The following is a 115343-nucleotide window of genomic DNA, read 5'->3' on the forward strand; positions in this document are numbered from 1 at the left end:
AGCAGCACCCTCTATAAGCCCAGGAATGTCAGCCATAACAAAGCTTTTATGTGAAGAAACTCCTACGACTCCCAGAGAAGGATGCAAGGTAGTAAAAGGATAATCGGCTACTTTAGGTTTGGCACTGGACACAGCTCTAATTAATGTAGACTTTCCAGCATTTGGCAAACCAAGTAAACCTACATCAGCCAATACACGCAATTCCAACCGTAAATGCCGTGACTCTCCTGGTGTTCCAGGCGTAGTTTGTCTGGGAGCACGATTGGTACTGCTCTTGAAACGAGTATTTCCTAGACCATGAAAACCACCGTGGGCAACCAGCAAACGCTCTCCAGGTTGATTGATATCTCCTAGCAGCTCCCCTGTATCGACATCAAACACCATCGTGCCAACTGGCACCGCGATAATTAGATCTTCGCCCTTTTTACCTGTACAATTTCCACCCATACCAGGCTGACCATTTGAGGCTTTATAGTGGCGCTGATAGCGAAAATCAACGAGGGTGTTTAATTCGGAACTGGCTTCAAGAAAAATGCTTCCCCCATCACCCCCATCACCACCATCTGGGCCTCCACGAGGAACATATTTTTCACGCCTGAAGCTTAAACAACCATGGCCGCCGTTGCCAGCTTCTACTTTAATCACTGCTTCATCGACGAATTTCATGATTCAATCACCTAAAAAAAAACCCCAAAAGCGGGGCTATTACTATTCAGGCTCTGCTCCAAGCGAAAAATCAAAAATGAAAACTGTTTCCATTACTGGCGATAACTTCACGTGACGGCGAAGGTATTTGGATTGGATAAGAACAGACAGTTTATAAAAATAAATGATTCTTATCCACCGCTTGAGACATCTTTTTTAAAATGTCTTGAATTTTTAAGCTTGAGCGTAGCAAATTAAATAGTATTGTATTTATTCTTGAACAGCTTCGATACTAACATACTTGCGATTTTTCGCACCCTTAACAGAAAATTGGACAATCCCTGCAGCTAAAGCATAGAGCGTATGATCACGTCCACAACCAACACCTTCACCAGCATGAAAACGCGTTCCACGTTGACGTACAAGAATTTCACCCGCATTTACCATCTGACCACCATAACGCTTAACACCAAGATACTTGGGATTCGAGTCGCGGCCGTTACGAGTACTACCACCTGCTTTCTTATGAGCCATTTCTTCTCCCCTTATTACTTACTAATTGCAGTAATTTTTACCTGCGTATAATATTGTCTATGCCCCATCTGTTTCATATGATGCTTACGACGACGGAATTTAATAATTTTAATTTTTTTGTGCCGAGCATGACCGAGAACTTCAGCCTTTACAACAGCATTTTTAACCAGTGGTGAACCACAAGTAAATTTATCACCGTCAGCAATCATAAGAACTTCAGAGAAATTTACTTCGTTACCGACATCAGCAGGCAGCAATTCCAGTTTAAGAATGTCACCTTCTTTGACGCGATATTGCTTACCGCCCGTCTTAATTACAGCATACATAGCTATTCTCCAACGCCTAAACGGCTTTCACAAATTCAATAAAGTCGCATATTCTAGGGGATAACCGCAAGGACTTCAAGTTGATTTTTAATTATACTTAGTATAATGCAATTAATCGCCCAATAATAGTAAATAGAGCCCTGTTTTCTTGCTAGCGCCAAAACCGCTGATCGAGTTTGCTTGCAACAATTCCTTATGAGCAGAATTATGATTTTGCCCTACCCTGGCTGAAAACTGATTTGTCCCCGAGCAAACTATATTATATACTATGCCACCCTTCCCTGCATTATAGGTGTTTATCCTGGTCGCGGGCTAAACAAGGGTCTTATTAATTACGGAGACTTAAGATGTCAACAATTGTTTTAGAAGCAGAATCAAGAGAAGATATAGGGAAAGGTGCGAGCCGCCGCCTACGTCGTCTCGAAAATAAAGTACCTGCCGTTATTTATGGTGGCGAAAAAGCGCCCAAGGCAATCCATTTATTGCATAATAAAGTTATTAAAGCCTTGGAAAATGAAAGTATTTATTCCAGCATTTTTGATTTAAAGGTTGATGGTAAAGTTGAACATGTCATTCTGAAAGATTTACAACGTCACCCTTACAAGCCTGTTATTTTGCATATGGATTTGCAGCGAGTTTCTGCCAAAGATGTTCTGGTAAAAAATGTTCCTATTCATTTTACTAATGAGCAAGATTCTAAAGGTGTGAGAGCTGGTGGAATCATCACCCATACAATGACTCAGGTTGAAGTGCGTTGTAAAGCGAAAGACTTACCGGAATTTATTGAAATTGATATGACCAATGTGGGTTTGAACGATGTCATTCACTTGTCTGATTTGAAGCTTCCCACAGGTGTTCAATTGGCTACCGCTCTTGATGAAAGCCATAATTTACCAGTGGTTAGTATTCATGCACCTAAAGTCAGCGCAGTTGAAGAAGAAGCACCTTCCGTAGCAACTCCTGCTGCCGAAGAAGGTCCGGAACAAGCTGAGTAATCGTTAGGGCGGGGAAATCCCGCCTTATTTAAGTGCCGTTATTACTTATTACTTTCTGTTATACTACCATCATGGCAATTAAACTTATCATTGGGCTACGCAATCCAGGTTCTGCCTATGAGCATACAAGACACAATGCCGGTGGATGGTTTGTTGAAGCATTAACCCGTCATTACAGCGCTTCATTTAAACTAGAAAAAAAATTACATTGTGAATTAGCTAATTTTGAAATTAAGGGTTCTCCCTGTAAAACAATATTGCCACTGACTTTTATGAATCATAGTGGCTTGCCCGTCAGAGAAGTGTGCCAATTTTATCGTATCGAAAGCCATGAAATTCTGGTAGCTCATGATGAACTCGATTTACCCGCAGGCCGCATCAAAATAAAAACAGGAGGGGGTCACGGTGGCCATAATGGATTACGCGATATTATTACTCATTTAGGAGACACTAATTTTCACCGTTTAAGAATAGGTATCGGTCATCCTGGACATAAAGATAGGGTATTGAATTATGTTTTGGGTAAACCTTCTCAAGAAGATAGACAACTAATATTTGATGCAATAGAAAGAGGCATTGCTGTGATGCCAACCGTTTTAACAGCTCCTATTGCTGCGGCGATGAATATAATCAACGGCTAATTTAGCGGATAGTAACTCTACTGCCCTTTTGGAATTACAAACGAGGTAAAAAACATGGGATTTAAGTGTGGCATTGTTGGCTTGCCTAATGTGGGTAAATCGACATTATTCAATGCATTAACCAAAGCAGGTATTGAAGCGTCCAATTACCCCTTCTGCACCATTGAACCCAATGTGGGTATTGTCACTGTTCCAGATCCAAGACTTGATGCCTTGGCTGAAATTGTAAAGCCGCAACAAATGATTCCTGCAACGATGCAATTTGTTGATATTGCTGGTTTGGTTAAAGGCGCTTCGAGCGGAGAGGGTCTAGGAAATCAGTTTTTAGCAAATATTCGTGAAACCGATGCGATTGCTCATGTTGTTCGTTGCTTTGAAAGCACAGATATTGTTCATGTTGAAGGCAAGGTGGATCCAATTAACGACATCGAGGTGATTAATACAGAATTAGCTTTGGCTGACATGGAAACAGTTGATAAAGCATTGTTGAAAACCATAAAGAATAGTAAAAGTGGCAATAAAGAAGCACTTTTTGAAAAACAAACTCTTGAAAAAATTAAGCAGCATCTCGATGCAGGAAAACCTGTTCGCACCCTCAATTTAAGTCAGGAAGAAGAAATCATCGCTCGTCGTTTGTTCTTACTAACCGCTAAACCCGTACTTTATATTGCCAATGTCGATGATAATGGTTATGAAAACAATCCTCTTCTAGAGAAAGTAACCAAGCTTGCTATCGAAGAAAAGGCAAAAGTTGTTGCTTTGTGTGCCGCTACAGAAGCTGAGCTAATGGAGTTGGATGACATTGATCGTAAAGAATTCATGACAGACTTAGGCTTAGAGGAACCAGGATTAAATCGCGTTATTCGCGCAGGCTATGATTTATTAGGTTTACAAACTTATTTTACAGCGGGTGTTAAGGAAGTTCGTGCCTGGACTATTCCCAAAGGAGCAACTGCTCCCCAAGCAGCCGGTGTGATTCATACCGACTTTGAAAAAGGCTTTATCCGTGCAGAAGTAATAGCTTACGACGCATTTATTACCCACCGTGGTGAACAAGGTGCAAAAGAAGCAGGAAAACTGCGGCTTGAAGGAAAAGACTATATCGTGTGTGATGGGGATGTCATGCATTTTCGCTTTAATGTTTAGTAAAGACAGGAGCGAAGGAAACTCAAGTAGGTGAGTGTTTTTCTCTAGCGGCGATTTAAACGCGGTTTCTTGGCTCACAGCTTGAACGGATTGAAGATCTTCAAGAGCCTGCATCCCAATCAAGCCCAGGGTGTGTCGAGAATTAGTGAGAATACAACTTTGAAATTGCGTTTAATCCCTCCCCGTTCTCCATAGCTTGACATTATTCTGTGCCCCCCTTAGCATGCATGAATTCTATCTTAGAGGATAAGTAATGACGGTTGCCCGTTTACGTGAATTAGTTAATGCAGATTTTGAAGCAGTCAATGCTTTGATAATTGATAAAATTCAATCTCAAATTGGGTTAATTGATGATTTAGCACATCATATTGTGCAAAGCGGTGGCAAGCGCTTACGTCCTTTGTTAGTGATTTTAGCAAGCCACGCATGCGGATATCAGGGCAATGACCATATTGCACTTGCTGCGATGGTGGAATTTTTCCATACAGCCACTTTATTACATGATGATGTGGTCGATGAATCAACTTTACGTCGTGGTCGGGAAACCGCCAATGAAATCTGGGGCAGCAAGGCGAGTATATTAGTCGGTGACTATTTATTCACCCAATCCGTACAACTGATGGTGAATGTTAATAATTTTGCAATACTACGTTTGCTGGCCAATACTTCCCATGAAATAAGTTGTGGTGAAGTAAAGCAACTGGTAAATCGACATAACGTTGAGCTCACTGTTGAAGAATATCTTGATGTCATTCGCGCCAAAACGGCCTTATTATTTGCCGCCTCTGCAGCAATTGGTGCTCACCTGAGTCAAGTAGGTGAAGTAAAAGCACAAGCCTTGTACGACTATGGGCTGCACTTGGGAAACGCTTTTCAGCTCATTGACGATGCTTTGGACTATTGCTCTGATGCTGCAACCATTGGAAAAAACATTGGCGATGATTTGGCCGATGGTAAAGCCACCTTACCGTTACTTCATGCTCTGAAACATGGGACAGCTTCTCAAAAAAAATTGATTAAAAGAAGTATTCAAGAAGGTAGTTTGCAAAACTTAACCGAAATAGTAGCAGCGATTAAAGAAACCAAAGCAATAGAATTTACACGTAGTTATGCTGAGCTCGAAGTGGATAAAGCGCTGTCTGCCTTGCAGTGCCTGCCTGCATCCATCTATAAAGAAGCCCTTGAAGAACTTGCACAGTTTGCAGTTAAGCGTGATCATTAACTTAAGGTATGTAGCCGTTAATATACTCATGTAAAGAAGATATTGTTGTATTACCTAAGTCATCCATCGGAGTGTAGCTCAGCCTGGTAGAGCACTGCCTTCGGGAGGCAGGGGTCGCAGGTTCAATTCCTGTCACTCCGACCAATAAAGTCAAGGGATTTTGAATTTACCGTTGGGTGCATTCGAATGGATTGATTTTAACGCATTATTTTGAAACTCCCGATGAGGACGCTTTTTTAATAAGGGTTAATAATGAAATTGGGGGCTTTGTCCTTTTAGATAAAGCCCTGTGTTTGAACCCGTCGACTGGAACATGGGATAGTTTTTCGTGCTTGCTAGATTTCAAGGCTATCCGGTCACTGTGATGGAAATATTATTATGACTCCCCATATTATTGGCATTAGTGGCAAAACAGGCGCTGGAAAATCAACTTTGGCAAAGGCATTATCCCAGGATTTAAAAGCAACACTTATTTCATGGGATGACTTTGATGAGATTTCTTTAGAACCTGAAGATTATATCGAGTGGCACCATAAGGGTTGTAATTACAGTGAATTTCACAGAGAAAGTCTTCAAATGGTTTTGGAAAGCCTGAAATCAAAAAGAGAGATTATTCATCCTGTACTAAACACTTCCCTCCAACCCACAAAATACATAATTTTTGATGCACCTTTAGGTAGACTTCATAAACAGACAGGCGCATATATTGATACATGGGTGCATATTGAAGTACCGCTTGATATTTTATTAATGCCGCCGCGTTTTAAGGGATTTTGCAGATAAATTAAAAACCAAAGAAAATCTTCTTGAAGAGATTAATTTTTATTTAAACCATTCAAGGCCTTTGTTTTTTGATGAGGCGCTTAAACAACATGCCACTTTAGTAATTGACGGTCTGTTGAGTACAGAATTGCAACTTCAGATAATCAAAAATTTTTTAAATAGCAATCCATAATAACTTAAAAACCTGATGCTTATCTTAGCTTATGCACTGAAGTGCACACTCAACGCCTAGTTACTCCCATGAAATTTAAACCTAGGTTATCAGCTTACTTTATTAAGACTCATCCCCATGGTCTTTACTGAATCCTTGTTAAACCCAGTTAAAACACGTAGTGATTGAATATCCTCAGCAATTTCTGGTATTTCGTTTAAAGAAGCGACTGTGGTAAAAAAATGACGGACATTATAATCTGTTTGAAATTGTTTTAATGCTTTTGCAAATTCAATATACGCTTTAGGTACTGAAAAAAGATTAGAATTTAACTGCGCTGGCTGTACATCGTATTTCTTAATCTTCGTGAGGAGGGTTTTTTTAAAGTTCTCTTCAAATGAACGCAATACATCAACTAAAGGTTGAGAAATTTCTTGATATTGAGTATCAGGTGCCATTGAACTTAAATCAATTTCTGAATAGTCCAATACTTGTATACCTATTCTCATGCATTGATAAGTATGATCCATATTCGCATTATCTTTAAAAAATTGTAGCTGATTTGCAATAATATAGTCGGTGCGAAAAATAGCTTCTTTATGCTGTAAGATACGCTCTCTACTGCTATACGCATCCAAACGATTTGGATTAAATTCAGTTGCCCATTTAATAGAATGCGCAAGCAATAAAAAATTCATTAATAAGTAATTGGTACGACAATTGACATCATGAAAGAGGTGTAATATTTCTAACTCGTGGACCAAAGTATCAGTAATCTCAATGATTTCGTTTGCTCCATTTGCCTTTTGTATAGTGATATTAAAATGAGCGATCGCTTCATCTGCCCATTTTTCAGCCAGTTCTCGTTTAGGGGTAAATAAATAAATCTCTTTACCTTCTTGGATGAGTTGAAAAATTTTTTTTGCCAAAGCTTCTAATTCCAGATCTTTATAGTCATGAATATTGACCGTTGTTGACTCTACTTCACCTGCACTTGCCAAAGCATGGGCTCTGGAATGAAAAAGATCATAGTAAAATTCTTCTTTAGGAGAAACTCTTGTAAAGGCACGCACCAAATCGCCATAGTAATAGGACATATTGACCCAGAAATTAGTTTTCCTCACTTTCTCATGTGGAACAAAATCTTCTAAAAAGGTATTGATAATTCCCTCTATATCTTTTGCAGGAATAGAATTTTTATTTTGGATGATTTGGTCGATTACTTTCCTTTCCAGGCGCTTTAGTTGTGGCAACAGATCAGGAGTAAATTGCTCATTAATCAAAGATTTCTTCTCAAGCATTTCCTCTCTTATTAACCAGGACAGGTGCATACAGAAATCTGCAATAATATTACTACGGTTAAAATACCCTATTCTAAAGCCCTTGGCTTCATTATCAGCTTGGATTCGCTGAAGTAATTCCTTTATCCCGGCTACAGTCACCGCATCCGCATTTAACGGGAAGGCATTATAATTTTCTCTAAACACTCCTCTTCTGTCGTCTTGCGAATTAAAATAAACACTGTCACTAAGCACACGATGTAAGGATTTGATGTCCTGTAAAGTGATGGCTTTTGTTTCTGCATAGGTTGTTAAAAAATCTCCCAGTAGCGCCACTCCCTGAAACAAATCATGCACGCATCCTTTGCCTTTTGGTTCTCTGGCATTGTATTGACGCCAATTTTCAAAATTAAGAAAAAACTGGTGATCAATAACCAGCAAAAAAAGAAGATCCCTGGGTATATTATTTAAATAGAGCAAAGGAGGTTGATTTAGCAGTAATTTGTCCTCGTCATTTGGACCAAAATTAAAAGAAGCCACTTGTGAAGCTTCTCTATGTTGCATATTTAATTGATTAAATGGTAGAAAAAACCCTTTAACATAGATTGTCTTGACCAGGGTTGCAAGTCTTTGTTCTCTTTCTTCCTCCGAAGGCAATACCAGAACACTTTCACAAAATTTTTGCAATTCTGGCCCTTTCAACTGAGATTCATCCTCTACCTCTATTTCAACAATTCCTGAGAAAGGAAAACGATGTTTAGAGGCATGTTTTTTAGGATGTTTGGCATCTTCCCAAGAGTCGTAAAGGGTTAGATCTTCAAAAATAACTGCCTTTTGCAGCTCCTCTGCAATATAGCGGACACCACCTTTTTGTAAGTACAAAGCAAGATTAGGAATAATGACATACCGTTTTGGCATCACAATGACCTTTTTGAATCTTTTAAAAAAGTATAGTCACAATTAGCACAATTACTCCCTCCTCCGCAGATTCAAGAGTTGGTACTGCGACGAGGTCGCAGCTTGATGATAGTATGATAATAACAAGCTCAGATTCTTATTTCTTAATACTATCCAAACCTCTCATGTAAGGCTTCAAGGCATCAGGAATATGAATATTGCCATGTTTATCTTGATAATTTTCCAGAATAGCCACCAAAGTTCGCCCTACTGCTAATGCGGAACCGTTTAAAGTATGTACTAATTCCATCTCACGTGTTTCGGGATGTCGGTAGCGAGCTTTCATGCGCCTAGCTTGAAAAGCTTCCATATTTGAACAAGAGGAAATCTCTCGATAGGTATTCTGGCTGGGAAGCCATACCTCCAGATCATAGGTTTTTGCAGAGCCTGCGCCCATATCACCCGTACACAAACTAACAACACGATAAGGTAAATTCAGGCGCTGCAGAATAATTTCGGCATGCTTGGTCAACTGCTCAAGAGCTTCGTAAGAAGATTCAGGTGTAGTAATCCACACCAGCTCAACTTTTTCAAACTGATGCTGTCTAATCATACCTTTAGTATCTTTACCATATGATCCAGCTTCACTGCGAAAACAAGGGGAATGACAGACATATCGTATGGGCAAGTCATTAACGTTTACTATGGTATCACGTACTGTATTTGTTACAGGAATTTCTGCTGTAGAAGTGAGATAATAGTTCTCATCACCCTTTAATTTGAATAAATCAGCCTCAAATTTAGGTAATTGTCCCGTCCCTAATAAACTATCTGCATTCACTATATAAGGTACATATATTTCCTGATAACCATGCTCTTCTGTGTGAATGTCCAACATAAATTGAATAAGGGCCCGGTGTAATCTCGCTATTTGTGCCTTCATTACTACAAAACGGCTACCAGTAATTTTTGCAGCCAGAGCGAAATCCATTTGCCCGAGTGCTTCCCCCAATTCATCATGGGATTGTATGGCAAAATCTAAAGAAGGTGAGGTGCCCCAACGACGAATTTCTTGATTATCCTGCTCGTCTTTACCTTGAGGCACAGAAGGATGCGGTATATTGGGAAGACTAATTGCTATTTCTTCTATTTTTTGTAAAACCTGATCAAGTTCGTTTTTTGTATTATCAAGCTCAGCTCCGAGTCGATTGACCTCTTGCCTCATCGATTCAATGTCTTCACCACGTGCCTTTGCCTGGCCTATGGTTTTGGATCGTTGATTGCGTTCATTTTGCAGAGCTTGAGTAGCTACTTGTAATGTTTTTCTACGCTCCTCAAGCACGCTAAAAGCTGCTACATCAAACTGGAATCCACGCTTTAATAATTGCTCTGCAACCCATTGTGGTTTATCACGTAACAATTGAGAATCTAACATAGTCTACCCTATCTTTTTCAGACCAATACATTCTTAAACAGGAAATTTATCAAGCATCATTCTACCCGCATAAATGCCTATAAAAACCATTACCAGAGCGCCAGCATTATTAAACAAAATGTTAGCTAAGGCAGTCAAGGAATCACCTTTTTGATACAGTGTCCAGGTTTCCCATGAAAAACTGGAAAATGTCGTATAAGCTCCCAAGAAGCCGACGATCAAAAGTAAACGCCAAAATTCAGATCCGGCCACGCGCTCCAAAAGAAGTAGCATGATAAAGCCTGCTAAAAAAGAACCGATACAATTAACAGCTAAAGTTCCATAAGGGTAGTTATAGCCTAGAATTTTCTGCAGCAACACTACTGTACCAAAACGTGCCAAAGCACCCATTGCTCCACCGATAGCGATAGCAAACAGGGACTGCAACATGATTAACGCACTACTCCTCGTGCTGATTGATTTAAAGCATCAATCATAGGAAGTACTTCAGGACAATCATTTTGCATCATTTCCAGCTCAGCAACTGCCTGCTGCACGGTGAGCCCCTTACGAAAAATAATTTTATAGGCACGACGTAAATGATCAATAGTCGCAGAAGAAAAACCACGACGCCGAAGTCCAACAGTATTGATACCGCATGCAGAAGTTGCATGACCAGCAATCATTACATAAGGTAATACATCTTTACTAACATAGGTAGCTCTTGCAATAAACGCATAAGCACCAACATGACAGAATTGATGAACAGCCGCGTAAGCACCGATGGTTGCATAATCACTGATAGTGACATGACCAGATAAGGCAGCATGATTAACCATGATGATATTATTTCCAACGATGCAATCATGTCCTATGTGTGTATAGGCCATTAAATAGTTTTCATTACCTACTTTTGTCACTCCTCCGCCTTTTATCGTGCCCCGACTAATCATGCAGTATTCGCGGATAATATTATTATCACCTATTTCCAAGCGTGTAGGTTCGCCCTTATAAGTAATATCCTGAGGTTCATCACCGAGAGAAGCAAACTGAAAAATTTTATTGTTTTTACCGATAACAGTGGGCCCCTGAATAACTACGTAAGGTCCAATCCAGGTATCTTCGCCAATTTCTACGTCAGCACCAATGATACTGCCTGGGCCTACAGAAACCCCTTTTGCCAATTTTGCTGAAGGGTGAATTATTGCTCGTTCATCTATCACTTTTTAACTTCCTTCGCTGCACTCATTAAATCTGCAGAGCAGGCAAGTTTATCACCAACAAAAGCCTCTCCACTCATGCGCCAAAAATCTCTTTTTTGCCCTATTAGTTTCACTTCCAACCGTAATTGATCCCCAGGTGTAACTACTTGTTTAAATTTGACTTTGTCAATGCCGGCAAAAAAATATAAAAACTCATGTCCCTCTTTTGGAGTTCTTGATAAACTCGACAATATGGCTCCCGCTTGGGCTAGAGCCTCAAGCATTAATACACCCGGCATAATAGGGTTTCCAGGGAAATGTCCAGTAAAAAAAGGTTCATTCATTGTCACATTCTTAATGCCAATTAAATATTCAAATGTTTTATATTCCATTACCCGATCAATCAGGATAAATGGATAACGATGTGGCAATAGATCGAGAATTTTAGCTATGTTAATGACTTCATTCATGCGTTATCTCACTAATTCTTTTTTTTAAATAGGATCATCAGGAATTATCTATCTGTGATTTTCCCTTCTCAAGCCTAATAAGTCGAGCTATGTAGTTATCAAGCCGTCGAAAGCGGGCGGCATTACGTCGCCACTGGCGATGCTCACAAACCATCGTACCTGATGAGTAAACGCCCGCTTTTATCAGGGATTTGTTCACCGTTGACATTCCAGTTATAACAATATCATCAGCCAACTGTACGTAAGGAGCAATACAACTGCCACCTCCAACAATACAATGAGCCCCCAGCTGAGCATATGCGCCAATCACAGCACATCCCGCAATAGCTGAATTTGCGCCAATAATAACATCATGTGCAATCATGACCAAACTATCAATATAAACACCGTTATCAATAAAGGTCTCCCCGAGACCACCCCTTGTAATAACTGTATTTGCACCAATATGTACATCATCTGCCAAAAGAACATTACCTACTGCAGGGCCCACATGCCACTGCCCATGCTCTTTTATACTATTGAAAGGTGTAGCACCAACAATTGTACCACTTTCAATCACAACTCGTTTTCCAGTTTTAATGCCATTTAGCAATGAAACACCATGATAAATAGTTGTTTGCGCACCTACGGTTACCTTTTCCTCCAGCACACAATTAGCCCCGATGGAAACATTGTCTTCAAGAGTTACTTCCGACCCAATTACTGTATTTTCTCCTATTGATACATTTTTGCCTATCTTGGCGTGTGGAGAAATTATGGCAGAAGAATGTACACCTGCACAGGATTTCAAGTTAGGGGAAAATAATTTAGTTGCCATCGCCATACTGGATAAAGGATCAGAAACAACAATGGCATTTCCAGGACAATGAGGAAGAAAAGCCTCAGTGATAAGCACTCCTCCAGCCTTTGTTTTGTCTAATAATTCCAAAAGAGTGGGATGATTAAAATAAGATAAATCCGTTTGATTAGCTAAACTTAAAGAGGCAACCCCCTGGATGGGTTGAGTGGCATCGCCATGTATCACGCCACCCAGGTGCTGTGCCAATGCGGCAAGAGTATACAGACTCACGAAAATTAATTAATTTCTTTCATAACACTTTCAGTAATATCCAATTTAGAAACACTGAAAGGAGTGGCATCTTTTTGTAGAATTAAATCATATTTTTCTGTTTCAGCCACTTTATTAATCGCTTTGCGAATTTTGCTGTAGAGCTCTTCCATTGCCTCATTGTGAGCTGTGCTCAATTCTTGTTGATATTGTTGCCCTTCTCTTTCAAACGTTTGCTGTGTAGCAATGATCTTTTTTTCCATTTCTTTTTTCTGATTTTGGCTCATTACTGTACTTTCACGCTTAAATTTTTCCATGTCTTTTTTTAACCCTTCTTCCATCGCTACAAGCTTGTCACGACGCGGCTTAAAATCTTTTTCCAATTTTTGTTGAATTGCCTTCATTTGACTCGATGTTTGCATGATTTTTTGCAAATCAACTACGCCAATTTTAGCTGAATCTGCAAATGCATTGGCAGCAGAAAATACCAACGCAAAAGCAACTAAAAACCCACTCACACGCTTCATTGTTAATCTCCTAATTAAAAGTCTCAGATGCTAACACAAATCAACGAAGGTTGCGATAACCACACGCAAGTAATCTTTAGGTCGGTGTTCACTAACCGAAGACATTGCATAACTATTGCTCATTATTGGCTTGTTATGGTTTACGACAACAATTCTGACGTCCGTGGTTAATTCATTTAGTCATTACTGCTTTCTTGATACTTTCTGCAATGATCCTGATTGTCATCAAGAAATGCCAAAAGAACAGACACAGGGTGATAAAATATCACCTGTGTCTGTGAGTTAAAAACCAGAGGATAGGGTAAACTGGAAGACTTGCTGGCTATCCCATGGTTGTTTGTTTAAGGGTTTGGCAAGGCTGAAAGCCAATGGACCAAAGGGTGAGCGCCATTCAACGCCAATACCGGCTGAATACCGTAAAGGGCCTTCACCAAAACCACTTAAATAAGAAGGAGTGCCTCTTATAAAGACATTACCGGCATCAGCAAAAATGGTTGTTCTTACAGTATCTCGACTGAGTGGATAGGGTAAAACAATCCCCGCACTGCCGTTGACTAAAAAGTTTGCTCCTAATGCATTACCGCGGCTGTCACGTGGGCCCAAAGAGTAGCTTTCATAACCTCTGACCTGTCCTGGAGATGCAATACCCCCTGCGTAATAATTCTCAAAGAAGGGTAATCCATTCCCATTAAAGGTATTACCATAACCTACATTACCTAATAAGGTAAAAATAAATCCTTTAAACAGTGGTTGATATAAGTGAGCCTGATAATTAGTTTTATAATATGACAAGGAATTAGACGACGCCGGCAGAGCAACCAGCACACTCGCCTGTTGATTTAAGCCCCGGGTGGGAAAGGGAATTTGATCGTAACTATTGCGATTCCAGCCAGCAATTAGGCGAATTTCATGAAAATCGCGACCATATTGATTCACAAAATTTTGAATCTGTGTGACCGACCCCACTGATTTTATGCGTAAATCCTGATAGCCATAACCAAATTGGAAACTACTTTTTTCCGAAAGTAGCATGTTGTAATTGACGTCAAAACCAAACTGATCGGATGAATAAGCTGAAATATCCAGCTTCTTCGGATCAACGGTGCGGTAATACAGGTTCAGACCTCGTCCAATGCCTGTGTTGGTATAAAATGGATTGTAATAATTTAAAGAATAGTCTTGTCCCCAATAACTGGCATTAAATCCTACGCCAATAGAACGGCCCGTTCCCATAAAATTGTGTTGGTTAAACGCTGCATTGAATTGCGGCCCATTAGTACCGTAACCAAGCGATGCAGTAGCTTCTGCTGAAGGCGCTTCCTCTATCTCAACGTCTAAATCAACCTGGTTGTTAGTGCCCGGCACAGGGGTGGTTTTTATATTGACATTTTTTAAATAACCCAGCATTCGCAATTGTCGCTCGGATTCTTTGATATTGTGGAGTGACAATACACTTCCTTCATCCTGGCGAATCACATTACGTAAGACATAATCAGCCGTTTTGACATTTCCACGGAAATTAATCCGGCGCACATAAACATGACGTCCAGGCTCAATAATAAAGGTAATGAAAACGGTTTTGTTATTTTCATCAATACGCGGCTCAGCATTAATGGCAGGGAAACCGTAGCCAACATCACCTAAAGCCAAGCCGATGGCAGAAATGCTTTCAGTAACTTTTTTACGCGAGAATACATCACCCTGTTTCACCTGAACCAGTGAGTCTATTTTTTCCCTGGATAAAATAGTTTTACCCATCACTGTATAGCCGGCAAAGCGATATTGTGGTCCCTCGTCAATATGAATATTAATGAAGACGTCTTTTTTATCAGGAGACAATAATACCTGGGAAGAAACAATATTAAATTTCAGATAACCACGGTCGAGGTAAAAAGAGCGCAATGCTTCTAAGGAGGCATCCATTGCTGATTTTGAGTACTGATCTTTCTTGGTGAAATAAGTAAATACCCCACTTTCGGACAAAGACATTTCCGGCATCAATTCACTTTTAGAAAAATCACGATTGCCGATAAACTTAATTTCTTTGATACGAGAGACACGCCCCTCAGAAATAGTAATAGTAATAGCGACACGGTTTTCGGTTAAAGAAGTGACATTGGTTTCAATTCGTGCATTGTATTTACCGCGAGCATTATAAGCTTGCTTCAGCTCTTTCTCTAAACGCTCCAGTGAAGCGCGTTGAAAAACTCGCCCCTTTACCAGCCCCATTTGCTTAAGCAATTCCTTAAGCTTATCACTGGGTATTTCTTTATTACCCACTGTCGTAATCGAACCAATAGTTGCCCGCTCGACGACATTGACAATTAACGTATTCCCTTGACGCTCAAGTGACACAGACTGAAAAAAACCCGTATCATACAAAGCCCGAATAATTTGGGCAGTAGATGCAGAATTAACTTCTTCACCGACTTGAACTGGCAAGTAATTTAATACTGTACCTGTGCTAACGCGTTGTAAACCAGTAACTTTGATGTCACGTACAATAAACCCTTCTGCGGCCTGCACATGCATTGACCAGGTTAATATTGACGCACAACAAATACCCAAAACAATTTTTTTACTGACTTTCTTCATTATTATTTTACGTCCAGGACTACAGAATAAATTCTGGAATAATTTCCAGCGACAAATATAATTTGCCACCCCTTTTATAGGAACTGACCGAGCGTGTCAAGAAAACCCTAACTCGAAATTTGATTTAGATTAAGTATTATCACGCAGATTTAAACATAATTTTTAAAACTATTTAAATAAAATCAAAACGCTATTATTAACTTATCAATCTTGATACATCATTACTTAAAGCCAAAATTGTTAAGGCAACTAAGAATACCAGGCCCAAGTAAATACCAAAGGATCTTATTTCTTCAGAGAGAGGTCGCCCACGCACAATTTCAACTAAATAATACAATAAATGACCCCCATCCAGCATTGGAATAGGGAGCAAATTTAAAACACCTAGGCTTATACTCACTATGGCTAAAAATGATAGGTAATAGACTAAACCACTTCGAGCAGACTCCCCTGCACCTTGAGCTATCCCTACAGGACCACTAATCGTTTTAAGCCCTAATTTGCCAGTGGCAAAGCGTCCAATGAGGACAAAAGTCGCTCCTGTAAGCTCAACTGTCTGGACAAAGGCAGTGCTTAAGGCTTTAAATGGACCTTCACGCTCTACCCGAAGCCATTGTGAAGGCCAATCCACTTTTTGGGATCGAACACCTAGAAAACCTTCTTTGCTGCTATTGATGTCTTTTACCCCTATCCGGATGGGGAAACTATGAATTTTTCCCTCCCTAAGAACCGATAGGGTCAGCATGGTGTCTGGATGTTCTCTTACATAGCCCACTAAATCCAGCCAATCATTTAAAGGCTTATCATTCATTTTTTTTATAATATCACCCACTTGCAAACCCGCTTTACCAGCCGGTGAATCAGCCACTACCTCACCAATAATTGGAGGAATAGTAGGAATAAAGGGTACGATTCCCAAACCTCCCAAAGGATCGGGATTTTTTGCATCAATCTTCCAATTTTTCAATGGTAAAATTAGGGAGGAATGTCTTCCGTCCTCTAGTGATTTAACAGTAATATTTATAGTTTCATGACTGCCAATAAGAGGCATGAGAGCAAACTGAAAATCTCGCCAACTGTCTATTTTCTTATCGTTTAAACTCAAAATTTCCTGCTTGGCCTTAAGCCCTGCCATCGCAGCGATGCTGTGAGGCTCTACCTTTTCAACCATGGGTGCTAATGATTGAATACCAATTACTAAAACTAACCAGAGAGCCAAAAAAGCAAGTAAAAAATTAAAGAAAGGGCCAGCCACGACAATAGCAATACGTGTCCAGACTGGTTTATTATTAAAAGCCCGATGTCGCTCACTTTCAGATACATCTCCCTCTGTCTCATCAAGCATTTTTACATAACCACCCAAGGGAAAAAGGGAAAAGGCGTACTCTGTACCCTGTTTGTCATACCAGCGAGCCAGCACTTTGCCAAAGCCAAATGAAAAGCGCAGTACTTTTACCCCACAAAGACGCGCTACTAAAAAATGACCATATTCGTGGACAGTGATTAGTACTAACAAGGCAAGAAAAAAGTAAAATAATGTGGCAACCATAATATTATCCAGGTGCTAATAAATGTAATCCCCAATAAAATAAGGGGGAAGCAGCAATTAGGCTATCAAGACGGTCCAACACTCCCCCATGACCAGGTAGTAAATGACCAGTATCTTTTAGTTTAGCTCTTCTTTTCAGAAGACTAATAAATAAATCACCTAATATTGACACTAAAGCAGTTGCAGCAGCAATGCCAAACCAAATTAATAGCCTTTGCGGTTGAAAATAAAAATAGGCAATCACGGCCATCAGTAGAGATAATAGAAATCCTGCCAAGGACCCCTCAATGGTCTTGCCAGGACTTACAGCAGGTATTAATTTATGACGCCCCCACTGCTTGCCCGCCAAATATGCCCCAATGTCTGCAGCCCAAATTAATACTAAAAGATACAGTATCAATGCTTTTCCTTGTGGCTGTGCGTGAATTTTAACCATACTTTGGGCAAACAAGGGCAACACCAGCAATCCTGCAAGTGTGACAACCCAGGGGTAGCCCCAAATTGCTTGAGATGCAGGAAAATAAATTACAGCAATTAAAATGAACAACCAAAGGACAAGTCCTGCGAAAAGCCAGCGATTAAATTCAAATTGAGACGCCCAGGCCAAAATTAATACAATTGCTATAAAAGCAAGCTTAAGCACCACATGCTTAAGAGGAATCAATTGCAACCATTCAAAAGCGCAGCCTAAAAGCAACAAGGCCATCATACTGGCGAAAATCCAATTGGTCGCATAATAAAGCGCGAGTAGAACCAATGGTACTAAAATAAGGGTAGTGATAAGACGCTGTCTAAACATGTTTTACCTTATTGATTTGCTGAGAAGTTTTACCATAACGTCGCTCACGCTGACTGAAATCTGCTAATGCTTTTTTAAACTCCTCTGCTGTAAAATCGGGCCAATGAATCTCTGTAAAATACAGTTCTGTATAAGCCAGCTGCCAAAGGAAAAAATTACTTATTCGTTGTTCTCCACTTGTTCGTATAAACAAATCAGGCTCAGGTAAACCCTGTGTGCTAAGTGCCTCATTCAGCAATGCTTCATTGATGGCTTCAATTTTTAATTCACCAGCAGCCACTCGTGTGGCAATGGCTTTTGTGGCTTGGACAATATCCCATTTGCCACCATAGTTAACGACTACATTAAGCGTCAATCGCCTGTTATTCATCGTCAAATTTTCTGCCGCCTGCATTTGCTTTTGTAATTCTACCGATAATCCCGCTCTATTCCCCGTAAAACGTAAACATATCCCATGCTGATGAAGCTCCCTTACTTCATGACCGAGCGCATCGATAAAAAGCTTCATGAGAAATTCAACTTCATTTTCTGGTCTGGACCAGTTTTCACTGCTAAAAGCAAATAAACTTAACACAGGAATTTGAGTTTGCAAGCAGCATCGAATCACTGTTTTTACAGCCTCAACACCGGCACGATGCCCCTCTACCCTTAACAATCCACGATTTTGTGCCCAACGTCCGTTACCATCCATAATAATGGCAACATGTTGAGGTAGTATCTCATTCAAACTCATTCATCCAACATTCAAAATGGCTGATAGTCTAACCGCTTTAGCGTAAAATATTAAGTACTGGATGCAGCAGTCCCTTACTCAGCCATTTATCAGCGACTCCTCTGTCAAGTAAACTTCTAGGAAATATTAAAAAGCAGTATATAATTCTGTTTTTAAAATGAGGAAATTTTTGTCATGCTAAAAAACACACCACTCGTCCTAATTATTCTTGACGGCTGGGGCTATCGGGAAGAAATTACGCATAATGCCATAGCCCTGGCCGATACCCCACAATGGGATGAATGGTGGTCTGCCTATCCTCATATGTTACTTGATGCTTCTGGACATCAAGTTGGTTTGCCTGATGAACAAATGGGAAACTCGGAAGTTGGTCATATGCACATTGGAGCAGGACGTATTATTTCTCAGGATTTTACGCGTATTAATGAGGCAATCAGCAGCGGCGATTTCGCCAATAATAAAGTCTTTCTTAATGTGATTCAAAAGGTTCAACAACAAGGCAAGCGTTTACATGTAATGGGATTACTCTCTCCGGGTGGTGTACACAGCCATGAAGAACACTTATTTGCCTTTTTGTCCTTATGTCATCAACATAACTTCAATAAACTATGCCTGCATCTCTTTCTTGATGGTCGGGATACACCGCCACAAAGTGCTTTACAGAGTATTACACGGCTTAATCAACAACTGGAACAATATCCCGTTGCCAAAATAAGTTCTCTAACAGGACGATATTTTGCTATGGACCGAGATCAACGCTGGGAAAGAACAGCACCTGTCTATCGACTACTCACAGAAGGACAGAGTAATTTTCAATTTCCAACAGCAGAGGCTGCTATTCAGCATTTTTATTTAGAAAAAAAATGTGATGAATTTATTCCGCCAACCATTATTGGTGATACTTGTCTCATTGAAGAGGATGATTCTATTTTCTTCTTTAATTTTCGAGCAGATAGAGCGCGACAATTAACTCAAGCCTTCATTAATGATTCTTTTGAGGGCTTTGTGCGTACTCGCCAACCACATCTGGCTCATTTTATTACCATGACCCGCTATGCTAAAAATTTGCCAACGGAATGTGCTTTTCCTCCCCTACTATTAAATAACACACTGGGTGAGCTTATTGCCGATGCGGGCCTAAGCCAACTACGAATTGCTGAAACGGAGAAATATGCCCATGTGACCTTTTTCTTCAATGGGGGATCAGAGCATATCTTTGCTAATGAGGACAGAATTTTAATACCCTCTCCCCAGGTAGCCACCTATGATTTATTACCAGAAATGAGTGCACCCGAACTTACTCATGCTTTAGTCGATGCCATACACAGCGAAGCTTACGATGTAATTATTTGCAACTATGCCAATGCTGACATGGTAGGGCATACAGGCGACTTTGAGGCAACAGTAAAGGCAATTGAATGTTTGGACCGATGTCTGCATGATGTGGGCCAGGCTGTAGCCAAAAAAGAAGGCGCTTTGCTGATTACGGCAGATCATGGAAATGCAGAAGCCATGTTTGACGAAACGACTCATCAGGCTCATACCGCGCATACTTGCCAACCTGTTCCACTTCTTTTTGTTGGCGAAAAATGGCATTTTAATCGTCAGCAAGGTAGCTTAATTGATGTTGCTCCCACAATACTGACCTTATTAGGTCTGGAAAAACCTACTGAAATGACTGGCGAAGTTTTATTGGTGGAAAATGAATGACTTTACAGATTAAAAATTCTGCAGCACGGCACTGCCTCGTCTTACTTCTTTTTATAAATGCGGCATGGGCTGAAAATGCCGCTATCGTGCAAACAAAAACCAAACTAAAACAATTAGACAGCCAAATTCATCAATTAAAACAGACATTGGCAACCGCCACCGATAGACGAGGAGTATTAAATCAGGAACTGGCAGAAACAGAGAAGCAAATTGGTGAAGGAATACGAAAGCTGCGCTCGATTCAAAGTGATATGACTTCCAAGCAACAAAAAATTGTCATGCTGCAGCAACATCTTAATGCATTAAATAAACAATTGGCTGTTCAACAACAACTGTTGGCTACTCATGTAAGGACACGTTACAAAATGGGGCAATACGAACCACTCAAATGGATAATTAATCAAGATGAACCTTATGCCATCAGCCGCTTGTTAACATTTTATCAATACTTAATCCAGTCACGGCAAACCATTATTGACGAAATTGATGTGACCAAACGCAATATTACTCTTAATCAAAACGCATTGAAAACAGAGCTTATAGCACAACAACAATTACAAAAGGATTTAAATAACCATCAACAGCAACTTGAGCGTACAAAACATTATCATACTGCGGTTATTGAATCACTTAATAATGAAATTCAAACCAAACAGCATACTTTAGAGGAATATGAACATAACAAAGACAATCTCACTCGTTTGTTAAAAACACTGGCTTTACAAAGTATTATGCAAGCAAAAAAACCCTTCACCCAAATGCGACACAAATTACCAAGACCGGTGACAAGCAATCGAAGTGCTTACCAAAAAATGAACCAAGGCGTGACATTTTTTGCCGCGGAAGGAACACCTGTTACTGCCGTTTACCCAGGTAAAATTGTATTTAGTGATTGGTTGAACGGCTATGGATTACTCTTAATTATTGACCATGGGCAAGGTTTTATGACTTTATATGCTCATAATCAGTCGTTGTTCAAATCTAAAGGTAGTAATGTCTTGCAAGGAGAAGCCATTGCAGCGGTTGGCCATAGCGGCGGACTCAAACAAAACGGACTATACTTCGAAGTAAGACACCGTGGTAAAGCAGTTCCACCGCTTGAATGGTTGTCCTAGAGTATTAATAAATTCTGTAGACTGAGCCAGAATTCAGGAGTGATTTGAAGTGGATGTATTAACTCACCAGTACAAGATATCCCTCGTTAACTATCAATAAGGCTACAGGAGAGTAGAATTTATTATCCAAGCTCTAAATTGGCCTTGGCATTTATATTGCTATATATACTCATACCCGGAGCTGGCCGCTTGTTGCGCGCCAAACTACCAAGGAGAAACAGTATGCACAACAAACGGTTTTATTATAAAGCAGTAGTCGCTTTAGTCACAACCGCTTTTATTCTACCGACACCAGCGTTTACTGCAGCTCAAACGAATAGTACCACTGAAGAGACAGCTACACGAAAAATACCCATGGAAGACGTGCAACGTTTTTCCAATGCGATTGGTCAAATTAAAAAATATTACGTAAAACCGGTGGATGACAAAGAATTGTTTGATAATGCAATAAAGGGGATGCTAAATGGGTTGGATCCCCATTCCACCTATCTCGATGAAGCTTCCTTTAAAGAATTACAAATGTCCACCAGTGGTGAGTTTGGCGGTTTAGGCATTGAAGTTACTATGGAAGAAGGTGTTGTTAAAGTAGTGACTCCCTTAGTTGATACTCCTGCATTTAAAGCAGGTATCAAAGCTGGTGATTATATTATTAAACTGGGTAACCGCTCTGTACAGGGTATTAGCTTGAAAGAAGCCGTTGACCTAATGCGCGGAAAAGAAGGCACCACCCTTGATCTAACTATTTTGCGTAAAGGAGAAAGTAAACCACTGAATTTTTCTGTAGTACGCGAGAAGATTCTTATTAAAAGTGTAAAAAGTAAACTGCTTGACGATGGCTATGGCTATATACGCTTAACTCAATTTCAAGCCATGACAGGTGAAGATATGGAAAAAGCCATTGCTCAACTTAAGCAAGAAGCCGGGGGTAAATTAAAGGGGCTTATTCTGGATTTGCGCAATAATCCTGGTGGCTTATTGGATTCCGCTATTCAGGTTTCTGATGCTTTCCTTGACTCAGGAAAGAATGGAAAATCAGACTTGATTGTGTATACTCAAGGTCGTTTACCTGGCTCTAAATTTACAGCGCTGGCGAATCCCGGCGACATCCTTGATAATGCACCACTTGTTGTCTTAATTAATAATGGTTCTGCCTCCGCTTCTGAGATTGTTGCCGGCGCACTCAAAGATAACAAACGAGCCATTATTCTTGGCACACAAAGTTTTGGAAAAGGATCTGTTCAAACCGTATTACCACTGGATGAAAAACGCGGCATCAAATTGACGACTGCTTTATATTACACACCTGCTGGAACCTCTATACAAGCTAAAGGTATTACACCAGATATTATCGTTGAAGAAATATCTGTACCTAAAGCTGATAAAAATAAAAATAAAGCCGATGCATTCGCAGGTTTTAGCGAGGCTGATTTAAATGGTCATCTGATTGATAAAAATGAAGGCATTGAACACAAAAATTCCATGGCTTCTAAAGATGATGAAACCCTGTTGCATGAAGATTATCAATTGTATGCAGCCTTGACTATTCTGAAAGGCTTGGCTGTCGCCAAACGCTAACCATTCTGCCACAGGTAATCAGGGGCTTGGTGGATAGCCCCTGCTAAAGTAGTCAATTCTCATCTTCGCGGATTTAGGTGGCTTTCTCTATGACAACAAATGCCAATCTTTTATACGCCCTGTATAAGAAATTATGTTCTTTTTATCATTTTGTGAGATAATTCCCAGTCTATCGATCTTCTTCATTGGGTTATGCGTCTTTTTAAATTGTTAATCCTTGGTGCGTTAGTCATTTTGCAATCACTGGCTTTTGCCAATATTAATCACCAATTTAATCTCATTAAAAATGATCCGAATCATTTATTCGCATTTTTAAAAGCAATGCCTAAAGGCGGTGAATTACATTATCATCTTGCAGGTGGTGCTTACCCTGAAACCATGCTGTCCGTAGTTGCCAACAATAATTATTGTTTAAATAAAAATTCCTTTACCTTAACTAAAATTATTGAAGATTGCCGTGGTATTCCTATTCAGGAAGTAGTAAAGCGACCTGATGTTTATGAAAAAACAGTTGAAGCCTGGTCTATGAAAAATTTTCAACCTATTCAGGAGTCAGGCCACGATCATTTTTTTAATAGTTTTTATAAATTCATACCTGTAGTGACTGATCACAGTCCGGAACTTCTTTCCGGCATCATGCAGCGGGCTGCTAATCAACATGAACAATATATGGAAGTGATGATTTTGCCGGACAATGCAAATTCCACAGGCTTTGCTGATCCAGAACTTTTGAAAATGTCTTTTGCTCAGGCAAAAGCCCACTTACTGGCAAATTCAGATTTTCAAAATAATATTCGGTTTACAGTGAATGAAACGTCGGCGCTGCTGCAAAAAACTAAAAAACTCTTAAATTGTGAGAAAACACCCGAACAAGACGTTTGTCAGCTGACTGTAAAATTTCAATATTTTGTTTTGCGTGAACAGCCTTTGGAAAAAGTTTTTGCCCAGGCTTTAAATGGCTTTGCTGCAGCCTCACAATCCAATGAGCTTGTTGCTGTTAATTTAGTACAACCTGAAGATGGTTTAATTTCCTTGCGCGATTACCATCAACAAATGAAAATCTTTGCATTTTTACGACAAGCCTACCCAAACGTACATGTGAGCTTGCATGCGGGTGAATTGGAACCCAGTGCTGTAGTACCCGAAGCTTTAAATTTCCATATTAATGAAGCAGTTAATACTGCGCATGCAGAACGAATTGGCCATGGAACCGCTATCGCGTATGAAAATAATGTATCTCAACTACTCAAACAAATGGCTAAACAACAAATTGCCGTTGAAGTTAATTTAACTAGTAACCAAAAAATTCTTAACATTCAGGGCAAGCAACATCCCTTACGCTATTATTTAACAAATAACATACCGGTTGTATTATCAACGGATGATGAAGGAATATTGCGCACTGATTTAACCCGAGAGTATGCAAAAGCTGTCCTCGATCATGATCTTGACTACACGGAACTAAAACAGATAAGTCGTAATGCGCTAACCTATAGTTTCCTGCCTGGTCAAAGTCTTTGGCTTAATGCTGCAAAAGCTAAACCGGTTAAGCCATGTGAAAATTGGCACAGTTCAGATTGTTTAAAATTTATTAAAACCAGCGAAAAAGCGAGGTTGCAATGGCAACTCGAAGAAAAATTAAAGCAATTCGAACGTAAATATTTAAAGTAATAACTATTGGTGTAACTACTCTCTGATAACGAGTCATCCTCCTCATATTCCTTGTTCTCTTTTTGTACTTTTGGAAATAATTGATGATCAATCTCTATCAGTTTTTGATGAATATACGTTACCAAACGCCTTGAAGACATAATTGATAAATGACCATGGCGATCTAAAATTAATCTGGAACCAGGATGTGTCTTAACGTAGTCATCAACATAGCTTGCAGAAGGTGCAACTATCGCATCTTCTGCTGCACCAATAAAATGGTAGTCATGTTTACTGTCGCTAACAGCTTTATTAAGCTGCTCCAGTAACTCCGCCTTAACTTCCATTTGGGCGACTGAGATAGAAAATAAAGAGAGAGGTTTCATTGCCCAGTCAGACCCCTTGTAAGGTGCACAAATGGAGAATAATGCATGAACCGTTATACCTGAACGAGCAGCAAGGTATTCTGCAGCACGCGAAATCACCAATCCTCCTCGAGAATGTCCCATTAGAATAACCTGCTCATGTTCGTTGGCTCCTATTTTCTTTATTAATTCTCGTGCAAAATATTTAATTCCTTTGCCTGCATATCGATGCTCAAATGAGACCAAATGAATAGTGGAGACATAATCTGGAAGCCCTTTTTCTATTAAACGTTCAACTATTCGTGAAAATGATCCCGGCTGGTCTGCAGTACCATGAACGCAATAAATGGCAATGCCTTTACGAAGCGAAGGTTCAGCTGTATCAGGTATTTTAAAATTGGGATTGTAGTAAACAATATCCCCTGACATAAGTGTTTTAAGCCAATAGTAAGTATGGCTGACTGTACCAGTAGTACTGACTGGTTGGATGTCTTGAAACCAACGCCAAAAAGAAGAAAACATGCTATTCCCTGTAATGTGTACGTTTACTCAATGATTGAACAATTAAGCTAGAAATGCAACTTTAACTAAAACCCCATTACAATGGCCCATCGGGCTACACTCACTGTAATCTATGGCTTTAAACAGGAAAGTAGATTGAATTGTTCGACCCAATCTATTTGTCAACAAGACTAAATAATAACCAGATTGCCTTTTTTATGATTTTATAATATGATTTTTACTTTTTACAATATCAGGGGTCAACATGTCTGTAGAATTATCAATAGGGCATCTAACAGGTTCAGCAAAAGTAATTAGAAATCATCTCTATACTGATGATGTAATTTGGCGCAATCGTCGTACGGTAGGACAAATGTTCTTTCAGCCTTATGAATCTAAACAAGAATTTATTTATTGCGCCCGTCATACCTTTCAACCAATGGTAATTCTTGGAGCAGCGATATTAAACCCCTGTATACTAGTCATTGTTCCTGCTGTAATAGGCGGTTTGTCTGCTGTATTTGCTGCCTTAGGTGGAGTTAGTAAATTATGTGGAAATGAAAATGCAGCATCGTTTTTTTTAGATACTGCAGAATTTCTTATTAAAGATCTGTGCCAGGCATTCATCGACCTAGTCGTTTTACCAGTATCAGCGTTTGCGATGTTAACTCGAGGAGTCGCCACTGGGCTACAAGCAGCAGGACTTAATAGAGAACAGACTGCTCCTGAAGAAGAAGTATTACTATCTCCCTCTAATGCCTAAATCATAATTGTTATTTATGGCCTGGTTGTCGCTAAAGCGTCAACCAGAATCACCATGCTGAATTACAGCTAAGAACATTGCAATAAGCAATACACCAAATAGATGGGTAATGTTACCCATTAGGCACGCCTCTCAAACGCCTTATAATTAAAGCACCTTATTTTAATTAAAATAAAAATATAGATGAGCTTTAATAAAGATAGATTATTTAAAGCGTGAAATGTGTGTGGAGTAACTTATCACAGAGTTGATAGACGTCCTAAGAATTCCTTAAAGCGGATGATAAGCGAAAAGTGGTATGAAATTAAGTGATGATGGTAAAACTCTATTAGAAGTTGATATCAACGACATCAAAAAAGATGGCACTTTCAATATCCCTAAAGGAGTCACCGCTATTGGTAAATTCGCATTTTACGATCACAGTGGATTACAAACCCTCATAAAGAGGCTCGCCACCATCATTGGTTGGTCATTTTATGATAGCATCGAATTAAAATCAATCACCGTTACTAGTGAAGTTACCTCTATTGGAGCTTCGGCATTTTGGGGTTGTAGTGGATTACAACATATTACCCTCCCTGAAGGAATCATCTCTATAAGTTTTGCCACATTTTGGGATTGTAGTGGGCTACAATCTATCACTCTCCCTAAGGGAGTTACCTCCATTGGAGATTTTGCCTTTAGCTATTGCAGTGGATTGCAGTCCATAACCCTACCTGAAGAAGTCACCTCTATTGGTATAATGGCATTTGTGGAATGTGCAAACTTACATAGCATCATGATCGTTAGCGAAGATGATAATTCTATACAGCGTATTACAAACTTATTACCCTGTCATTTAAAAGACAAAGTAATCTCAAAGGATATGACGGCAATGATTTTGCAAATCCGCAAGACCCAACTTTCCAGAGTAGCACTGGCACCAGAAATAAATCCACTGTATCGCTATTTTAGCCTTGATGCACGATATACTTCTAAAGTTACAGTAGAAAACGAGATTGGTGAAAGTATAGAAATGGACTGCAACAAACTTCCTAGCGATATTTTTCAATATATGAACCGTTTTTTAATCAATGAGAATCGTTATTATCAGAAAGCACAAGTGCTCATGCATTTAGTGCCTTTGCCCAAAAGTAGAAACGGATTAGAGACCTATAAAAATAAATTGGAAAGTATAGCGAATGAATGCATTACAAAAGCAAAGGAATTTAGTAAACCAATGGTTTCACTTTCACAAAAAGAATTAAAGGCCTCTCTCGAAGCGCAATTGAAAGCAATAGCGCGTAAAGAAGAAGACTTAAAACTGCGCTTTCATTTTAAAGCTGCTAATGCAGTAGGGAAACTCCATAAAAAAATCATGCAAAGCTATAGAAACACGCTCCCTGTTAACGTAGTACAATTTAAAAAAGAGTGTAAGGATGCCATTGATGAGGCTCGTCCTCATCTAGAAAATCACCGTGGCTTGAAACTCCATTTAAAATATCTGGCATTTACAGTAACTGGTTTGGGCGCTCTCATTGTTTTAGCTGATATAGGGTACAAGCAGGTCACAGGAAAACACTTCTCTTTCTTTAAAACAGATACTGCTCAAAAACTAAGTGCTCTCGAGAAAATTCTGGATGAAGTACCCGACGATTCTAAAATAATGAACCTTCTAACCAACTGAAAAAAAGCTCAATGTCTAGTCTTGGAGCGTCGAGAATCAGATTTGTGCGCTAAGTATAGCGCACGAAAAATTTCTACGTATTAGATGGGTTAGTTAAACATCAAATGGATCGCGCAGAATAATAGTCGAGTCTCTTTCTGGACCTGTTGAGAGCATATCAACAGGAACTTCAAGTAATTCCTCAATACGCTTGATATAAGCAATAGCATTCGCAGGCAATTGTTTTACCTCTGTCACATCGGCTGTTGATTCAGACCAACCAGGCATTTCTTCATATACAGGTGAAAGACCTTCAAAATCCTCAGCAGCTTGAGGTGGGCGAGATAACAGGTGTCCATTGGTATCATGATAAGCCACGGCAATTTTTACAGTATCCAAACCATCCAGCACATCCAGTTTTGTCATGCATAAGCCGGTGATGCTATTAAGCTCAATGGAGCGACGTAATAATACCGCGTCAAACCAACCACAGCGACGCGGACGACCAGTGACTGCACCAAACTCATTACCACGCGTAGCCAATTCTTTACCAATTTCATCCTGCAGTTCTGTCGGAAAAGGTCCACCACCAACTCGCGTCGTATAGGCTTTGGTGATACCTAAAATATAATCTAGATAGCGTGGGCCAAAGCCAGCACCATTCACTACACTGCCCACACATGTATTGGATGAGGTTACAAAAGGATAGGTGCCATGATCAATATCAAGATAAACTCCTTGAGCACCTTCAAATAAAATGGAGTCACCTTTTTGACGGTGTTCATGTAAACAAGTGGTGACATCGCAAATCATGTCACGTAATTCTTCAGCCCAAATTTTAGCGTCTTCCAGTAATGGTGCTAACTCTACTTCGGGTTGATGGTAATAGTTTTTCAGAACAAAATTATGATATTGCAATAATTCTGCAAGCTTGGTGGAAAAACGCTCAAAGTTCAATAAATCCTTTACCTTCAATGCTCTTCTTGCAATTTTATCCTCATAAGCAGGACCAATTCCTCGACCGGTAGTGCCAATCGCTGCCGTGCCTTTTTGACTTTCGCGCGCCTTATCCAAGGCAATGTGGTAAGGCAATATTAAAGGACAAGCCTGACTAAGATGTAATCGATTACGAACATCAACCCCTTTACTTTCTAACTCCTTAATTTCATCCAGTAATGCTTGTGGTGATAACACAACGCCATTGCCAATGTAACATTGAACATGAGGGCGTAACATCCCCGAAGGAATTAAACGCAATACTGTTTTTTCACCTTTAATTTTGAGGGTATGTCCAGCATTATGCCCCCCTTGATAACGAACAACAACCTGAGCGTCATGAGTGAGCAAATCAACGATTTTACCCTTACCCTCATCACCCCATTGTGTTCCAATAACTACAACATTTTTACCCATAATGGACTCTTTACTCTGCAAATTGATGAACAATGGAAAGGAGAATAACTCCTACCAGCATGCTAAATAACCCGGTTATACGCAATACTTTTTCATCCTGTCCAATAATTTTGCGCAATAATTCCTTCCATTTCACGGGCGAAGTAAATGGCATTAAACCCTCGAACACGAGCACTAAAGCAAATGCAGAGAGGAAGTTAATGATCACAAACAGCCTCCAATAAAAAAGGGCTAAGCATGCTTAACCCATTTTGACAAATGTAACGATTATATCAGTTTTTTCCGTTAGTACCATTACCCTGACGTCCTGCATTCTTAAAGTAGTCAAAAAAAGCACTACTTTGATCAAGAATGAGAATATCTCGTTTATTGTTAAAACTACCTTCATAAGCTTTCAAGCTACGGTAAAATGCAAAAAAATTCTGGTTTTTAGTAAATGCCTCCGCATAGATTTTAGCTGCCTCTGCTTGACCTCGAGCCCTGATTTTGTGACCTTCACTTTGTGCTTGTGCTAATAAAATTGTCACTTTCGCATCAGCAGCCGCTCTGATTGCTTCGGCAATAGCATTACCATCAGCGCGATGACTATTCGCAATTCTCTGCATGTTAGCCCGCATTAGCTGAAAAATGTTATTGCTGGTATTTTCAGGTAATTCGATACCTTTAATTCGCACATCAACAATCTGAATTCCCAATTGTCTGGCTTGTTGTTCTGCTTTATCGCGTAAAATTTCCGTCAGATCCTCACGCCCACCCGATATATCAGAAATAGTACGCTTACCAAACTCGGCACGCAGGAAGGTATTTAGCTGTTGCTCAAGCAATGTCTCTGCTTTAAACTCATTACCACCTGTCGATTTGTAATATCGCGCCAGATCTGCAATTCGCCATTTGACATAGTAGTCAGCAATCACATCTTTCTTTTCTTTAGTAACGATACGAGACGATTTAATATCGAGGGTCTGAATACGAGTATCAAAAATGCGTACACTTTCAATAAAAGGGGTTTTAATATGTAAACCAGGACCTAAAATTTTTACATTTTGGGTTTTATCATCCATAACCAAACGGCCTAGTCGAAGTAAAATCCCATGTTGCCCCTGGGTAATCGTAAAGACACTTGCCAGTATTACTAATAAAATAGCAAAGGCAAGAATGCCTAGGGTCGTTTTTGCTGCACTCATTAATCATCTCTCCCTTGCCGATAAGTTCGTCTGCCAAGATTACGAGTAGTAACTATCGCACTTTCAACCTGTTCATCTTCAGCTGCTTTTTTGGCGTCTGCTGATTCTGTATTCATTAATGGCGGGTTAAGACTGGCATTGGCTAATTTATCTAATGGTAAATAAAGAAGATTTCCAGATTTACCATCGACAATAATTTTACTGCTTTTACTTAACACTTGTTGCATCATCTCCAGGTACATGCGCTCTGAAGTCACAACCGGTGCCTGTGTATATTCAGGCAATAAGGCCAAAAATTCTGCCACATCGCCTTTGGCACGTAAAATTACCTGCTGAGCATAAGCCTGGGCTTCTTCAAAAATACGTTTAGCATTTCCCTCAGCAATAGGCACTACTTTAGCTTGATAAGCCAAAGCCTGCTCCCTAAAGCGTTTCTCATCTTCCCTAGCCTTGATAGCATCATCGAAAGCATCTTGTACATTTTCTGGAGCACGTGCCGGCTGCGGTGATACATTTACAATAACAATACCCGTTTTGTATTGATTTAAAATTTTTACCAAGGTGTCCTGGACGCTATTTCCCCAGGCTTCACGACCTTCTGTAATAATTTGATCAAATGTTGTCGTACCTACCACTTGCCTCAGAGCACTGGAAGTTGCCTGTTGAAGACTTTCCTGGGGGTCGGCAACATTGAATAAATATTCTTCTAAATCGCCGATGCGATATTGAACCACGACGGACACCGCAACGAGATTTTCATCTTTAGTTAACATCTGTGCAGAATAAGAATAGTCAGAAACCCGATCCACATTTTGCACAACCTTGGTGGAAATAATACGCGGAATCCAATGAGGCCCCGGTCCAACCGTTTCTACATATTTTCCAAAACGAAGAATAACGGCTTGCTCTGCAGGATCAACAATAAAAATACCTGCCAAAGCCCATAGAATAAAAACAATTAAAGCAGCCATCAAGGCCAGCAGGCCGCCGCTACCTTTATTCGCAGGGGAGTTACCGTCAGGCTGGTTAGAACCTCCAAAAAAAGTTTTTTTCAGTTTTTCTTGAAAACGCTTTAAAGCTTCATCCAAATCCGGTGGTTGATTTTTACCACTCCATGGATCTTTGCCTTTATCTGGCTCATTCCAACCCATCAATCTCTCCGTTTTACAGAAAATTAGGATTTTATGGGGTATACTCGCTTTAAGCAAGCAAACCTCACTATCAATCTGTTACAAAGAGTTCAAATTTTCCCGTTGCACAAGGGTGGATGATAGACATCCACACCAACATTTCATAAAGTCGACGATAAAATTGAATTACTCGTATCCAGGCTAATATGAACTGTGGGAGTCGATTTCTTCATCTCGACTACTATTTTGGAGGTACGTGAACTGGTATGCATTTCTGCATAAGCAAGTACATGCGCCCAACAAGTTACTTCACCACTTGCAATTAAATGTAGCATTTCGCTCCAGGGGTTAAAAAAACTGGTCTTTAACGTTTGTTTATACCGCTTTACAAACTCAGCAAAGAGAAGCTCTTCCTGTTGAAACACTGGCTCCCGGTTTTCCTCAACGACGACCTGCCTTGTATTCTCACCCTTTTCCATTTCATTAGTAGTTATGATCGTATTTGATAAATTAATTAACGTCTGCAGCTGAAAACCCAAATCATCTGCTTTACCGAATAAATGACGAAAGGTCTGACTCCAGGAATTTTTGGCAAAGAGAATATTATGTAGAGGGTCTGCCTTATTAAGGCACTTCCTCAAAAAATTGGCGGCCAGTTGAGGATTCGCTTGTGAATACTCTTTTACCGCAATAAATAACTGATGACGATTATCCATAAGCAGCGAGCGCAATAAATGATGAGCGGGTACATCTGCACCATGGCAAAGCAACATGGCAATACCTCGTAGTGCTTCTTTTGGTTTCTTTTGGTCATGTACTCGAATACACAAAAGATCCATCGCACTGTAATCCTCCTGATTGAGAACTCCAATGAACTCGCGATTGCGCTCCAAACTTAATGTTTGATAATGCACAAGCAGCTCCTTTAAGGCTGTAATCCTTCCCAGGCGTGCTGCTATCAGAAGTGGAGTTTCCACTAAATGACCACAGGGGTTGGAAAGCCGTGCACCTGCTTTAATTAATAAAGGAAGTGCTTCCGAAAAATTACTAATAATTGCCTGATGTAGAGGCAATATATCCCAAACTTTACCGTTCTCTTCAAAAGGACTCGGCAAATTAACATTGATACCATATTGAATTGCTACCCCTAGAGAATCAATATGATGCGTTTCTATAATTCTATAGATAAGACGTTTTCCTGTTGCATCTCGAACATTCAAATTTAAAATTTGCCGCTCTGATTCAACTGCTTTCGGATCTTGCAAATGTTGTTCGTTCAGAAGAAGTCGCACTAACTCCAGTTTTTTTAATTTAAAAATTAAATGCAGTGGCTCGTTGGCGTTAATATCTATTCGCTGTTGTAAAAGCCACTCAATATGCTCCACCAGATTGCTAGTTTCTGAATGCGCATAAATAAGGTATTCCAGTACAGTGAGCTGTGCCCCCTCAGGGATATTAATGGTATTTCCTTTGGGTATAAGAAATGCTTTGTTTAGAAAATCTTTATCTTTTTCTAAGGTCTTTTGAATAAGATTAACAAAGGCTTCCCTTCCTTCTGCAATTGCTTGCTTTATCTCATCAAATAATTTCATATCTATTATCCCAATAGTAAGAGCTTCTTAGCGAAAGACCAGTTTACATATTGGGCAATTGAAGATCAATTTTTGATTCTCTTAATTCAAGGCAAGATCATACTATTTTGAATTAATTTCCCACTATCTTGCACAAGTTACCGTTATTCTGAGTATCCAACCACATTGTGGCAAACATCAAAAAAGGCACCTGTCATCCCAAACGTAGTGATCTCCTTTGTATTAGGAGATGTCTCACTACGTTCGACATGACGGTCGTCTTTGGGAGCAAAAGCGAAGAATCCCCAGCAGATAAAATCATGCTCTCTGAACGAAAAAGATTCTTCAAGCGACGATGTCGCTTTCAGGATGACGGGTGTTAGAGACTTTTGCATATTCTTTTACATCTCGTCATCCAAAATTACATCTCGTCATCCAGAATTACATCTCGTCATCCAGAATTACATCTCGTCATCCAGAATTACATCTCGTCATCCAGAATTACATCTCGTCATCCAAAATTACATCTCGTCATCCAAAATTACATCTCGTCATCCAGAATTACATCTCGTCATCCAAAATTACATCTCATCATCCAAAATTACATCTCGTCATCCAGAATTACATCTCGTCATCCAGAATTACATCTCGTCATCCAGAATTACATCTCGTCATCCAGAATTACATCTCGTCATCCAGAATTACATCTCGTCATCCAGAATTACATCTCGTCATCCAGAATTACATCTCGTCATCCAGAATTACATCTCGTCATCCAGAATTACATCTCGTCATCCAGAATTACATCTCGTCATCCAGAATTACATCTCGTCATCCAGAATTACATCTCGTCATCCAGAATTACATCTCGTCATCCAAAATTACATCTCGTCATCCAAAATTACATCTCGTCATCCAAAATTACATCTCGTCATCCAAAATTACATCTCGTCATCCAAATTACATCTCGTCATCCAAAATTACATCTCGTCATCCAGAATGCGGCAAAGCCGCATGAAGGATCTTCTGCAAGTAGAAATCCGATCCAATATTGAGAAGCCTTCGCTTTGCTCAGGATAACGCCTTGTTGTTTATAATTTAGATAAAAAATGAGTTTACCCTGTCTCTAAATTTTTTTATAAATTAAATCCCAAACATTATGACCAAGCTTGTTTCCACGCTGCTCAAATTTAGTTAAAGGACGTGTTTCGGGTCGTGGCGAGAAACCGCCGTCTTTTTGAATATTCTGCAAGGCAGGCTCATTTGACAACACATTGAGCATATGTTCTGCATACTCTTGCCAATCTGTTGCACAATGGATAAAACCACCTGTTTTAATTCGCTCAAGAACTACTTTTATAAATTCAGGCTGAATCAAACGGCGCTTGTGATGACGCTTCTTAGGCCACGGGTCTGGAAAGAAAATTTGCAATCCCGCTAAAGAGTCTTTTGCGAGGCTGTGTTTAAATACTTCAACGGCATCATGAGTCGCAAGACGTATATTTTTTATACCTTTCTCGTGTATATCTGCAGTCAAACTACCGATGCCTGCTTTATGAACTTCGATGCCCACAAAGTTGCGTTCAGGGTATTGTTCTGCCATAGTCAATAAAGAGGCCCCCATGCCAAACCCTATTTCAACGATAGTTTCTGCGTCTCGCCCAAAGATTTGCACCAAATCCCAAGGCTGATTTGTGACTGGTAATTCATAATCCTTTAACCAATGTTCCAAGGCATATTGTTGCCTGTTACTAATACGGCCGCCGCGTAGCACAAAACTTTTAATTGTTCGCATTTAAAACACTCTATTTTTAAATATTGCGAATTATACCCCTTACTGACAATTTTGTGATCATGTGATATGCTAATGTTTTACATTCCTGGAAAGAATATAAAGAATTTATTATTGGCAAAATACGGTAAACATTGCATAATTGACCTTTTTTTGCTATAAAACCGCTCTTGTATTTTAACCCGGCCAATTCGCCTGCGAATGCCTTTGAATTTATACAAAGCTAAATTATATAATTATAGGAACACTTTGGAGTAATACCATGTCAAGAGTATGTCAGGTTACTGGCAAGCGACCCACAACTGGTCACAATGTGTCGCACGCCAACAACAAAACCAAGCGACGTTTTTTGCCCAACATCAAGGAACACCGTTTTTGGGTTGAAGAGGAAAATCGTTTCGTTCGTCTTAAAGTAAGCACTAAAGGGATGCGAATTATCGATAAGTTGGGTATTAAAGCGGTTCTGGAAAAACTCAGAGCACAAGGTGAAAAAGTTTAATTGAGGATATATCATGGCAGCTGTTACTATTAAAGTTAAAATGGAATCTACTGCAGGAACGGGTTATTTTAAAACCACAACAAAAAATCCTCGTAATGTGACGGATAAACTGGAATTAAAAATGTATGATCCTGTTGTTCGGAAGCATGTGGTTTTTAAAGAGAAAAAAGTTAAGTAATCCCTGAAGGCCTTTTAAGGCCTTTTTTTTAACCAAATATTTCCCCACTAGTTAAATTAGTAAACTTCTTGTTCATTTTTAATTCTCATAGCTTTTAAGAATACCATTTTCGCTACTGGATAATCCCTTTGAATCGGTTAAACTTAGTAAAAGCGGTAAGAACAAAGAGGATTTGCATGAAACCATCGTTGCAGTTAAATATCAGTCAACAATTAACACTTACCCCCCAACTTCAGCAGGCTATTCGTCTTCTTCAATTATCTACACTTGACTTACAACAAGAGATTCAACAAGTTGTCGAATCAAATCCCATGCTTGAGGTAATATCGAATGAAGAAAAAGAAGAGCCTCGAGAGGAAATAAAACAAAACACAGACGAATTTACTGACTTTCAATGGGCTCAACTCTACTCCAATTCAAATAAGAGAAACAATTTTGATGACTTGGACTTTAATTATGAAAATTTGTATTGCACCACAACAAACTTGCAAGACCATCTACGCTGGCAACTTGATTTAACACCCATGAGCGATGTCGATCGCGTTATTGCAACTGCTATCATTGATGCTCTTGATGACGATGGTTTCCTAACTTTACCGCTTGCAGAATTGCACGCTAGTCTTGATAGTGAGGCACACCCTCTTGATCTGGAAGAAATTGAGGCGGTGCTCCATCGTGTACAGCATTTTGATCCGGTTGGTTGTGCCGCTGTTAATTTGGCTGAAACCCTTCTGATACAGCTTGATCAATTACCTGATCATAATGGCGATATTGCTTTAGCAAAACAAATCATTCGTGACGATATTGAACTGCTTGGACAACACAATTATCGACAACTGATGAAAAGTTATCAGATTAATGAAGCTACTCTTGATAGAGTACTTCAAATTATTCAACGTCTGAATCCCAAACCAGGAAGTTTAATTCAGCAAAGCACTACGGAATACATTATTCCAGATGTGATTGTGAAAAAAATAGAAGGTATTTGGGAAGTGGCCTTAAATCAGAATACTCTTCCGCGCTTAAGCATCAACACTCACTACGCCTCACTTATTCAACGAGCAGACAACAGCGCCGATAATCAATTTCTGAAAAATAACCTCCAAGAAGCACGCTGGTTTCTAAAGAGCATCCAAAGTCGACAGGAAACACTTTTAAAAGTGGCTCAATGCATTGTTGAATATCAGCAAGATTTTCTGGAACATGGCGAGGAAGCAATGAAACCTCTCATCTTAAACGATGTAGCTCTTGCTCTTGACATGCATGAATCCACCATCTCTCGTGTTACCACGCAAAAATTTATGCATACGCCAAGAGGAGTCTTTGAGTTAAAATACTTTTTCTCCAGCCATGTAGCGACAGTCACAGGTGGAGAATGTTCATCAACTGCGATTCGGGCAGTGATTAAAAAACTAATTGCTGCTGAAAATCGCAAAAAGCCCTTGAGTGATAGTAAAATTGCACAGTTAATTGGAGCGCAAGGCATTCAAGTTGCAAGAAGGACAGTAGCCAAATATCGAGAAGCCATGGGGATTCCGCCATCCAATGAGCGCAAAACCATTCGTAATTAGAAGTAGTTTTAATAACAGGAGAACGTGATGCAAATTAGCTTTACCGGTCATAATGTGGAGGTTACCCCCGCCTTAAGAGCCTTTACCGTGGATAAATTTAATAAGCTCGATAGACATTTTGATAAAATAACCTCTGTTCACGTCGTCTTTGACATTGAAAAATTAAGCCAAATTGCCGAAGCAACAATTCAAGTCGCCAAGGGTGAGTTTCATGCCCGTGCTGAGTCAGAAGATCTTTACGCTGCTATTGATGCATTGATAGATAAACTGGATAGACAATTAATCAAACATAAAGAAAAAATCCGTGAACATCGTGACTAATTCACCGTTTTATTTGCTAATGGCAGAATCTAACTCTGCCATTAAGTGTGCTCTCATTTAAAGTGTTGTGTCCTCACCAAAGGACGGGGTAAAATATTACCAGTTTTACCTTAGCTTATCATCATGGAACTTTATCAGGTTATTCATCCAGGTTGTGTTTGTGTCGATAGTTCGTCGCAAAGCAAAACAGCAGTCCTTTTGAAAATCAGCCAAGTATTGAGTCAAGTTTATCCACAACTGGATGCACAGGAATTATTTGATGCTTATTGGAAACGGGAAAGCCTTGGAAGTACAGCAATTGGCCAGGGAATTACTATTCCGCATATTCGCTCCACAACCATTGAAGCCCCCAAAGCTTGTGTTATTCGACTACTCAACCCGATTGATTTCGGTGCTGAAGACAAACAACCTGTAGATCTGGTGATAGGTCTTATAGTGCCTCAAGAACAGATAAACCAGCATTTGCAATTACTTGACGCTATTATTAAGCAATTTAATCAGACTTCTTTTCGTGAGCTCTGCCGACAAACCACTTGTTCCGAAAATCTTTATAAGCTAATAAATTCTCACTCAATGACCTCGGAAACGGCCGAATTACCACGTTGATAATTTGCACTTCCCGCTATTTCTTCCTATATCAATAATTAAGACTTAAATAAACCTCAAAGAAATTTGTAGCAAGAGGATTCAATCTCAGTTAAATTTTTAATCAAATTTCTTCCTTTTGGGCCAAACTCTAAAGTAAGTACTATGACAAATATTGCAGCTATAAGATGGTTAACCCAAGGACCTCATAAACCACCACTCATCCAATATATGTTGCTGGATCAACATTTGGAATACCTCATTTATCCCAGAGAAATTGCCGTGACTGAGCTTAAACAGGATGTATATGATCTGTTTAAGCATATTGAAACCCTATCAAAAGATAAGGCTTTTAAAGTACGATATAAATCCATTAACAGAAGTTATGGCGCGCACCGCCAAGATTCTGAAAAATTTCACATCCTGATTAACCGCCTTTTAAAGAAGAAAAATCTACTTGAGCCCAATAGTCGAACTGTTTCCTTGTTAAAGAAAGAAAATTTAGCATTCTTCAAGAACGCTCTCTATTTACTCGACATTGATTGCAAAACAAGAGGTAATGCATTTATTGCTCACTTATGGACTATTGCTTTAAAAGCCACTAAAAAACAAATTAATGTCGCTATAAAGAAGATATGGAAAGCCCGTCAGGGTATACAAAGAATGAATAAAAACTCTACCATTAAATTTGCCGAATTTTATACCCATATTAATTTTCATACTGAACATCCAACTAACAAATATAAGCTAAACGCCTTTAATTTTTGAATACACAAAGCCCCCTTTTTACATACTTGCTGTTCTTTATGCACATTATTCCTACGATAACGTATTAATATTCGATTTGGGATGCCACGCATGCAGCGCGGAATGCAGGTATTTAACCCTTATTTGCGCTTAGATGCGCTTACCTTGCTAACAATACTATTGAGAAATGTCGAATCACGCTAATAATGGTAGACCGTATTGTTCATATTGTAAGCAAGTAGGGTGGTGTGGTTTCTTTCTACCGTTGTAGAAAATTACAACACGTGTTACATTGTAACGGTATGATTAAAACTAAAGTAACTATTACTAATAAATTAGGTTTGCACGCTCGAGCTTCTGCGAAATTCGTCTCCACCACATCGAGATTTCAAAGTCATATTGACGTCACCAAAGACTCCAAAACCATCAATGGTAAAAGTATTATGGGTGTAATGATGCTTGCCGCCAATAAAGGGAGTGAATTAACTCTTGAGATTGAGGGTCCTGATGAACAAGAAATGGAGCAGGCGATTCTTAATTTAATCAACAATCGCTTTGGAGAGCCTGAGTAAATTACCTTTATTTATCCTCCGGATTGCGATGACGCTGTTTACGTAATCGATGCACCGCTAGCAGCGTTTGTACTGGACCCGACAAAGCATAAACGACAAACCCCGTAAACAAAACTACTGACGGATTTGCAGCGATAGCCACAAATAAAATAACCATCACCAAAAGGTATAAAAATGGCACTTTCCCTTTAAAGTCAATTTCCTTGAAGCTGTAGTAACGAACATTGCTTACCATTAAAATGGCTACAAAAATAGTAATAATCGCTGTGATAAGGGCAAAAATAAAATGAATCAGCTGATTTTGATAGCAAAACCAAACTAAAGCTGAAACAATAGCCGCAGCAGGTGGACAAGCAAGCCCCTGAAAATAACGCTTATCCGCAGTTTCCACTTGAATGTTAAAACGTGCGAGACGCAACGCTACAGCAGCCGTGTACATAAAAGCCACCAGCCAACCCACTTTTCCTAAATGATGTAAATTCCAACTGTACAATAATAAGGCTGGTGCAACGCCAAACGTGACCATATCGGATAAGCTATCGTATTGAGCACCAAACGCAGTTTGCGTATTGGTTAAACGTGCGATGCGTCCATCAAGACCATCAGCAAGCATCCCTATAAAAATAGCAACTGCAGCAGTCTCATATTGGGCCTTTAAAGAAGCCACAATCGAGTAAAAAGCAGCGAACAGGCTCGCCGTGGTAAACAAATTCGGCAGTAAATAAATTCCTGAATGACTCTCTTTCTGGTTCACAGTCTTAACTCAATTAATTAATCCCCCACATCCTACCATACTCGTCACCTTTCATGCTATTACCTCGTTGTTTTTACAAGATGATGCTATACTAGGCATACTGTTTTTAAAGTGCATACTTCACGTGCTAACATGACTGAATCCAAGGCCAAAAAAATTATCATTGAAGGTGTAACGGAACAAGGTAAACCCTTTCGTCCCAGCGATTGGGCTGAGCGAATGAGTGGAACACTGGCAAGCTTTAAAAACAGACGCATTCATTATTCTCCACTTTTACAACCCAGCATTACTACAGAAGGTTATAAATGCGTTTTGCTGGATCCTAAACTAAAAGAATCAAGCCCTCAGGTGTACCAGGCTATTATCGATTTTGCCAAAGCAAATAATCTTAAAATTTGCGGGGAAAATGAATAATCTTGAATAACTTGAGTAAGGAAGATTAAGTACCCGTACCACCAGTGTAACCCCTTATCGTGATTGAGAGATGGACTAATTGATTCACTATGGCTGCCAACATACTCGCTGTATTCTGAAAATTCATTGCCAACACCCCTGCACAGAGAAAAACCAATCCTTTAGGCCCCCATTGCACTCCTGGCTCACTGGCATGAATTAATAGAACACAACCTCGGACAAACCAAATAAGCCCGGCAGTTTGGATAACCAGGAGCATTGAACTATAAATGTTATAAGGATTATAACTGGTATACTGTAAAACATTTCCTGTACCAAAAGCAGTATTAGCCATGAGACTTACTGCAGTGGGTAAATAAAGAAGTGCGGCAGCACCTATTAAATAGACTATGGGAACAAATATACGCTCATTAGAACGACCTCCACTTCCTCCAATTTTCTTTAATTTTGTCAGTGCCAATATAAAAAATATTAGTCCCAAAAGATAAGCGCCTCCTGAAATAAGATGCTGGACAGGGAAAAGAGATCGGCTGAGATTACCGATTATCGTTACTAAATCAGTGCTATTCATAGTCTAATTATATACCAATTCATACATCGCTCTTGCAATGCATAATTTTTCCCCTATATTAGTCAATTTCCTTTAAAATATACTATTATGCAGATTCAAATCTTTCCAATTATATTAAAAGAAGCATTTATGCTTTCGCCTAAGGTAAAGCATTTTATTTTTAATGCGGAAAAAATGCCGCCTTTTAATTATATTCCCGGACAATTCATTACTATTCATTTTGAAAAAAATGGCAAAATGCTGAAACGCAGTTACAGTATTGCTAATGTCCCCTCACAAGACAATCGCATTGAATTCGCTGCAGGCTATGTTGAAGGTGGCCCTGGAACTGAATTACTGTTTAACTTAAAACCTGGTGATGCAATTAATATCAGTGGGCCTTTTGGTCGCTTAATTTTAAAAGATAACATTCCCAAGCGTTACATTCTGGTAGCAACAAGTACAGGTGTTACTCCTTATCGCGCGATGATTGAAGAATTGAAACGTCGCTTGCAGGCAACTCCGGACTTAAAGGTAATCATTCTGCAAGGGGTGCAAAAACGTGAGGAAATTCTCTATCCTGATGAATTTAAGAGATTTGCAAAAGACTTCCCTCAAGTTACTTTTCGTGCTCATCTAAGTCGAGAGTTATCTGATAACTTATCAGAGGGGGAATACACAGGCTATGTGCAACATGCTTTCCCCGATCTTTCTTTAAATCCTGAGAATGATGTAGTTTATTTATGTGGAAATCCCGGTATGATCGATAATTCTTTCGCTTATTTAAAAGAGAAAGGATTTAATTTGCAGCAAATAATCCGGGAAAAATATATTTCAGCCCCAGGCAAATGATCTTATCAAGGTTAACAGGAGAATAAACAAAATGTATTATGAGGAATTATCAGCAACCATGGAACAGTTACTCCAGGATGGCAAAGGGATTTTAGCCGCAGATGAAAGTACGGGTACAATTGGCAAGCGTTTCGATTCCATCGGGATAGAAAATACAGAGGAAAATCGTCGAGACTACCGCCTGCTTCTCGCAACAACGGAAGACTTGGAACAATATATTAATGGTGTCATATTGTTTGAAGAAACATTTCAACACAAAGATGACAAAGGCACGCCTATAGCAGAGCTATTCGCGGCAAAAGGTATTCTTCCTGGTATTAAAGTGGACAAGGGTTTAACAAGACTTGCCAATACCGATGATGAAAAAATTACTCAAGGTTTAGATGGTCTCACAGAGCGATTGGAGCATTTCAAAAAATTGGGCGCTCGCTTTGCAAAATGGCGTAACGTCTATTCCATTACTGAACATACTCCCAGTTTAACTGCCATTAAAGCAGGTGCTGAAACACTTGCCCGTTATGCAGCGACCTGTCAGGAATTTGGTATTGTTCCTATTGTAGAACCAGAAGTATTAATGGATGGAGATCATAGCATTGAACATTGTGCTGAAGCATGTGAAATGGTATTGCACGAACTTTTCCACGCTTTGTTTATCCATCAGGTGGAGTTAGAAAATATTGTACTGAAACCAAGTATGATTACTTCCGGAAAATCAGCGAAACCCTTTAGCACACCGGAAGAAGTTGCAGATTATACCATCAGTGTATTCCGTAATAATGTTCCTGCGGCTGTGCCGACAATTAATTTTCTATCTGGAGGTCAATCTCCACAGCAAGCAACCGCCAATTTGAATGCGATTAACAGTACAGGTTATCAACCCTGGAATTTAAGTTTTTCTTATGGACGAGCCTTGCAAGAAGATTGTCTGCAAATTTGGGGTGGAAAGAAAGCCAATGTCAGTGCAGCTCAAGCTGCTTTATTAAAACGTGCTCGTTTAAATAGTTCAGCTTGTTTTGGTGAATATCAGGCGGAAATGGAGGAGTAATCTGGTTTCATCCAGGTCTATAAGACCTGGAATGGGACACCCGCAACTTGTTCCGAATCTTATACACATCTCTCCTCAGCCCACCGCGCGGTACCGTAGGCAGTCTATAAAAATCCTAGACTCCACGGCCAAGCTGCGGGCGGTAAGTCGCCCAATATTGGCAGGATGAGCAAAATGGAATTTACAATAATACCAGTTACCTGGAGGTTACGCGCCATAGCAGAGCAGTTTATCGGCACCGCCTTAAAATTCAAAATGCGCCAAAAGTGGGACGTGATCGGAGAGTAAACGCCAGGGTTTTCCACTTAAACATTGAACATCGGCAACTTCCATACCTCTGAAATAAATTCTATCCACACAAAAAGCAGGTTTTATTGCAGGAAAAGAACGCGCATGCTGTCCTTCAAGACGATAAAAAGCCTCATGAATCCCTAAATTCTCTTCCAAAGGCTTCGATAAATGATGGCGCCAGTCATTGAAATCACCCGCCATCAGCAAAGGCTCATTTTCTGGAACTACACTCTTAATGCGCGCCATTAATGCCTTACATTGGGATTTCCGCTCGGCTTTAAATAAGCCAAGATGTACGCAGAGTAAATGAATAGTAGGAGAATCTTCCGCAATTTTTATTTGCCCGTGAAGAATACTGCGAGAGGCACGATTGATAGAGGATAAGTTAATGTTTTCAAATTCTTCGAAAGCAAACTTACTTAAAATAGCATTGCCATGATGTCCTGAATGATAAATAGCATTTTTTGCGTAAAGATAATGAGGCCATATTTTTTCGGCAATGTATTCAAATTGCGGCAAATCAGGCCAAGCGTCAATGCGTTTCTCACGACGTCGATGTTCTCCCTGCACTTCCTGTAAAAAGACAAAATCAGGATTGAGCCCTGATAATGCTTCTCGCATTTTTGGCAAGAGAAAGCGAACTTTACCCAAGCTGAAGCCCTTATGGATATTGTAAGTGATTAAGGACAAGCTGCGTTTTTTTGGTTGCATAATTCTTTTAGAATAATCACTATTTAAAGCCTATACCAGCTTTAAGTTAGACTAAACTTCTCCCTTATTTAATGTAACATATACAATATTATAATGAAAAAAGCCTCGAGGCTTATTTATGAATACATTTACAGTTGAAATTCCCGGATTTACCATCGGTGGTAAAGCTTTTGGCAACCCTGATTTACCACCCATGCTCGCTCTCCATGGCTGGCTGGATAATGCTAATTCATTTAACTTATTAGCACCTTACCTGGAAAACTATTTCTATTTGTTGGCAATTGATTTACCTGGTCATGGCCATTCATCTCATTTACCAGAAGGCTGCTACTATCATTTTAGTGACGGCATTTTCACCACCCTGGCAATTATAAAGGCATTGCAATTACAACAAGTCCATCTTTTAGGTCACTCTATGGGGGCTTGCCTTGCAAGTCTTATCGCAGGTGTTGCTCCTGAAAAAATTTTATCATTAGTCCTGATAGAAGGTTTAGGGCCTTTTTCAAAACCCGAAGAGACTTGTTGCGATCAATTAGCGCAATATTTAAACTATACCTTTGGCAAAGAAAAAGAAGCTAAACCATACCCTTCGCTGAGATTAGCCGCGCAAGCGCGTGCCAAACGAGGCTATTTGTCATTCGAACACGCACAAATTCTGTGCACAAGAGGTACACGAGAAGAACAGGGTGCTATTTATTGGCGTCACGATAGACGTCTCTTGACACCTACGCCTTTACGGATGACAGAAAAACAAATTTTATCTTGTTTACGCAACATTACGGCCAAAACGTGTTTAATTTGGGGGCAAGACAGCTCTGTTTTTAATGACTATGACATGGAAACACGTACTAACGCCGTGACTAATTTGAAAGTGCATTGTTTGCCTGGAGGTCACCATGTACATATGGAGTATCCTGAGGCCGTCGCTAAATGTCTACAGGAGTTTTATGAGGTTAAATAAGTCTATTCTGACTATAAAAGCAGGCTAGTCAATATCAACCTAGCCTGCTATACATCGCGATAAAGTCGATGTGGCGTGCTTTTTATCCAACAGGATTTAAACGACAAAAATCGTATTTAACCGCAACTTCATCAAGCGATGCTTTTACATCTTCCAATGGATAATTGAAATCTCTGGCAGCAGAAAGTACACCACATCCACCTTCATCAAAGGTTGAATACGGCGTCCAGTAGTCCATATTAGCCTTCACCATCACATCAAACGCTTTGCGGGTATCCCAGCCTGGTTTATTGGCCAAAATATAAAATAAATGATTATACACCCCACTGGAATAGTGAACATCTAAACCACTACGATACTCATCCGCGCTATCAATGGATGTCCCATCGCGGCTTGGTTTATCCATATAGCGCAAGGCTTCCCATCCACTGTCTTCTTTCATAATTTCGGCACCAATTTGCCAGCTGCTTTTACCGATGGAATAGAACTCAGCAGCTTGAGCAGCCATATCAGAAAATGCTTCATTCATACCGCCAGATTGACCATAATACTCCAGATTTGAATGCTGCTCGGTAAAACCATGACTAATTTCATGACCGCCAACACCGAGTGATACCAAAGGATACATCATGCTCTCACCATCACCAAAGGTCATTTGCTCGCCATCCCAGTATGCATTTTCATAACCATCACCATAGTGAACACGCATGACTAACTGCATTGGAGATCCATCAGCTTTCGTTAAGGCGGGTACACCATACCAATCATGATACATATGCTTAATCACATAGCCTGCATAAAGTGCATCATTCGTAGGAGAATAGGCTCCATTATCTCTGTCATATCCATCGCCGTCACGGCCAGTCCAGAAAGTCAAGGTATTATCTACCGACTTTTTACATCTAAAGCGCATAGGCTTGTTATCGGAATAATACTCATGTTCCATATCAACCACTTTGACATCCTCATTTTCCATGTAACACGTACTACCTACTCTCTCTCGGGTAATATCCAGTAAGGGAAATTCATTGCCATAAGAGACCATGCCTACTTTCTCATTACCACCAAATCCCATTCCTTTAGCGGGAACTCGACGAGCTGTTTTAATATCATTCCACTGAATGAAGGGCTTATGGGAGACGGCATCAACAATAGCAGTAGGTCTTTCAGGAATTTTATCCGTGTGACGAACAAAAATACTGACTTTATAAGCCCAATGTGCTTGATTGTTGTCATCAATGTACACCACAGGCATCACTTTTTCAGCACTGACCTCTTTGTCTTGGTAAGGTGTTTTAAATTTTTCTAAAGCCACTTGACCATTTTTCACAAAATCTGCAGAGGGCTGACCTAGCTCTTCCTGCAAACCTCGATAAATTTTTCCATTCATGCTGACATCTTTTTGCGTTTGAGACAGACTCTTCACCGAGCTGCTGCTGTGAACAATGGCATAACCACCAATCACTGGAAAACCTGCATATTCTTGCTGCAAGCGGATGTGGGTGATGTGGTTTTTATCGGTATGTTGTTTGAGAAACTGTAAATTATTAATAGTAAGTGCGGAAGCTTGGTGACTAACACCTGGCAGAGCAATATGGAATTGCTGCTGTAGTTGTTTAAACGATTCTGTTTGCAAGGAAACTGGTTCTGCTGCTTTAACAGAGGAAGCCATTGTCAATGCCAAACTGGCTACTATTGGCGATAAATAAAAATTTGTATGCATTAATCTACTCCTTAAATATCTGAGGCAATCTCATCCGGGAGTGCCTTGTTGGATAACACTCTCCACGTTCACCTAACTTAAACAGAATGTTAAGAAACCTGGTAACAGCTATTCCTACAACAAATCCCGTTGAGCTGATTTCCGAATTTTAGAGTAAGCATTTCTGAGGTTGGGCCTACTAAAATCCGAAGGTCAATCTTAACAGGTATTGGTCAAACTATCATAGTTTTTCCCTTTTTCAAATTATCAAATTTAAATTTATTGGGTTATTGCTGTACTTTTTGCTTCAATTTTCTAAACATTTTTTCCGGCTGGATGGCAAACGAATGGAAAGGTTTGCCTCCAATTAGTTTTAAGTCAATAATTTGAGCTTATCTTTCTTGAAATTATTATTATGAGTACCATTACTACTGATATTGAATTAGCCAAAAATTATTTACAACGAGGGGATATTGTTGCGATTCCCACAGAAACTGTCTACGGGCTTGCCGGCAACGCGGAAGATGAAAAAGCTATCCGTAAAATTTATGCACTGAAACAAAGACCTCTTAACCATCCTTTAATTATGCATGTGGCACAGCATTGGGATTTATCAAGATGGGTCTCCTTTATTCCCGATTATGCCCAGTTACTGATTAGCAAATTTTGGCCAGGTCCTTTAACCCTGGTACTTAAAAGTAACAGCAATGCAGTTAACCCTTTGATAACAGGAGGACAAGACACAATAGCTTTGCGTTGTCCAAAACACCCACTGGCACACACGCTATTGAAAGATCTCGACTTCCCTCTTGTAGCACCATCTGCCAATCCTTTTGGCAAAATCAGCCCTACCACAGCAGAACATGTACGTGATAGTTTTAAAGAGCAACAATTATTAATTCTTGATGGAGGACGATGTCCAGTAGGTATAGAATCAACTATTCTGGCAGCAACAGATGCTGATTACTATCAAATTTTGCGTCATGGAACCATTACGGAACAGGAAATTACCGCAATTTTACCGCAACGTTTACTGCAGCAGGGAGAGAGTACTATCAGGGCACCAGGCAAATTAGCAAGTCACTATCAACCGGAAAAACCGCTTTATTGTTTTGCTAACATAAAAGCACTTAAAGAATTCTGTCAGCAAGAAAAACAAGCCGTTTACGCCATTACCTTTAGCGATCTTACAGATTACCCTTCGCATTTATATTACAAAATGCCTGACTCAATCGATAAGTGTGCGTTTGAGTTGTATTACCAATTACGATGTGCCGATCAATCGAAAGCTACCTCCATTGCTATTGAATTACCTCCTGCTGGTGAAAATTGGGAGGGTATTCGCGAGAGGATTTTAAAGGCAGGACACCGCTCCTAAGCGAATGCTTTAAAATTTAGCACCCGACCTTGATTTATAAATCCTATTCACCTTCTTCCTACGTAATTCAACTGTCTCCTACGTCACTTAACCCGCTCCTACTTGCCGCGACTCGTTCGCGGTATCCAGAAGTCAAAGTCAAGTAATCCTCATGGATACTGCGAACAAAGCCGCAGTACGTAGAGACAGTCAATCGATAAAGTCTAGCTTTCCTTCTCCAAATGCAGCAATACTTGCGCAGGCGTCACTTTATCCCCCTTTTCACAAAAAATAGCCGTCACGACACCATCAAAGGGCGCTTGAATCTCTGTTTCCATTTTCATGGCTTCAAGAACAAGCAGTGTCTCTTTAGCTTTTACTTTTTGTCCGGCCTCGACTGTAATATTAACAATAGACCCTGGCATAGCCACAGTAATGTCACCTGGACCATTTTTTTTCTTACTTGCATTAGCAGTCGACTGTTCCTCCTCCCCTGCTTCGTTCTGCTCTAAAAGAATGACTTCTTCAGGTACACCATCTACCCACAAAAAACAAGCCTGTTGCCCTTGCTCACGCTCTCCATAACCCGCTATTTTCACATGATAACTTTCTCCATGTAGCGTAATTTCAAACTCCGATAAATTTCCATTGGTGTTTGCTGCAGGCTCAGGAATGAGTGGTTCAGGTTGCAGTGAATTATTTTTACGCTGTTCTAGAAATTGCTTTCCAATTTCAGGGAACATGGCATAAGAAAGAACATCTTCATCACTTTCGGCCAACTCTCCAATTTCTTGACGTAGACGGTTTAACTCATGAGGGATTAGATCTGCCGGTCTTACATCAATGGCCTCAGTATGTCCTATGGCTTTCTTACGCAAACCAGGGCTAATTTTCCCAGGAGCCGCGCCATATTTACCCTGGCAATACAATTTAACTTCATTGGTAATGGTTTTATAGCGCTCGCCCGTCAGAACATTCATCACCGCCTGGGTGCCCACAATTTGTGAAGTAGGAGTCACTAAAGGAGGGTATCCCAAATCACGCCGAACCCGCGGAATTTCCGCATGTACCGCATTAATTTTATCAAGTGCCTGCTGTTCCTTTAGTTGACTGTATAAATTCGAAATCATGCCTCCGGGAACTTGATAAACCTGCACCCGAGGATCAATCTCACGCGCCTCACCTTCGAACTGATGATATTTTTTGCGAATTTTTTTAAAATACTCCCCGATATCCAGTAATCGATTTAAATCCAGACCCGTATCAAATTCTGTTCCCGCCAAAGCGGCTACCAAAGACTCTGTCGCGGGGTGAGAAGCGCCACCTGAAAAGGAGGAGATGGCTGTATCAACATGCGTGCAGCCTGCAACAATAGCTTCATAATGACACATGCTGGCAAGACCAGAGGTGGCATGGCTATGAAGATGGATAGGCAATTGTGTTGCCTGTGCCAATGCTTCATATAAATTCACCGTGGCCGTGGGGGTTAATAAGCCTGCCATGTCCTTGATTGCAATACTGTCACAACCCATTTCAGCCAGTGCTTTGCCTAAGTCAACAAAGCTTTCAAGCGTATGAACCGGGCTTGTTGTATAACAAATTGTGCCCTGCGCGTGTTTCTTGTTAGCCTTTACTGCTTCAAGTGCTACACGCAGATTACGAACGTCATTTAATGCGTCAAAAACCCGGAAAACATCAATACCATTTCTGGAAGCCAATTTAACAAATGCTTGCACTACATCATCCGCATAATGTCGATACCCTAAGAGGTTTTGACCACGCAATAACATGGATAAACGCGTATTGGGCAGTGCTTCTCGTAACAGGCGCAAACGCGCCCATGGATCTTCCTTCAAAAAGCGCAAACAAGCATCAAAGGTCGCCCCACCCCATACTTCCATCGCCCAAAAACCAACTTTATCCATTTTAGGACAGACAGGCAGCATATCTTCAGTGCGCATTCGTGTCGCTATCAAACATTGATGAGCATCACGCAGAGTAACATCAGTTATGTGTACAGTTGACATAAACCAATCCATTGTTAAAAAAATTTCTTCTTAAAGGTATTGCAAAGCCTTGTTGAAGTACAGTCTTAAAGACTTGTGAGCTCAAATTGGTTTAGCTCCAGTTGCGCAGACGTTTTATAAAAGTGACAAAGTGCTTTTCTTAACAGCGCCGCTCTTGGTGTCAGACCGGTCTCACAATACACAGTAACTTGTCGATAAATGGCCAGCTTAAATTCTTCAACACCCAGAGCAGGTCCATTTAAATTATCAATACTCATCCTGAATCGATAACCAGCAGCAACCGATAAAATCCACTCCAGCGCTTGTGGCTTTGCTTCAACACGTTGGAAAATTTGTTGCTGCTCAGCAGTACGACCATCAGGCTCGTACCAATACCCGTAATCAATGAGTTCACGCCGCTTTTTTCCTGCAATTAACCAATGGGCACATTCGTGAAGGGCACTGCTAAAAAAGCCATGCGCAAAAAAAATAGCATGATAGGGTGTGGCGTCATCAGCTGGAAGATAAAGTGGTTCGTCACCGCCTTTGACTAATCTCGTATTGTACTTCATTGCAAAGCAATCATTAAAAATGGTAATCAAATCTTCATACCGGTGTTTACAGTCTGTCAATTACTTCCTCTCCAATCCAATCGCATTTTTACCTATCTCCCCTCCTGAACTTAATTTATATTTTTTAGCAAGGATAACGCCTATGGATTTGGATTTTAATTTCAGAAAACGCTTCTTACCAGAAGTAATTTTTAATAATACAAGTTTGGTAAAAATCCCGATATTATGCCAGTATCATGCCGAGATCCTCGGATATCTGGACATTAATGTAAAGTTCAGGCAGAATTTCTTCAATTTTGGCAAATAACCTTATAATGAAGAAGATACTTGTCCTGCATGGTCCTAATTTGAATCGTCTCGGTTTGCGTGAGCCCGATATCTATGGTTCCGTGACACTGAAGGAGTTAAATCATGGCTTAGCAGAAGAAGCCAAGGCGGCCGGATTAGTACTTAGCAGCCATCAAAGCAACAGCGAAGCGGAGCTGATTACTATTATTCATGAGGCTGCGGACAAAGGATTGGATTATCTCATTATAAACCCTGCTGCTTTCACTCATACCAGCATTGCATTGCGCGACGCCCTACTGGCAGTCAAGCTTCCTTTTATTGAGGTACATCTTAGTAACATTTATGCGCGCGAATCTTTTCGCCAGCATTCCTATTTTTCCGATATCGCCACAGGTGTTATCAGTGGATTGGGAGTTAAGGGCTATTCCCTGGCTCTACAAGCTATTATCAATGAATTAAACTAATAGAGAGTTATCAATGGATATTCGCAAGATTAAAAAATTAATTGAATTATTAGAGGAAACCGGTATTTCTGAAATTGAAATTAAAGAAGGAGAAGAATCTGTTCGGCTAAGTCGTCATGGCTATTCCATGGAGCAGCCCTCACAGATTCGCTATGTTTCGCCGCCTCCTCAACAAGCTGTAGCACAGAGCGCTGCGACACCTGCTCCAGCTGTTGCTGCTAATGAAAGCAAAGCGGCAGCACCAGCGTCTAAAGGTCATAAAATACGCTCTCCCATGGTAGGTACGATGTACACTTCTCCTTCTCCTGATGCAGCACCTTTTGTCACCATTGGCCAAACTGTTAAAGTGGGTGACACACTTTGTATTGTTGAAGCGATGAAGATGTTCAATGAAATTGAAGCCGATCGTGCGGGTAAGATCATTGATATTCTGGTGGCTAATGGTGAACCCGTTGAATATGATCAACCCCTATTTGTCATTGAAGAATAAGAGAGTAATTTGATGCTCAGTAAAATAGTCATTGCCAATCGTGGCGAAATCGCACTTCGTATTCTACGTGCTTGTAAAGAACTTGGTATCCAAACTGTTGCTGTACATTCTGATGTTGATAAAGATCTACTACATGTTCGTCTTGCTGATGAAACCGTATGTATTGGTCCTGCAAGTTCGCAAAAAAGTTATTTAAACATTCCAGCCATTATTTCTGCAGCAGAAATTACCGATGCGGTCGCCATTCATCCTGGTTATGGATTTTTATCCGAAAACGCAGATTTTGCTGATATCGTGGAGCAAAGTGGCTTTCGCTTTATCGGCCCGCGTGGTGACACGATTCGCTTAATGGGTGATAAGGTTTCTGCAATTGCTGCCATGAAAAAAGCAGGAGTCCCTTGTGTTCCTGGTTCTGATGGCCCTTTAACAGAAGATGATGATCGTAATCTTGAGTTAGGTCGAAAAATTGGTTATCCCGTCATTATTAAAGCTGCTGGTGGTGGTGGCGGTCGTGGCATGCGCGTTGTTCACACTGAATCGAATTTGCTTAATGCCATCGCCTTGACTCGCAGTGAGGCAAAAGCAGCTTTTAATAATTCCATGGTCTATATGGAAAAATTTTTAGAAAATCCACGCCATGTCGAATTTCAAGTATTGGGTGATGGCAAAGGAAATGCCATTCATTTGGGTGAGCGCGATTGTTCAATGCAGCGTCGTCATCAAAAAGTCATTGAAGAAGCACCTGCCCCCGGCATCAGTCCGGAATTACGAGCCAAAATTGGCGAGTCGGTAATCAAGGCCTGTCGAGAGTTAAAGTATCGTGGTGCGGGTACGTTTGAATTTTTATATCAAGATGGATGTTTCTATTTTATTGAAATGAATACCCGTATTCAAGTAGAACATCCCGTCACCGAAATGATTACAGGAATTGATCTGGTAAAAGAGCAAATTAAAATTGCCAGTGACATGCCTTTTACTCTAAAGCAAGAAGAGATAAAATTCCGCGGACATGCTATTGAATGTCGTATCAATGCCGAAGACTCCAAAACCTTTATGCCGTCACCAGGTACGATACGTTTATTACATTCTCCCGGTGGTCCCGGCATTCGCTTCGATTCGCATATTTATAGTAGTTATACCGTGCCGCCCAACTACGACTCGATGATTGGTAAATTAATTGCCTATGGAGAAACTCGTGCAGAAGCATTTGCAAGAATGCGCAATGCGCTGGATGAAATTATCATCGACGGTATTAAAACAAACATTGAATTGCACCAGCGTATCTTAAAAGATAAAGCATTTATGCAAGGTGGAACCAATATTCATTATCTCGAAAAGATGTTGAAGGAACAAGTCAGTGTGGTATGAACTAAAAATTGATCAGTGCCACCGTGACGAAGTTGAGCAATTAAGTGAAGCGCTTGAGGAAACAGGCGCTTTATCCATCACCTTGACAGATAAAAATGATGTGCCTGTCCTGGAACCTGAGCCAGGAACCACACCCTTGTGGCCTGATGTAATCGTTAATGCGCTCTATGCGGAAGAAAGGGATGCACAACATGCTATGAATAGCCTCATGGCGCAATATCAGCATTTAAATTTTTCTGTGCACCAGCTGCCTGATCAAGATTGGGAAAGAGCATGGATGAAGGATTTTAAGCCACAGCGTTTTGGCCAAAATTTATGGATTTGTCCTTCCTGGATAGAGCCTCCTGAGCCTCGGGCTATAAATTTAATTCTTGACCCTGGTTTGGCTTTTGGTACGGGAACACATCCAACCACAGCACTTTGTCTAACCTGGCTTGATCAAGCTCCACTTCAAGGTAAAACCATTATTGATTATGGTTGTGGCTCGGGGATTCTTGCCCTTGCCGCACTCAAACTGGGAGCAGCCAAAGCGTATGCGGTAGATATTGATGAACAGGCTTTACAGGCAACTCTCAATAATGCAGTAACCAATATTGATGACCCAGCACAACTGCATGTCCTTTTTCCTGAAAGTCTGAATGTGAGTGTGGATATAGTCATCGCTAATATTTTGCTAGGTCCTCTCATGAATTTACAAAATAAGTTTAAAGCCTTGCTTAAAAAAGAGGGCATGTTAATCATTTCTGGAATTTTGCAAGAACAAGCTGCATCATTAATTGAAGCCTACAAGGCTGACTTTAAACATTGTAGCTCACAACAGATGGATGGTTGGTCTTTATTAATTTTTACCCGCCGTTAAATAATTATTTAGGTGAACTTCATTATCATGAGCGATCAAGAATTTGTGCCCTTTTACCCCAAGCGTGCTTTGCTAAGCGTATCTGATAAACGAGGCCTTGTTAAACTAGCAAAAACTCTTCATGAAAAAGGAGTGGAACTGGTTGCTACCGGCAATACCGCCGCCATGCTACAGGAACACCATTTACCTGTTACAGAGGTCAGTACCTGCACTAAATTTCCAGAGATGCTCAACGGTCGGGTTAAAACCTTGCATCCAGCAATTCATGCAGGTTTACTTGCACGAGGTCGAGACGATGAAATGACATTACATGAGTATGGCATACAACGTTTTGATCTATTAATTATTAACTTGTATCCTTTTGAGCAAACCATTAGCGACCCTGATTGTGATTTTCAAAAAGCAATTGAAAATATCGACATTGGTGGCCCTGCAATGATTCGTGCTGCAGCCAAAAATCATACGCATGTTTTGGTAATTATTACTCCTGATGATTATGAAAAAGTGGAAACCTATCTGCACGCTCAAAAAATTCCTCAACATTGGGGTTTTTTACTGGCAAAGAAAGCATTTGCCCATACTGCTGCCTACGATGCTGCTATCGCTAATTACTTAGGTACACTTAATGAGGTTAAAGAGCCCTCAGGTTTTCCTGCCGTATTAACTTGTCAATTTGAAAAGCAATATGACTTACGATATGGTGAAAACCCGCATCAACAAGCAATTTTTTATCGCGATAAAAACCCATCACAAGGTTCTTTAGCAACAGCAAAAACACTTCAGGGAAAACCACTTTCTTATAATAATTTACTCGATGTCGATGCTGCTTTTAATTGCATTCGAGCATTTTCACCTAATGCAGCGACCTGTGTCATTGTTAAACATGGTAATCCTTGCGGCGTCGCCATTGGTGACACAACTGCCCATGCTTATTTGCGCGCTCATCAGGCTGATCCGATTTCAAGTTACGGCGGAATTCTTGCATTTAATCGCACTATTGATGCAGAAACTGCAAGAGCAATTCTCGCCAAACAGTTTGCTGAAGTGATTATAGGTCCTGCAATTAGTGAGGAGGCAAAGGCTATTTTTGCCACTAAACCTGCCATGCGCGTATTAATCACAGGAGAGTGGTCAAGACAAAGTCAATCGAAACTGGACATGCGTACCATTAATGGAGGTTTACTTGTTCAGGAGCACGATGATTATCTCATCGATGATAATAACTTAACTCTTGTTAGTGAAAAAAAACCTTCTCAACAAGAAATACAAGATTTAATGTTTGCCTGGATAACTGCCAAATACGTCAAATCCAATGCTATTGTTCTCGCAAAAAATGCAGCGACTATTGGTATAGGACCAGGACAGACCAGTCGCATAATGAGCACCCGCATTGCATTATGGCAAGCCAAAGAAGCAGGTTTTACCACCACAGGTGCAGTATTGGCTTCTGATGCCTTTATTCCTTTTTCAGACAATATTGAGATGGCAGCTGAGGCCGGTATCACCGCGATTATCCAACCTGGAGGCTCAATCCGTGATAAACAAGTTATTGCTGCAGCCAATGCAGCGGGAATAGCCATGATATTTACCGGTTGCCGGCATTTTAATCATTAGACCTACTCTTGTTGAAGGCCGTTGTATTGGGTGTGCGTGAAACCTGTTTTCTTGCTGTTACAGCTACTGCAGAAGTAGCAAACATTGTAAAGGATTGATCTTTACCCAGACTTCCTGTTTTGTTTGAGAATAAAAGAGGCTCTTCCAAGTGAATTCCTTCATCTTTCGTCATATCAAAAATAGTGGAGCTATCAGCATCGGCACGAATAAAAAATCCTTTACCATTCGTGCCATCATACATCGGGGTTTGACCAAAAGAGGTTAAAAGGTGAATATCCAAACCGCTTAAACGAGCAACCAAACCTTTTTGTGCTCTTCGATGATCAGCACAAATCTCCAAACCGCAACGTATCCCCTTAATCTTGAATATCGGAGAAAAAAAGTCTTTATGAAGCAAATTATATTGTTGCAATAAATGTCCCTCACCTGGCAAGGGTGTTTTACCAAACATAACTACTTGTGGAACAAGAGACTCTAATTCATCTTCAGCATAGGCACTGACTTCCAGTCGCTCACATCTTGAAGAGAGTATTTCTAGAAAATTTTCTTCAGTAACTATTGATTCTCGTTTTAATTTTGACGCCCTAACTTCATCACGGAAAATCCCTTCCAAATACTCCCCTTTTTTTATAAGCCGAATCAACTGACCTTGATAAAAGACCGGGGCGACATTTTGCACATAAATAGCCGCAGCATAATCCTTAGAACCATTTTGACGATATGGTTTCTCATCTTCAACTACCTTATTCACTGAGAGATAAATACTCCCTGGGATAAGCAGAACGTTAGGGAATTTCTCACTCAACCTACACAGGTGATTGATAAAATACGCAAATCCTTCTGTTTGAGAAACACATCCACTTTTGATAAGCGAGCTTTCAAAAAAATCTTCATGTCCAATAACAATACCCAAATTATAAGATTCTTCTTCCATAATGGTGGAGGTTTCACTGACAGTTGTCTCAATAATTTCTGTTGCCTCAGTAAGAAGGGCGGCTACATTACCTTCTTTCAATGTTTCTTCAGTCGGTGTAAAAGAAGGTAAGAAATTGACCTTAATTTTCATAATAAAGCCATAAAAACTTATAAATAGTCATTATGACTTAATTAAAACATATTGGCAATATTTTATACAAATAAATTAAAAGTATTATCCTGTGACTACAAGAATCTCTAGTTCACGTCACCTATAAGATGACGTCGCTAAAGGTTCCCTAATATTTATCATGGTTTAATGCTTTATAAATATCGATAAAAGTAGAAACACCATTGATATCAATGGGTACATGTAGGCGTCGGGCGATATCACTTGCCGAAAGAATGCCGCGTATATAACGCTCTTCCTCAATTACCAGAAAATGTTGTTTACCTTCATTTTTTAATGTTTCTACCACATCTCTGATTTTTGCTCGCTTTAAATCATTAAAAGAAATCGCTTTCAATTGATTTCGCGGCGTCATCACATCGCTCACTAGAATTTGATTGCGGGGCGTATGATGTGAAAGAGCCATCATTTTTTCCCCGATTAAATCGGCATAAGCCAATGTACCTACAAACTCGTCGTCTTTTAACACCAATTTCAAACGAACGTGTGTCTTTTTCATTAAATCTTCTGCTGTCACTACATCGAGTGAATCATCAATCACTAGAGGTTCTGTCTTTTGAAAATCAGTAAAGATATCGAGCGCCGGTGAATCCAAAGTGATTCCAGAAGCCTCCAGTGGAGTAAGGAGGTGCTCAATATTATCAATGTCATAAGTTTTTAAAATCATGATAGCTTCCTTGTACGGCGATTATAAACTCAAGGAAATTATTTCATAAATCCAGGAGTTTGTCCCTTTATCATGCAGATAAACGCCTCTAATCGCGCGAATTAAAGTTTAAATCCTCTTCACAAAGATGCATATAAAACACAGCAAACAACCAAAAAAAGCCCTTTGGGCTTAGTATGGCTTACTTGACCTATACCCCGGGTGGTATATACCCTATAGAGGTATATTGGAGAATCCTATGTCAGAATATCCTGCCCATACTAAAGAATTATCGCGTATAAACCGCGTTCTTGGACAACTTGAGGGCATTAAACGAATGATTCAAGATAAACGCTACTGTGTTGACATTTTGACGCAAGTACGTGCCTCAAGAAATGCATTAAAAACCATAGAACTAAGTATCCTCGAAACACATTTGGGACACTGTCTGGCTAAAGCTTATCAGCTTAATGATGAGCAAAAAAAAGCTAAACAGCTACGAGAAATTATCAATTTATTGCAAAAATACGAGTAGACCATCATGAATCACAAACCGCATTCCCATCATCAGGAGCAAAAAGACAGCTGTTGCCATAAGGCCTCCCCTGAACCAACAAAAAATACGCCAATCACAAATGGGCCAGTTACTTACACCTGTCCCATGCATCCAGAAATTCGTGAGGAAAAACCAGGTAACTGTCCTCTATGCGGTATGGCGCTAGAACCCGAAGCTGTTTCCTTACAGGAAGAGCAAAACCCTGAATATATTGATATGCGGCGGCGATTTTGGGTAGGGTTATTTCTATCCTTGCCAGTGGTAGTTCTCGCCATGGGCGAACACCTGCGGCCTGTTATTCATGGTAACTTATCGGTATGGATCCAACTTGTTTTGGCAACGCCGGTCGTCTTATGGTGTGGTTGGCCCTTTTTCGTTCGTGGTTGGCAATCTATAAAAACAGGACACTTAAACATGTTCACCCTAATTGCCATCGGTACAGGGGTTGCCTGGAGCTATAGCTTAATCGCCACCTTGTTTCCACAATTATTTCCCGCCACCTTCCGCAATGAACAAGGTATTGTTGCCGTATATTTCGAGGCCGCTGCCGTCATTATCACCCTGGTATTATTAGGACAAGTATTGGAACTTAAGGCACGCGAAAAAACAGGAGGGGCCATCCGAGCTTTATTAAATTTAGCGCCTGATACCGCACACCGCCTTGATGAGGATAGCCTTGAACAACAAATCAGTCTTGATGCTATAACGGTAGGTGATCGTTTACGAGTACGTCCGGGAGAGAAAATACCAGTTGACGGTGAAATTATCGAAGGATACAGCAATATTGATGAATCAATGATCACAGGAGAGTCCATTCCTGTTAGCAAGGAAGCAGGTTCTCAAGTTATTGGTGGTACCATTAATCAAACCGGCAGCTTTATTATGAAAGCTACTCATGTTGGACGTGACACCATGTTACAACGCATTGTGCAAATGGTTAGTGAGGCTCAGCGCAGCCGTGCTCCCATTCAACGTTTAGCAGATTTAATCGCCTCCTGGTTTGTGCCTATTGTGATTTTTATTGCCTTGCTGGCGTTTGTTATCTGGCTTCTTGTTGGTCCTTCGCCTGCATTCAGCTATGGCTTAATTGCAGCAGTCTCCGTACTTATTATTGCTTGTCCCTGTGCTTTAGGATTAGCAACACCCATGTCCATTATGGTAGGAATTGGTAAGGGGGCTGGAAACGGTGTATTAATTAAAAATGCTCAATCCCTTGAGCAATTGGAAAAGGTGAATACACTGATTGTAGACAAAACAGGTACATTAACGGAAGGGCATCCGCGATTAACTCAAATTATTACAACCCAACTCTCAGAAGCTGACGCCTTAACCCTGGCTGCATCGTTGGAAAATAACAGCGAACATCCGCTTGCTCGCGCCATCGTTCTAGCAGCACAGGAAAAAGGATTGACATTGGAATCTGTAGCCCATTTTGATGCTCCTTCAGGCAAGGGTGTACGAGGTTCTGTTAAGGGACATAATATTGCTATAGGTAATGCATTACTAATGGAAGAAGAACAGGCTGATATTTCTCTTTTCCAGGAAAAAGCAGAGGAATTGCGTGCTAACGGTGCATCCGTCATGTATATGGCAGTCAAACAAGAAATTGCAGCAATCCTTGTTATCGAAGATCCTGTTAAATCAACAGCGCAAAATGCCATTACAACCTTGCAAAAAGAAGGCATAGAAATAGTAATGCTTACGGGCGATAATAAGAAAACAGCTGAAGCAGTGGCTACGAAACTGGGAATTCATCACGTCGTTGCTGAAGTTTTGCCTGCTGACAAAAGTAAAATTGTTGCTGAATTACAAGCTAAAAATAAGGTGGTTGCCATGGCCGGCGATGGGGTGAATGATGCACCCGCTCTAGCTAAAGCAAATATAGGGATTGCTATGGGCACAGGTACTGACGTTGCTATAGAAAGCGCAGGCGTTACTTTGCTTCATGGGGATTTGGATGGTATCGTTAAAGCGCGACGCCTTTCTGAAGCAACCATGCGTAATATTCGTCAAAATTTATTCTTTGCATTCATATACAATATCTTAGGTGTCCCTGTAGCTGCAGGCATTTTATATCCTTTTATAGGAATATTGTTAAATCCAATGATTGCAGCCGCAGCGATGTCATTAAGCTCTGTCTCAGTAATTGTTAATGCACTGCGCTTGCGATGGATTGAATTATGAAACTCGACAAGCAAAGCAGTAAAAGAGTAGCCTGCTTACTTGTTTTTAGTATGCTGCCTTTGTCTGGATTTGCTGTCACAACGTGGAATTTGGCATCAGTTACCAAAATTGCTCTAGCGAATAATAAAGATTTAAAAGCGGCACGCTATAATGTTCTCTTGGCAGTCTCACGTTTAAAACAAACAGGTTTATGGGCCAATCCGAGCTTGCAAATTAGCAATAGTGATGATCGCTTTTTCACCAATGAAGGCGAATATACACGCAGTATTGGATTTATCCAAGCCTTCCCTGTTTCTGGCCGAATTAATCAACAAAAAAATGTCGCTCGTGTCGATATTGCTATCGCTATGGCAGAAATTAGAAATGCAAAACGGCAACTTCGCGGTCAAGTGGCTGAAAATTTTTATGCCCTTTTTATTATTGATGAGCGTTTGAAACAGTTAAATAAACTGTTAAAAATAAATCAACAATTAATGCAGGTAAGTCAAAAACGTTTTTATGCTGCAGAAGTTTCCGAACTGGATGCAAATACCGCGAAACTTGAATATCAACGACTTTTACAAGAGAAGCAAACGTTAGAAAGCTTAAGAATTAATCAGCAAGCGCAACTTAATCTGCTGTTGGGATGCGCCAGGCATACTCCCTTATCCCTCGAAAAATCGTTACCCAAATCAGTGTATCTACCTCCTCTGAAAGAATTACAGCAACATGCTTTGCAGCAACGCTCAGAAATGCAGATCGCCTGGTTAAATTTTGCTCGCTCTCAGGCTGATCAGCAACTTGCCCGCATAGAACGATGGGCAGATTGGACGGTTGGATTAGCTGTACAGCAGGACAAAATTGCCGTCGAAGGTGCCCCCCTGCAAAAACCTGATCGTACTTTAAATGTAAATCTTGCTATCCCCCTTCCCCTAATCAACACCAATCAAGGGAGGATTATGGAAACCAAATTGAAAGGAACACAGGCTCTCATAAAATTAAAAGCATTAAAATTTGCCATTCAAAATGAAGTAGCCAGTAATTATGGTCAAGTTAAAGCACTGCAAACCGCTTGGCTACAATCACAAAGTGGCGAGACCTTTAAACTGATTAATCGCAATATTAAACTGGCAAGAGAAGCTTATCGCAATGGCCAGATTTCCTTACTCGAAGTCTTACAGATTCAAAGGCAGCAAAATGAGTTACAAACCAACCGGCTAAATGTTCTTGAAAAATATTTACGGGCCGTTGTGAAATTCTGCACAGCCTTGGGCAATAATCGCATTTCCTTGTGCAGCCCTTTCTCTGGAAAAAGGACAATCAATGTATTCATCCATCACGAAATATCCTAGGCGACACTTGCTTTTTCGATGTCTCGGTTTATTTCTATTGGTATTCTGTTTCAGTAGTGCGGGTTTTGCCCATGGTGAAAAAATTGAAGTTTCTAACATGCCCCGTGGCCCTGTTTTTCTGACGAAGGAGCAAGAACAAATTATTGATTTAAAGCTTGTGCAAACAATAAAGCGCCCTTTATCGCAAATATTGGGTTTAAACGGGGAAGTGCAGCTGTTACCAAATGAACAGGCAGATGTAAGCGTCAGAATTAGTGGTCATGTTTCTGCTTTATACGCCAATTTAGGCGATCGTGTAAAAGCAGGGCAAGCATTGGTAAAAATACAATCCCGTCTCATTGGTGATCCCCCTCCCAGTGTAGTCATTCATTCGCCTATGTCAGGAATTATTGATGCCCGTAACGTCACCTTAGGGCAAGCCGTCGAACCTAATACCGTCTTATTTCATATTAGTAACCGCAACCGTCTTCTCGTCATTGCCAAGGTTTATGAAGAAGACTTAGGCAAGGTAAAACTTGGACAGGAAGCCTCTGTTCGCGTTTTAAGTTATCCCAAACAATCTTTTCTCGGCAAGGTGATTTTAATAGAACCTAATCTCGACTCTATTACCCGAACCGTGAATGTACAAGTGATTGTGGATAACAAGGATAATTTACTCAAACCTGGCATGTTTGCCCGTGTTAATTTAATTTTGCAAGAAAGCCAAGAAACCCTAGCGGTGCCAAACGCAGCTATTTTAGAGGCTAACGATGAAAAATTCGTCTTTACGCGAAAAGGCAATAAATTTCAACGGGTAGTCGTTAAAACCGGAATGAGTGATGAAAATTATACTGAAATTACTCAAGGTCTTGCTGTCGGCGATGAAATAGTCGTGCAGGGAAGTCGTCAACTTTATACGCTCTGGCTAACAGGGGGACCATCACCATCAACAGAGGATCATCATTAGATGTTTAATCGTCTTGTCGCTTGGTCACTGGCTAACCGGATTCTTATATTAGCCATGACATTAGCTTTATGCATTCTTGGCGGCTATGCCTTGCAGAGGATGCCTGTTGATGTGTTTCCCGAATTTGCCCCCCCCCAGGTAGTTGTACAAACAGAAGCACCAGGAATGGCACCTCAAGATGTCGAGGCTTTAATTACCTATCCTCTAGAAAGTGCTATTAATGGTACCCCTGGTGTCACCTCTGTCCGTTCCCGCACATCAGCAGGCTTATCCACGATTGTGGTCATTTTTAATGATAAGACTGATATTTATCGGGACAGACAACTTATTAATGAGCGCATACAGCAAGTCGTCGACAAGTTGCCCCCTGGAAGCAAAACACCTGTTATGCTCCCGGTTATTTCAGCCGTTGGCTGGATGCTGAAATATGCACTGCTCAGTAACAGTTTATCGCCTGAAGAATTACGTACGATCTCTGACTGGATAATCCGCCCCCGGGTACTTGCTTTAGGAGGTGTGGCTTCCGTGGTGTCTTTGGGTGGTGAAGTCAAACAATACCAAGTTTTACTCGATTCCTCACGCATGCTGGCTTATGGTGTTAGCATTGAAGAGGTACGCCAGGCGTTAGAGCAATCAAATCGCAACGTCCCCGGTGCCTTTCTGCAAAAAGCAGGGGGGGAGTTAATTATAGGTACCATCGGTAGAATAAAAACACTGGAAGACATCCAGAAAACAATTATTACCACCCGAAAAGGGATTCCCATTACTATCGGTAATGTCGCAACAGTTACATTTGGTGGCGAAATTAAACGTGGTGATGCTGCTCTTAATTTAAAAAATGCGGTCATTGGGACAATTTCCAAATCCTATGGGGCAAATACCTTAACCACTACCCATAAAGTAGAAAAAGCGCTGGCTGAGATTAAGGCGTCTCTTCCTCCTGGTGTTGAGCTAAAAACCAACGTTTTTAGACAAGCCACCTTCATTGAAGCAGCCATTAAAAATTTAAGTATTGCTCTTCTTGAGGGTGCATTCATCGTTATTCTGGTTTTATTCATTTTTTTAATGAACGTGCGGGCTTCTTTCATTACCTTTCTTTCCATGCCAGTTTCCTTTGTATTTGGCATTCTTATTTTATATTTTTTTGGTTTTGGTATTAATGCAATGACTCTTGGTGGTATTGCCATTGCTATTGGTGAAGTAGTCGATGATGGCATTGTAACCGTAGAAAATGTAATTCGACGCTTGCGCTTAAATCGCTTGTCTGCCCACCCGCTACCCAGTTTATCGGTTATTTTTGCTGCTGTGGTTGAAATAAGAAACGCCGTAATTTATGCCACCCTCATTGTCAGTTTGGTCTTTATTCCCATTTTTTTCTTATCCGGTGTGAGTGAAAAAATCTTCAGCCCATTAGCCATTGCCTATATTGCTTCTGTAATAGGATCCCTTGTTGTTTCCATCACTACAGTACCTGCTCTTTGCTATTTATTATTTGTTAATCCTAAAGAAAAAAAACAGGATAGCGACTATGCTTTTAGCGAACTCATTCAAAAAGGTTTATCCTTAGAAAACACTACCCCACAACAATTGTCACAGAATAAAGCAGAAAGGGAGACACGCTTTGTTTCCTGGCTTAAAGCGCATTTTCACCCCGTTTTACAGTGGTCTATCCATCATTTCTGGCTGGTTATCACAGCCGCACTTGTAGCCTTGTTCCTGTCATTACTACTACTTCCCTTTTTTCGTACCGCTTTTTTACCGGAGTTTCATGAAGGAAATTTCATCATTGCAATGACCACACTTCCTGGAACCTCTCTGGAGGAATCCATGCGATTAGGCACCCAGGTTCGCAAACGGTTATTGAAGTATCCTCAAGTCATTTCCATCGCCCAACGAGCAGGAAGAAGTGAGCTGGATGAAGATGCGCTGCCCCCCAACGTCAGTGAGTTCGATCTCTATTTAGAATTTGATAAAGATAAAAGCATGCCACCCGATGAATTACTTAGGCGCATACGTCAAGAGTTAGCCCAAATTCCCGGCGCTGTCTTTAATGTTGGACAATTTATCACTCATCGTATGGACGAAGTGCTTTCTGGTGTACGCGCCCAAGTGGCCATTAAAGTATTTGGAGATAATTTAGCTCTGCTTAATCAACTTGCGGAATCCATAGCAGCACTCATTAAAGACATTCCAGGCATTGTTGATATCAACAAAGAGCAGCAAATTAATGTTCCACAGCTAATTATTAAGATCGATAGAGAGAAAGCTGCTTATTATGGGATTAATGTTGGACAAATTTCCGAAGATATTCAAACGTTACTCAATGGTGTGCAGGTTTCAAGTGTACTTGAAGGACAACGAAGTTTTGATTTGTATTTACGCTTGGCTGAATCCGGTCGACAAAGCGTAAAGGCTGTCCATGATATGTTGATCGATGTCCATGGAAGTAATGCGCCACAAACAGAGAAAATTCCCTTACGCGCTGTTGCAGAAATCTCTGAGCAAGAGCAACCTTTTTTAATTAATCGGGAAAATGTCCAACGTATGGTTGTCATTGCTTTTAATGTCCAAGGAAATGACTTAGGAGCAGTTATCCGTGAAGTGAAGCAGCGAATAAAAGAGCAGATCAAGCTGCCTTCTGGCTACTTTATTCAATATGGAGGGCAGTTTGAAACCCAACAACAAGCGGCGCGTACTATCTTATTTTTAGGCAGTCTGGCTATTGTAGCGATGCTTCTACTGTTATATAAGGCGTTTGGAACACTAAGAGAAGCTATTTTAGTACTTTTTAATTTACCCTTGGCTTTAATTGGGGGTATATTTTCTTTATTTTTTGCCAGTGGAGAAATGAGCATTGCCGCCATGATTGGCTTTATTACCCTATTTGGTATTGCGGCACGCAATGGTATCATTCTCGTTGCGCACTATAATCAGTTACGCGCGGCAGGAAAATCGATTCAGGACGTTGTTCTTGAAGGTACTTTGGACAGGCTGATTCCGGTACTAATGACTGCAAGCACTACCGCGCTAGGTTTAATCCCCTTACTTTGGGGTTCACCCGTTGGTAAAGAGTTGGAGCGTCCTTTAGCTCAGGTACTGTTGGGTGGCTTGTTAACATCAACTTGTTTAAATATGATCGTCGTGCCTACTGTCTATAATTATCTAGAACAAAAACGTGCCCGACACCGGCAATAATAACTATCACTCTTAATGAGTAGGAGAAAAAAGTTGTGAAAAATTTAAGTTCTATCTTGAATAAGAAAGGTCTGATGATTTTTTCTTTGATCAATTTGGCTTGTTCGCCTTTAGTCGCGCATACTCAGTTACAGGGACATCAATATCATCAGCCTTCGCAATCAATGTCACAACCACTCCCAACGGTGCAATTTACCATTGAAAAAATAGTGGACAAAAGTAATGGGAAATTAGTTTTCTTTAAATTGACTGACAGCAAAACACATCAACCCCTCAGTCTTTCTGATCTTAAAGAAGTTCATACCCAAAAAATTCATTTACTCATTATCGACAGTACCCTTTCCGACTACAGTCATGTCCATCCAACACCAACGAAAGAACCCGGTATCTACAGCTTTCAGTGGCAACCTGTACACCAAAATACCACTTATCGGGCATGGGCTGATTTGGTACCTGTTAAAACAGGTCACCAGGAGTATGTAACGGTTGATTTACTCTCCGGAAAGGATAAAATAAAAATGCTTGCTCAACCTGCTAGTGAAAGCACCATTCACGGATATCAGTTTAAACTATCGTTCGATGCTCCTCTACAGGTGGGGAAACCAACGATGGGAAAAATTATTATCACCGATAAAAGAGGAAATCCGGTGAAAAACCTAGAACCAATTATGGGAGCGTTTGCTCATATTGTAGGTTTCAATCAGGATCTAAAAACGGTGGTACATATTCATCCCATGGGTCAGGAGCCTGATAGCAAAAGGGATCGTGGAGGGCCTGAGTTGCAATTCCATATTCAACCGGAAAAGGCTGGATACATCAAGGTCTTTGCTCAGGTAAAAGTTAATGGTAAGGAGCTTTATGCTCCCTTTGGTGTTGTTGTGAACAATTAAAGAGCTATAAGCCACGAATAAGACATTTTTGAAACTCTTCATTAAATCTTGGCAATACTTTAAGATTTGACGGCTCTCTTATAATAAAAAGTGACTGTTTTTACGCAGTTACGCTGATAATCTTTTCTTCGACACTTTCAATATTCTTTTGTGAAGCAGTCTTCGCAAAAAAGAGGCAAGAATTTATGGATAGTTTTTGATGCTTCACCCCGCTATAAAGGGTTTTTCCAGCAATAGCAAGTGCGCCAATACCTGTCAAAGCCAACAAGAAGTTAGCAACGATCTGCCAAAAGGGATCTCGATGCTGATTCATTAATTCATTTTCTGAACGAAGTAAATCTACAAACTCTGACTTCATGGCTTGGAGCTTACTGTCATCAGGTTCAGGTTTTATCAATTCAAAACACAATTTCTGCCATTGAACTCGCAATTGTGGTACTAACTTCTCTATAGCCTCTTTTTTCCTGGCACTGGTTGCTGTGTTTCCAAAATCTGCCATCTGATCAATTGCAGTCACTACCTCATGCTCGGTAAATATTTTCAGGTTTCTTTTATTTCTGTTTATCACCGCTGCGAAAATAGATCGAGTCTCCTCATCTTCAGACAAAGATGGAACAAAATTACTAAAGTTAGATAATAAATCCCAGGCGTTCGCAGTGAGCAACTTCTCATAAAATGCCTCAGCCAAGGGCTCTTCATATAAAGGAGCATTTCTTTCATTCCCATTCTTATAAAAAAAGCTCTCCCATTTCGCGGTCTTTTCGGCAACAAAAGTAAGAAGGTTTTCCCGGTGAGGTGAATGTTGCCGTTCAGCAAATTCTCTTATTTTTTCAATCGCTTTGGTCATTGGATTGGCTGCAAAATGAGTGAGCTCTTGATTTATATGTTCCACTAATTGTTCAAAAGGTGGTACGTCCTTAAAATAGTTTACAAATTGACGCATTATCGCAATTGAACTCTTTTCAAGCAAAATAATCTTCAGCGCTTTAATCAATCCTCGCTGAAAAGCAATGTTAGGATCATTTTCATTCTTATTTGCGTCTTTATTAGATAATCTATTTTCCCATATCTCCGACTCAACCTTCATTAAGTCTAAGCATTTTTCAGCAATGTCAGCCATAAACGTGGCCTCTATTTTTTCCTTTGTAAACGTTGCTTCTCTTTTCTTAATTCGCGTTTCTACATTCTGCATTAAAGCTGAGAAAAGAAAATTTTGAGGTGCAAAAGCATGATAAAAAATACGCATTGCCTGTAAGTTATTGCTCAAAGCAGTTGTCATTTTGACCAACTGTTCATGCAAGACAGCGCTTATCTCTCGCTTTAAGCCATTTATTTTTTCTATATCAGGCTTTTCTGCTTTAAACTCCGCTTGTAAGGCATGCTCTTGCAATTCAATACTGCTAGCCAGCATTGACAGAGTACTGCTTTCGTCAATGTAACCAAAATCATTATATAAGTTAGCAGCATATTTCATTCTTTGGATAAAGTTAGACAGGGTTAAGAAACCTGCCATCGCATTAAATGCCTCTGCATCGTGATTATGAAGTGTTAAGCAGTCTTGGATAAAAGCTCGCACAATTTCTTTAGAGCCATGCCTCACAAAAATACTTTCTAGATGGAAAAGATTGAGATCGAAGTTATAATCTAGCGTTTGCAGTAGATCTCTTTCTTGTTGATTAAGCAAATAAATAAGTGCTTTCTCTTGATTATTAAAACGACTTTCTGTTTTAAGGGTTTTTTTGCCAGACTCAAAATCTAGCTCTAGCTCGTCAATTTGTGTTTGCCAACCCAAATGGGATTCTACTTGAGAAAAAACGGGGAGGAAGTCTGCATTCCAAATGGCATACTCATCACTAACTTTGATGTAAAGAAGGGTTCTTAAAAAAATAAAATTAGTAAATTCACTCAGGGATAAAGAATTATCTTCTGCATTTTCAAACGTAGTATACGCGTTTTCAATTACATGAAGTATGGATGCTACGGGAATTTCTTCGGATAAATAAATCTCTTTTCTTATGCTTTTAAAAAATTTATTTAAAAAATCTTCAGCTTTCTGTTTATCCGCTGCTTTAACTTTAGCTAGCAGAGGCAACATTAAGTTCAAATACCACATAAGTTATCCCACGTAATTTTACTGATACCAAGGATAACATGAATAAATTAAGGGATTATTAATTGTCAGTTTGTATAAAAGCACCCCGTTTTTCTGGATGGATGAATAAATTAATCCGACAAAAGAGACTCTTGTCGGATTACGCATCTTCTTAATCTAGCAAACCTAATTCTTTAACAGTATCTCGCTCCTGACGAAGCTCATCCAAAGTAGCCTCAAATCGTGCTTTCGCATAGTCATTAAACTGCAATCCCTCTACAACATGAAGCTCCCCATGCGTGCGACGACAGGGGAAAGAAAAAATTAAACCTTCGTCAACACCGTATTCACCTTGTGAGCTTAAGCACATGGAGAATGATTCATTGGCTGGGGTATCGGTAATTAAATTATTGACACCATGGATAATCGCATTCGCAGCGGAAGCAGCAGATGATGCACCACGTGCTTTAATAATCGCAGCACCGCGCTGTTGCACTGTAGAGACGAAGGTTTCTTTTAACCAGTTGTCATCTTTAATGACTGAAGCAGCAGATAAACCATCAATTTTTGCATTGTAAAAATCAGGATATTGTGTCGATGAATGATTACCCCAAATAGTCATTTGGCTGACTTCAGTAACATCAACCCCTGCTTTTTTTGCAAGTTGGGTACGAGCCCGCAATTCATCCAGGGTCGTCATTGCATAAAATCTATCATCGGGAATATCTTTCGCATTATTCATTGCGATGAGGCAATTGGTATTGCAAGGATTTCCAACCACAAAAACTCGAATATCTTCAGCAGCATAATCATTGAGCGCCCGTCCCTGTTTGGTGAAAATACCACCATTGATTTGCAATAAATCAGAACGCTCCATACCTTGTTTACGGGGTACTGACCCTACCAGTAAAGCCCAATTTACGCCGTCCATCGCTTGCTTAAGATCAGCCGTACAAACAACACGTTTTAGTAAAGGAAAAGCACAGTCTTCCAATTCCATAGCCACCCCTTCAAGTGCAGGTAAAGCTGGCTCTAGCTCAAGAAGATGTAATTCCACATCGGTGTGAGGCCCAAACATTTGTCCGGATGCAATTCTAAATAATAAGGCATATCCAATTTGGCCGGCCGCACCGGTTATAGCAACTCGTACTCGTTTATTCATTATTCTTTTCCTTTTTCCACCATTGTTTTACTAAATAAAGCGCAGCAATACTCCGCGCTTCAGAAAAATCAGGACGTACAATTAACTCCTCAATCGCCTCCAAAGGCCATTCAATAACATCCAGGGGCTCGGGTTCATCTCCTGGCAAAGGCGCTGGATATAAATCATACGCCACTACTACATCCAAAGCCGCCCCAAAATAGCCTGGCGCCAATGTCAACCGTTTCAATGGGTGCAGTTGTTTCGCGGCAAAACCGGCTTCTTCACGCAACTCTCGATTTGCTGCCTCCACTACACTTTCCCCTTGATTAATAAGTCCTTTGGGAAAGGCCAATTCGTAAGAATCAGTCCCCGCAGCATATTCACGCACCAAGAGAAAAGATTCACTTGCAGTGATAGCTGCAATCAGTACTGCCCCATGTCCATGGCTGCGAATGCGTTCATAAATCCGCTGCGCTCCATTGGTGAAATGAAGGTGCATTTGTTCTATAGTGAACAAATTGGACTTTGCAATAACAGAGCGCTTTGAGCAAGTCGGTTTTTCCCGCATCTTCAAATCCCTTCAACAATTTACATGTCTAAACTCTAACGTCTCTGGATCCTGTGGACAAGCCACAGGACATAGTAAGCTAAATTAATTTAATCGCAAAAAATAACTTGCGCTGAAATCAGCAAGTGTTTTGTAAAAAATATTGTCATGATACTATTAGGAGCTTAAACAAGCCAGCCTAAAATTTTAACGATGTTACCCACTTCCTTATATATTCATATCCCTTGGTGTGTTCGCAAATGTCCCTATTGTGATTTTAATTCGCACAAAAGCCTGGCTAATTTACCTGAGGATGCTTATATTCAAGCGCTTGTTGCCGACTTTAAAACTGATTTAGATGCTTTTCCTGCACCACAAGTAATCAGCAGTATTTTCATTGGCGGAGGCACACCCAGTTTATTTTCAGCAAAAGCTTATGACAACTTGTTTAATCAACTCAATAAATTAATACCTTTTGCACGCAGCATTGAAATTACCCTGGAAGCAAATCCAGGTACTGTAGAACAACAACGTTTTAATGATTATCGTCAATCAGGCATTAACCGACTTTCTTTAGGCATACAAAGTTTTAATCCACAACATCTGAAAAGCCTAGGCCGTATTCACGATGATACGCAAGCACATACTGCCATTCAAGCCGCACGACGTGCGGGCTTTGACAATATTAATATCGACCTGATGCATGGTTTACCAGGCCAAACTATTGAACAGGGTTTAGACGATTTGACGACTGCCATCAATCATCAGCCGGAGCATTTATCCTGGTACCAATTAACTATTGAACCCAATACTGTTTTTTATAAAAAACGCCCTGTGCTACCCAATGAAGACGAGGCGTGTGAGCTTGAGGAACAAGGGCTTGCATTATTAGCTGCAAACGCATTTACCCGCTATGAAATTTCCGCATTTTGCAAAACTGAAAAAGAAGCTCAACATAATTTAAATTATTGGCTTTTTGGTGACTATTATGGCATTGGCGCTGGAGCCCATGGTAAATTATCCTCTGCAGAAGGTTATGTTTTTCGCACTCGAAAACATCGGCAACCCCGAGATTATCTCGATACCCAAAAACCTTATCTTGCAGCCAGGGAAGTCGTTAAACCTGATTCACTCCTTTTTGAGTTTATGCTCAATACAACGCGTCTACACCAGCCAATTCCTTACCAGCTCTTTTATGAGAGAACAGGATTAGCTTTTGCGCAATTAAAACCCTTGTTGACAATTGCTGCTAAAAAAAAATTAATAAGTCTTGATGAATCATCCTGGCAAATTACTGAATTAGGACGACGCTATACTAATAACTTGCAGGCGCTCTTTTTGCCGGAATAATTAACCATTAGAATCTCTATGCTATAGGCTCACCCTCTGATTGAGTCTATACTCTAATTGTCTTCACAATGGTTTCGCTTTCATTAATAATGAAAGCTTTTTTATTTACTCAGGAGGCGAGATGTTATCTGCCCTGTTATTTCTTTTTGTCGTTATAGTTGGTTATTTGGCTGGTTCGGTTTGCTCAGCGGTCATTGTGTCTCGAGTTTTCGCACTTCCTGATCCACGTATAACAGGCTCACAAAATCCCGGAGCGACTAATGTTTTAAGAATATCTGGAAAAAAATATGCTGCTATCGTGCTATTGGCTGATCTTTTAAAAGGTCTTCTACCTGTCCTCTTTGCACAATTAATAGGAGTAGGTCCCATCGCAGTTGGTTTTACTTGTTGGGCAGCCGTTATGGGTCACATGTATCCTATATTTTTTGGTTTTCGTGGTGGAAAAGGTGTGGCAACTGCAATTGGCGCCTTATTAGGTCTGCACTTTATCTTAGGGGTTGTCGTGATTGCTACCTGGCTTCTTGTCGCTAATTTTACGCGTTACTCCTCCGTTGCATCGATGGTTTCAATGAGCATGGCGCCCTGGTATGCCCTCTTTATTCCTAATGGTTTACTTACGTTTCCCCCTTTATTTTTCATTACGCTGTTTGTAATTTACAAGCATCGCGAAAATATCACGCGCTTAATTGATGGCAAGGAATCAAAGATTCAATTTAAACGATCTTCGTTGCGCGAAGAAATTAACGCAGTCCTTGAAGAAGAACAGCAAGAACTGGAACAAACTGCAGTAGCCCCCGTTAAATTAAGTAAAGAAGAACAAGTTTCTTCTTTAGCAGAAGGAACTCCTGAAACAGAACGGGCAGAAAATACAGAAAACTCTTAATTACTGCCTATGGCGTCTGAAAACTTCTACTTATTGCCGTAAGTAGAAGTTTAGGTCGTTTTAGGTCAATGGCCAACGGGCTTTTACTTCCACCGCTTGACTTTTGTCTTTTTCACCACGCAATAACCGCAACCAGCCTGCATAGGCCACCATAGCGCCATTATCTGTACAATACTCTGGGCGCGGAAAATAAATTTCTCCCCCTATTTCTTCAATTAATTTAGTTAATGCTACTCTTAAAGCCTGATTAGCACCAACACCACCTGCAACCACTAATTTTCGACAGGTTGTTTGTTTTATAGCACGTTTACATTTAATACTTAATGTCTCTACGACTGCATCCTGAAACGCTTTTGCGATAAGCCGTCTGGCATCCTCATCTTTATGACTGTTGTGCCAGGCAGTAAGTGCATGAGTTTTTAACCCACTAAAACTAAACTCCAAACCCGGCCTATCCGTCATGGGACGCGGAAACGGAGGGAGTCCCTCATCTCCCGTTGACACACTATCTGCAAGCTGCGCTAAAATAGCCCCTCCCGGATAAGGCAGCCCCATTAACTTTGCTGTTTTATCAAAGGCTTCTCCAACCGCATCATCTAAGGTTTCTCCAATAATGGAATATTCTCCTAAAGCTCGCGCTTCAACAAGTTGCGTGTGTCCGCCAGAAACCAAAAGAGCAAGAAAAGGAAAATCCAGCACGGGGGAATCAAGTTTTGCTGCCAGTAAATGAGCTTCCAGATGATGAATTCCCAAGGAAGGAATGCCCAATCCTAAAGCCAAACTTTTTGCAAAACAGGCGCCTGTTAATAAAGCCCCAATAAGACCAGGGCCCGCAGTATAAGCAATAGCACTCAATTGCGTCTTATCAACACCAGCCTGTTGTAAAGCGTTATCAACCAAAGGCACAATATATTTAACATGATCGCGCGAGGCTAATTCTGGCACAACACCCCCGTAGCGTTGATGAGTTTCTAATTGAGAATGCAAAGCATGGGCTACCAATCCTTTACCAGAATCATAAATTGCAATCCCAGTTTCATCACATGATGACTCAATGCCTAATACGCGCATCATTCTCCTGCTGTTATGAGTAAAAAATAAACTAACATTATACGAAAGACTAATTAGAAACACCAAAAAAGACTACTCATTTATAAATGTATAGTCATTAAGTGATCTCAAGGGAAATTAAAAATTACCATTCTAATAAAACTTGACGATTGACTTAACTGGCACTAGAATTGCCAGCCTACTATGTTAAATTAATTTTAGAGGAAATAAATTAATGCCTACCGTTCGTGTGAAAGAAGGCGAAAACCCTGAATATGCACTCCGTCGCTTTAAACGCTCCTGTGAAAAAGCAGGCATTTTAACTGAGTTACGTCGCCGCGAATTTTACGAGAAGCCTACTGCTGAACGTAAGCGTAAGCAAGCTGCAGCTGTAAAACGTCACCTTAAAAAAATTTCACGTGATGTGACCATGTCAGCTCGTCGTAATGTTAAACGTAAACGCAAGTAATTTATGATGATTAAAGACCGTCTCAGTAATGATATTAAAGATGCAATGCGTGCCAGAGAAAAAAAGAAACTGGATGCGCTTCGTCTTATTACTGCTGCAGTCAAACAAGTCGAAGTTGATGAGCGTATTGAGATTGACGATGCTCGAATGCTTGTCATTCTCGATAAACTTGCCAAACAACGTAAAGAATCTATTGCTCAATTCAAAGCTGCTAGCCGCGATGATTTAGTCGAACAAGAGCAGTTTGAATTGGATGTAATAAGTCATTACCTTCCTGCTCCGCTATCTGAAGCTGAAATTAAAGCGCTTATTGACAAAGCAATTGCCGACACTGAGGCTGAAAAAATGAGTGACATGGGTAAGGTTATGGCTCTTTTAAAGCCTCAGCTTCAAGGACGGGCTGATATGACGGAAGTTAGCGCGTTAATAAAGGCTAAACTGAGTTAATTTCCTATCATGTCTGGCTTAATTCCGCAGCCATTCATCGATGAACTGCTTACTCGTACTGATATTGTTGAATTAATCGATAGTTATATCCCTTTAAAAAAGAGCGGTCATGCTTTTGTAGCCTGTTGTCCCTTTCACAGTGAAAAAACTCCTTCATTTAATGTCGTTGCTAAAAAGCAGTTTTACCATTGCTTTGGCTGCGGTGCAAGCGGCAATGCCATTAGTTTCCTAATGAGTTATCTCAATCAAGGATTTATTGATGCCGTAGAAACTTTGGCTTCTCGACTTGGTTTACCAGTACCACGAGAAGGGCGTGCAGAAAAAAATCAACTCTCTTTAAGCCTGTATCAATTGCTAGGGCAAGTGAATCAATTTTATCAACAAACGCTAAAAACCCAGGGCCAACAAGCAATTTCCTATCTGCGCCAGCGAGGTCTCACTGGTGAAATTGCTAAACGTTATCAGCTTGGTTATGCTCCTTCCGATTGGCAAATGCTCGAAAAACAGTTTAGAGGTCATCGTGCAGAGCTTATCACCACAGGTATGCTCATTCAGAAAGAAGACGGCAAAACTTATGATCGCTACCGCCATCGTGTCATGTTTCCCATTCATGACAGGCATGGACGCATTATAGGCTTTGGCGGGCGCGCTATTGATGCACAACAAAAACCAAAATACCTGAACTCACCAGAAACGGTTATTTTTCAGAAAAGCCGTGAACTTTACGGACTGCATCAAATCCTGCAAGCACAAAAAACTGTTGAGAACATTCTTATTGTTGAAGGTTATTTGGACGTCATTGCTCTGGCACAATACGGCATTAATAATGCAGTTGCTACCTTGGGAACTGCCACCAGCATTTATCATATTCAATTACTGGCAAAGCATGCTCAACATTTAATATTTTGTTTCGATGGTGACACCGCTGGCCGACAAGCTGCCTGGCGCGCCTTGGAAAGTTGTCTTCCTCAATTAAACTCTGGACTTAATGCCAGTTTTATTTTTCTCCCTGAAGGTCAGGACCCGGATAGCCTTGTCCGGGAAGAAGGAAGTACCAAGTTTTTAGAGCGGCTTCAGCAAGCCAAACCTCTCAACCAATTTTTCTTTGAAACCCTTAGTCGCAATATCGAACTCACTTCGGTTGCAGGTAAAAGCCAATTAATTAATATCGCCAAGCCTCATTTACTTAAAATGCAGGATGGTCCTTACAAACAGCTTCTACTAGATGAGTTGGCACGTATAAGTCATATTGAAAGTCATCGTCTTGACCAATTACTACGCGATAGAACACCTCAACCTCAGACAAGCAATAAGCCGATAACTCGCTCCCCCATTCGACTTGCTATTGCACTGCTTATCCAGCATCCCGAAATTTTTAAAGCGTGTCAGAATGCCATCGACCCCAATTTACTGGATGGTAAAGATCAGGAGCTATTACAAAAACTATTACAGCAAATTGCCAAAGCCCCTGAAATCAATACTGCGACCCTTATTGAGCAATGGCGTAATACGTCCTATTTTGAAGCATTGATAAAATTGGCCAGTTGGGAACACCAAGTACCCGAAGTTGCGCTGGTAAATGAATTTGTCGATATTATTTTATTTTTGCAAAAACAAAATTTGGAGAATAAAATTAATCAATACATTGCAAAATCACGCAATCAGGGCTTAACTTTATCAGAAAGACTCTATTTACAGGAAATGTTAAAGCAACGGCATCAAACGGTTGATGATAAAAAATAACGCAAAATATACTGGCATGTTTGCTATAGCAGGTTTATAATCAAAACCTTTTTGTGGCCCTTAACCTCACAAATGCTTATGACGACTATGAATGATCAAGAACAGCAGCACTCGCAAATCACTAAAGTCATCCGCTTAGGTAAAGAACAAAATTACCTGACCTATGCACAAATCAATGATTTGTTACCTAATATCGTTGATACTGAACATTTTGATGTGATTATCAGTATGCTGGAAGGCATGAACATCAAAGTATTTGAAGTATCTCCCAGTGAAGATGAGTTGGCACTTCTCGGTACCACAGAAGATGCTCCTGATGATGTTGAAGAAGCTGCTGCTGTACTTGCCTCTGTTGATAAAGAGACTGGGCGCACCACTGACCCTGTACGCATGTACATGCGCGAAATGGGAACTGTTGAGCTCTTAACTCGTGAAGGTGAAATTCGCATTGCCAAACGCATTGAGGAAGGTATTTATCAAGTTCTTAAGGCGCTTGCTCATTATCCTGAAACCGTACAACTGGTTCTTGAAGATTATGATCGTGTGATGACTGAAGAAATTCGTCTAAGTGAGATAATCAGTGGCTTTGCGGATGTAGAAGAGGAAGCACCAGCTGCCAACATTGGCTCTATGCTTGATGAATCCCAACAAGACGAACTTGAGCTTGATTTGGATGAAGACGAAGAAGACGGTGAGGGTGAAGGTGGGCTTGGTGAAGGAGATGAAGGACCCAATCCCGAGCAGGCAAAAATTTATTTCGATGAATTGCGTGAGAATTATCACAATGCGATGGTAGCCTTAAAAGAACATGGCCGCACATCACCAAAAACAGTTGCTCTATTGGATATTATGTCGGACTCATTCTTGAAGCTAAAGCTAACTTCAAGGCAGGTAGACAAATTAACCCGTCATTTCCGTCAATTAAGAAATCATATTCGTGAATTTGAACGTACAATTATGCGCTTATGCATTGAAAAGGCACGCATTCCCCGCAAATTGTTTATCGATACCTTCCCCGGCCAGGAAACTGATTTAAGCTGGTTAGAAGCCATAGTCAGCAAACACGCCAAAAAACTGGATCTGACTCGTATTGAAGAATATCGTGAAGAAATAAAACGTCTGCAAGCTAAATTGGCTAGTTTTGAAGAAGAATATGGCCTGATTATCAGCGAAATTAAAGACATTAATCGTAAGATGTCCATTGGTGAAGCAAAAGCTCGACGCGCTAAAAAGGAAATGGTTGAAGCAAACTTACGTTTGGTAATTTCCATTGCTAAAAAATATACCAACCGTGGTTTACAGTTCCTTGATTTGATTCAGGAAGGGAATATCGGTTTGATGAAGGCAGTCGATAAATTTGAGTATCGACGTGGCTATAAATTTTCCACTTATGCAACTTGGTGGATTCGTCAAGCAATCACCCGCTCCATTGCTGATCAGGCGCGAACCATTCGTATCCCGGTCCATATGATTGAAACCATTAACAAACTCAATCGTATTTCGCGTCAGATTATGCAAGAAACCGGCCGTGAAGCCACCCCTGAAGAATTGGCTGCTAAAATGGACTTGAGCGAAGATAAAATTCGCAAAGTCTTAAAAATTGCAAAAGAGCCCATTTCAATGGAAACACCAGTAGGTGACGATGATGATTCCCACTTAGGTGAATTTATCGAAGATACCAACATCGAATCACCTATTGAACGCGCAACCGCTGAAGGCTTACGTGAAGCGACCCTAGAAATTCTGGAAACATTGACGCCTCGAGAAGCTAAAGTATTGCGCATGCGTTTTGGTATCGAAATGAATACCGACCATACCTTGGAAGAAGTCGGCAAGCAATTCGACGTAACCCGCGAGCGCATCCGACAAATCGAAGCCAAGGCACTACGCAAACTGCGCCACCCATCCCGTTCAGAGAAACTCAGAAGCTTCTTGGAAGGCGACGATACCTAATCAACAATAGGTACTGGTTATTAAAGAATTCCAATGATTCTTTAATAACCAAAAAATAAGCTACACTTAGTAAGATATTTTTAAGAAAGAATAAAAAAATTGTGGTATTCAACCACCATAACTATTACAATTGCAAATCTCCGGGCCCATAGCTCAGTTGGTTAGAGCAGCGGACTCATAATCCGTTGGTCCTAGGTTCAAGTCCTAGTGGGCCCACCAATTAAAGCCTTTAAAATCAATAAGTTACACTTGATACCTTAATCACCTCAAAAGTCCTTGCGTGACTTTTGCGTGACCTACATTTAAAACCCTATAAAGCAACTACCTTTGAAGCCTGTTTATTTGCAGGCATTCTCAAATTTGGATTACGCAACAAAGTCAGCACTACCCCGCTTTTTTGCTTTTCACATACTTTATTGGCAGCATCATACAGATTTTGTAATTCTGCTGATGAATAATGCGTCGTAATCCGGCCTGAGCGATGACCAAGCAAATCCTGTCTATCTTCAAAACTGACACCAGCTGCACGTAATCTCCGACCAAAAGTATGCTTGAGGTCGTGAACACGCACTTGTTGAAGATTGGCTTTAATTCTTGCTTGACGCCATCCAGTTGATAAAATCCGAGCCAAAGGCTTCCCTTTAAAACTAAACACATGAGTAGGATGCTTCCCTCTCTCTTCTTCTACAACGGAACGAGCTGTATCATTACAAACAACTAATCGCTCTTCACCATTTTTTACCAACTCAGCAGGAATGATGAACACCATAATATGCGATAACTCTGGAATCTTTATTTCCCAATCCCAGCGTAACTCACATATTTCCTGATCTCTACACCCAGTATTCACAGCAAATAACGCGATTTTTTCCAGATGAGAAGGTAGCTCATTAAAAAGCCGGTGTTGCTCATCCCAGTTCAATGGATAAGGTTTGCGCAGATCATGCTCCGGTAACAATTTAATTTTGGGAGCATTAATAATCCACGTTAGGCCATATTCATCCATCCATTCACTGGCAGCAAGATTGAGTATTCGTCTTACCACTTGTAACCCATGGTTTATAGTTCGAGTACTCACCCCATCTTTCCTTCGACCTTCTACAAAAGGCTGAAGAGCACCCATGTGAATCGATTCGAGCGGCATATCTCCAATATACTTCACCAACTCACGCAACCTCCCTGCATCATCAGAAAGACTGCGCTTGTGCTGATTTTCCATTAGAAATTTTGTTGCTGCCTCCATAAAACTTCTTTTAGGCCGCACACCATAAACAGTTGCCTGCCTTATTTCTTCAAGTCGCCTTGCAAGATACTTCTCGGCCTCTTCGAGGTCGCTAGTACCAGTGCTTTCGCAAAGTCGGCGTCCGAAGACCTTCTTGTCAATAACCCAGAACTCCCCACGCTTTTGAAGCCCTGGTGTTCGTTTTCGTCCCATTTACCCATACTCCTTTGATTGGTTGCTGCGGGACGACCACTACATTGCTTATAATCGTCTACCCAAGCATCTAGATCAAGTCGATCAAATGCCACCCCTTGAGAACCAATAGGAATCTCAATTAAATTAGGCCTTACTGCCTCATTAAAGCGATGACGGTCCATACCTAGATAAGCTGGTGCATCCCGCAATCGAATTAGTCTGGGCAATATGTTTAGAATACTCATTTCTGACTTCCTGCAATAAATCGATTTCAACCAAACAAAACGATTCGTTTAATTTATTAAAACATATAGTTTTATTGAAATCAATTAATAAACGAGTTGTAAATATCAAATCAGGATTAATTATTTTTTTGAATTCTGCCAGGTCTTATTAAACATTGAGATGTCGACCAGGTTATATCTTTCAGTTATGATATTGACTGCTTTCGCTATTTAATACTTCATAAATGATCTCCAATAAAACCCTAAATATTAAAGCAACTGGAGTTATCGCACTTGCAGTAATGTTTAGTCGTGTATTAGGTCTTATCCGGGAAGTCTTATTTAATACTCTATTTGGCACTGCATCGATGGGAATTTTTCTGATTTCATTTCGAGCGCCCAACCTACTAAGAGATCTTTTTGCAGAGGGAGCATTATCAGTTTCTTTCATAACAATTTTTTCTAAAAAAATAGAGACGGAAGGTGATGAATCTGCGTGGAGACTAGCTGCTAAAATGCTCACGTTAACCAGCGTCATAATGAGTATATTATCCTTAATTGGAATTATTTTTGCTAAATATATAATTCATACTTTAGCACCAGGCTTTTCAATAGAAGATATTGGTATAACTATCCTTCTCACTCAAATAATGTATCCTTTTATTTTGTTGGTTTCGCTTGCCGCTATCATAATGGGGATTTTAAATTCCAAGAATATCTTCGGTATACCTTCACTTGCTTCAAGCTTTTTTAATATTGGCTCAATTTTTGGTGGTGTTTTTTGTGGCTGGTTAATTGATCCTGCATTCGGTGAGCGAGCATTGACCGGCTTAGCTATTGGAACAATGGTGGGTGGACTTTTACAACTTACCATACAATTTCCTAGCTTATGGAGAGTTGGCTTTCGTTTTAAACCAGATTTCAAATGGAACGATCCAGGAATCCGTAGTATCTTGATCTTAACTTTCCCTGCAATCATTGCTGCTAGTTCAGTTCAAGTGAATGTACTTATTAACTCAGGCTTCGCTTCCTATCTCGGGAAAGAAGCTATCACGTGGCTTAACAGTGCATTTAGACTGATGCAGTTTCCTCTTGGAGCATTGGGAGTAGCTATTGCCACAATTACTCTTCCAGTAATTTCACGTATTGCAGCAAGTACCAGCCAAGCTCACTTTGGACCAACATTAGGTCGCTCAATGCGTCTGGCCATATTTCTAACCATGCCAGCTGCAGTTGGCCTTTGGTTTTTTGCTAAACCGATCATCTGCTTAATCTATGAGCATGGTAAATTTCACTCGGTCGACACATTACAAACTGCTTATGCTTTGAAACTTTATGCACTTGGTCTGATCAGCTATGCTTGCATTAAAATATTATCCCCAGCCTTTTATGCTATTGACAAAAAATGGACGCCCATGATGGTTAGCTTTTCTTCCATTGGTCTGAATATTCTCTTGAATTATTTTTTAATTTTTAAATTAGCTTTGGGACATGGAGGACTAGCGCTGTCTACGTCTATTTCAGCAACAAGTAATTTTTTAATTTTGTACATATTGATGAATCGTTCGCATAACCTGCAGACTACCTATTTTATAAGCACATTTCTTCGTTGTGCTTTAGCATCAGGGCTTTTAGGATTAACTTGTTGGATAGTATCATCTCACTTTAGTAACTTTCTTTATCATCCTTCACTATTAATAAGCAGTATCTCCATGATTACTGCTATTTTTTTGGCTGGTTTAATATATTTATTGGCTTGTTTACTCCTTAAGATAGAAATGGCAAGGAGTATTTTATTAAATTTTCAAGAAAAGCTAGGAAGATTTGCACATAGAAGTGAGAGCCATAATAGTCAAAGAATTAACTAATCTCCGATACCAAACCATTTAAGAAGTGTCTTTTCACCAAGATGATCATAAATATAAGATAAATAATAGGTTAGATGAGTAGTTAATTGCTCTTGTGAGGGAGCTACCGCATTGCTAAAAGGGGCATGGTGAATATATTTTTTAAAATAGAAATTACAAAAATCCATATAATCTTTTGTAAATAACAAAAATGTATGCCACATATCATCAATTTCTTTCATCTCATGATGGATAACACATTGGAAATTCAATTCTTCTTGATTAGAGTTAGCCATCTGATCATATTTATGTTTATTACATAGCCATAAAAATTTTAAAAGCTCAGTAAACGCCTCTTCTGGACTGAGAGTATTATTAGGATATTCTTTTTTATAACGATTAATCACATCTGAATTTTGATATTGTAAAAGCTGGCTAAGTGGAACTATCATTTTTTTACCTATCTGTAAATTTGAGATAAGTAGTTAAGAGTACTCTTAACTACTGTGAAAAACTGCTCAAATGCTCACACACCACATTGACCTGCACAAGGAACAGGATGACAACCATGTTTGCATTGCGCGCACTTTGAGTTCGCATTTTGCTGAATTTTTATCTCTATAATTTTCTTTATTAATTGGGATTTCATATTTATCTCTCGGTTATTGTTTAGGAATGAGATTTGCTATAAAAACAAATCGTGTTATTATTACAACATACTGTGTTTTACAAGGCAATATTTTAAATATCCTTTATTTAATAAAATGCGCATAATTTCCTGCTGATCTAAATGAATACAAGCAAAATTTCATTAACTAAACATATACTTAACGTAATCGGGCCTTATAAAATTTGGCTTCTTATCCTAGCTTCAGCAGGATTAATTTCCGCATTATTTAATACATTCATACCTTATGTTCTTAAACTTATTATTGATCACGCTAATGTCGCTCGAATAAACAAGGAATTAATTAAGAATATAAAACCATATTTATTCATTTATATTGCACTTTGGATAGGGTTATGTACCAGTATGAGACTTATAGATTGGGCAAAAATGAATTTTCTCCCCAATGTGCGCGAAAATGTGATTACAAGGATGTTTAATTATCTAAGTTTGCATTCACATCAATACTTTCAAAATAATTTTGCTGGAAGTTTAATTAATAAAGTTAATGATATGCAGAGGGGAGTAATTGGAGTTCTTTCTATAGGGTATGAGCTTTATGTGCAACTGTTAATAATAATGATTGCTATTATCACTATGCTATATGCTCACACTATTTTTGCAGTTATTTTATTAAGTTGGATTGTTTCTTTTTTATTCATTACTATTCTCTTTTTAAAACCAATTCAAAAGCTTTCACATGCTCTTTCAGAAAGTATAACAACTTTAGTGGGCAAAAAAGTCGACAGCATAAGCAATATTATTAACGTGAGACTTTTTGGCAGACACAAAGACGAAAATAACTACATTCTTCAAAGTATTCGCGATAGTGTAACTAAAGAGCGTTCTATGCAAGCTAAAATTATTAAAATGCGCCTATTTTGGGATCTTAGCATTTTAATTTTTGCCAGTTTAAATATTTATATTTTACTTCTTATGTACAGTAAGAGTCTCGTTACAATTGGAGACTTTGTTTTTGTTATGACTTTATCTATTAGTATCCTATGGAATTTATGGTTTATCGCTGGGCAATTTGTTATTTTTTCTGAGCAAATAGGGAATTGTAAACAAGCTTTATCAGTTCTTGCCAAACCACATGATATCGTCGATAAGAAAGATGCGAAGTCACTAATTGTTACTAGCGGTAAAATTGAGTTTAGTGAAGTAACATTTCATTTTAATGAAGGGAATTATCTATTCAAGAATAAAAATATCACTATTTCACCTGGCCAAAAAGTGGGCATTGTAGGGCTTTCTGGAAGTGGAAAGAGTACTTTTGTCAACTTAATTTTGCGTCTTTTTGACATTGAAGCAGGCGCAATTAAAATCGATGAGCAGAATATTAAAGATGTAACCCAACAATCACTGAGAGAACAAATAGCATTTATCCCTCAAGAAGTAACTCTTTTTCATCGCACATTAATGGAGAACATACGTTTTGGGAATATCAATGCAAATGATGAAGAAGTAATTGCTGTTTCTAAAAAAACTCATTGTCATGAATTTATTAGTCAACTTAAAGATGGTTATCAATCGGTGGCCGGCGAACGCGGTATTAAGTTATCAGGTGGCCAACGCCAACGAATTGCTATTGCGAGAGCCATGCTTAAAAATGCTCCTATTCTAATTCTGGATGAAGCTACCTCAGCATTGGATTCTCTAACTGAACAATATATCCAAGAGGCTTTAGGTAAAGTAATGCACGACAAAACCACTATTGTTATTGCTCATCGTCTATCAACGCTATTGAAAATGGATAGAATACTAGTCTTCGATAAAGGAAAGATTATTGAGGATGACTCTCATGAAGCGCTATTGAGGTTTGGTGGTCATTATGCAAGGCTGTGGCAAATGCAGGCAGGTGGATTTTTGCCTAAATTTGCGAGTGACTGCAATTACCATTTACAAACATTACCCAAGCCCATATAGCAAATAGCTTGAGAGTCTAGATAGCAATTCTCAAAACATCCGTTGGGTGTGAAAACAAATGCCCTTCGCATACCACTTCAGCGCCATGTTTCTTATATAACCCGTTCAAACTTGGTTTTAACGTATCCAATAAAATCAAATTAGCACCTGATTCTGCTGCCAACCTCTTAGCTTCCTCTATTATTTGTTTGCCAAAACCAAGTCCACGATAATTTTTCTCTATATAGACATACATTAATTCACGTGCATGGGGTAGATTATCTGTTATCTTCGCTAAATCAGCATTAAAAGAATGCTCTAATAAAGCAAACATCGCCACGGGTTGTCCTGCGAATATACCAATATACACATCATTCTTAAGTGTTCGCATAACCTCTGCTCGGTATTCTATTCCTTTATTACGGATATACCCCCACTCATCTTCAGCCCATGTAGCTGCAATGGGTACATAGTCCATACAGTCACTCAATTTGGTAAAAGTAAGTTTGTGTTTCGTCAAAGCAGAACTGAAAAGTAACATGTTAATACCTCAATAATTAATAAGCCATGGCTGATTGCGTATTTATTGACCTTTTGCGGCTATATTCACAAACCAGTAAAGAAACCAGACCTATGATTGCCCCAAATATATAATACCAAGCTGGTGAAATAAAATTGCCAGTCTTGCTCACCAACCACAGCATCACTAATGGCGTTGTGCCACCGAATAATGAAATACCTACATTAAAGGCAACACCAAAACCACTGTAACGATATTGATGAGGAAATAAAGAAATCATATACGCATTTAAAGGGCCATAGGTAATTGCAATCAAACCAGACATAAAAACCAGTCCTATTGCAATTAAACCAATATTTCCTGTGGAGAGTAATGAAAAGATAGGGATGCTAAAAAATAATATAGCTGTCATACCAAGTCGGATGATTCTTAAAAGCCCTATTCTGTCTGCTAAGAGCGCAATAAATGGCTCAAGTGTGGCATCCACTGCCAAAGATAAAGTGATAATCAGTGTGGCCAAACCAAGTGAAACATGGAAATAACTGTGCAAATAAGTTGCTGTAAATACATAGGTACCAAAGGTCATAATACTGACTAGCCATGCTATCCCTATAATCCCAATCATTGCTAAAGGAGTCTCTTTTAATGCAGTCAGAAATGGCAGGCGTGTTTTATCATCCTGAGCTATCCTCTGATATTCAGGTGTTTCAGCAACATAAGTACGCAAATAAAAAATCAGAATACCAGCAATCAATGCTACCCCAAACCCTATCCGCCATCCCCAAGAAGGCATAAATGAAGCAGTAAATAACGAAGCAGCCAGGCCTGCTAAAATCAAACCTGTGCTGTATGCCGAACTGGTTAAGCAACCATATAAAGCCTTTTTCTCAGGCTTAGCATGTTCTACAAGAAAAATAGCAGATCCAGTAAATTCAGCACTCGCGACAAAACCTTGTACTACTCTTAATAGAGTGATTAGGAGAGGCGCTACAATCCCAATGAGTTGGTAAGAAGGCACAATACCAATCATTGCTGTAGGAATCGCCATCGCTAAGATACTTAGTGTCAATGCACGTTTCCTACCGAAATAATCACCAATATAACCAAAAAATAGTGCCCCAAGTGGAGCTAACAAATAGCCGACAGCAAATACACCAAATGCACTTAAAAGCGAAGATAATCGATCATCACTGGGAAAATAAGTTGCTGCAATAATTGGCGCGAAATAACCAAAAAGTGCAAAGTCATACCATTGTAATGCAGTGCCTGAAACACCAGCGAATAATGCTTTACTCGCGGAGGATATTCTCATTCGTTACTCCTTCTGCACAAATCCGACCCAAATGTTTCGATTTTGCTTGAAATATTATCACCATAGGGTATCTTAAGGACGATTGTAAATAATATGGTCACAAATATGAATAGGGATATAGTACTCATTCCCGGAGCATTAGCAACCCCAAAGCTTTGGCATCAGCAAGAGGCTTTTTTTCAGGAAGGCAAACGGTTTCATTACGTTAATGTGCTCAATAGCGACTCTATTACAGAGATGGCTAATCGCTTTGCTTCAAGTGCTCCTAAAAAATTTACTCTAATTGGATTCTCTATGGGAGGCTATATTGCGCTTGATTTATATCACTATATCCCCGATAGCATAGAAAAGCTCATTCTAATTAATTCCGCTGCAAAATTGGTATCTGAAAAGGGACAATTAGAGCGTAAACGTTCTCTCGATTTAATTAATAAAGGAAAGTTTGATTTCTTAATTAAGCTGATCTTTAAAAACTCAATTTATGATAAAGAAAAACATAAAGCTCTGTTACCTCTAGCACAAGACATGGCACAAGAAGTAGGCGTTGAAAATTATAGAAAACAATTGAGTGCTATTCTGAATAAACCGGATCATTCATCATTATTACCTTTGATTGAATGTCCAACATTATTGATTGCCAGTAAACAAGATAATGTAATGCCTATTGAAAGATCAGAACATATGGCAAAAAACTTGAAACGTTCAGAGTTAATTTATCTAGAACAATGTGGCCATATAGCCATGTTGGAACAACCGGACAAGATTAACAAAATATTGGCTGATTGGTTGTAAGTAGTAACGATGTTAGGGATATATCAATGCATAGCGTCAATGAAGATGGAACTATTTGCGTTAATTTAAATGATTATAATGACTTATCAGATTCAATCCGATTTCGGGAAAAAATCGATTATCTGACAGAAAAACTTAATTGTCCAAAAGAGATATCCAATTTTTCAATTTCAATACTTTTTCGTGGTGGCCAGCGTTACTATATCTCTAATCTTTACCTCTGGGCTATACCATACCGAACTGAGGGTTTATTTCGAGGAGATGTAGATCATGATCATAACCTTTACCATGGAAAAGAGTTTTTTATTCAGAGAGAAATAAAATACGATGAAATGCAGATTCCAATTATTCAAATACTGGAATCACGCTATAAATTAAGTACTACTTTTGCTATGGTTCGCCAGTGTGAGGAATGTGATTTTATTATTGAAGCTTATAACAATGAAGAGATAAAAGAACCTCAAAAACTTTACTATCAAGTGCGTGATACTTTTGAAAAATTCATTTGTTTCTTCCTTGATGCCATGTTATCTGAGATAACTACTGCTATACCCAAGCAAAAATGGCTGAGTATATTTGTGGATAGTGAATTAAGAAAAAATGTCATTATGCGCAAGTCGACTCCAAAACATTTTATACAGCTCAGCCAACGAGAATTACAATGCCTGAGTATGATTGCTAATGGAATGACCATCCAAAAAATATCTGACTGCTTACATTTATCGGCAGAAACCGTAAAAACACATGCTAAGTCTATTCGCAATAAAATGAATTGCATTAATATTACTGAAGCAGTATCAAAAGCATTTCGCTATGGCTTAATATCATAAAATTACCTACATTGGGGGATAGGATTACTTATTGTAATAATTATACTTGGCCATGTTATTAAAAATTAATACATGGAGTTGTAACATGGTGTGCATCGTGGAATTCAATGATGGTGTCCGTTTTAATTTTGTACGGAACAAAATAAAACAAAAAATTTGGATTGAAGCACTTTTACATCTTACCAATCTAGATATCAATCACATGGCAGTAATTCTTGAAATACCAGCTGAAGTATTAACTAAAGTACATCACGGGGAAATGTATCTTTCTCAAGAGTCTGCTGAATGTTTGGGAAGGTTATTCTTGCTGGCTTTTAGTGATTAAATTCATTCCTGAATTTTAAAGATACTTAATATGGCCAGTTGTGTAAATTGGTCATACGCATTCAAAAATGGCTAAATAATAAAGGGTTGGCTACGGCTAAAAAATGCCAATCTAACTTGATACCGGTAAGATTAGTTTGTGAATTAGACGAGTTAATTAATAGAGTCAGAAATCAAAATCGACAAAAATATTATAAATCAGTCGCTTCGAGTCATACTTATGGCGAATTATCTTTTGCTACTGTTTTTTCAACCGTTTCAGAAGGTTGTACCTTATCTGACCGAACATCACCTAAAGTGCTTCGAAATCGTTGAGTTATTTCCCGAGCGGACTCTAACTTAGCCGCTTCCTGTGTTTCATGAATAGGCACATCAACTCCATCAGCATGTTGCGTCTGTACTTCTTTAGCAGGCTGATGACCTAACAATTTTGAAAGAGCAGTAAAAAAAGCAGCATGTTCATGTGATTCTGGCAAAGACTGCTCAAATAAGTATTTCGGCTGGCCATGAAGAAAATGAATGGTTACTTGATCTCCCTTAATGCTTATTTTGAAATCTTGATTCTTTTCGGGTAAAAAATCAGTCTCTGAAATTCGCACCAATTTTATTTCACGATCGAATTCTTTACATATTAAACCGCCATTTTTGCTATATATTTCTCGCTTCTCTTTGAAGGGGTTCTTGTATACTCCCCCAAATGTTTCCAATGATGGAATGAATTCTTTCTTCTCTTGCTTGGATGGATGTACTAAATTAAACCAATCCAAACGCAGTTTTTTGGATTGGTCATTAGACGATGACTCAATTGCTGCTGCAAAACAACTTCTAGCTATTTCAATATCACCTTGATCTTCGGCGAGCATCCCCTCAATCGTTTCTTTCCATCCTAACTCATCGCTTTGAGTATAATGAGGCATGTGTTTAAATAGGTCTTGCATGTCACCAATAGGCGCTAAATCAGGAGAACTCAAGATTTGGGTTGCAATACTCATTCCATTTTCAGAGTTTGTAAAAAATGCTGCACCTTTTTTATCTGTAACATTGATCGCAATAAAAGATCGAGTATTGAGGTTTTCACCATATTGATATGCGATTACCTTACCTGCATCTTTATAGATATGCCAACCTAATCCACATGTTTTTGTGATGCTGTAAGTCCTCGTTGGCACAAGTTTCGCACTTAAATCCTTGACTTCTGTTTGTGCAGATTCGTTCATTGCATTTTTTAATTCATCAAGCTCAGTTTGATTGAAAAGAACACACTTATAATTACTATCTGTTGCACTCTTGAGGTATTTTTTTGCGTTATCATCAATGCTTAGACGATCGAATTCTTCTGGTGTCAAATCTAAAAGTGCGAAACTTGTTTTATAGTCAAATGCTTGTTGGATGATCGGATCATCTATATTCTTTAACCAAGCAGCCATGAATTTTGAAAAATCATTGGCTGTTGTAAGCAGCGATCCAGCAGCATCAAGATGAGGGGTATGCCCTGCTTTTGATGTCATTGCCAAGATATCACTTTTGAATGAAAGAGTATTAAATTTTTTTGCCAGGTTTGTTAAATCAATCTCAGGAGGGATGGACGCTGGTTCACTCATTCCTTTTACATAGTACTCACGGGGATTTTCAGATAAATAAATTTTCCCTTTTACAGCCTGATTGAGGTCGGACAATGGTGACATCAATTCAAGATCATATCTAAGGTGAGAGAGGCTTTCATAAATTGATGTAGGTTTTCCTAGCTGAGTATGAACTGCTACAATATTGGTATCGCCATCTGGTTGTGGTAAAAATGTAGAGTGCTCCATTTTTAGAGGCTCAAACACATACTCGTGGGCCAATTCTTCTAAATTTTTACCCGTTGTGGCCTCAATGACTTTTTGCAAGAAAAGAATAGCTTCACCTGAATAGGAATATCCCTTGCCCAGCTCTGATTCATCATCAAAGAGTAGTGGAGAAGATAAATCCGATTCTGATCCCACATTGGGCAAGCCTGTGGTGTGTGACAAAACATGTCTGGCTGTTAATTGTTGAGCCTTTTCAGGATATTGACCCTTTACCTTGAATCTTTCATATTCCTGACCCGCTGCTTGCAGAATTGGAAGTAATGGCTCATCTAAATTGATATGTTTTTCCCTAACCAATTGTAACACCAAATAGGTAAATACAATTTTGCTCAGAGAGGATGCTGGAAATTGGGTGTCATTATCTACCTCATTCCTGTCAGTATGGGTGTGACCTCCGTTTGATGTTACAATTTCTTTAATTTGCTCCTCACTGAGATGTAATTTACTCTCATCCTTATTTTTAATGGCGTTTATTTTTTCCTCAAATAAATTGAAATCAACAATTTTTGTTTTTTCATATTTTCCATCAGGCTTAATATAATACAGTTCCTGAATATCGTTCTTTTTGATAAAAATATAGCTGTTTTTGTATTGTGCAGCACTTTTGGGTAATTCAGACATCAAATGGAGGTCACACCCGTCAGCATCAGTGGATTGGGCGTCTTTTTTGCCAACAGAGAGTGAGGTTTCTACAAATTCATTTGCGCTTTCTTCTTTCGGTTCAACATACGCATAACCTATAGCTGGAATATGAGCAGGCTTTATTATTTTTTGTAATGTATCAGCAGACGGTTTAGGCATAATGTATGGAAAATACTTTAAAGATATATTTAATTATAAAACAAATTTACGTACAGGCGTTCAGTCTTTACCTCTTAGAATTACGAACCCATCATAAAGATGGGTATCTCGCTTTGCTTCCATTAAATTACAAGCAATTATTGCAAAAATTATCAATGCTTTTAGCTAAAAGGTTAATTACTCTTTAAAGCCATTTGGTTTTGGTCCACTTGATATATCCAATGGATTTGGTGATTTATAAGAAACAGCAGCTCCTTTCTCATCAACCTTTTGTGCAGCACTTTGATTAGTCTTATAGGCAAGAGCTGCATTATAGTTGTTGTCAGGAATTAGGTTTTTATTCAAAAGTCTAGTAACAAATTGATCATATAATTTTGGATCAGGGATATTAATTCTCAAATTATTCCCTTCCCTAGAGAAGCTAATATTTTGTGCATTTACTTCATCAGTAAACGTTTTGAGTTCATCTTCAATCTTATCATAAAGCTCATTTAGATCCTTTTCATCGTTAGCACTGAGCAATTCATTACCTTGAAAATGGATTGAGCCCTTAGCTAAGTCCAACTCAATAGAAAATACTGCTAAGTCATTTTTAAAAGTATAAAGGAAATCATCTTTAAAATTCCAAACCTCACTATTTTCTAGATAAGAGGATAATGTTTTCACTTCTATATTTGTAGGTACATATTTTGGAGTAGTGGCATTATCTTTTTGGAAGCTTTCATTTTTGGCTTCATCGCTACTACTATCACCACCACCTCCTCCGCCACCATGACCTTTGCAAATAGGCAAACCAGAAGCACGACAAATACCACAGGGATTGTTTTCAAGAGCCTTTGATCGCTCATCCCTTTTATTTTCATTTTTACTTCTCGATTCAGCTGGCATTTTATACTCCACAACATCATACATTTTTGTTAATATTCTAGTTTATTGAGTTGGACTATAGAGCAATATTTTTCCTTTTTTACGTATTTTTAACAAACAATACATTTCAAATGTTACGGCATATATTAAAGAATGATATGGCTTTCTTGTTAGTCTTTTCAACGCACTAGGCAGCCACCCAATAAATTTGAGATACTACAAATCGATTTTGGTGAACCATTACAATATCCTGCTATATGAGCAGTTCAATTGGTGCCTACGATGGCATGATTTGAGGATTGATCCAATAATCAGCACTCTTAGAAGGAATTTATTGTTCCTGGATTAAAGAGCACCATAAAATAAAAGCTTTTCTTGTGAAAGGGTATCTATTTATTTTGAGTGCATAGTGATGAAATTTAATGTGTATTTTAAAATTTTGACTGCGTTCTTTGTGATTTTTTTAATTTTTGTTTTGGCATTTTTTAAATATTTAAATTCAGTTGAGACAGAGATAGTTATTAACGCGGGGAAAACGATGTCACAAGGGCTTTTAATTAGTTTAGAAAATGAATTAATTAAAAGCCCGAAATCAAATTGGGATAACATAATAAAGAAAAAGACAGATAATCTTGTTCATCTTATAGCAATCGACAGTCTAAAACTTACCTCGACGCAGAATAACGAATTAAATAATGGTGAGATAATTTTCTTATCAGGTACAACTTATCAATTTCTCAACTTGGTCATTGTACAACATACAGCGTATAAAAAGATTGGTAATACCTCATACGCATTAGCTTATTATTTTTCAGACCCAGACCAAGTCATTTTTTATTACATGAACCCTGCTTTAAAACAAATCGTTGAACATTTATTACTAAGGCCAAAAAATACGTGGAATAAAGAAATATTAAAGCTAGAAAAAATATATGGCTTTCCCCTTCATCTTTATAAAACCAAGAGTAAACACTTGCCAAGGAATATAGCTAATTCTTTATCAACAAAGCGTCTAGTATTTGAAACAAATAAAAACTCATCACAAATTAGTATTGTCTATTATAGTTTTAGTGGTGGAATACTCAAAATTGGCCCGCTCAGCTATTTACCAATTACGGCAAGAATCAGTGATGTAATGAATTATTTTATAATAGCTTTCTTTTTCTTATCTCTTTGTCTTATTACGTTTTTCTCACTGCTTTTTGTGAGGAATATGAAGAAGGTCTATCAGATAACTAAAAATTTTAGTCAAGGGAATTTTGACTTTCATCGGAAAATAAGCACTACCTCTGTTTTGTATGGGCTTTATATAAATATCATTCACATGGGTAAGCGATTAAAAGAACTAATTGAATCACATAAACAAATGTGCCGATTTGTCGCGCATGAAATTAGAACTCCTTTGTCAACCATACAAATGGCGACGGATAGTATCAAAAGGAAAAATGCAGCGGATGCCTTACTCAATAAACAAGTGAGCAGCATACAAGAAGATATTGCAGACATAAATCGCATCGTCAGCACTTTTTTGATTTACTCAAAAATGCATTCAAGCGAATTAAAATTAAAAAAGTCCGAGACAGATATCATTGTTTGGTTAAGAAAGTTACTAGAATCTTATTCTTCATCGATATTTGAAATTACCTTTCATGCCAATGAGTTAAATTCTTTAGAAGCATACATAGATGAAAATATTTTAAAGCATGCTGTTACTAATTTGATTACAAATGCTATGAAATTTGCAGTACGTCATATTTCTTTAACCATTTCGCTGGATGATAGTCATATTTTAATTCACGTAGACGATGATGGCCCAGGCTTACCAAATGATGGTGCGGATGATATTTTTTCTGAATATACGATTGCCGAAGACGCCGGAATTGGAGATAAACACATTGGGTTAGGATTAGCTATTGTTAAAAAAGTTGTTAATCTCCACGCAGGAAAAGTCATGGCTACACAATCACCGATATTAAAAGGCGCTAGATTCACAATAGTATTTCCACGATATTCTTATAAATGACAACCATAAAAACTACATTTTCCTTTCCAGAAATTTGTCCTTAACTTTAGCATCTTTTGAAGTACCCATCTCTTGTTTCATCTCAACCAGTACGCCCATAACCGCTGCTAACTTGAGTTTTGCATCATCAAAACGTTTAGGGATAAATTCATCTTCATCGCCATCAATCACCTCTCCAGTTCCAAGGCCTCTTTCAAGAGCGCAGGTAACCTCACCAAACTCTGACTCAAACGCTGATAATAGTTCATTATTCCCCCTTGCAGACTGCAAGACTCCATGCAATTTTTCCACTACATCTTCAGGAATATAAAGAGTACCTTCACTACATTTGCTATATTCACGTTTCGCAATAGGTAATGAAAGTAGTTCATCAGCTTTGTGTTGACTCATCTGAAATATTTGTCTAACAGATTGCTTTAGTTCTAATGGAGTTAGTGGCAAATTGCCATGTTTCAAAGATGCTAGAAGTTTATCACTAGCAGTCACCCTTCCATCTTTACTATGTTCTTGCGCTGTCTCGATAGGAGTCTGTCCTTTCTCATTTTGCACTTCAAGACTAGCACCACACTCTAATAACTTTTTAATGAGATGTAGTGGTTATTTTCTATAATTATAAAAATTCTGTACCGCATAGTGTAAGGCCGTCATGCCTTTTTTATCAGCGCTATTAATATCAGCACCATGTTTTAATAATAAATCAATGACACTATCATTACTTAGGTCACCAACGAGGTCTTTTCCACAACTTACCATTATTAGCTGCTAACAAGGTTTTATTAGCTAGAATTGACTCTAGCAAGTCTTCATGGCCTTTAAATACAGACGGTTCTTTTAAACCTAAGAGAAGTTCTAATACGTCTCTATCTGTCAGTTGTTCTATAGGGTCTGCTCGATTTAAGATACCACGGACACGTGTTAAGTAATTTTCTTGCTCTTTGCCTAAAATTCGACTTTCCTGTTCAACAAACCTTGCAACATTCTCTTCTTCAAGTGGCAATTCTGGAAAATTATCAATTTTTTTTAAATCTTTAATAGTTAGAATATCTCGACTTAAAGCTATTTTCGCTATCAGTTCATCGCTGCTATCTTTATCTAGCATTGCACGTGCATATTCTATGGTATTAACTTTTAATTCTTTAGCCGTTTTTGTTGAGGCAATAAAGATTTTCGAACAGCAACTTGATATTGACCATGATAAAAAATAACACTGTTTCCAGCCTTCCAAATATTTCCTGTCATTGATGTAATTGGGGATTCCGGCGCAAGTGATCGGGAGCCGGTCTGTGCATCTCGAGCATCCCATGGTCCAGTCCCACCAAACGTGATTTCCGGATGTTTCACTGATACTCTTTCTAAAAATGTTTTTTCCTGTTGGTTCGCTGCAGCATCAAGCTGACTGTCTGTATTGCAACCTTCTAACGTCACAAAACCTTCACCATGATTTTTAGGCAATGCTTGTTTAAAATCAGATAGTAATTTATCAAAATTATTATCGTATAAATGCTCACTTGGACCATGGCAATTACCCAAACCATAATAGCCACCATTACCATGCCCCATAATAAATAACTTCGGATTTTCTTCGAATATATTATTTAATTCATCTGGTAAGTCTCGTTTGAGTTCATCCCAACTATTATAGATTTTGGGTCTTTATCACACTTATCGAAAAAGTAATACCTCAAATCGGAACCCTCTAAATAAACACCAATTGGAAGAAAGTGCTTAAACCGTTGTTTTAGATGAGGGTTCACCACCACACCTCTTTGCTCTTCAGGCATTGGATGATCTGGACTGGTTTATATATTAAGATTTCTATTGCTGCATCTTTCATGGCTCAACTCCACAATATTACTTCATGCTAATAGTTGATTTTATCAAGAATACTCAGCCCAAATGTATACAAATTGTACAAATAATCTCATTTTAAAATGATACTTTTGTCGAGAGATATTATTATAGACTTGCAGTATATTTCGTGAAGCTCTCATAACAGGATTACGAAAAATCCCAAGGTCGAGGCAAAAGAATTGTTTAACAAAGAGAAAGAGATTGAGGCTTTTGTAAGTTCTATATAAATTGGTGACTGTGGTCTGTGTTTATTCCCAAGCGGCAGATACAAATACATATCCTTTTTTATGAATTGTTTTTATACGATAAGGCTTTTTACTATTATCACCTAATGCTTTTCTTAAACGTGATATTTTCAAATCAATACCTCTGTCCACCCCATCATATTCGTGCCCTGAAAGAGCATACTGAATGCTATCTCTACTGAGCAACCTATCATGATTCTTAACCAACAAAGCCAAAACTTCAAAGTCACTGGTACTTATTGGAATCTCTTCATCAAAAAGATGAACACTCTTAGTACCAAAGTTGATAGAAAAATTGCCAAATTGGAATTTATTTTGATTATTGACTAAATTAGGTCGACGTAATAATGCTTCTATCCTTGCTTTTAAAACCTCGTCTGCGACAGGTTTAGTTAGGTAGTCATCAGCTCCTAAGTTTAAAGAGGATACTTCGCTCTCAATATCATTAACTGCTGTTAACATGAGAATTTTCCCCAAGTATTCATCTCTAATGGTGTGACATATTTGATCTCCATTCATGCCAGGAAGCATTATATCTAATATTACTATGCCAGGTTGTTCACGAATAATACGATAGACAGCCCTATCACCACGTTTTTCAATAGACACATCATACCCTGCTTCTTGTAAGCTTTCTTTGAGATAATTTGCTAGCTTAACGTTATCTTCTACAAGCAATATTGACTTATCTTTCATTCATTCTTCCCAGGTCTCTTCGAAAATAAAAACATAGAAACAAATTCAGTCTGAAATGATGTTTCATTTAAGTGTTACATAGATATAAGAATGTAAGCAAACCCACGCGCATCCGTACATTTTATATACAATTGATCTGTTTTAACTCGATATAATAATAGCTAATGGGCGAATCTGTGGAGATAAATCATGAACGCTTATGTTAAAAATTTTGATGAACATAAAGAAAACAAATCTTCCGCGGCATTTGCAAATTTTTAAAACCTATTCAAATAGCGTATATGGATGATAAATATTGTGAGCATTGCTATCCCGAAAAACGTTCTCATTTTCGAAGGAAATTTTTTAATTTATTCCATTATTTTATATTCAATCCATTTATCTATCTTTTATCTAAACTCTTTCTCCTATCAGAACATGATTTTTTACGATTCAATAACCTGTTAAATCAGTTGGTCATTAATATTTTCCAAAAACTAAAACTATATGCCAAGACTCGGACCATTGATAGGAAACAATTCAATAACAGTGTCCTAGCATTTTGGGATGAAGCACAAAGAAGAGGGCTAGAGCTGTATAATTTTAAGGAATCCAACTTACATACATTGTATTTTATGTTGGTGTGCAATAGAAAAAAATATTATTTTATGCAGACTCCAATCACTCTAATTTCTCAAAAAAATACACGCTTTGATGAGGATACCAAATATGATAATAAATGGACCCTGAAGAAAAAATTATTAGATAGCCAAATTCCCTGTCCCTTAGGGAGGTTATTTATTTCCAGCAAAAACGCCTACAACTATGGCATTTCATTAGGATTTCCTCTTGTAGTTAAGCCATTATCTGAATCTCTAAGTATTCATACTTCATGTAATATTCAAACTCCAAACGAATTAAAAGAAGCGATAAAAATAGTAAAGCAAGTTGATTTTCGCGTACTGGTTGAAAAACACGTTCCTGGTGATGTTTATCGGTCATTAATTATTGATGATTCCTTAATCGCTTGTGTGAGGAGACAACCTGATAGCATTATTGGTGATGGTGTCACTACACTTCAAGAGTTAATTGATAAGAAAAATAAAGTTACTTGGAAAGAAGGTAATGGTAAATATCAATACAAAATTACTCCAAATAGTAACTTGACGAAAATTTTGGCATCCCAGGGAGTTGCTCTAAATACAGTTATAAACAAGGGACAAAAAATCTCCATTGCAAAAAAAGTTACCATGGGTAGTGGTGCAAAAATCAGTAATGTTACCGACCTGATGCATCCTGAGAACAAACTGTTATTGGAAAAAGCACATAAGACACTCAATATACCGCTTACGGGTCTTGATTTTATTTGTCAGGACATTTCTCTTCCATGGCATAAACAACCATTTGGAATTATTGAAAATAATAGCTTTCCTTACATTGACTTACATCTCAACCCATCTGATGGGAATGCAATTAATGTAGCAGGTAAAATTTGGGACTATGTACTCGCTGTTTTAAGTCAGAAAAGCAAGTAACTCAACAAATATACATTTTATATACAAATGGTTTTTTTGAACCCGGTATAATAACGGATATAGTAAACCTTTATTCGAATGAAATCATTATGAACTTGCACTGGAGTATTCTCATGAAAAAGACAAAGGAAAACATCAGCCTTTTTCTGAATCTATGATGTCAGGTGAACCGAAAACCTCTTCTATAAATTATTTCAAATAAGGCGTAAAAATGAAGCGTGATCCGACCTCTAAAAAAACAAATAATTTCTTCAAACGAGGCCATGACCCACGAGCTGAAATCATTAAAGAAGAATCAATGTTAGGCCAACTTCAGTTTGATAAAAAACGTCAAGAATTTTATTGCGGCAAACATTTTGATTTGAATACGAAAAAAAATAAACTAAATACATTAGAATCTCAACCAAATGTAAATGACGACGAGACACTTGAACCAACATTAGACGATATGAATAATTCGGCTCAAGATTTTAAAATTTCAAACGAAATGGTTATAATCCAACCACCAAACTTCAAGAAGATTCACTGGAAAACCAAGAAAAAACCATTGATGAATTAAAAGACTTAGGCCCCCTTTTATACGATAAAAAAAGAAAAATGTACTACTATGGCAAAACAATTGATGAAATAACTAAGAAACAAAGACAGGGCAATGTTATCGTTACTCCGAATGCAGTGATATTTTCTCCTAAATAAAGATAAAGTTTTAGGGATTATACTGCTGAAGAAGAATTCTTGCACGGGCGAAAGAGTAAAAGATAACTTTTAATTTAAGTACACTTAGCAGCTCCTCCCGTAAGCTTCTATTACTATTTTAAATGCTATCCATGATTTCACGGATCACGGATAACATTCAGTCTTATAAATAAAGGTAGTGCCGTCTTCTTAATGATATTAAATGTAAATAATCTTCATCAAGGAGTAAGTAGATGAGAAAGGCTGATAAGTTAAGTACCATGTAAAATTTTCAATATGCCTTGAGATAAATTCTATGAAAACTTATTTTGACTTAATAAAGCACAATTTTGGCCATGTTCGTAATAAATTAATTATTGGTCAAGTTGTAGAACATAGTTTAGAACATGCGAACCATCACCATAAAAATCCCTTACTAAGGGCAGCAATAAAAGCAAGTACTCTTGGTTCTGTCGCAGAAGTAGGAAGCATTTTTGCTTGGGGAAGAGCAGCAACAGTATTGGGCGGTATCTCCACTACGGCCAATTTTGCTACAGCAGGTCTGGCTTATGCATGGGGTGTATCAAAGATGCCGTTTATATTATATGGTTCATTTTTTGATCCTTACTCATTCCGCAATCGTACTCCTGAATCCTCAGGAAGAACTCCTATTCGTCAAAGAACAATTCATGAGTCACGGAATCCAGCAAGCTTTTCCTCCTCACTTAGAAGTTCGCATGCTCAAACGAGCAGTTTCTTAAAATCACAATTCAAATCATTCTCCAGCCTTGGCTACCCCAGCAGTTATACATCAAAAGAATTCCGCGATGTGGTGCGATCAACGGGGCTCGTAGACTCATACAATAATATTCATCCTGAAAGCAAATTCGAACACCTAAAAGGCCACCGGGGTGAAATTGGTGGTGTTGCTTCGTCCGTTGGAAGAATTGAAGGCTTCAAAGATAGTGCTACAGAAGTATTATTTGACGAGCATATTTTTTGCCTGCCTAATCACGATGGAAAACCTCCTTTTTCTGATGCCCAACTAAAGCAGATTTTGCGTGAGTTATCCGTTGGCATTTACCTTCACAATACCTATCCTTTTTTTAGTTTACATTTTAATAACCACAGTTCGATGTATCCTGTGTTGCATTCCATTTATCAAAACACCTTAGTTGGTGAAGTAATTGGAATGTTGGATTACTTTATGAAAGGATTTTTAAATGGCGGAATTTTTGATAAAGACTTTTTAAAAAAATGGCCAGAAAATCAAAATTTAGATCGTGAATTTTTAAAAAGTAAGTTGATTGATCTCAAAAAAGAGTATCACAAGAACAAAGAGGTTTATAACTCTTTGCGGGAAAAAATGTCTGCCGTGGGATTGGAATTGCCACCTGGGATAACAGCAGATGAGAGTAAACCCTCTGTATTCAACAATAAATTTCGTACCTCTTTTAGAATCATTGCCAAGCAAAAAAGCATTCAAAAACATGAAAATATGTTTTTGATTGAACCGGATTTTGATGTTCAATATACCATCGAAACTTTGCCAGAATATCAGGAATATCTTGATCAGTTTTATCGTACTCACGGTAAGTATCCTGATGACTACCAACAACTCCTCAATCTGTATAAAAAAGAATGTGATGATATCAAGGAACAAATGCCCAAATTACCGTTGTTTCGCGAATATTTTCAAATGTTGGGTGTTATCAACTTCTTTTGTTATTACTTGACCACATTAAAAGACATGGGTAAATGTCCAGAGTTACCCAATGTTCCATTGAATACGACCTCGGCGTTTCCTAACGTCATGCCCCCCATTCCGGTTCGTCATTACAAGTACCAACCATTTCAGTTGACGATTGGTGATGTGCTAAAAGCCTTTGAGCCTCAGGAACAAGCGCAACTTAATCAGTTTTTACGAGAGAGTGTCGATGGATTGCATAAAGATTGCCCAGCAAAAATGCAAGGAATTATCCATGCGGTATTTCACAGGTTATTAATCGCCAAGAAAGTGCCAGCTGATGTTATCAAGCAAGAAGATTTTCTAGAAAAAATAGCGGTGTTAGAAACGGGTTTTGCCAGGTTTCTTAAAGGGAATGTAGTCGGTCTCAAACAAGAATGGCATGACCTGTTTAAGAAAATAATTGACAGGTATGAGCTTGATATCAAGCTTGAAACAATTGATTCAATGAAAACCATGCAGGAGAAATTTACTGCATTATCTACAGCCGCACAAAAGAAGCTGACGACTAATATACAATCATTAAATCAGCAAGCAAAAGAGACTAATGAACAACTTAAGGCCACGATTGAAAAAGCGAAACTAGACAGGATTAAAGAGGAATCAATAAAGATTGATAAACAAATACCACAAGTTATTGCAGAGGAAACAAAACAACTCGACGCGGAAGCGCAGCAGGTGATTGCTCAAAAAACGCAGGGAATCAATAGTAATAGAGCCACCAGTTTAAATCAGATTAATGCTCAGTGGACAGGTTTGCATCATAGATTGCAAAAACTTCCCGCTAATCAGACTATTCATAATCAAAACATTGCTAATTGCAATACAGCATACAATAAAATGCTGGCTGATCTGACGCAAAATGTTAATGCTCAAACTGCAAAATTAAAAGCAGACCTGTCTCAAGATGTCAAACAACGCTGTGAAATGGCAAAAAAGAAGTTACAAGCTGAGATTACAGCTTTTTATGAAGTGCAGCAAAAAAATGGTGTAGTGGACATTGAGGAAAAAAGGAAAGAAGCTGAGCAGGCAATTACAGGAGAAAATGAAAACTGCCGCAAGGCGATAGAAGGCTTGAAAGCACCGTTAGATAACATATACGGTTTGCTTAGCTCATCACCAGATATCATATCAAAAGACATTGTTGATCAAAATCAAATCCAATATTCGAGCTTGGATATTGCTGATAGTGGTTATTACCAGGAAGCAGGTGATAATCACCGCATTGTAGGTGGTTGTGGCATGCAATTACCTACAATAAAACAAAAATCCATACCAATGGGTGAGAAAATGGCCTCAGCCTTCTTCCCGGTCACCCAAGCTGCATCTCCTGAAACAATGACCCAGGCAAATTATAATGGCAAAACCTATTCAATATTTAAGCTTAAAACAAAAAATCAACCAGCCTATTCATTATTGGATTATGCCGATATCCTCGATTCTGCTGTCAAGCAGACTGTGCCTATGAGTGATAACGAGCTAAATGTGATTAGTGAATTAAACTATGAGCAACTCGCAAATGACACGGTGACATTACCCAAATTTAACGCTGCTGCTACGGATAAATTGGGGCAAGCGACCATTCACCATGTGGCGATTTTTGGCGATGCTAAGCAACTAGAGAAAATAGTCCAAGGCAATGAAAGCTGCCTCACGTTAGCTGATATGCATGGTCATTTACCTATTCATGCTGCCGCTATTGCAGGGAATATCGAAGCCGTGAGTTATTTCGCGGCCAAGGATGCGAAATTAATTCATGCCAAAAATCATAATGGTTCTACGCCGCTATTATTGGCGGCCCATCAGGGTCATACAGCTGTTGTCGAGAAACTCCTCACCCTTGGGGCGGATGCAAACTATTCATTACCAAATGGTCTATTTGCACTTTATATCGCCATACAAAATGGCCATGAAGACACGGCATTGACGCTAATTGAGAAGGCAAAGGGCATTAATTTGAATGCCATCTTAGACAGTGGTAACTCTGCCTTACATTTAGCCATTGAAATGAAACAAACCAAAGTAGCGCTTGCTCTACTTGCACACGGAGTGGATGGAAATCTAAAGCGTAAGACAGATGGCTATACCCCTTTTGATTGTGCGGCTGAAAATGGATTGACTGAAGCCTGTCAGGCTATGTACGCTTCTGGCAAAATCGATGTGAACAGGCCGCTTGCCTCTCAAAAAACGGCGGTCCATTTGGCAGCAATCAATGGCAATTTGGAAACACTGCAATGGCTTAATGAGAAATGTAAGGCCAATGTGAATGCCAAAACCTCGGAAGGTGATACAGCAATCATCAGCGCTCTGCAACATGGACAGTTCGAAGCGGCACTCTACCTTGCTTCTCATAGCGCAATCAATACGGTTAACAATGAGGGCCAGACCGCTTCTTCTTATGCGGCCATGATGGGCCAATTTGAAATAGCCGACGTGTTAATTCATCGGGGAGAAAATCCTGAGTTAAAAGATAGGGATAATCGAAATTATATTTATTATTTACTTCGCAGTGGTCAATATAACCGTTATAAAGCGCTATTGGAAAAAAATAAACTTGATCCAAATTTAACATTTAATGGGCTCACCAGCTTGGATATCGCAGCCTTACATAGTCATAAGCTGTTGATTGATTTACTCGCCGCAAGAAATGCCAAGTTTACTTTGGACCAAACCACAGGATGGGAATTAATTCATTTTGCGGTAAAAGCAAACCACTTAGGCTTTCTGAAGAAATGGCTGCAAACACAAAAAGACCCTAAGCATCCTATTAGCAAGGGTAATGATAAATCGAAAACGCTTAGCTTTATTGCAGCGGAAAATGGCAGCTTCGAGTGCTTGCGTGAGTTGTTAAAAACCATGACGAAAGATGATTTGAGCAAATCATTTGCAAATCAACATTTATTATATGCTGCTGTTAAAAGTGGGAAGAAAAAAATTGTCGATGCGGTATTGGCAAAATGTGATGATGTTAATGTCCCTATTGATGACGATCACAATACCATCGCACACCTTGCTGCCAAATTAGGGTTAGTCAATATTCTCAAGCACATTGATGTCTACGGTGCGAATTTTACAGCAAAAAATAAACAGGGATTAACTTGTTTTCATTTTGCAATATTGAACGATGACGACTATTTGCTGGCTAAGCTGCTTAAGCTGGTTCCGGCTGGGGAGTGGCCTCAGGATCTATTTGCTTTCGCATTAGAAAATAACAAAATGCAATGCCTGGATACCTTGGCCAAGAAATCCAAGCAGTATGGAGCGGACCCCAAGGTATACAATAGAGCTTTGATAAAAGCTTGTCAGTCAGGACAGTTAGATGATGTTATTTTGCTGTTAAACCTGGGTGCTGATCTCAATGGTTATACAGAGGGTTGCCCTCTCCACGAGGCTATCTCAGCTGGTCATATTGCTATTGTTGATTTGCTCATCAGACATGGAGCAGATCCCCACCAAGTTATTAATGGCGCAAATGCTTTTGCCGTCGCTGTGAAATCGCAGCAAATCGAAATCATTCGTCTGTTTCAACAATTGGGCTTTAGTGATGAATTAAGCAAGTATGCGACGCTTGCAAATGAGATAAAGCCCAAAATAATCGATGTTAAAGCAGTTAACTACACCCTCCAAGCCGTTAAAAATTCATTTGTTGAATTTGATGGTGACAAAGAAGCATTGATTCAGGCATTAAAAGAGGTTGATGAAGCCAGATTTAAAACGATTTTAGCCACCTTTCCTGTTAATAATGTCTTATTTTCCTATGGGAATTCTGCACTTCCGTTGTTGCAGATAGCACTCAAAATGGAAGCAGAATGGGCCGTTAAATTATTACTGGACCATGGTGCAGATGCACTTTGCAAGGATATAAATGGTTTTAATGTTTATCATCAAGTTGCCAAATCAGGGGAACATAAGTCTTTGCGCTTGGTAAAATTATTAGATAAGCATCTTGGGAAATACAAAGATAGCTTATTGCGCGCTGAAACTTCAGATGGCATCTCTGTATTCCACATCGCTGCAAAGAATAATAATTCATCATTGCTGAGTTTGTTTAATTCCAGCACTTATAGGCGTGATCGTTACCAAAATGGTAATTCATTACTGCATATTGCTGTGCAAATGCAAAATATGGAGGTCGTCAAAGCATTGCTGGCCAAAGGCGTGAATGTGAACGCTGAAAATGATCAGCAAATTACTCCACTTATGTTGGCAGCCCAAGCTGGAAATGCAAAGCTTATACAACTTTTGCTAGCGCATGGTGCCGAGGTTGATAAAAAAGACATCAAACAAAATACGGCGTTGCATTATGCGATTATCAGTGAAAATCAAGAGATTGCCTTACAATTGGCACCGTTAATGAGAAATGTTCATTGCAAAAATGTCAAGGGCAATACGCCGTTTATGTTGGCAGCTGTTCATGGTCTTTTACCTGTGCTCAGTGCCATTATAAAAATTAATCCATCCTGTCAACACGTTAATAAGCACGGATTGAATGCACTGCATCTGGCGGCTATTTATGGCTACAGTGATGCTGTCAGTTATTTAGTACAGCAAGGCTTTGATATTGATGCGCCACAACAATTTAAAGATGAAAAAAAAGCGAAATCAAAAACGCAATTAACTTCATTGCAGTTAGCCGCAAGACAAGGGAATATTGAAACTTGCGAAACCTTGATTGCCTTAGGCGCCAGCATTACAAAAGAAGATAATTTTTCAAATGATTTGATCGAATACGCGCTCACCAATCATAAACCTGAGACTGTTGAATTAATTAAACTGCTTAATCTTGAACTGAAACCTCAACATTTATTGACAGCAGCAGCAAACAATCATGTCGAAATGCTTTCAGAGTTATTACTAATGGGATGGGATATTGATGTACAAGATGAATCAGGCCAAAATGCGCTGCATGCAGCTTGTACTAACCGTGCTGAAAAATCTACCGCCTTATTAATTGAACAAGGTATACAACTTGAAACTACGGACTTCTATGGCAATACACCGTTACATAAGGCTGCAAAATCCGGTTCCGTTAATATTTTGAGACAATTATGTGCTCATGAAATAGGGCTTGATAAACCAAATAATAAAGGCAAAACACCATTACATTTAGCCTGTGAAAATGGCAACTCAGCTTCTGTATTGCAGCTGCTTAAAGCAGGAGCAAATGTCTGTACGGTTGATAAAGATAATTTATCACCTGCTTTAGCCGCCGCTCAAAAAGGATTTTTAGCAATTGCTAAGTTATTAATCATCTTTGGGGACCGATCTTTAATTGGCAAGGCAGCCGATTCATTACCTACTTATATAAAAAATAGTCTGACTCCACTTAAATGGGAATTAAAAGCAATCGAAGACTCATTGGTTGAAGCGGATGCTAATCAAAGTAATCCTATTCATCTTGCCATCATGCTTAATCAAACTGATGCGCTGCGATTATTATGCCAGCAACATCCTGAGCATATTAATCAGCAAAATAGCGCAGGTGATACTCCTCTTCATCTTGCTGTTACTAAAGGGAATATAGAGGCAGCAAGAGTATTAATAGAACATAAGGCAAAACAGGATATCAAAAATAAAAATACTCATCTGCCTTTGCATATCACCCTACTTAAATCCCATGAGGATTTATCCAAACTGTTAATTGGAACAGGCGGATTTGATGCAAAAACCATTGAGCAAATTAAAACTGACGTTGCCAACAATCATTTTAAGAATGGATGTGCGTTATATAACAAACAGAATTACCTGGCAGCCTTTGATGAATTCAATCGAGCCATTAATTTAAGGCCCGATCATTATGAATCCTATCATTATCGAGGTTGCTGTTACTACAGTCATTATAAAGATTATTGCAAAGCCATCATTGAATTTGATCAAGCATTAAAGGTGAATCCAAACTATTTTGAATCCTATTTAATACGCGGGTTGGCTTATTTAAACTGCAAGGAATATACAAAGTCGCTTACTGATTTGGATCAAGCAATTAAGATAGATCCTAAACGAGAAGGCGCCTATTATCACCGCAGTATTGTTCACTTTAATCTTAATAATGACCAAAAAGCAGCGGATGACATCCATGAGGCACTGCGAATTAATCCTTCCAATGCAACTTATCTTTCGTTAGCAGCTAAAATAACTACCAAATTGACAGAAGCAGCCAAACAGAGATTAATTGAAGGCGCTAAACTTGGTAACCTTCAGATGATCGAGCAAGCTCTGAAAGCAGGTGCAAACATTAATCTGACAGCTGATGAAAAATACCAATGCACAGCACTGCATTGGGCTTCGATGCAAGGTCATACTGCTGCAGTAGACTTACTGCTTTCTCTCGGTGCAGAGGTCAATGCAAAAGATAAATCGGATTGGACACCGCTTCATCAGGCTGCAAGAAATAATAAACATGGTGATGTTATCCAACGACTCATCAAAGCAGGTGCTGACATTAATGCTAAAGATAAAACTGGTGCAAGTCCTTATGATGTTGCTCATAAGGATAATCCTCAAATAGTTTCATTTATTCCGCAACCAACGGCGCTTACATTAAATTACAGCTGCCAATGACTGATTCACTTTACGAAAATGCGAATAGAAATTTAGAGGTTATATCATGCTGAATTAATGTCATACCCACTAGCATTATGCTCTATTCGAGGTATAAAGCTAACAAGCGGGTATCTAGCTCAAGGCTTAATTGATGTTTTCAATTCGGATTCAGTTGTAGATCCCCCGCCTGCAAGGTACACAGTCCTGTTTGAGTCTTTACGAGGCGGGGATGACGACACTGAAATTGAAAGCATGAGTGTAATAAAGATAACGAGGTAAAGATTCATGTTTAGACATAAAACAACACAATTAATAGTTGATACAGACGCATGGATAGCAGAGATCACGAAAATCGATGCTGGCTTAACAAAAGACACCGTCCTGGTTCAGAAATTGCAAACCATTTTTAAAAAATTAACTTTTAATGCGGGTGATTTGTTTTTGGAGGGCTTGGAGCAAGCACAAGAAAAATCGGCTTATTTAAGCACCTGGGTTAAGTTTTTAGAGAAGTTTACTGACAATTATAATGAGGAATTTTCCGACATTCATCAGCTTTTCTTAAAGCAATATCCATGGAGTTTTTTGAATAATCCTTCATTTTTCGGCTTAATTGAAACGTTGCTTAAACCAGAGATGAAAAAATTATGGCCGTGGTTTGTTCATTATTTTGATCCAAAATTAGCTGTTCCAATAGATCAAAAAGTACTGGAAGAGAACATCCAATTATTCCAGAAGTTTGTCGACACTTGTATTAAATTTAAAGTCACCAATACTGTTTCAGCCCCAATCGTCCATGATGCCGTCTCGTTTCATTTACAAGGCAAAAATTATATTGAACGATGTATTCATGCATTAGAGAAAAGCACACAGAAAGAAACGCAGGCACAATTATTACATTTATTACCCAATAGTAATCTGATTGAGCAGGCTTTTGCGAAAAAATTACCATTGATTTGCTCAGCCATGGTTCATTATAACACCGTCACCGTTCCAAGCCTGACTGGGCTAATGTCAACGTTTGATTACTCTAGCTACAAAACAAAAGCAATGGCTTATTTATCAGCGACTGGGAAAATGAATTTCCTTGATTGCTTCAATTTTTTCAATGAACTTGATCGTGTAAAGTCAACGAAATTAGACCAAGACGAAAAATTATTGTTGGCAAAGGCCTTCACGCAATATGCTCAGCAACAAATAAACCCAACCGATACGGACGCTTTAATCTATTGGGCGAGAGAAATTAAAGAAGTATTAGGCGAAAGCCATTTTACTAAATTGTTTGAAGCACCCGTTCAAACCAATGCCGATTTAAATGATTACATTTCTGTTTGCCAATTATTGATTGATTTGGCAGATGAAGTCGATACGGAAGAGTTACTTACTAACCAGGCAGGAAATTTACCTGGATTAATACGTACTCTTCAAACCAAACAAAACGAATGCTTATTAAAAAAATATCCTGAAAAAAACTTAGATGACGTATTAGCCGATTTTAAAAATCAAAGTGAATTCGTTAAATTCCCGCTTTCTACGGCGGAAATTGAGCAGCTAAGAAAGGATTATATTGCCATACAAGATCTGGCTAAAGATTTTGTTTTCATGGATCCAATACAGCTGCAAAGGGAAGCTAAGGCATGTGGCGAGGCTTTAAAAAATTCCGATGATCCGGCAAGCAAACTCAAGCTAGTTGCAATTATTCGCGAAATGATGCGTCGTGAATTTAATCTTTACCCTTATAATACACAAATTCTCTCACTGCTGTCGTTGATTAATTCGCCTAAAGATATGAAGGGCCGAATAGGTCAAATTCGTACTGGTGAAGGTAAATCCATGATAGTGGCCATGCTATCGGCCTATATGGGTAGTCAAGGAAAAACGGTGGATGTCATTACCTCTTCGCGTTATTTAGCCATCCGAGATCAAAAGAAATATCATGATTTTTACGCGGCGCTAGGGATTACCTCTTCGCATATTTGCTACGATCAGCCTGAAAAAAAACATTTTGATGGCCAAATTCTTTACTCCACCAATTATGATGCTGAATTTTCTATTTTACGCGATACTTTTTTTCAACAAGATTTGCGTTATACCACGCTCAATGGAAAATTAGTCAAGCGTCCTTTTGACGTAGCAATTGTCGATGAAGTAGATAATCTATTCATTGACGCAGCCCTTAACTCTGCCCGTCTTGCTATCCCAGCACCCGAATTGTCAGCTTGGATTTATGAACCTGTTTTGAAATTTGTTCAGAATCGCGGTGAAGCTCTCACCAAAGAAGCTCCTGATGTGCTTAAACAATTACGTTCTCTATTGGAAAGTTATCAGGATGGAAAGTTTAAGCAGCAAGTCGATACATTTAGTGATAAACAATTATCAACTTGGATGTATTCAGCCTATCAGGCCCAATTCAAGAAGAAATTAGGCAAAGATTATGTCATCAAACCCCATCCACGAATGACCGCACAAGGTGAAACCATGGTACCGCAAGTCATGATCGTAGATCACAAAAACACCGGTAGGGTCATGACAGATAGCCGATGGGGTAAAGGTGTGCATGAATTTCTGGAAGTCAAGCATGGTTTGCAGCCTAAAGATGAAAGTGCCACATTGGCCGCTATTTCTCATCCGGCTTTCTTTGATTATTACAAAGCTATTTATGGCTTAACAGGCACCATTGGTGAGCTACAAGAGCGCGAAGAAATCAAAAAAGTCTATCATATTGATACGTTTGATGTACCTCCGCATTTCCCAAGTCAACGAAAGAAAAATACCCCTCAATGTCTTGCAACACGCGAAGCGTATCATCAAGCGATATTAGACAGTATTCAAGCAGCCACTAAACAAGGTCAGCCGGCATTGACATTATTTGCGTCTATTGCTGACTCAGCGGAGTTTTCTGAATTTTTACGTCAGAGAGGAGTAAAGCATCAATTACTCAATGAAGTTCAGCGCGAACATGAGGATTATATCATTGATCGCGCAGGCTCACCTGGCACGATTACTATTGCAACTAATATTGCTGGTCGTGGCGCTGATATTATTCTACCGCCAGAAAGCAAAAAAGCAGGCGGCTTGCATTTGGTGCTAGGATTCTATCCTGCTAACAAGCGCGTTGAAGATCAAGGTGAGGGACGCGCAGGCCGTCAAGGACAGCCTGGCACTTGTTCTATGATATTGCATTGTGAAGATGAGCAAATTAAAAAACTTATCAAGGAAGAGTCAGAACGCCTAGCGTTATGCAATGATCCTAATTTTATTGATAAATTAGACAAGCTTCGTTCCCAACATATTGCAAGAGAATCTTCTCAACGGATCTTCCAATCAAAATTGGAGTTCATTCATTATACAATCTTAAAACAATTTGGCGAAATATTTGAATGTTTTAGTAAATCATTACCAAACATTCCTCTTGATTTGGTTGCAAGCGCATGCAGTTCCATCCAGAAAATACCAACGTCTCCCGCTGTTTCATTTGCAGCGAATCCTATGTTAGAACTATTGCAAAAGAATGCTCAATATTTATTAAATCAGCAGCTATCAGGTCTTGCTGTTGGTTGGAAAACTTTTTTTTTACCTCATGCACTGAACTGCTATCTCATCCATGTACAACAAAAATGGGCAAAATTCTTTTCAAAATTAGACGATCAGCGCTCAACACAGGAATCAATATATTTATCGGATTACCAATTTGATACTCAAAAAGAATTTGCTGCATTTATGAATACCACCATGCGTGAAGATTTAGAAAACCCATCAGCTGGATTTGTTCGTTTTCTCAGTCAATTATTTGATGTTGATCTTAGTCAAAATTTATCTAAAGAATATATGGTGACTCAATCTAATTCCTTTGAAGAGTGGTATAAAAAAATTCTACCTGATTCGGTAGGGACTAATCTGATAAAAATAGGCATATTTGAGCCTGGATGTAACCAATCAATTGTAAATTCGCAATCAAAACAAAATTTAGTGATTTGATGGAGTAAACGACACACTATTTTTCATAACGAAGTAAGGCATAAAATAATGAAAATTTCACCAGAAACAATTAAGCAAATTATTAGTGGCAAACTAACAGCCTTAACTATTCAAGGTGAATCACTTAGGGCAGAAGATATTAGTTTACTCGCTTCAGCGATAGAAAATCCAGGGTGCCGTTTAACAGAGCTTCACCTTAATTACACTGATATGACAAATGAAAGCATTAAACCTTTTTATGAGGTTCTTAAAAAAATACAACTATTTATTTACTTGATCTTAACGGGAATCAAATTGGTGGGGAATACACAGAAGCGCTAGGTGAATTATTAGAAATAAATCAAACGATTAAATCGCTTCAACTAAGTAGGTGCGGATTAACTCCATTGTCTATTATGAATATCTCACATGGATTCAAAAAAAGAAGTTTTGAATTACTTGACTTAAGTGATAATGAGGTCGGGTATTATGGAGTTAAGTATTTAGTTAGTAATATAAAATCTCTTGGAAAATTAAATTTATCTTTAAATAGATTAGAAGCACAAGATGCGGACATCCCTTCTGCTATAATGCAGCTATTAGGCTCCCAAGGTCTTTTACCATATAAACCATGTTCCACTCATACCCCCTTGGTTTTAAATTAAAAAGAGGTGAAAACCCAACGGATTGATAAAATAGGTAAGTCTTTAAGTAATTTTCTTCTTCCTCAGAGGGACTTAGCGTTTCAACAGTCACTGTCTTAGCCCCATGCGTTTTCGCAAACTGGCAAGCTGCATCAACCAATTGCCTTCCTATTCCTTGGCGATGGAAATCACGCAATACTGCCATCCAATAAATATTGGCATTATTAGGGTAAGGAAAATCAATCGAAACAAGGCCAATGGTGTCATTATCCTTTTTAGCTGCAAAATTAGTACGTGTTTTTACACCTATGGCGTAGTGCTCGTTAGCCCCTGGTAAACCAAAATATTCAGGCAAATCCTTTGTAATGGTTTGACATAAGGTGTGAGCGAATTCACCTGTTATTTTTGCAATTTGAATCATAATATTTCCTACTGCAGTATCTCTAGCACCACTTTCATAGCCATTGGGAAATCAATGCAATGATATCAAGGTGAAAGCAGATTCTTTTCCCAATTATTTTTTATAACACAATATTCTATCACATCAGACAATTCATCGGTTCTGTAAGTATAAAAGACCATTCGTTGAGGAATTACCCTGAAACCACAATAATATTCACTCATAGGTAATGGTTTATCTTGAAACTGTTCGGTCAACATTTTTCTTTTATTTTCGAGTAATTGTTTGTTAGCTATCACTTGCGATGAAGTAGGTGCGTAACTATGAAATCTAATTTGAGCAAAAGGTGGATAAGTATCCCAGTACGCCCGATTCTCACTTTCTGTTAACAACATGACCGTTCCATCTATGATGACTTCTCTTTCAAATAACTCGAACCAAAAAGTGAGCGATACAACAGGATTGTTAGTCATCTCAACAACTTTTCTGGTTCCTCGTTGAGTAAAAAATAATAAACCTTGTTCATTAATTTCACGAATGGCAATAACACGTCCATGGGGAATGGCATCTTTGCCAGTCGTAGATAATATAGCATGTTGTGGATTAGGTGCTCCTTTTTCAAGTTCTTCCAAAATCCATGATGTTAAAAAGATAATGGGACTTTTCATAACTGCCGCAAATATTTTCTAATTTCAGTAACAACACCAATCAGCTGTGCCTCATTAGGCTGCTTAATGCTTACTGTGGCCCATAATTCACTATTCGGCAACAATTGAAATAAACAACCATCTGCTTCACCATATTGACGCAGTACAGTTTGTTTTTTCTCTGTCAGATAAACCAAGACATATTGACCTGGATTGGGTTGCAATTGACCATCAATAATTACTATATCACTTGGGTGGAGTTCAGGTTGCATGCTGCTATCTTCAATGGCAGCTGCAAATAGTACAGCGCTTTTGAGGGATAAATTAAAATTATCAATGACAATTGTTTTCTCAAACGCAAATGTATCTTGTTGCCCTAAAATTTCTTTCGCATGTGGAGCATCTTTCATACTCAACATTGGAATGTGTCGAAGCTTATTTTCAGAACTCTGAAGAAGATCCCCTTGTGGATTATCAGTTAAGCACAACAAATAGGAAGCAGACACATTTAATTGATCTGCAAGTAATTTAGCCTCTAATGGTCCAGGACTTCGCGTACCTTGCTCCCAATTACTTATTCTTGCTGGCGAAAGCTCTTTTGTTCTTGCCGCTAATTCTTTAATCGTAATACCCAACTCTTTACGGGCTTTGGTAATACGGTTACCTATTTGTTCTCTAATATCCATTGTGATCCTTCAAAAAAAGAATAAATGCCCATTGACACAAACACGTTTCGTTTTGTATCATGAATAAATTAAAACGATATGTGTTTTATTAAATAGTTACTTATTCTATTTAATCATATTTTTATTTAAAAATCACATCATGTTTTATTTTTCCATTTTATTCATTGATAATAGGTCAAAATATGGAATTTATTATTATCACCCATCAGGAACTTTCAGCTCTAAGTGGCTTACCTTATCTTCAACGATTAACTTATCTTCAAGGCATTAAACCCTACGTCGATTACAAGACAGGAATCGTCGGAGTTCGCCGAGGCATTAGTTATCAGTCATTGAGTGAAGCACTTTACATAGAACCTCATTCTGGTATTAAAAGCGGTAGCCCAAGTAAAGATCAATTGCGACGGGCTTTAAAAGGGCTTGAGAAAGCAGGGTTAATTCAAATCCAGTCTTGGGAAAGAAAACTTGTTTTACATTGTTTATTACTGGACAGGCATGATTCTGTTCGGAATAAAGCCGCCATAAAAGCACTTGACTATAGCGCACCTCAAGAACCACAAAAAAGTCAATTAGACTCAACAAAATCCAACACCAATTCACTAGAACCCGACATAAACCAAAAGGCCGAACCCGCCACTCCTCAAGATAATAATAATTATTTTTTTATTTCTTTATCTCAAGCCTTTGAAGTGTTCTGGGATCTGTACCCACTGAAAAAAGAAAAAGAAAACGCTTTTGAGGTATTTAAAAAACTAAAACCTTCTCGAAGCTTAGTCCAGCAAATCATAGCCCGCTTAACCGAACAAATTCAACTAGAAATACAAAAACGCGCCGAAGGCGTTTGGGTTCCGGCCTGGAAATATCCAGCAAACTGGTTAGCACAGCGATGCTGGGAAACAACATCAACAATTCTTGAAGCTAAGGAGTATGACCATGCAATCTATGAAGCAAATCGTAAACACCCATCATCTACAAACAGCATCAGGATTACAGAGTCGAGTGAAAGCCAAAGTTTCAGTGACGCCGAGTTCCAAAATCTCTGGAAACTGCATTGAGCAAGTCAACAAACTTTTTCTGAAATTCTCAACCTTTTATGGGCACATATGGCGTAGCCAATTCAAGAATGAATCTTATTCAAATTTTGCACGTCAAGAATGGTCAAAAGCACTAGAGGGATTCGATGCTCAGTTAATTGATCAAGCAATTGATGAGTGTCTTAAAAACCGTGAAATGCCGCCTGCGTTAGCGCAATTTATTGAGTGCTGCAAGCAATTATTATCCAGAAAGAAACAATGTTTTCAAAGAGAGGTTTACAAACCTTGTGACCCTGTTGTTGCCCACACGCACCTGAAAAAAATAAAAGCAATCTTAAACATGAAATAAAAATAACCGGAGATAAATAATGTTGGTACTGACAAGAAAAAAGGGTGAGCAAATATTAATTGATAAAGGACAGATTGAAATACACGTCATTTATCAACGAAGAGGCGTGGTCGCTTTGGGTATTAAAGCTCCAGCTCATATTGATATTGATAGAAAAGAAATTTTTTTAAGAAAACAAACCAATCCTCAAAACACCGATATAGAGGAACCAAAATGAAAATAAGTGCACAACTCTCTGTAATTGGCATACTTAGCATAGCAGCCTTTTATTCTATGGCAGCTAATGTTACTCAAGTAAACCGC

General features: G+C 39.1%; 101 protein-coding genes and 2 tRNA genes (2 of these 103 only partly in view). 56 read left to right on the top strand and 47 right to left on the bottom strand.

Features of this window, described 5'->3' with window-relative positions:
* From cgtA to rplU, 3 genes are all read right to left on the bottom strand, one after another.
* A protein-coding gene (gene cgtA / locus clem_RS11690; protein WP_094091725.1) for an Obg family GTPase CgtA crosses the window boundary here: on the bottom strand, positions 1-666 show its 5' portion. 360 nt of this gene lie to the left of the window's left edge; 666 of the gene's 1026 nt are visible here — the first part of the coding sequence; it begins with the start codon at positions 664-666; its stop codon lies beyond the left edge, outside the window.
* Between the two features lie 249 nt (positions 667-915).
* Positions 916-1179 (bottom strand): 50S ribosomal protein L27, encoded by a 264-nt coding sequence (gene rpmA, locus clem_RS11695; RefSeq protein ID WP_094091726.1) that lies wholly within the window; start codon positions 1177-1179, stop codon positions 916-918.
* Positions 1180-1193: 14 nt separating this feature from the next.
* Positions 1194-1505, bottom strand: a complete 312-nt coding sequence (gene rplU / locus clem_RS11700) for a 50S ribosomal protein L21 (protein WP_094091727.1) — start codon at positions 1503-1505, stop codon at positions 1194-1196.
* Between the two features lie 347 nt (positions 1506-1852).
* Here rplU and clem_RS11705 point away from each other — a divergent pair, with 347 nt between their 5' ends.
* The 6 genes from clem_RS11705 to clem_RS11730 all read left to right on the top strand — a co-directional run bounded on the left by clem_RS11705 (position 1853) and on the right by clem_RS11730 (position 6292).
* Complete coding sequence (locus clem_RS11705) at positions 1853-2500, top strand: 50S ribosomal protein L25/general stress protein Ctc (protein WP_094091728.1); 648 nt, start codon at positions 1853-1855, stop codon at positions 2498-2500.
* 71 nt (positions 2501-2571) lie between these two features.
* A complete protein-coding gene (pth, locus tag clem_RS11710; protein WP_094092347.1) occupies positions 2572-3141 on the top strand; it encodes an aminoacyl-tRNA hydrolase in 570 nt (189 codons plus the stop codon).
* Positions 3142-3195: 54 nt separating this feature from the next.
* Positions 3196-4287, top strand: a complete 1092-nt coding sequence (gene ychF / locus clem_RS11715) for a redox-regulated ATPase YchF (protein WP_094091729.1) — start codon at positions 3196-3198, stop codon at positions 4285-4287.
* A gap of 253 nt (positions 4288-4540) precedes the next feature.
* A complete protein-coding gene (locus clem_RS11720; protein ID WP_094091730.1) occupies positions 4541-5509 on the top strand; it encodes a polyprenyl synthetase family protein in 969 nt (322 codons plus the stop codon).
* A gap of 67 nt (positions 5510-5576) precedes the next feature.
* Positions 5577-5653: transfer RNA gene (locus clem_RS11725), tRNA-Pro, on the top strand.
* A 234-nt stretch (positions 5654-5887) separates the two neighbouring features.
* Positions 5888-6292 carry an AAA family ATPase gene (locus clem_RS11730; RefSeq protein WP_232505466.1) on the top strand — a complete coding sequence of 135 codons (405 nt, stop codon included), beginning with the start codon at positions 5888-5890 and terminating at the stop codon, positions 6290-6292.
* 261 nt (positions 6293-6553) lie between these two features.
* On the opposite strand, the gene clem_RS11735 is transcribed toward clem_RS11730, so the two are convergent.
* The 11 genes from clem_RS11735 to clem_RS11785 all read right to left on the bottom strand — a co-directional run bounded on the left by clem_RS11735 (position 6554) and on the right by clem_RS11785 (position 18951).
* Positions 6554-8641 carry a hypothetical protein gene (locus clem_RS11735; RefSeq protein ID WP_094091731.1) on the bottom strand — a complete coding sequence of 696 codons (2088 nt, stop codon included), beginning with the start codon at positions 8639-8641 and terminating at the stop codon, positions 6554-6556.
* A gap of 136 nt (positions 8642-8777) precedes the next feature.
* A complete protein-coding gene (gene serS / locus clem_RS11740) occupies positions 8778-10055 on the bottom strand; it encodes a serine--tRNA ligase (RefSeq protein WP_094091732.1) in 1278 nt (425 codons plus the stop codon).
* Between the two features lie 33 nt (positions 10056-10088).
* Positions 10089-10484, bottom strand: a complete 396-nt coding sequence (gene crcB / locus clem_RS11745; RefSeq protein ID WP_232505467.1) for a fluoride efflux transporter CrcB — start codon at positions 10482-10484, stop codon at positions 10089-10091.
* A gap of 2 nt (positions 10485-10486) precedes the next feature.
* Positions 10487-11257, bottom strand: a complete 771-nt coding sequence (lpxA, locus tag clem_RS11750) for an acyl-ACP--UDP-N-acetylglucosamine O-acyltransferase (RefSeq protein ID WP_094091733.1) — start codon at positions 11255-11257, stop codon at positions 10487-10489.
* The gene (fabZ, locus tag clem_RS11755) at positions 11254-11706 is read right to left on the bottom strand and encodes a 3-hydroxyacyl-ACP dehydratase FabZ (protein ID WP_094091734.1); all 453 of its coding nucleotides are present in this window, start codon (positions 11704-11706) and stop codon (positions 11254-11256) included. The genes lpxA and fabZ overlap by 4 nt, the downstream gene beginning before the upstream one ends.
* 37 nt (positions 11707-11743) lie before the next feature.
* A complete protein-coding gene (gene lpxD / locus clem_RS11760; protein ID WP_232505468.1) occupies positions 11744-12775 on the bottom strand; it encodes a UDP-3-O-(3-hydroxymyristoyl)glucosamine N-acyltransferase in 1032 nt (343 codons plus the stop codon).
* Positions 12776-12780: 5 nt separating this feature from the next.
* Positions 12781-13281 (bottom strand): OmpH family outer membrane protein, encoded by a 501-nt coding sequence (locus clem_RS11765; RefSeq protein ID WP_094091735.1) that lies wholly within the window; start codon positions 13279-13281, stop codon positions 12781-12783.
* 282 nt (positions 13282-13563) lie between these two features.
* Positions 13564-15876: an outer membrane protein assembly factor BamA gene (gene bamA, locus clem_RS11770; RefSeq protein WP_094091736.1), complete on the bottom strand. Its 2313-nt coding sequence runs from the start codon at positions 15874-15876 to the stop codon at positions 13564-13566.
* Positions 15877-16072: 196 nt separating this feature from the next.
* Entirely contained in the window at positions 16073-17425 is a 1353-nt protein-coding gene (rseP, locus tag clem_RS11775; RefSeq protein WP_094091737.1) for an RIP metalloprotease RseP, read from the bottom strand.
* A 4-nt stretch (positions 17426-17429) separates the two neighbouring features.
* The gene (locus clem_RS11780; protein ID WP_094091738.1) at positions 17430-18224 is read right to left on the bottom strand and encodes a phosphatidate cytidylyltransferase; all 795 of its coding nucleotides are present in this window, start codon (positions 18222-18224) and stop codon (positions 17430-17432) included.
* Positions 18217-18951, bottom strand: coding sequence for an isoprenyl transferase (locus tag clem_RS11785; RefSeq protein ID WP_094092350.1), 735 nt, complete (start codon positions 18949-18951; stop codon positions 18217-18219). Before clem_RS11785 ends, clem_RS11780 begins: the two co-directional genes overlap by 8 nt.
* Before the next feature lie 180 nt (positions 18952-19131).
* Here clem_RS11785 and gpmI point away from each other — a divergent pair, with 180 nt between their 5' ends.
* The 6 genes from gpmI to clem_RS11815 all read left to right on the top strand — a co-directional run bounded on the left by gpmI (position 19132) and on the right by clem_RS11815 (position 28302).
* The gene (gene gpmI, locus clem_RS11790) at positions 19132-20667 is read left to right on the top strand and encodes a 2,3-bisphosphoglycerate-independent phosphoglycerate mutase (RefSeq protein ID WP_094091739.1); all 1536 of its coding nucleotides are present in this window, start codon (positions 19132-19134) and stop codon (positions 20665-20667) included.
* Complete coding sequence (locus clem_RS11795) at positions 20664-21782, top strand: murein hydrolase activator EnvC family protein (RefSeq protein WP_094091740.1); 1119 nt, start codon at positions 20664-20666, stop codon at positions 21780-21782. Before gpmI ends, clem_RS11795 begins: the two co-directional genes overlap by 4 nt.
* Before the next feature lie 222 nt (positions 21783-22004).
* Complete coding sequence (locus clem_RS11800) at positions 22005-23357, top strand: S41 family peptidase (protein WP_094091741.1); 1353 nt, start codon at positions 22005-22007, stop codon at positions 23355-23357.
* Positions 23358-23549: 192 nt separating this feature from the next.
* Positions 23550-25028, top strand: a complete 1479-nt coding sequence (locus clem_RS11805) for an adenosine deaminase family protein (RefSeq protein ID WP_094091742.1) — start codon at positions 23550-23552, stop codon at positions 25026-25028.
* Positions 25029-26138: 1110 nt separating this feature from the next.
* The gene (locus clem_RS11810) at positions 26139-26636 is read left to right on the top strand and encodes a hypothetical protein (protein ID WP_094091743.1); all 498 of its coding nucleotides are present in this window, start codon (positions 26139-26141) and stop codon (positions 26634-26636) included.
* Positions 26637-26934: 298 nt separating this feature from the next.
* Complete coding sequence (locus clem_RS11815; RefSeq protein ID WP_094091744.1) at positions 26935-28302, top strand: leucine-rich repeat domain-containing protein; 1368 nt, start codon at positions 26935-26937, stop codon at positions 28300-28302.
* Between the two features lie 93 nt (positions 28303-28395).
* Here the strand turns inward: clem_RS11815 and clem_RS11820 are convergent, their stop codons facing one another.
* The 7 genes from clem_RS11820 to trmB form a co-directional block, all read right to left on the bottom strand.
* Positions 28396-29694, bottom strand: a complete 1299-nt coding sequence (locus clem_RS11820) for an adenylosuccinate synthase (protein ID WP_094091745.1) — start codon at positions 29692-29694, stop codon at positions 28396-28398.
* A gap of 10 nt (positions 29695-29704) precedes the next feature.
* A complete protein-coding gene (locus tag clem_RS11825) occupies positions 29705-29902 on the bottom strand; it encodes a DUF2065 domain-containing protein (RefSeq protein WP_094091746.1) in 198 nt (65 codons plus the stop codon).
* 64 nt (positions 29903-29966) lie between these two features.
* Positions 29967-30878, bottom strand: a complete 912-nt coding sequence (gene hflC / locus clem_RS11830) for a protease modulator HflC (RefSeq protein WP_094091747.1) — start codon at positions 30876-30878, stop codon at positions 29967-29969.
* Positions 30878-32029: an FtsH protease activity modulator HflK gene (hflK, locus tag clem_RS11835; protein ID WP_094091748.1), complete on the bottom strand. Its 1152-nt coding sequence runs from the start codon at positions 32027-32029 to the stop codon at positions 30878-30880. Before hflK ends, hflC begins: the two co-directional genes overlap by 1 nt.
* A 140-nt stretch (positions 32030-32169) precedes the next feature.
* Positions 32170-33600 (bottom strand): Dot/Icm T4SS effector AnkC/LegA12, encoded by a 1431-nt coding sequence (ankC, locus tag clem_RS11840; protein ID WP_094091749.1) that lies wholly within the window; start codon positions 33598-33600, stop codon positions 32170-32172.
* A 143-nt stretch (positions 33601-33743) separates the two neighbouring features.
* On the bottom strand, positions 33744-33974 hold the full coding sequence (locus clem_RS15155; RefSeq protein ID WP_232505469.1) for a hypothetical protein: 231 nt from the start codon (positions 33972-33974) through the stop codon (positions 33744-33746).
* Between the two features lie 731 nt (positions 33975-34705).
* Positions 34706-35374 (bottom strand): tRNA (guanosine(46)-N7)-methyltransferase TrmB, encoded by a 669-nt coding sequence (trmB, locus tag clem_RS11845; protein WP_094091750.1) that lies wholly within the window; start codon positions 35372-35374, stop codon positions 34706-34708.
* A gap of 259 nt (positions 35375-35633) precedes the next feature.
* Here trmB and rpmB point away from each other — a divergent pair, with 259 nt between their 5' ends.
* From rpmB to clem_RS11880, 7 genes are all read left to right on the top strand, one after another.
* Positions 35634-35870, top strand: coding sequence for a 50S ribosomal protein L28 (gene rpmB, locus clem_RS11850; protein WP_094091751.1), 237 nt, complete (start codon positions 35634-35636; stop codon positions 35868-35870).
* A 13-nt stretch (positions 35871-35883) separates the two neighbouring features.
* Positions 35884-36048, top strand: a complete 165-nt coding sequence (gene rpmG / locus clem_RS11855; protein ID WP_058450461.1) for a 50S ribosomal protein L33 — start codon at positions 35884-35886, stop codon at positions 36046-36048.
* Between the two features lie 176 nt (positions 36049-36224).
* Positions 36225-37619: an RNA polymerase factor sigma-54 gene (locus clem_RS11860; protein WP_094091752.1), complete on the top strand. Its 1395-nt coding sequence runs from the start codon at positions 36225-36227 to the stop codon at positions 37617-37619.
* A 27-nt stretch (positions 37620-37646) separates the two neighbouring features.
* A complete protein-coding gene (hpf, locus tag clem_RS11865) occupies positions 37647-37940 on the top strand; it encodes a ribosome hibernation-promoting factor, HPF/YfiA family (RefSeq protein WP_094091753.1) in 294 nt (97 codons plus the stop codon).
* 123 nt (positions 37941-38063) lie between these two features.
* Positions 38064-38546, top strand: a complete 483-nt coding sequence (locus tag clem_RS11870) for a PTS sugar transporter subunit IIA (RefSeq protein ID WP_094091754.1) — start codon at positions 38064-38066, stop codon at positions 38544-38546.
* Between the two features lie 144 nt (positions 38547-38690).
* Entirely contained in the window at positions 38691-39293 is a 603-nt protein-coding gene (locus clem_RS11875; protein WP_232505470.1) for a hypothetical protein, read from the top strand.
* Between the two features lie 281 nt (positions 39294-39574).
* A complete protein-coding gene (locus clem_RS11880) occupies positions 39575-39844 on the top strand; it encodes an HPr family phosphocarrier protein (protein ID WP_094091755.1) in 270 nt (89 codons plus the stop codon).
* A gap of 7 nt (positions 39845-39851) precedes the next feature.
* Here clem_RS11880 and pssA read toward each other — a convergent pair whose 3' ends face one another.
* On the bottom strand, positions 39852-40598 hold the full coding sequence (gene pssA, locus clem_RS11885) for a CDP-diacylglycerol--serine O-phosphatidyltransferase (protein ID WP_094091756.1): 747 nt from the start codon (positions 40596-40598) through the stop codon (positions 39852-39854).
* A gap of 132 nt (positions 40599-40730) precedes the next feature.
* On the opposite strand from pssA, the gene clem_RS11890 reads away from it, so the two are divergent.
* Positions 40731-41012, top strand: coding sequence for a DUF3579 domain-containing protein (locus clem_RS11890; RefSeq protein WP_094091757.1), 282 nt, complete (start codon positions 40731-40733; stop codon positions 41010-41012).
* A gap of 25 nt (positions 41013-41037) precedes the next feature.
* Here clem_RS11890 and clem_RS11895 read toward each other — a convergent pair whose 3' ends face one another.
* On the bottom strand, positions 41038-41583 hold the full coding sequence (locus tag clem_RS11895) for a type IV secretion protein IcmC (RefSeq protein ID WP_094091758.1): 546 nt from the start codon (positions 41581-41583) through the stop codon (positions 41038-41040).
* An 87-nt stretch (positions 41584-41670) separates the two neighbouring features.
* Here clem_RS11895 and clem_RS11900 point away from each other — a divergent pair, with 87 nt between their 5' ends.
* Together clem_RS11900 and clem_RS11905 are read left to right on the top strand one after the other, a co-directional pair.
* Complete coding sequence (locus clem_RS11900; RefSeq protein WP_094091759.1) at positions 41671-42414, top strand: ferredoxin--NADP reductase; 744 nt, start codon at positions 41671-41673, stop codon at positions 42412-42414.
* A 31-nt stretch (positions 42415-42445) separates the two neighbouring features.
* Entirely contained in the window at positions 42446-43459 is a 1014-nt protein-coding gene (locus clem_RS11905) for a class I fructose-bisphosphate aldolase (protein WP_094091760.1), read from the top strand.
* Between the two features lie 243 nt (positions 43460-43702).
* Here the strand turns inward: clem_RS11905 and clem_RS11910 are convergent, their stop codons facing one another.
* On the bottom strand, positions 43703-44461 hold the full coding sequence (locus tag clem_RS11910; RefSeq protein ID WP_094091761.1) for an endonuclease/exonuclease/phosphatase family protein: 759 nt from the start codon (positions 44459-44461) through the stop codon (positions 43703-43705).
* A gap of 118 nt (positions 44462-44579) precedes the next feature.
* Between clem_RS11910 and clem_RS11915 the strand changes: the two genes are divergently transcribed.
* Positions 44580-45422, top strand: coding sequence for an alpha/beta fold hydrolase (locus clem_RS11915; RefSeq protein WP_094091762.1), 843 nt, complete (start codon positions 44580-44582; stop codon positions 45420-45422).
* 82 nt (positions 45423-45504) lie between these two features.
* On the opposite strand, the gene proA is transcribed toward clem_RS11915, so the two are convergent.
* Positions 45505-47145: a zinc metalloprotease ProA gene (gene proA, locus clem_RS11920; protein WP_094091763.1), complete on the bottom strand. Its 1641-nt coding sequence runs from the start codon at positions 47143-47145 to the stop codon at positions 45505-45507.
* 394 nt (positions 47146-47539) lie between these two features.
* Here proA and clem_RS11925 point away from each other — a divergent pair, with 394 nt between their 5' ends.
* On the top strand, positions 47540-48502 hold the full coding sequence (locus clem_RS11925) for an L-threonylcarbamoyladenylate synthase (RefSeq protein WP_094091764.1): 963 nt from the start codon (positions 47540-47542) through the stop codon (positions 48500-48502).
* Between the two features lie 203 nt (positions 48503-48705).
* Here clem_RS11925 and oadA read toward each other — a convergent pair whose 3' ends face one another.
* Both oadA and clem_RS11935 read right to left on the bottom strand, forming a co-directional pair.
* Positions 48706-50508, bottom strand: coding sequence for a sodium-extruding oxaloacetate decarboxylase subunit alpha (gene oadA / locus clem_RS11930; RefSeq protein ID WP_094091765.1), 1803 nt, complete (start codon positions 50506-50508; stop codon positions 48706-48708).
* Between the two features lie 65 nt (positions 50509-50573).
* Entirely contained in the window at positions 50574-51059 is a 486-nt protein-coding gene (locus clem_RS11935; protein ID WP_232505623.1) for an elongation factor P hydroxylase, read from the bottom strand.
* Positions 51060-51373: 314 nt separating this feature from the next.
* Here clem_RS11935 and aroQ point away from each other — a divergent pair, with 314 nt between their 5' ends.
* Genes aroQ through purH form a run of 5 tightly spaced genes read left to right on the top strand, consistent with a single transcriptional unit; the run spans position 51374 to position 56142 of the window.
* Positions 51374-51811, top strand: a complete 438-nt coding sequence (aroQ, locus tag clem_RS11940) for a type II 3-dehydroquinate dehydratase (protein WP_094091767.1) — start codon at positions 51374-51376, stop codon at positions 51809-51811.
* Between the two features lie 13 nt (positions 51812-51824).
* A complete protein-coding gene (accB, locus tag clem_RS11945) occupies positions 51825-52301 on the top strand; it encodes an acetyl-CoA carboxylase biotin carboxyl carrier protein (RefSeq protein ID WP_094091768.1) in 477 nt (158 codons plus the stop codon).
* 12 nt (positions 52302-52313) lie between these two features.
* Entirely contained in the window at positions 52314-53669 is a 1356-nt protein-coding gene (gene accC / locus clem_RS11950; RefSeq protein ID WP_094091769.1) for an acetyl-CoA carboxylase biotin carboxylase subunit, read from the top strand.
* On the top strand, positions 53659-54528 hold the full coding sequence (gene prmA, locus clem_RS11955) for a 50S ribosomal protein L11 methyltransferase (RefSeq protein WP_094091770.1): 870 nt from the start codon (positions 53659-53661) through the stop codon (positions 54526-54528). The genes accC and prmA overlap by 11 nt, the downstream gene beginning before the upstream one ends.
* Positions 54529-54552: 24 nt before the next feature.
* Positions 54553-56142 (top strand): bifunctional phosphoribosylaminoimidazolecarboxamide formyltransferase/IMP cyclohydrolase, encoded by a 1590-nt coding sequence (gene purH / locus clem_RS11960; protein ID WP_408606897.1) that lies wholly within the window; start codon positions 54553-54555, stop codon positions 56140-56142.
* On the opposite strand, the gene clem_RS11965 is transcribed toward purH, so the two are convergent.
* Together clem_RS11965 and clem_RS11970 are read right to left on the bottom strand one after the other, a co-directional pair.
* A complete protein-coding gene (locus clem_RS11965) occupies positions 56132-57157 on the bottom strand; it encodes a hypothetical protein (RefSeq protein ID WP_157698241.1) in 1026 nt (341 codons plus the stop codon). The genes purH and clem_RS11965 overlap by 11 nt on opposite strands.
* A 199-nt stretch (positions 57158-57356) precedes the next feature.
* Positions 57357-57914: a CBS domain-containing protein gene (locus clem_RS11970; RefSeq protein ID WP_094091773.1), complete on the bottom strand. Its 558-nt coding sequence runs from the start codon at positions 57912-57914 to the stop codon at positions 57357-57359.
* Positions 57915-58152: 238 nt separating this feature from the next.
* Between clem_RS11970 and clem_RS11975 the strand changes: the two genes are divergently transcribed.
* Genes clem_RS11975 through clem_RS12000 form a run of 6 tightly spaced genes read left to right on the top strand, consistent with a single transcriptional unit; the run spans position 58153 to position 66995 of the window.
* Positions 58153-58428, top strand: coding sequence for a metal-sensitive transcriptional regulator (locus clem_RS11975; protein ID WP_094091774.1), 276 nt, complete (start codon positions 58153-58155; stop codon positions 58426-58428).
* Positions 58429-58434: 6 nt separating this feature from the next.
* Positions 58435-60633 (top strand): copper-transporting P-type ATPase, encoded by a 2199-nt coding sequence (locus clem_RS11980; protein ID WP_094091775.1) that lies wholly within the window; start codon positions 58435-58437, stop codon positions 60631-60633.
* Positions 60630-61964, top strand: a complete 1335-nt coding sequence (locus clem_RS11985) for a TolC family protein (protein WP_232505471.1) — start codon at positions 60630-60632, stop codon at positions 61962-61964. Before clem_RS11980 ends, clem_RS11985 begins: the two co-directional genes overlap by 4 nt.
* Positions 61936-62910, top strand: a complete 975-nt coding sequence (locus clem_RS11990) for an efflux RND transporter periplasmic adaptor subunit (RefSeq protein ID WP_094091776.1) — start codon at positions 61936-61938, stop codon at positions 62908-62910. Before clem_RS11985 ends, clem_RS11990 begins: the two co-directional genes overlap by 29 nt.
* Positions 62911-66105, top strand: a complete 3195-nt coding sequence (locus clem_RS11995; protein ID WP_094091777.1) for an efflux RND transporter permease subunit — start codon at positions 62911-62913, stop codon at positions 66103-66105. It begins immediately after the preceding gene.
* Positions 66106-66140: 35 nt separating this feature from the next.
* Entirely contained in the window at positions 66141-66995 is an 855-nt protein-coding gene (locus clem_RS12000) for a hypothetical protein (protein WP_232505472.1), read from the top strand.
* A gap of 100 nt (positions 66996-67095) precedes the next feature.
* Here clem_RS12000 and clem_RS12005 read toward each other — a convergent pair whose 3' ends face one another.
* The 3 genes from clem_RS12005 to nudE form a co-directional block, all read right to left on the bottom strand.
* The gene (locus clem_RS12005) at positions 67096-69108 is read right to left on the bottom strand and encodes a hypothetical protein (protein WP_094091778.1); all 2013 of its coding nucleotides are present in this window, start codon (positions 69106-69108) and stop codon (positions 67096-67098) included.
* A gap of 151 nt (positions 69109-69259) precedes the next feature.
* Positions 69260-70249 (bottom strand): malate dehydrogenase, encoded by a 990-nt coding sequence (locus clem_RS12010; protein ID WP_198333124.1) that lies wholly within the window; start codon positions 70247-70249, stop codon positions 69260-69262.
* Positions 70242-70799 carry an ADP compounds hydrolase NudE gene (gene nudE / locus clem_RS12015; RefSeq protein WP_094091780.1) on the bottom strand — a complete coding sequence of 186 codons (558 nt, stop codon included), beginning with the start codon at positions 70797-70799 and terminating at the stop codon, positions 70242-70244. The genes clem_RS12010 and nudE overlap by 8 nt, the downstream gene beginning before the upstream one ends.
* A gap of 192 nt (positions 70800-70991) precedes the next feature.
* Here nudE and hemW point away from each other — a divergent pair, with 192 nt between their 5' ends.
* Entirely contained in the window at positions 70992-72128 is a 1137-nt protein-coding gene (gene hemW, locus clem_RS12020) for a radical SAM family heme chaperone HemW (protein WP_094091781.1), read from the top strand.
* Between the two features lie 121 nt (positions 72129-72249).
* Positions 72250-73011, top strand: coding sequence for a glycerol-3-phosphate 1-O-acyltransferase PlsY (plsY, locus tag clem_RS12025; protein ID WP_094091782.1), 762 nt, complete (start codon positions 72250-72252; stop codon positions 73009-73011).
* A 60-nt stretch (positions 73012-73071) separates the two neighbouring features.
* On the opposite strand, the gene tsaD is transcribed toward plsY, so the two are convergent.
* The gene (gene tsaD, locus clem_RS12030; protein WP_094091783.1) at positions 73072-74082 is read right to left on the bottom strand and encodes a tRNA (adenosine(37)-N6)-threonylcarbamoyltransferase complex transferase subunit TsaD; all 1011 of its coding nucleotides are present in this window, start codon (positions 74080-74082) and stop codon (positions 73072-73074) included.
* Between the two features lie 214 nt (positions 74083-74296).
* On the opposite strand from tsaD, the gene rpsU reads away from it, so the two are divergent.
* From rpsU to clem_RS12055, 5 genes are all read left to right on the top strand, one after another.
* Positions 74297-74530, top strand: a complete 234-nt coding sequence (gene rpsU / locus clem_RS12035; RefSeq protein ID WP_094091784.1) for a 30S ribosomal protein S21 — start codon at positions 74297-74299, stop codon at positions 74528-74530.
* Between the two features lie 3 nt (positions 74531-74533).
* Entirely contained in the window at positions 74534-74977 is a 444-nt protein-coding gene (locus clem_RS12040) for a GatB/YqeY domain-containing protein (protein WP_094091785.1), read from the top strand.
* A 9-nt stretch (positions 74978-74986) separates the two neighbouring features.
* Entirely contained in the window at positions 74987-76720 is a 1734-nt protein-coding gene (dnaG, locus tag clem_RS12045; RefSeq protein ID WP_094091786.1) for a DNA primase, read from the top strand.
* 87 nt (positions 76721-76807) lie between these two features.
* Positions 76808-78673, top strand: coding sequence for an RNA polymerase sigma factor RpoD (gene rpoD / locus clem_RS12050; RefSeq protein ID WP_094091787.1), 1866 nt, complete (start codon positions 76808-76810; stop codon positions 78671-78673).
* Positions 78674-78815: 142 nt separating this feature from the next.
* Positions 78816-78892: transfer RNA gene (locus clem_RS12055), tRNA-Ile, on the top strand.
* 91 nt (positions 78893-78983) lie between these two features.
* On the opposite strand, the gene clem_RS12060 is transcribed toward clem_RS12055, so the two are convergent.
* Positions 78984-80108, bottom strand: a complete 1125-nt coding sequence (locus tag clem_RS12060; protein ID WP_232505473.1) for a tyrosine-type recombinase/integrase — start codon at positions 80106-80108, stop codon at positions 78984-78986.
* 451 nt (positions 80109-80559) lie between these two features.
* Between clem_RS12060 and murJ the strand changes: the two genes are divergently transcribed.
* A complete protein-coding gene (murJ, locus tag clem_RS12070) occupies positions 80560-82182 on the top strand; it encodes a murein biosynthesis integral membrane protein MurJ (protein WP_094091789.1) in 1623 nt (540 codons plus the stop codon).
* Here murJ and clem_RS12075 read toward each other — a convergent pair.
* The gene (locus tag clem_RS12075; RefSeq protein ID WP_094091790.1) at positions 82179-82613 is read right to left on the bottom strand and encodes a glycine-rich domain-containing protein; all 435 of its coding nucleotides are present in this window, start codon (positions 82611-82613) and stop codon (positions 82179-82181) included. The genes murJ and clem_RS12075 overlap by 4 nt on opposite strands.
* A 338-nt stretch (positions 82614-82951) precedes the next feature.
* On the opposite strand from clem_RS12075, the gene clem_RS12080 reads away from it, so the two are divergent.
* The gene (locus tag clem_RS12080; protein WP_094091791.1) at positions 82952-84757 is read left to right on the top strand and encodes an ABC transporter ATP-binding protein; all 1806 of its coding nucleotides are present in this window, start codon (positions 82952-82954) and stop codon (positions 84755-84757) included.
* Positions 84758-84773: 16 nt separating this feature from the next.
* Here the strand turns inward: clem_RS12080 and clem_RS12085 are convergent, their stop codons facing one another.
* Entirely contained in the window at positions 84774-85277 is a 504-nt protein-coding gene (locus clem_RS12085) for a GNAT family N-acetyltransferase (RefSeq protein WP_094091792.1), read from the bottom strand.
* A 16-nt stretch (positions 85278-85293) separates the two neighbouring features.
* Positions 85294-86568 (bottom strand): MFS transporter, encoded by a 1275-nt coding sequence (locus clem_RS12090; RefSeq protein ID WP_094091793.1) that lies wholly within the window; start codon positions 86566-86568, stop codon positions 85294-85296.
* Positions 86569-86673: 105 nt separating this feature from the next.
* On the opposite strand from clem_RS12090, the gene clem_RS12095 reads away from it, so the two are divergent.
* From clem_RS12095 to clem_RS12105, 3 genes are all read left to right on the top strand, one after another.
* Positions 86674-87360 (top strand): alpha/beta fold hydrolase, encoded by a 687-nt coding sequence (locus clem_RS12095; protein WP_094091794.1) that lies wholly within the window; start codon positions 86674-86676, stop codon positions 87358-87360.
* A 26-nt stretch (positions 87361-87386) separates the two neighbouring features.
* Positions 87387-88190, top strand: coding sequence for a response regulator transcription factor (locus clem_RS12100; protein WP_094091795.1), 804 nt, complete (start codon positions 87387-87389; stop codon positions 88188-88190).
* 85 nt (positions 88191-88275) lie between these two features.
* Positions 88276-88515 carry a hypothetical protein gene (locus clem_RS12105; protein ID WP_094091796.1) on the top strand — a complete coding sequence of 80 codons (240 nt, stop codon included), beginning with the start codon at positions 88276-88278 and terminating at the stop codon, positions 88513-88515.
* Between the two features lie 217 nt (positions 88516-88732).
* Here clem_RS12105 and clem_RS12110 read toward each other — a convergent pair whose 3' ends face one another.
* On the bottom strand, positions 88733-91165 hold the full coding sequence (locus clem_RS12110; protein WP_094091797.1) for a serine hydrolase domain-containing protein: 2433 nt from the start codon (positions 91163-91165) through the stop codon (positions 88733-88735).
* A 177-nt stretch (positions 91166-91342) separates the two neighbouring features.
* On the bottom strand, positions 91343-92053 hold the full coding sequence (locus clem_RS12120; RefSeq protein WP_094091799.1) for a hypothetical protein: 711 nt from the start codon (positions 92051-92053) through the stop codon (positions 91343-91345).
* Positions 92054-92444: 391 nt separating this feature from the next.
* On the opposite strand from clem_RS12120, the gene clem_RS12125 reads away from it, so the two are divergent.
* Entirely contained in the window at positions 92445-94055 is a 1611-nt protein-coding gene (locus clem_RS12125; protein WP_094091800.1) for a sensor histidine kinase, read from the top strand.
* A gap of 12 nt (positions 94056-94067) precedes the next feature.
* On the opposite strand, the gene clem_RS15160 is transcribed toward clem_RS12125, so the two are convergent.
* The 5 genes from clem_RS15160 to clem_RS12135 form a co-directional block, all read right to left on the bottom strand.
* Positions 94068-94604 carry a hypothetical protein gene (locus clem_RS15160; RefSeq protein ID WP_232505474.1) on the bottom strand — a complete coding sequence of 179 codons (537 nt, stop codon included), beginning with the start codon at positions 94602-94604 and terminating at the stop codon, positions 94068-94070.
* 48 nt (positions 94605-94652) lie between these two features.
* The gene (locus tag clem_RS15165) at positions 94653-94808 is read right to left on the bottom strand and encodes an ankyrin repeat domain-containing protein (RefSeq protein WP_232505475.1); all 156 of its coding nucleotides are present in this window, start codon (positions 94806-94808) and stop codon (positions 94653-94655) included.
* Entirely contained in the window at positions 94777-95154 is a 378-nt protein-coding gene (locus clem_RS15170) for a hypothetical protein (protein ID WP_232505476.1), read from the bottom strand. The genes clem_RS15165 and clem_RS15170 overlap by 32 nt, the downstream gene beginning before the upstream one ends.
* Before the next feature lie 29 nt (positions 95155-95183).
* A complete protein-coding gene (locus tag clem_RS15175; RefSeq protein ID WP_232505477.1) occupies positions 95184-95615 on the bottom strand; it encodes a hypothetical protein in 432 nt (143 codons plus the stop codon).
* A 539-nt stretch (positions 95616-96154) separates the two neighbouring features.
* Positions 96155-96847 carry a response regulator gene (locus clem_RS12135; protein WP_094091801.1) on the bottom strand — a complete coding sequence of 231 codons (693 nt, stop codon included), beginning with the start codon at positions 96845-96847 and terminating at the stop codon, positions 96155-96157.
* Positions 96848-97299: 452 nt separating this feature from the next.
* Here clem_RS12135 and clem_RS12140 point away from each other — a divergent pair, with 452 nt between their 5' ends.
* The 5 genes from clem_RS12140 (at position 97300) to clem_RS15005 (ending at position 111622) form a co-directional block, all read left to right on the top strand.
* Positions 97300-98361, top strand: a complete 1062-nt coding sequence (locus clem_RS12140; protein ID WP_232505478.1) for a hypothetical protein — start codon at positions 97300-97302, stop codon at positions 98359-98361.
* 211 nt (positions 98362-98572) lie between these two features.
* Positions 98573-98920 carry a hypothetical protein gene (locus clem_RS12145; RefSeq protein WP_094091802.1) on the top strand — a complete coding sequence of 116 codons (348 nt, stop codon included), beginning with the start codon at positions 98573-98575 and terminating at the stop codon, positions 98918-98920.
* A 432-nt stretch (positions 98921-99352) separates the two neighbouring features.
* Positions 99353-107344, top strand: a complete 7992-nt coding sequence (locus tag clem_RS12150) for an ankyrin repeat domain-containing protein (protein WP_094091803.1) — start codon at positions 99353-99355, stop codon at positions 107342-107344.
* A 267-nt stretch (positions 107345-107611) separates the two neighbouring features.
* Positions 107612-111301 (top strand): preprotein translocase subunit SecA, encoded by a 3690-nt coding sequence (locus tag clem_RS12155; protein WP_094091804.1) that lies wholly within the window; start codon positions 107612-107614, stop codon positions 111299-111301.
* A 48-nt stretch (positions 111302-111349) separates the two neighbouring features.
* The gene (locus clem_RS15005) at positions 111350-111622 is read left to right on the top strand and encodes a hypothetical protein (RefSeq protein WP_094091805.1); all 273 of its coding nucleotides are present in this window, start codon (positions 111350-111352) and stop codon (positions 111620-111622) included.
* Between the two features lie 243 nt (positions 111623-111865).
* Here clem_RS15005 and clem_RS12165 read toward each other — a convergent pair whose 3' ends face one another.
* From clem_RS12165 to clem_RS12175, 3 genes are all read right to left on the bottom strand, one after another.
* A complete protein-coding gene (locus clem_RS12165; RefSeq protein WP_232505479.1) occupies positions 111866-112345 on the bottom strand; it encodes a GNAT family N-acetyltransferase in 480 nt (159 codons plus the stop codon).
* A 65-nt stretch (positions 112346-112410) separates the two neighbouring features.
* Positions 112411-112992 (bottom strand): pyridoxine/pyridoxamine 5'-phosphate oxidase, encoded by a 582-nt coding sequence (locus clem_RS12170; protein WP_094091806.1) that lies wholly within the window; start codon positions 112990-112992, stop codon positions 112411-112413.
* Positions 112989-113657, bottom strand: a complete 669-nt coding sequence (locus tag clem_RS12175; RefSeq protein WP_094091807.1) for a LexA family transcriptional regulator — start codon at positions 113655-113657, stop codon at positions 112989-112991. Before clem_RS12175 ends, clem_RS12170 begins: the two co-directional genes overlap by 4 nt.
* 182 nt (positions 113658-113839) lie before the next feature.
* Here clem_RS12175 and clem_RS15010 point away from each other — a divergent pair, with 182 nt between their 5' ends.
* The 3 genes from clem_RS15010 to pilL2 all read left to right on the top strand — a co-directional run.
* Positions 113840-114712 carry a Vir protein gene (locus clem_RS15010; RefSeq protein ID WP_094091808.1) on the top strand — a complete coding sequence of 291 codons (873 nt, stop codon included), beginning with the start codon at positions 113840-113842 and terminating at the stop codon, positions 114710-114712.
* A gap of 347 nt (positions 114713-115059) precedes the next feature.
* A complete protein-coding gene (locus tag clem_RS12190; RefSeq protein ID WP_061638458.1) occupies positions 115060-115257 on the top strand; it encodes a carbon storage regulator in 198 nt (65 codons plus the stop codon).
* Positions 115254-115343 carry the 5' end (the start) of a PFGI-1 class ICE element type IV pilus protein PilL2 gene (gene pilL2, locus clem_RS12195; protein WP_094091809.1) on the top strand. The gene runs 345 nt beyond the window's last position, so only the first 90 of its 435 coding nucleotides appear in the window; its start codon is at positions 115254-115256; its stop codon lies beyond the right edge, outside the window. The genes clem_RS12190 and pilL2 overlap by 4 nt, the downstream gene beginning before the upstream one ends.

The organism is Legionella clemsonensis (assembly GCF_002240035.1).
GTDB lineage: Bacteria > Pseudomonadota > Gammaproteobacteria > Legionellales > Legionellaceae > Tatlockia > Tatlockia clemsonensis.

Bases quoted from the DNA above. Each gene is read 5' to 3' on its own strand.
- clem_RS15010 (WP_094091808.1), top strand. From the start codon at position 113,840: ATGGAATTTATTATTATCACCCATCAGGAACTTTCAGCTCTAAGTGGC.
- clem_RS12145 (WP_094091802.1), top strand. From the start codon at position 98,573: ATGAAGCGTGATCCGACCTCTAAAAAAACAAATAATTTCTTCAAACGA.
- clem_RS11870 (WP_094091754.1), top strand. From the start codon at position 38,064: ATGGAACTTTATCAGGTTATTCATCCAGGTTGTGTTTGTGTCGATAGT.
- clem_RS15175 (WP_232505477.1), bottom strand. From the start codon at position 95,615: ATGGGGCATGGTAATGGTGGCTATTATGGTTTGGGTAATTGCCATGGT.
- clem_RS12120 (WP_094091799.1), bottom strand. From the start codon at position 92,053: ATGCCAGCTGAATCGAGAAGTAAAAATGAAAATAAAAGGGATGAGCGA.
- hflK (WP_094091748.1), bottom strand. From the start codon at position 32,029: ATGGGTTGGAATGAGCCAGATAAAGGCAAAGATCCATGGAGTGGTAAA.
- clem_RS11925 (WP_094091764.1), top strand. From the start codon at position 47,540: ATGAGTACCATTACTACTGATATTGAATTAGCCAAAAATTATTTACAA.
- clem_RS11780 (WP_094091738.1), bottom strand. From the start codon at position 18,224: ATGTTTAGACAGCGTCTTATCACTACCCTTATTTTAGTACCATTGGTT.
- clem_RS11860 (WP_094091752.1), top strand. From the start codon at position 36,225: ATGAAACCATCGTTGCAGTTAAATATCAGTCAACAATTAACACTTACC.
- clem_RS11910 (WP_094091761.1), bottom strand. From the start codon at position 44,461: ATGCAACCAAAAAAACGCAGCTTGTCCTTAATCACTTACAATATCCAT.
- clem_RS11880 (WP_094091755.1), top strand. From the start codon at position 39,575: ATGATTAAAACTAAAGTAACTATTACTAATAAATTAGGTTTGCACGCT.
- murJ (WP_094091789.1), top strand. From the start codon at position 80,560: ATGATCTCCAATAAAACCCTAAATATTAAAGCAACTGGAGTTATCGCA.
- clem_RS11985 (WP_232505471.1), top strand. From the start codon at position 60,630: ATGAAACTCGACAAGCAAAGCAGTAAAAGAGTAGCCTGCTTACTTGTT.
- clem_RS11795 (WP_094091740.1), top strand. From the start codon at position 20,664: ATGACTTTACAGATTAAAAATTCTGCAGCACGGCACTGCCTCGTCTTA.
- rpmA (WP_094091726.1), bottom strand. From the start codon at position 1,179: ATGGCTCATAAGAAAGCAGGTGGTAGTACTCGTAACGGCCGCGACTCG.
- clem_RS12010 (WP_198333124.1), bottom strand. From the start codon at position 70,249: ATGAATAAACGAGTACGAGTTGCTATAACCGGTGCGGCCGGCCAAATT.
- clem_RS11900 (WP_094091759.1), top strand. From the start codon at position 41,671: ATGCAGATTCAAATCTTTCCAATTATATTAAAAGAAGCATTTATGCTT.
- clem_RS11820 (WP_094091745.1), bottom strand. From the start codon at position 29,694: ATGGGTAAAAATGTTGTAGTTATTGGAACACAATGGGGTGATGAGGGT.
- clem_RS15165 (WP_232505475.1), bottom strand. From the start codon at position 94,808: ATGGTAAGTTGTGGAAAAGACCTCGTTGGTGACCTAAGTAATGATAGT.
- clem_RS11720 (WP_094091730.1), top strand. From the start codon at position 4,541: ATGACGGTTGCCCGTTTACGTGAATTAGTTAATGCAGATTTTGAAGCA.
- clem_RS11735 (WP_094091731.1), bottom strand. From the start codon at position 8,641: ATGCCAAAACGGTATGTCATTATTCCTAATCTTGCTTTGTACTTACAA.
- clem_RS12040 (WP_094091785.1), top strand. From the start codon at position 74,534: ATGATGATTAAAGACCGTCTCAGTAATGATATTAAAGATGCAATGCGT.
- clem_RS12060 (WP_232505473.1), bottom strand. From the start codon at position 80,108: ATGGGACGAAAACGAACACCAGGGCTTCAAAAGCGTGGGGAGTTCTGG.
- clem_RS12190 (WP_061638458.1), top strand. From the start codon at position 115,060: ATGTTGGTACTGACAAGAAAAAAGGGTGAGCAAATATTAATTGATAAA.
- clem_RS15005 (WP_094091805.1), top strand. From the start codon at position 111,350: ATGAAAATTTCACCAGAAACAATTAAGCAAATTATTAGTGGCAAACTA.
- clem_RS15155 (WP_232505469.1), bottom strand. From the start codon at position 33,974: ATGCAAAAGTCTCTAACACCCGTCATCCTGAAAGCGACATCGTCGCTT.
- clem_RS12090 (WP_094091793.1), bottom strand. From the start codon at position 86,568: ATGAGAATATCCTCCGCGAGTAAAGCATTATTCGCTGGTGTTTCAGGC.
- clem_RS11805 (WP_094091742.1), top strand. From the start codon at position 23,550: ATGCGTCTTTTTAAATTGTTAATCCTTGGTGCGTTAGTCATTTTGCAA.
- clem_RS11995 (WP_094091777.1), top strand. From the start codon at position 62,911: ATGTTTAATCGTCTTGTCGCTTGGTCACTGGCTAACCGGATTCTTATA.
- accB (WP_094091768.1), top strand. From the start codon at position 51,825: ATGGATATTCGCAAGATTAAAAAATTAATTGAATTATTAGAGGAAACC.
- proA (WP_094091763.1), bottom strand. From the start codon at position 47,145: ATGCATACAAATTTTTATTTATCGCCAATAGTAGCCAGTTTGGCATTG.
- clem_RS11990 (WP_094091776.1), top strand. From the start codon at position 61,936: ATGTATTCATCCATCACGAAATATCCTAGGCGACACTTGCTTTTTCGA.
- crcB (WP_232505467.1), bottom strand. From the start codon at position 10,484: ATGTTGCAGTCCCTGTTTGCTATCGCTATCGGTGGAGCAATGGGTGCT.
- plsY (WP_094091782.1), top strand. From the start codon at position 72,250: ATGTTATCTGCCCTGTTATTTCTTTTTGTCGTTATAGTTGGTTATTTG.
- rplU (WP_094091727.1), bottom strand. From the start codon at position 1,505: ATGTATGCTGTAATTAAGACGGGCGGTAAGCAATATCGCGTCAAAGAA.
- clem_RS12105 (WP_094091796.1), top strand. From the start codon at position 88,276: ATGGTGTGCATCGTGGAATTCAATGATGGTGTCCGTTTTAATTTTGTA.
- clem_RS12110 (WP_094091797.1), bottom strand. From the start codon at position 91,165: ATGCCTAAACCGTCTGCTGATACATTACAAAAAATAATAAAGCCTGCT.
- clem_RS11810 (WP_094091743.1), top strand. From the start codon at position 26,139: ATGTCTGTAGAATTATCAATAGGGCATCTAACAGGTTCAGCAAAAGTA.
- hflC (WP_094091747.1), bottom strand. From the start codon at position 30,878: ATGAGTGCAGCAAAAACGACCCTAGGCATTCTTGCCTTTGCTATTTTA.
- rpmG (WP_058450461.1), top strand. From the start codon at position 35,884: ATGGCAGCTGTTACTATTAAAGTTAAAATGGAATCTACTGCAGGAACG.
- clem_RS11975 (WP_094091774.1), top strand. From the start codon at position 58,153: ATGTCAGAATATCCTGCCCATACTAAAGAATTATCGCGTATAAACCGC.
- nudE (WP_094091780.1), bottom strand. From the start codon at position 70,799: ATGCGGGAAAAACCGACTTGCTCAAAGCGCTCTGTTATTGCAAAGTCC.
- hemW (WP_094091781.1), top strand. From the start codon at position 70,992: ATGTTACCCACTTCCTTATATATTCATATCCCTTGGTGTGTTCGCAAA.
- clem_RS11895 (WP_094091758.1), bottom strand. From the start codon at position 41,583: ATGAATAGCACTGATTTAGTAACGATAATCGGTAATCTCAGCCGATCT.
- clem_RS12170 (WP_094091806.1), bottom strand. From the start codon at position 112,992: ATGAAAAGTCCCATTATCTTTTTAACATCATGGATTTTGGAAGAACTT.
- clem_RS12095 (WP_094091794.1), top strand. From the start codon at position 86,674: ATGAATAGGGATATAGTACTCATTCCCGGAGCATTAGCAACCCCAAAG.
- fabZ (WP_094091734.1), bottom strand. From the start codon at position 11,706: ATGAATGAAGTCATTAACATAGCTAAAATTCTCGATCTATTGCCACAT.
- clem_RS11970 (WP_094091773.1), bottom strand. From the start codon at position 57,914: ATGATTTTAAAAACTTATGACATTGATAATATTGAGCACCTCCTTACT.
- clem_RS12165 (WP_232505479.1), bottom strand. From the start codon at position 112,345: ATGATTCAAATTGCAAAAATAACAGGTGAATTCGCTCACACCTTATGT.
- rpsU (WP_094091784.1), top strand. From the start codon at position 74,297: ATGCCTACCGTTCGTGTGAAAGAAGGCGAAAACCCTGAATATGCACTC.
- clem_RS12080 (WP_094091791.1), top strand. From the start codon at position 82,952: ATGAATACAAGCAAAATTTCATTAACTAAACATATACTTAACGTAATC.
- serS (WP_094091732.1), bottom strand. From the start codon at position 10,055: ATGTTAGATTCTCAATTGTTACGTGATAAACCACAATGGGTTGCAGAG.
- clem_RS15170 (WP_232505476.1), bottom strand. From the start codon at position 95,154: ATGCTAGATAAAGATAGCAGCGATGAACTGATAGCGAAAATAGCTTTA.
- clem_RS12100 (WP_094091795.1), top strand. From the start codon at position 87,387: ATGCATAGCGTCAATGAAGATGGAACTATTTGCGTTAATTTAAATGAT.
- clem_RS12175 (WP_094091807.1), bottom strand. From the start codon at position 113,657: ATGGATATTAGAGAACAAATAGGTAACCGTATTACCAAAGCCCGTAAA.
- clem_RS12125 (WP_094091800.1), top strand. From the start codon at position 92,445: ATGAAATTTAATGTGTATTTTAAAATTTTGACTGCGTTCTTTGTGATT.
- accC (WP_094091769.1), top strand. From the start codon at position 52,314: ATGCTCAGTAAAATAGTCATTGCCAATCGTGGCGAAATCGCACTTCGT.
- clem_RS11980 (WP_094091775.1), top strand. From the start codon at position 58,435: ATGAATCACAAACCGCATTCCCATCATCAGGAGCAAAAAGACAGCTGT.
- tsaD (WP_094091783.1), bottom strand. From the start codon at position 74,082: ATGCGCGTATTAGGCATTGAGTCATCATGTGATGAAACTGGGATTGCA.
- aroQ (WP_094091767.1), top strand. From the start codon at position 51,374: ATGAAGAAGATACTTGTCCTGCATGGTCCTAATTTGAATCGTCTCGGT.
- clem_RS11890 (WP_094091757.1), top strand. From the start codon at position 40,731: ATGACTGAATCCAAGGCCAAAAAAATTATCATTGAAGGTGTAACGGAA.
- clem_RS11800 (WP_094091741.1), top strand. From the start codon at position 22,005: ATGCACAACAAACGGTTTTATTATAAAGCAGTAGTCGCTTTAGTCACA.
- trmB (WP_094091750.1), bottom strand. From the start codon at position 35,374: ATGCGAACAATTAAAAGTTTTGTGCTACGCGGCGGCCGTATTAGTAAC.
- clem_RS12155 (WP_094091804.1), top strand. From the start codon at position 107,612: ATGTTTAGACATAAAACAACACAATTAATAGTTGATACAGACGCATGG.
- ychF (WP_094091729.1), top strand. From the start codon at position 3,196: ATGGGATTTAAGTGTGGCATTGTTGGCTTGCCTAATGTGGGTAAATCG.
- clem_RS12135 (WP_094091801.1), bottom strand. From the start codon at position 96,847: ATGAAAGATAAGTCAATATTGCTTGTAGAAGATAACGTTAAGCTAGCA.
- hpf (WP_094091753.1), top strand. From the start codon at position 37,647: ATGCAAATTAGCTTTACCGGTCATAATGTGGAGGTTACCCCCGCCTTA.
- clem_RS11705 (WP_094091728.1), top strand. From the start codon at position 1,853: ATGTCAACAATTGTTTTAGAAGCAGAATCAAGAGAAGATATAGGGAAA.
- ankC (WP_094091749.1), bottom strand. From the start codon at position 33,600: ATGAAATTATTTGATGAGATAAAGCAAGCAATTGCAGAAGGAAGGGAA.
- clem_RS11905 (WP_094091760.1), top strand. From the start codon at position 42,446: ATGTATTATGAGGAATTATCAGCAACCATGGAACAGTTACTCCAGGAT.
- clem_RS12075 (WP_094091790.1), bottom strand. From the start codon at position 82,613: ATGATAGTTCCACTTAGCCAGCTTTTACAATATCAAAATTCAGATGTG.
- clem_RS11730 (WP_232505466.1), top strand. From the start codon at position 5,888: ATGACTCCCCATATTATTGGCATTAGTGGCAAAACAGGCGCTGGAAAA.
- clem_RS11765 (WP_094091735.1), bottom strand. From the start codon at position 13,281: ATGAAGCGTGTGAGTGGGTTTTTAGTTGCTTTTGCGTTGGTATTTTCT.
- clem_RS11915 (WP_094091762.1), top strand. From the start codon at position 44,580: ATGAATACATTTACAGTTGAAATTCCCGGATTTACCATCGGTGGTAAA.
- clem_RS11935 (WP_232505623.1), bottom strand. From the start codon at position 51,059: ATGAAGTACAATACGAGATTAGTCAAAGGCGGTGACGAACCACTTTAT.
- clem_RS12005 (WP_094091778.1), bottom strand. From the start codon at position 69,108: ATGTGGTATTTGAACTTAATGTTGCCTCTGCTAGCTAAAGTTAAAGCA.
- oadA (WP_094091765.1), bottom strand. From the start codon at position 50,508: ATGTCAACTGTACACATAACTGATGTTACTCTGCGTGATGCTCATCAA.
- clem_RS12085 (WP_094091792.1), bottom strand. From the start codon at position 85,277: ATGTTACTTTTCAGTTCTGCTTTGACGAAACACAAACTTACTTTTACC.
- clem_RS11875 (WP_232505470.1), top strand. From the start codon at position 38,691: ATGACAAATATTGCAGCTATAAGATGGTTAACCCAAGGACCTCATAAA.
- clem_RS12150 (WP_094091803.1), top strand. From the start codon at position 99,353: ATGAAAACTTATTTTGACTTAATAAAGCACAATTTTGGCCATGTTCGT.
- bamA (WP_094091736.1), bottom strand. From the start codon at position 15,876: ATGAAGAAAGTCAGTAAAAAAATTGTTTTGGGTATTTGTTGTGCGTCA.
- rseP (WP_094091737.1), bottom strand. From the start codon at position 17,425: ATGGTTGCCACATTATTTTACTTTTTTCTTGCCTTGTTAGTACTAATC.
- pth (WP_094092347.1), top strand. From the start codon at position 2,572: ATGGCAATTAAACTTATCATTGGGCTACGCAATCCAGGTTCTGCCTAT.
- dnaG (WP_094091786.1), top strand. From the start codon at position 74,987: ATGTCTGGCTTAATTCCGCAGCCATTCATCGATGAACTGCTTACTCGT.
- clem_RS11815 (WP_094091744.1), top strand. From the start codon at position 26,935: ATGAAATTAAGTGATGATGGTAAAACTCTATTAGAAGTTGATATCAAC.
- rpmB (WP_094091751.1), top strand. From the start codon at position 35,634: ATGTCAAGAGTATGTCAGGTTACTGGCAAGCGACCCACAACTGGTCAC.
- rpoD (WP_094091787.1), top strand. From the start codon at position 76,808: ATGAATGATCAAGAACAGCAGCACTCGCAAATCACTAAAGTCATCCGC.
- gpmI (WP_094091739.1), top strand. From the start codon at position 19,132: ATGCTAAAAAACACACCACTCGTCCTAATTATTCTTGACGGCTGGGGC.